Genomic DNA, 86,409 nt, shown 5'->3' with positions numbered 1-86,409 from the left:
TCCACTCCTGCGTCTCCTGAACATCAGCGTCCTGAAGATTATTCGTCAACCCACTCAAAATGTGGTGATTGCTGTCGGAAGACACGAGAACCTCTCTATCGTCAGCTCCGTGTCACGGGATCCCCGGTGTCGGAGCGGTGTGTCAGGCGGCGGGTGCTCGGACAGGCCGATGCCGTCGTCCTCTCATCGTGTCACACGCGACGGCGTCACCGGCAGTGACCACACCGTTCCACGCGTCACACCGCCCGCGCCGGGCCGCCACGGGTGTGGAACGTGTCACAAGTCACCCGATTCGCCCCGCCGTTCGTGGCGTGGCTTGAACGCGGGGACAATCCGGTGTTGTCTTTATTACGCACCGTTGACATCCCCGTCACGGTGAGGGTGAGGTCCGGCAGCGTCGTCGATCCGGCGGTCCGGCCCCGCGCGAGACAGCAGTGAAGGAGAGTTACGGTGAGCGAGGCGAAAGCCCCCGAGGAGAGCATTGCGGCGCAACTGAATCTGAAGGACGGCGACTACGTCCAGGAATTCGGTTACGACGACGATGTCGACGCGGATCTGCGCGAGCGGATCGAGGACGCGATCGGCTCGGAGCTCTTCGACGAGGATGCGCAAGAGGTCGTGGACGCCGTCGTGCTGTGGTGGCGTGACGGGGACGGCGATCTGGTGGACGAGCTCGTGGACGTCCAGACCACCCTCGACGACGGCGGTGTCGTGTGGTTGCTGACGCCCAAGGCCGGCCGCCAGGACCACGTCTCTCCCGCTGACATCCAGGAAGCAGCCTCGACCGCCGGTCTGCACGTCACGAGCGCGGCACGGGTCTCCCCGGACTGGTCCGTCTCCCGCCTGACCCCCAAACGAAACTTCTGAACGCGCGCCGCGGCGCTCCCGCGCGGCAGGAAGGGCCCTCATGAGTGCCATCGGATCCACCGCGCCGGACTTCACGCTCCCCGACCGTCACGGCGAGTCCCGCTCCCTGGGCGACTACCGGGGTGCGCCGGTCGTGCTCGTGTTCTTCCCCTACGCGTTCTCGCCGATCTGCACGGACGAGCTGTGCCATCTGCAGGATCACGCGGACATGTTTGATGAGTTCGACGCCGTCGTGGTGTGCATTTCCACGGACAGCCACTTCGCATTGGACGCGTTCGCGCGGCAGGAGTCCTACGACTTCCAGATGCTCTCCGATCACTGGCCCCACGGGGACGTGGCCCGCCGCTACGGTGTCCAGGACGAGGACGCAGGGTGCGCCCAGCGCCACACCATCACCATCGACGCCCGCGGGATCATCCGTGACGTCAGCTCCGCCGACATCACCCAGGCGCGGGAATGGGATCGGCTGCGGGGCGTCCTCGAGAACCTGCCCCGGTCCTGATGCCCCTGCGAGTACTGCGCGCCGGTTACGGCGCACCGGTGGACGAGAGCCTCTTCCCCGATCCCCATGCACTGAACGCCCAGGAAGGTCTCCCGCGCGTTCTCGAGGTGCTGCGCGGCAAGCGGATCGCGGTGCTCACGGGCGCGGGGGTGAGCACCCCGTCCGGGATCCCCGACTACCGCGGCCCCGGTGCCAAACCCCGTTCCCCCATGACGTACCAGGAGTTCATGGGCAGCGTGGCGAGTCGCCGGCACTACTGGGCCCGTAACCAGTACGGCTGGCACTTCGTGGCCCGGGCACAACCGTCCGCCGCCCACGAGGCGCTGGCCCGGCTCGAGGCCGCCGGTCTGGTGGACGGGATCATCACCCAGAACATCGACCGGCTGCACCAGAAAGCCGGCTCCGTGGCCGTGGTGGACCTGCACGGCACCTACGCGTGGGTGTTGTGCACCTCGTGCTCGTCCCGGTTCCCCCGGGAACAGGTCTCGCGCTACCTGGACGAGTTGAACCCCGGGTTCTACGACGGCATGGCCTCGGCGGACGACATCGAATACGCCCCTGACGCGGACGCCACCGTGGAGCACACCGGCGGTTTCCGTGTGTGGGACTGCCCCGTGTGCCAGGGGGTGCTGAAACCGGACGTCGTGTTCTTCGGGGAGAACGCGCCGTCGCACCGCGTGGCCCTGGCGCGGCGCTTGGTCGCGCGGTCCGAGGCGCTACTCGTGGCGGGATCGTCGCTGACCGTGAACTCCGGACGCCGGTTCGTGCGGCAAGCAGACCGGGAGGGGATCCCCGTGGTGATCGTCAACCACGGCGTCACCGGAGGGGACTCGATGGCCACCGTGAAGGTGGACGCTCCCGTGGGGGAATTCCTCGCCGACCTGGGCGAACACCTGACGGCTTGATCCGAATGCGTTGAGTACTTAGACTCTCAATATGAGACCCCGAGGGTCCGCGGAGGGGAAGCCGCGGTCACCTTCGGGGTCTCACCCATGTCCGGGGCGGGTCGGTACCGTCCCGAGCGCGGAGGATCTTCGCGGCCCGGGACGGGCGTCCGTCACTTCACGGGGTCGATGACCGGCTTGGCGGCCTGGGCGTCCCGGCACTGCTGGGCCCACAGCGCAGCACCCACGATGCCGGCGTTGTTGCGCAGCGCGGCGATCTCTACCGGTGTCCGCAGTTCGAGGTAGGGCAGGAACTTCTCCGAGTTCTTGGACACACCGCCCCCGATCACGAACAGGGACGGGGAGAACAGGAACTCCACGTGGGAGAAGTACCGCTGCAGCCGCTTCTTGGCCCACTTCTTCCAGGGCAGCTGCTCGCGTTCCCGGGCGGCGGCCGAGGCCTTGGTCTCGGCGTCGTGCCCGTCGATCTCCAGGTGACCGAGTTCGGCGTTCGGGACCAGCTGGCCGTTGAGGATCATCGCGGAGCCGATCCCGGTGCCCAGGGTGATCACCATGACCAGACCCTCCTTGCCCTTGCCCGCACCGTAGTGCGCCTCGGCGAGCCCGGCGCCGTCGGCGTCGTTGAGGGCCTCGACCTCGCGGCCCAGCGTCTCGGTCATGAGGGCGTCCACGTTCGTGTTGATCCACGACTTGTCCACGTTCGCCGCGGACAGTGCCACCCCGTTCTTGATGATGGCCGGGAAGACGATGCCCACGTGACTGTCCGGGGCCGGGGCCTCGGGTCGGGACTGCAGTTCGTCCACGATCTGCTTGACGACGCCGGCCACGGCTTCCGGCGTGGCCGGCTGCGGCGTGGGGATGCGGAACCGTTCACCCACGAGTTGGCCGGTGGTGAGGTCCACGATCCCACCCTTGGTGCCGGTACCACCAATGTCGATTCCGATGCCACACTGCGATACGACACCCTGCGGAGTACCTGAGCTCATGAACGGTCCCTTCGGTTCACGGTGGAAACTATGCGGAGGTGGACGCGACGCAGCCCGCCTCGTCGCTCGATCTTACGGGAGGGTGAGGATCTCCACACCGTCATCGGTCACGACCATGGTGTGTTCGAACTGTGCAGTGCGCATCTTGTCGTGGGTCGTGATGGTCCAGTCGTCGGACCATTGGTCCCACGTGATGGAACCGAGGGTCAGCATGGGTTCGATCGTGAAGATCATCCCGGGCACCATCTCGGTGTCGTAGGACGGCGCGGCGTCGTAGTGCGGGACGATCAGACCCGTGTGGAACTCGCGCCCCACGCCGTGCCCGGTGAAGTCGCGCACGACCCCGTAGTCGAAACGCTTGGCGTACTTCTCGATGACGCGCCCGATCACGTTGATCTCACGCCCGGGACGCACGGCCTTGATCCCGCGGTTCATCGCCTCGTGGGTGCGTTCTACGAGCAGGCGGGAGTCCTCGTCCACGTCACCCACCAGGAACATGGCGTTGGTGTCCCCATGCATGCCGTTCTTGTACGCGGTGACGTCCAGGTTGATGATGTCCCCGTCCTCGAGCACGGTGGAATCGGGGATGCCGTGACAGATCACCTCGTTGAGTGACGTGCAGATGGACTTGGGGAACCCGCGGTACTCGAGGCACGAGGGGTATGCCCCGTGATCACACATGTACTCGTGCGCGATCCGGTCCAGTTCGTCCGTGGTCACGCCGGGCTTGGCCTCCGCGCCCGCGGCCTGCAGCGCACGGGCGGCGATCCGGCCGGCCTCGCGCACCAGCTCGATCTCTTCGGGGGTGTACACGTTGGAGGCGTGACCCTCGTTCGCGTCCCGGCGTCCCACGTACTCCGGCCGCTCGATCCCGCCCGGGACGTGGCGCCGCGGGGTGAGGCTCCCGGGGCGCAGCGCGCCGCGCGGTGCGGTGGATCCGGGTGCTGGTGCGAGATTGTGCGTGGTCACGATGGGTCATTGCCTCCTGCGGCGATCGCGGGCGTGTTCGTGCTGTGAGGCGTCATGGCGCCCCGAACACCTGGTTCAGCAACTAGCCTAATCCTTGAGTCCCGGGCCCGTTCGGCCGGGAAGGTTCGCGACCCCGCCGCGGGGCGGGTGTACGGCGCACGGCGCCGCACAGGGAGGAAGATCATGGCCGAGTACTGGTACAACCTCTACACCAAGCAGGTCGAGGAAGGCCCCAAGGACGACTACCGCAAGCTCATGGGCCCCTACGCGACCCGCGAGGAGGCCTCTCGCGCCCTCGAGCACGCCGCGGAGAACACCAAGCGCTGGGACGAGGAGGACGCCGCGTTCAAGGGTGACTGATCCTGCGGGGCCGGGCGGCGGCGACGTCGCCCGGCCCCGTTCTCGTTCGGGGCGACCCGGGCGTCACCCCCGGTAGGAGTGCTCCTCGGCCGGGAACGCACCCGAGCGGACGTCGGCCACGTAGCCGCGCACGGCGTCGTCGGCGACCTGAGCGAGCTGCGCGTACTGCTTGACGAAGCGCGGCATCTTCCCGGTGCGCAACCCCAGCATGTCCTGCCACACCAGCACCTGGCCGGTGGTCACGTTCCCGGCGCCGATCCCCACCGTGGGGATCCGCAGCTCATCCTCCACGCGTGCTGCGGCGTCCGCGGACACCATCTCCAGGACGACGGCGAAGCACCCGGCGTCCTGCACGGCACGGGCGTCGCGCAGCAGCTGCTCCCCGGCCTCACCGCGGCCCTGGATCCGGAACCCGCCCAGCGCGTGCTCGGACTGCGGAGTGAACCCCACGTGACCCATCACCGGGATCCCGGCACGCACCACGGCGGCCACGTGCTCCGCGAGCGCCTCCCCGGCCTCGATCTTGACGGCGTGGGCGCCGGACTCCTTCATGATCCGCACGGCGCTGCGCACGGCTTGCTCCGGGGACTCCTCGTACGAGCCGAAGGGCAGGTCCACGACCACCAGGCTGCGCTGCACGCCGCGCACGACCGCGGCGGCGAACGTGATCATGTGCTCGAGCGTGACCGGCAGGGTGGACTCGTGTCCGAGCACCGTGTTGCCGAGCGAATCACCCACGAGCAGGACGTCCACGCCGGCTCGGTCGAAGATCCCCGCGGTGAGCGTGTCGTAGCTCGTGAGCATGGAGAACTTCTCCCCGGCGTCCTTGGCACGCTGCAGGTGCAGGGTCCGCACGCGGGCGATCTGGGCGAGGGATTTCTCGGCGGGGGAACCGGACGAAGGTTGCGTTTCGCTCATGGTGTCAGGGTACCGGCCGGTCGGGCCCAGGGGTTCCGGGCGGGGAGCGGCACTGACTCGGCGACCCGATCTCCGTGCGGACCGGGGCGGGAACACGCAAGCGGACAGATGGGGGAGACGGGCGCGAGGAACGCTGCTGCGACCGATACAGTTGTGACGTGGCTCGTCCCGGGCATGGCCCCGGCGCGTGAGCCCGCAGCCGCTGTGTCACACGCCCCAGGAATCCGAGGTGGACCCATGGACCGTCAGCAAGAATTCGTTCTGCGCACCATCGAGGACCGGGATGTCCGGTTCGTCCGGTTGTGGTTCACGGACGTCGTGGGGACCCTCAAGTCCATTGCGCTGGCACCCGCTGAGGTGGAGGCCGCGTTCGAGGAGGGCCTCGGGTTCGACGGCTCCTCGATCGAGGGGCTGTCGCGGATCTTCGAGTCCGACATGCTCCTGCAACCGGATCCCTCCACGTTTCAGTTGCTGCCGTGGCGCGGGGAGGACGAGCCGACCTCCCGGATGTTCTGCGACCTGAAGACCCCGGACGGTGAGCCCTCCGCGGCGGATCCCCGCGGGGTTCTGCGCCGCGTGCTCGCCAAGGCCTCGGACATGGGCTTCACGTGCTACACCGCTCCCGAGATCGAGTTCTACCTGTTGCGCTCGCCCGAGCTGGACCCGCGCACCGGCGAACCCGTACCGGTGGACTACGAGGGGTACTTCGATCACGTCCCGGGGGGAGTGGTCCAAGACTTCCGCCGCACCGCGGTGAACATGCTCGAATCGGTGGGCATCTCCGTGGAGTTCTCGCACCACGAGGCCGGACCGGGTCAGAACGAGATCGACTTGCGCTACGCGGACGCGCTGCAGACCGCGGACAACATCATGACGTTCCGCACCGTGGTGCGCGAGGTGGCCCTGTCGCAGGGGATCTACGCGACGTTCATGCCCAAGCCGTTCTCCCGCCACCCCGGCTCCGGGATGCACACGCACTTCTCCCTGTTCGAGGGGGACACCAACGCGTTCTACGAGGCCGGGGCGGAGTTCCGGCTCTCGGAGACCGGGCGGCACTTCATCGCCGGGCTGCTGCGCCACGCCCCCGAGTTCACGTCCGTGACCAACCAGTTCGTGAACTCCTACAAGCGACTGTGGGCCGGTGACGAAGCGCCGTCGTACATGTCCTGGGGCCACAACAACCGTTCGGCGCTGGTGCGCGTGCCGCTCTACAAGCCGGACAAGGTGCAGTCCTCCCGGATCGAGTACCGGGGCATCGACTCGGCCACGAACCCGTACCTGTCCTACGCGGCGTTGCTGGGGGCGGGGCTCAAGGGGATCGAGAACGAGTACGAGCTGCCGCCCGTGGAGATGGATGACGTGTTCGCCATGAGCAGCGCCGAGCGCCGGGCCGTGGGTCACCAACCCCTTCCGGGCAGCCTCCACGACGCGATCCGGCTGACCGAGGAGTCCGAGTTCATGGCGGAGCTGCTGGGCGAGCAGGTCTTCGAGTACTTCCTGCGCAACAAGCGCCGTGACTGGGACCAGTACCGCCAGGAGGTCTCGCCCTACGAACTGCGGACCAACCTGGGCATCCTGTAGGGGCGGACCATGACTGACACCCCGGGCACCGCCAAGGAGCGCGCGGAGAAGATCTCGGCCAAGCAGCTGATCTCGATCGGTTTCGCGGACGTCACGAATGCCCGGCGCTGGCTGGGGTTCCGGGAACTGGACGACGTGGACCTGTCCGCGCTGCTCGCGGGACTGGCCCACGCGGCGTCGCCGGACGTGGCGCTGCAGCTCATCGTGCGGCTCATCGAGAACCACCCGGAGGTCGCGCGGCGAGTCAACGGGGACCCCCGAGAGTCCGAGACCATGTTCCGCTTGCTGGGTGCGTCCGAGGCACTGGGGGAGTTCCTGCTGCGCGCCCCCGAGAACCTGGACCTGCTGGACATCCCGCCCGTGGACGAGCCGAGGGCGGACCGCGCGGAGGTCTTCCGTGCGGCGCTGCTCGAATCCGTGGGCGCCGATCCGCAGGCGGACACCCCGGTGGCATCGCTCACGGGACAGGACGCGTACAAGGCTTTGCGCGTGGCCTATCGCCGCGGGCTCGCGCGCGTGGCCGTCCGGGACGTCGGGGCCGTGGACCCGGTGGCCTACATGCCCGCCGTCGGCCGGCAACTCGCGGACCTCGCCGGGGCCGCCCTCGAGGCCGGCCTGGCGGTGGCGCGCGCTCACGCCGCCGAGCGCTGGGAGCCCGCCCTCGTGGAGCAGGTACGGCTCGCGGTGATCGGCATGGGCAAGTGCGGCGCCCGAGAGCTGAACTACATCTCGGACGTGGACGTGGTCTACGTCGGGGAGACCCGGGCCTCCGACTCGGGCGATACCCCGGACGAGAGCACGAGCACGGAGATCGCAACCGAGATGGCCCACACCCTCGCGCAGGCCATGATGGCCGCCGGTCCCGAGCCGGCGTTGTGGGAAGTGGACGCGAACCTACGGCCCGAGGGCAAGGACGGGCCGCTCGTGCGGACACTGGAATCCCACGTGCGCTATTACAAGCGCTGGGCCAAGTCCTGGGAGTTCCAGGCGCTGATCAAGGCCCGGTGCGTCGCGGGCGATCAGGACCTCGGGCGCCGCTACGAGGCGGCCATCGCGCCGTTCATCTGGTCATCCGCCGAGCGCGAGGGCTTCGTGGAATCCGTCCAGGCCATGCGCCGCAGGGTCACGGAGAACATCCCTGAGGCGGACCGGGACCGGCAGATCAAGCTCGGACCCGGGGGACTGCGGGATGTCGAGTTCACGGTGCAGTTGCTACAACTCGTACACGGACGCTCGGATGAGACCGTCCGCACGCGTGCCACCACCGAATCCCTCGCAGCGCTGAGCGCGGGTGGCTACATTGGCCGCGCGGACGCCGAGGAGTTCGGACTCAACTACCGATGGCTGCGGTTGCTCGAGCACCGGATCCAGTTGTTCCGCATGCGGCGGACGCACCTGATGCCGCGCGACGAACGGGAACTGGCCGTCGTCGCCCGGTCCGTGGACGGCGCCGCCGAGCGCACGCACCCCACGGCCCAGAAACTCGTGAGCGACTGGAACGCGGCCAAGCGCTCCGTGCGCAGCATGCACGAGCGGATCTTCTACCGTCCCATGCTCGCGGCGCTAGCCAACGCGCCCGCGGACACCACCCTCACGACCGACGCCGCTCGGGACCGCCTCGCGGCACTCGGGTACCAGGACACCAAGGCCGCGATGCGACACATCGAGGCCCTCTCGCGCGGCGTGAGCCGGCGAGCCGAGATCCTGCGCACGCTGCTGCCGGTGCTGCTCGACTGGCTCGCTGAGGGCGTGGACCCGGACGCCGGTCTGCTCAACCTGCGCAGGGTGTGTGAGGCCCTGGGCAACACACCCTGGTTCCTGCGATTACTGCGGGATTCCAACGCCGCGGCCGAGCGGTTGTGTCACATCCTCTCGAGTTCTCGGTACGTCTCGGACCTGCTCGAAACCTCTCCCGAGGCGACGGCGTGGTTGGGCGACGACTCCCAGCTGGTCACCCGGTCCCTGGACGAGCTCGTGTCACAGATGCGCGCGCAGGTCGCTCGGCACCACGACCCGGGCGAGGCCATCCGGGCCGTGCGCCAGATCCGGCGCCGCGAACAGTTGCGCATCGCGCTCGCGGACACGAGCGGCGTCGCCAGCGTGGAGACCACCGTGACGGGTCTTTCGGACGTGGACCAGGCCACCGTGATGGCCGCGCTGTACCTTGCCCGCACCGAGTACGCGGCCGAGCACGACGGCGCTGTCCCCGCCGAGGTGCTCGTGATCGCCATGGGGCGCCAGGGCGGGCGCGAGATCGGTTTCGGCTCGGACGCGGACGTGATGTACGCGTACGCACCCGCCCCGGACGCGGACCCCGGGGAAGCGCGCAGTGCCGCGGAAACCGTGCTCAACCGCATGGTCAAGCTCCTGAAGCAACCGTGCACGCCGCCCGTGGTCGCCGAACGGGTCCTGGAGATCGACAACGACCTGCGTCCGGAAGGGCGCTCGGGCACCATGGTGCGGTCGGTGGCCTCGTACGCCGAGTACTACGAGCGCTGGGGTCAGACCTGGGAGTTCCAGGCCCTGACCCGCGCCCGGTACATGGCCGGTTCCGAGGACGTGGCCCAGGCGTTCTTCCGTGTGGTGGACCGCTTCCGGTACCCGGCCGAATTCACGGACCGTCAGCTCGTGGACATCCGGCGCATGAAGGCGCGCGTGGAGAGCGAGCGGATGCCCCGCGGGGCGGATCCCACCCGGCAGGTGAAGCTGGGCAGGGGCGGGCTCTCGGACGTGGAATGGCTCGTGCAGTTGCTGCAACTGCAGCACGCGCACGAGGTCCCCGAGCTGCGCACCACCTCCACGCTGCCCGCGCTGAACGCCGCGGTGGCCGCCGACCTCGTGGGCCCGGAGGACGCCGCCGTACTGGAGCACGCGTGGAAACTTGCCACGGACATCCGCAACGGCAACGTCCTGCGCTCCGGGCGGGCCTCCGATTCCGTGCCGTCACGCCGGGTGGACCTCGAGGCCGTGGCCCGGTGGATCGGCTACGAACCCGGTTCCGCCGCGCAGCTCGAGGAGGACTACCTGCGGATCACCCGGCAGTCCCGCTCGGTGTTCGAGCGGTTGTTCTACGGCCGCTAGTTCTGCGCCCGACCGTTCGTGCCGTCCTCGTAGGCCGCGTCCCGCGAGCCCACCTGACGCGCGACCGACAGGTGCCCGCCCAGGTAACCGCCCAGGCCGGCGGCGGACATGCCGCCCAGGGCGAGGACACGCCCCAGCCCGTGGCGTCCGGTGCAGCGGGCCACCCACGAGGCGAATTGCAGACCCGTGGCCAGGCCGTTGGACCCGGCGTGGATCACGGCCACACGTTTGTCCCGGTTCTGCAGCCCGTGGTACTCGGCCCATCCGGTCAGGGCAGATGGCACCGCCGAGAGGACACCCACGCCCGTGAGCACCCGCGCGGCGCGGACGGAGTCACGGCCACCCATGAGGTCGAGCACGAGCGCGCTCATCCACGTGCCCATGGGCACCTCGATGAGCAGCGGGTGCAGCGCGTGGCCCACCTGCTTGCCCTGCAGGAGGTCGCGAACGGTCGGATTCCCGGCCACCGCGGTGGCCACGGAATCGGCCGAGCTCACCAAGGGGTCCAGGGCGCTGCTGCCCTCGACCGTTTTCATCAGGGGAGTCAGGGGGCTCTCGGCATTCGAGGCGGGGGATTGGGTGGACTCATTCATGGTCGGTCCTCTCAGATGTGGGATGTCCCGCCATCCTCGCACCCCGCGGCGGGGAATGCACCCGCCCCTCGGGGTGTCCCGGTCCTGCGTGGAGTGGGCCAGTCAGCCCGGCGCTGCCTGTTGTGGTAGACCCGCCCGCTTCAACTGAGCAAAAGTAACCCGGGGCGCCCCTGGGCTGCTTTTGCTCCACGGGATTCTCGGTGGAACGGGCCTGGTGAGTGGTGCCCCAGGAGGGAGTCGAACCCCCGACCAAGAGATTAGAAGGCTCCTGCTCTATCCACTGAGCTACTGAGGCGGGTCGCCGAAGCGACGACTCAGTTTAGCAACGCCTCCGAGCCGCTCGCGCACGTGAGTTGCTCCGCCACCCCGTGCGGTCCGGGCTGCACAGATGGCCGACGTCGCCCGGCCGGGCATCGGGCTCTCCACACCTCCTTGAACGGACCGCCGACGCCGCGTCCCACGCGTCACGCTGGGCTCACCCCGATGCGGGGTTCACCCCTCACCCGCCGGCCTTCGGGCCGTGGGTGACCGAATGAAGGAGCACCCCATGAGCGAACACGTGACACTGCGCGGATTCGTGGGCAAGGACCCGCAGTCGCACCTCTTCGACGACGGCACGATGGCCGCCCGCTTCCGCCTGGCCACCACGTCCCGCCGTTTCGACGCCGCCACCCAGACGTGGCACGGCTCCGGCACCAACTGGTACTCGATCCGGTGCTTCCGCGCCCTGGCCATGCACGTCATGGCGAGCGTGCACTGCGGTCAACCCGTGGTGGTCACCGGCAAGCTCAGCATCAACGAGTGGCAGTCGGATTCCGGCCCGCGCACGATCGTGCAGGTGGATGCGGCGGCCGTGGGTCATGACCTGAGCTTCGGCACGGCCAACTTTGCCCGCTCGGGCGGGCGGAATCCGGGGGCCGGTACGGCAAGTGCCGCGCCGGGTGACGGACAGGGGTCTGACGACATCGGCATGGACGGCGCCGGGGAGGACTCGAACGAGAACGCCGGGACCGCCGGGCACGATCGGTACCGCTCCGCTCAGTCGATGGGACTGTCCGACGAGGGGTTCGTGGATCTCACCTCCGGGGCGGTGATCGCGGTGGGGGAGCAGGACCACACGTTCGACGGCCTGACCCCGGCCGCTCCCGACGCCAGTGCCGCGGTCGGGGGCACCCTGGGTGACACGGAGGGGATGGACGAGGACGCCGAAGACGAGCCCCGTGACGGCGCCGACCGGACGCGTGAAACCTCCGACCTGGAGGGGGCGACCACGGGTGGCTGACTAGTAGGGGGCAGGCGGTGTCGTCGCACCAGGGAGCGATTCCGGAACGGGGACCGCACGGCCGGGGGACCGCGGCGCGGCGACGCCGGGAGGTGAGGGAACGACGTCGCTCCGTGGCTCGCGCGGGTGCGGCGGCGCGGTAGCCTGGAGGGTATGGCGGAATTTATCTACACCATGAACAAAGCCCGCAAGAAAGTGGGCGACAAGGTCATCCTCGATGACGTCACCATGTCGTTCTTCCCCGGCGCCAAGATCGGCGTGGTGGGGCCGAACGGTGCAGGTAAGTCGACGATTCTGAAGATCATGGCGGGGCTGGACCAGCCCTCCAACGGCGAGGCGCGCCTGAGCCCCGGCTACTCCGTGGGCATCCTTTTGCAGGAACCCCCGTTGAACGAGGACAAGACCGTCCTGGGTAACGTGGAGGAGGGCGTCGGCGAGATCAAGGCCAAGCTCGACCGCTTCAACGAGATCTCCGCCGAGATGGCCGAGCCGGACGCCGACTTCGACGCCCTGATGGAAGAGATGGGCAAGCTGCAGGAAGAGATCGACGCCGCCAACGCGTGGGATCTCGACTCCCAGCTCGAGCAGGCCATGGACGCGCTGCGGTGCCCGCCGCCGGACGCGGATGTGAAGGTGCTCTCCGGTGGTGAGCGCCGTCGTGTGGCGCTGTGCAAGCTGCTGCTCGAGAAGCCGGACCTGTTGCTGCTGGACGAACCCACCAACCACCTGGATGCCGAGTCCGTGCTGTGGCTTGAGCAGCACCTGGCCTCCTACCCCGGTGCGGTGCTGGCCGTGACCCACGACCGGTACTTCCTGGACCACGTGGCCGAATGGATTTGCGAGGTGGACCGCGGCCGCCTCTACCCCTACGAGGGCAACTACTCCACGTACCTGGACACCAAGGCCAAGCGCATGGAGATCCAGGGCAAGAAGGACGCCAAGCAGGCCAAGCGCCTTAAGGACGAACTCGAATGGGTCCGTTCCAACGCCAAGGGCCGCCAGACCAAGTCCAAGTCCCGTCTGGCGCGTTACGAGGAGATGGCGGCCGAGGCCGAAAAGACCCGGAAGCTGGACTTCGAGGAGATCCAGATCCCGCCGGGGCCCCGCCTGGGCAACCAGGTCATCGAGGCCAGCAACCTCAAGAAGGGCTTCGGTGACCGCTCCCTGATCGACGGGCTCTCGTTCTCGCTGCCGCGCAACGGCATCGTGGGCGTGATCGGGCCCAACGGTGTGGGTAAGTCCACGCTGTTCAAGACCATCGTGGGCCTCGAACCGCTCGACGGCGGCGAGCTGAAGATCGGCGATTCCGTGCAGATCTCCTACGTGGACCAGAACCGCGAGAACCTGGACCCGGAGAAGACCCTGTGGGAGGTCGTCTCGGACGGGCTGGACTACATCAACGTGGGCAAGGTCGAGATGCCCTCGCGCGCGTACGTGTCCGCGTTCGGCTTCAAGGGCCCGGATCAGCAGAAGAAGGCCGGCGTGCTCTCCGGTGGTGAGCGCAACCGCTTGAACCTCGCGCTGACCCTGAAGCAGGGCGGCAACCTGCTGCTGCTGGACGAGCCCACCAACGACCTCGACGTGGAGACCCTCGGTTCCCTGGAGAACGCACTTCTCGAGTTCCCGGGCTGCGCCGTGGTCGTCTCCCACGACCGGTGGTTCCTGGACCGCGTGGCCACCCACATCCTCGCGTGGGAGGGCACCGAGGAGAACCCCGACCGCTGGTACTGGTTCGAGGGCAACTTCGACGCGTACGAGGAGAACAAGGTGGAGCGCCTCGGCGCCGACGCCGCTCGGCCCAAGCGCCTCACGCACCGTCGTCTCACGCGCGACTGACGTTCGCGCCACCGCGGGTCCTGTGCCCGCACCGGCCCGGCGCCCTCGGCCACCGCACACGCGGTGACCGGGGGCGGCGTCGGTTCGGGAGCGGGCCGGACCGCGGTGTCCGTGGACCGCTCTGCCCCGGGTGAAACCCATGAAGCCAGGCTCGTGCGACCGCCCGGTCAGCCCACAAGGATGCGGCGGCTCGCAACGTCAGCCCCCGAATCGACCACCGGTCGTGCTCAGCGGGACTCGGTGAGCCCGCCAACGCGAAGGAACGCCAACTGCCCGGTCTTCCCCGGTAACCGGATGGTCGGGCCGAGCTCGAAACCCGTGGCGATGAGTCGGGCCACGGCTCGGTCGTTGGACACGTCCGGTTCCGCCACGATTCGTCGGGTGCCGCAGCGTGCGAGCTGCGCGATGATGAGGCGCCCGAGTGCCGCGGTGAGTCCCGGGCGGCGGGTGCGCACGGGCGCCAGCAGGACATGCACCCCCAGGTCCCCGGGTTCCACCCGATACGTCGCGCCCACCGGATCAGCGTGGGGTTCGTAGCTCTGGAAGATACCCATGGGGGTACCGTCGAGTTCCAGGAGCCACGCATGATGCGTGGGCGAGGCATCCAGGTACTCGTACACCTCGCGCACCTGCTCGCGGGTCCACCCCGTCATGCCCCAGAAGCGGGCTCGCGGCGCACGGACCCATTCGTGGATCACGGCCGCGTCCCGCCCCGGATCCACGGGCCTCAGCGTCACGCGCGGGCCCGGCGCGGACTGATCGGGTAGCGGTGGCAGTGCGCCCAGGTCGATGGATCCACCGGACGAGCCGGATGAGCTGGCCGAGCCGGCCGGACCGGCCGGACCCATCGCGCCGGACCTCCCCACGGAACCAGCCGGAACCCACGGCAGAGCGTGATCCATCTCCCCGCGCGACCACCGGTGCAGCGGCGGTTCCGTGCACTCGCCCCGGGCCACGGGGTCGGGTGTGATCCACCATGACGCCGCGGGGTCGGCCAGATCCCACAGCACCCGCGCAGCGGGGACACGCACGCACGCGGGTCCCGTGCCCGGTAGTGTCCCCGCCGCGAGCAGGCAGTCCGCGTCCCCGCCCACGGGAACGGGGTCCGCCGCGGTCAGGGCCGGGTCACTACGCCACGGGGTGTACACATGCAGTGCGCCCCACGGCGGCAGCGCCGTACCCGGGTGCTCGTGGGCGACCCGTTCGAGGGCCGTCCTGGCGCACCAGCGGACGTCCACTCCCAGGTCAAGGCCGTGACGCACGATGTTCTCCACCGCGAGTCCCACTCGTCCGGGCCCGTGCAGGAACGGGTCCCACACGGTCGGCATGCCTGTGGGTCCCGAGAGCACCGATAGCGGGGTGGTCCGCATGAGCTCGTGCACGAAGGCATCCCGCCAGACGGCGAACAACGACGCCGCCTGGGACCCCGCCGCCATCGACCCGTCCCAGTCGAGCAGCGCCGCACGGACGGTGTGCGCCGCTTCCGACGACGCATTCGTCGTTCGGGACTCCCCCTTCCGTCGCGATGCCGCACCGGCGGCCGACGGCGCACCCGCAGGTCCCGACGCCACGTCCGGATCCGGCGCCGCCCGCACTTGCGTCCTGACGCCCTCCCGCGCCACGGTGGCGGCCGGGTCCGACACGGCGGTCGGAGACGTGTCCGCGAACAGCTCCCTCAACAGCACAGGCCAGTGCGGAGCGGCGGTGTCCAGCTGGGCCGCCAACAGGTCCTCATGACGCACGGCACCGTGTTCGGCCACGGCGGCGTCGAGCAGGTGCATTGCCCGCCGGGCCCGGTGCGGGGGCGCGCACGCGAGCCGCGCGGCCGAAGCGCAGGGGTCCGAGGGGCGCTGATTGGCGCGCACGGTGATCCCGTGCAGCGGTCGGGACGGTTCGGCGGCCCCCAGGAACGACCCCGTGACCGTGTGCCGGCATGAGCCGTCGCGGTCGGCGGCCACCACGTCGTTGCACGGCACGGCCCACCCGGACACCGCCTCCATGACGTTGCCCGCCGTGCGCGCCGAGAGCAGCTCACGGCATGCCGAGAACGCCCGCGCAGGGTCCGCCGTGGGCGCGGGGGACACCACGGTGACGGTGGTAGTGGACCCGGGCACAGCGGCGTCGAGCACGGCTTCCGCGGCGGGAGTGCCCGGCAGAACGAACCCCGCCGCGCACGAGCGGAGCGAACAGGTCCGTTCCACGCCGCCGCGCGCCCGCAGCACCACCGAGCGGTGCTCGAGCCGCTCACCCGTGGCCGCGACGTGCCACGCGCCCTGCCGGTTCTCGAGCTCGAGGTCGACGACGCGTTCCGTGACCGTCATCGCGGCCGTGATGGCCCACGCGGCAGTCTCGGTACGCCCGAAGTGCGGGACCCCGGGCAACCCCACGAGCGCGAGACCCCGCACCCGGACGTCCGGGGTGGAGAAGCACACGGGCTGATAGGGCCCCGATTCCTCCACGACACGGTGCGGGTCCGCCGCGAGCAGCGGTGCGCCGCTCGCGGACAGCTCGCCGGGGACGAGCCACGCGTTCGATCCGGCGGCCGCGGGGGATTCGGCGTCCAGCAGGGGGACCCAGGCGTCGCCGAGCTCGCGTCGCACGCGGCGTCGCCACAGTTGCTCGGGGAGACTGCCCGTGAGCAGGTGCGCGTCCAGGTGCACGGCCATCGGGGTCCACGGGTCCCACGGCCGCACGGGCCGCTCGGTGAGGCCGAGCTCGCGCACCTCGCGGGTCCCGGGCCACGTCTCGGCCAGTGCGTCGCTGATCCCGCGCGCGTACGCGGCGAAGAACTCCCGGTCCTGCGCCGACGCCGCGTCCCACCACCGTCTGGCCGTGCCGGGGACATCCGCGGCCAGGGTGAGGTGATCGCCGTCGAGCCCGTCCGGTCCCACGAGCTCCGCCGAGCGCCCCTCGGCGCGATGACGCAGGACCTCCACGTGCCAGGCCCTGTCCAGGCCGGTCACGTAGCCGTGGCCGTGCGCCAGCGCGGTGAGGTCGTCCGCTTGCACGTGGGGCACACCGGAGGGATCGCGCCACAAGCGCCACCCGGGGCCGGACCGTTCAGGGCCGGGCCGCCCGGCAGCAGACTGCTCAGAACCGGTCCGCGCGGGGTCAGAGAGCATGACACCCCGTGACCCGCGAGAGGCACGCCCCGGCTCAGCGCCGTCGGCGCGCACTCCCGCGGACCCGCCGCCGGTAGACCGTGCGCTCACGACGCGGGGCCCGCATCAGGGGAGCGGAACGCGGCCAGCGGATTGGTCAACCGACCGGCGTAGGACAGGGACGCCGACTGGTCGGCCAGATCCACCATGCGCTGCGGGTTGCGCAGCTGCAGCCGGTTCAGACACGAGTGGGCGAAGGTCTCCCGGAACAGGTCCAGCTCGCGCCAGTGCTCGGGGAAGCGCTCGCGGTGCTCGTCCAGGACCTCGGCCGCGAGCGCCCAGAACTCCTGTTCGGGGAGCGCCCCGGAGGTGTGCAGGAGCACCGCGAGGTGCCGCAGGACGCCGTCGACCACGTCCGTGTGGATGGACAGCTCCCGCTGTTCCGGCTCCACCACGGAACGGATGCGTTCGATCCCCTGGGGCAGGGGTCGGTTGCTGAGCACCGCGACCTCCTCCCCGATGTCCTTCCAGAACGCACCGACCGGGAACCCGTCGCGCAGGCGCAGGATCACGTTCTCGCTGTGGGGCATGAGCGCGATGTCCTGGGACAGCAACAGGTGCGCGACCGGGGCCAGGTAGACGTCGAGCAAGGCGCGCACCCAGTCCCTCGCGGTGACTCCCGACCGTTCGATCCACGCCCCCGCGAGGGGCCGCCCGGCGCGGTCCCGGTGCAACACCCCGGCCAGGCTGGCCGCGTGTTCCCCGGGCTCGAGCAACGGCACCGGGGACTCGCGCCACAGCGCTGCCAACTGTTTGGTGTGGTCGGAGGCCACACCGCTGCGGTGGTGGGCGTCGCCGGTGTAACCCACCGCGGCGTGCTCGCGCAGCACCCGGATCCCGCGTGAGCGCAGGAACGGGTCCTCCCGGGTGATCCCGTGCAGCCAGTCACTCACGGCGGGCATCGTGCGCATGTAGGCGGGGGAGAGCCCGCGCAGGAACCCCATGCTGTGCACCCCGAGCGCGGTCTTGGCGTAATCCCGCGCCGGATCGCTCACGTCCAGGAACGTGCGCACGGACTGCTGCGCGCGCCACTCGTGCTCACTGCGGCCCACCAGGATGAGGTCGCGCCGCAGCACGTCCGGGAGCATCCCGGGCAGGATGCGGTGCTCCCACTGCCACGGGTGCACCGGGATGAACGTGTACTCGTCCGGGTCCTCGCCGGCCTCGGTCACCGCCGCGCGGAAGCAGTCGCGCTCACCGGCGGTGAGGTGCCGGTCCTCATGGTCACGTTCGTTCACGTGCTGCCCCAGGGACACGGTGCACAGACTGCGACGCGCGGCGAGCCAGGTCAGCCGGGCGGGGTGCGCCGCCTCGGGCGCCCACGAGGTCTGTTCGGACGCACCCATGCCCACCCGGCCCGAGCTCGCGACGAATCCGGGGTGTCCCCGGTCCAGGAAGCGTTCCACTTCGGCGAGGTCCGCGGTCGCCAGTTCCGCGGCGGTCGGTGCGGGCGCGGCACGACGGCGCGCCATCGAGTACATGGTCGCGGACAGGTCCTCGAGGTACAGCGGGAGCATCTCGTCGCTGAGTCCCAGGACGTCCTTGAGGTCCAGCACGGCCTGCTGGGCGTCCAGTTCCTCGCCGGCGTCCCCGGGGACGATGCGCCGCACCGACGCGGGGTCCACCTCCCAGTGCTTGAGCGGGTGCTGCGTGGCCTCGAAGTACCAACACGGGTGCCCGGCGGCGTCGGCCACGGTCCAACCGTCGCCGTGCGGGGCGGGGTACAGCAGCCGTTCGTGGCTGAACTCGGAGAACATCTTGGCGAGCACATCCCGCTGCAGTCGCCGTGCGGTCCGGCGGTCCAGCCGGGGCTCGTCGCTCGCCGGGGAGACCACCCGCTGTTCATCGGGGATGCGGGTTTCGACGACGGCGCTCATCGGGTCACCTCCGCGCGCTCGGCCACGGAGGCTTCCGTGTCCGCGGTCCGTTTGTGGTCCTGCGGTCCGTCCCCGCGGACGACGACGCTCACGGACGCGGTCTTCTCCGCCAGGTGGCACTCGCCCACCTCACGGAACCCGGCCCAGCGGTTGATTGCGCGGATCCGCTCGTTGCGGACGTCGGGTTCCACGAGCACGCGGTGCACCGCGGGGTCCGACCACAGCAGGTTCAGCGCCGCCGCCATCACGGCTCGCGTGGTCCCCGGAACCGGACGGGACGTGGGGGCCACGAACAGGTGCAGACCGGCGTCGCCGTCGCGGACCGGCCACACCGCGGCCAGGGGGCTGCGGGCGGGGTCGTACGTCTCGAGCAGCGCGAGCGGGCGGTCGTGTTCGCTGACGATCCAGGCGTCCTCTGCGTCCGCCGCGGTCATCCTGTGGTACTCCCGGGAAATCGTCTGCTCGTCCGCGCCCACGAGTCCCCACGCGTGCGCACGCGGGGAACTCAACCACGCGTGCAACAGCGCCGCGTCCCCGTCCGGGTCCACCGGCCGCAGCGTGAACGCGCGCCCGAGAGCGCGGGTCTCGAACGCGCCGTCGGGCCCCACGGCGGGGGCGACATGACGCTGGGGGACGTGACCGAAACTCTGGAACGTCGTGTGGTCCTCGGTGATGTACGGTGTGCGGCCCGTGACGTGCGCGAGCACGTGCGCGTTGCGCAGCGGTCCCATCCCCAGGTCGGGTGCCGTGAGCGCATGCGTGTGCTCGCCGTGGTTGAGTACGTGCACGGTCCCGTCCGGGCTGGCCCGGTGGTACCGGTCGGGGCTGAGCCGCCCTGCGGCGTCGAGCGAGAGCTGGTCCCGGACCGGTGCGAGCCAGTCCGGGGCCGCGGACCGGTAGCCCGTGGCCGCGACGACGGCATCGGTCACGGTCTCGCGCACGTGGTGGTTCTCCGAATTGCGCCAGCGCAGGACGGTGCGCCCGGCCTCGTGCCACGCGTCCACGAGTTCGGTGGCCGCGACGAGGCGCACGGGCGGGGCGTCCGGGTCGTTGCGGCGCACGTACAGGGCCTCGTGGATCGCGTCGATCGTCGCGTCCGAGATGCCGCGGTGCAACTGGGGTTGGGACGCGTTGAGCCGGTCCCGCTCGGCCTCCGGGAGGGACCGGAAGTGGTCTAGGTAGTCGGGCGACGTCAGTTCGAGGCTGAGCTTGGAGTACTCCATGGGGTAGAACCGTGGTGAACGGGTGAACCAGTCCACGGCCGGCCCGCCCGGGGTGTGCAGCAGGTCCAGGAACACCTCCGCGGCCGACTGCCCCGAGCCGATCACGGTCACGTGCTCCTCACTCACCAGGGTCTCCCGGCGGGACAGGTACTCACTCGCGTGCACCGTGGTGTCCGGGACGCCGGACAGTTCGCCCGGCGTGCGGGGGACCGTCCCCGTGCCCACGACCAGGTGGCGCGCCCACCACGAGTGCTCGACGCCGCGGGTCCGGGCCGTGACGCGCCACGGACCCTCACCCGTCGGGCGGGTGACCTGGGTGACCCGGTGTCCCCAGTACACCCCGCGGACTCGCTGCGCGGCCCATCGGCAGTACGCGTTGTAGTCCCGCCGCAGCGGGAAGAAGGACTCACGGACGTAGAACGGGTACAGCTCGCCGGTTTCCTTGAGCCACTGCAGGAACGAGAACCGCGAGGTGGGATCGGCCATGCTCACGAGGTCCGCGAGGAACGGGACCTGCAGCGTGGCGTCGTCGAACAGCAACCCGGGATGCCAGTTGAAACCGGGGGCCGCGTCCAGGAAGGCTGCGCGGACGTCCGGCAGAGGGTCGGTGAGGCATGCGAGTCCGAGTCCGAACGGGCCCACCCCCACGCACAGCAGGTCCAGGGGGTCGTCCGGGGTGCCACGCTGAACGGTGCCCGGGGCGTCAGTGGGGGACGGCGCGGCGTCTTGGAACGGGACGGCGTCCGACGGCGTCGATGCCTGGTCCGCGGGCCGGGAGCCGTCGTGTGCCGGTCCGGTTCCGTGCCGGCGGTCGGGGTGGGATGCGGTCGTGCGGGGGGTCATGCGCGGGCCTTTCCGGTGCGATCGTGGGCGGTGAGTGACAGGGCGGTCTCGTGGATCAGGTCCAGGACCTCCCGGACGTCGTCGAGGGTCGTCTGCGGGTTGAGCAGGGTGAATTTGAGGCAGGGGCGCCCGGCCACCTCGGTCTCGGCCACGGTGGCGCGGCCGGTGTCCCACACCGCGCGGCGGATCGGGCGCACCCAGCGGTCCGCGGTCTCATCGACCGCGTCCGGGCCGGTGCCCGTGGTGGAGGAGGCGTGCGCGGCGAGTGGAGCCCCCGCGGCGTCGTCGTTCCCCGCCTCCGGAGGTGTCCACCGGAACAGCACGGTGCTCAGGGACGGGTCGCACACGAGCTCGAAGCGCGCATCCGCGCGCACCTCGTGGGCCACGCGCGCCGCGAGGTCGATGACGGCGTCGAACATCGCGCCGATCGCGTCCGGACCCATCGTGCGCAGCGTGACCCACAGCTTGAGCGCCTCGAAACGGCGCGTGGTCTGCAGGGAGCGGTCCACCTGATTGGGTTCGGGGGTGTCCGCCGGGTTGAGGTACGCGGCGTGATGCGCGCAGTGGCGCAGCGTGCGGCCGTCCCGCACGATCACGGCGGAGCACCCGATGGGCTGGAACCACGCCTTGTGGAAGTCCACGGTCACGGAATCTGCCCGCTCGATCCCGGCGAGCCGGTCGCGGCGCGTGGGGGAGACCAGCAGTGCGCCGCCGTAGGCCGCGTCCACGTGGAACCAGACCCCGTGCTGCGCACACACCTGCGCGACGTCCTCGAGCGGGTCGATCGTGCCGCGGTCCGTGGTGCCCGCGGTGGCCACCACGGCCATGGGGGTCAGCGACTGGGTCGCGAGGTCCGCCAGCACCCGCCGCAGCGCCGGCACGGACAGTGCCCCCGCGGCGTCGACCGGGACCGGGACCACGCAGTCGTCGTCGAGTCCCAGGATCCGCGCGGCCGTGCTGACCGAGAAGTGGCTCTCCGCGCTCGCGAGGATGCGCAACGACGCCGCTCGCACCGGGCGCGGGGCCGCGTGCGGGGTGCGCGCGGAGCGTTCGAGGCATTCGTCGCGCGCGAGCATGAGCGCCTGCAGGTTGGAGGTCGTCCCGCCCGGGGTGAACATGCCGTCCGCGATGTCCGGGAAGCCGATGCGCTGAGCGGTCCACGTCAGCAGCGAGCGTTCCATCACGGTCGCCGCCTTGGACTGGTCCCATGTGTCCATCGAGACGTTGACGGTGGCGGCCAGGGTCTCCGCGGCGACCGCGGGGACGGCCACGGGGCAGTTGAGGTGCGCGAGCGTCCGGGGGTGATGGAACCACACCGCGTGGCGCAACCACGTGCGGTCGAGCTCGTCCACCGCGGCGCCGAAGTCGTGCAGCGGGGCGTCCAGGTCGATCCGTGACAGGGCCCGGTCGATCTCGTCGTGGCTCGCGGGTTCGTGGGGTTGTCGCGCCCCGGCCAGGCGCGCCGCACCGGCGGCGGCGGCCGCGGTGACATCGCGCATGAGGTCCGTGACGGTGTCCGCGTGGAGCAGGAATGAACTCATGGAACGGTTCGGCTTTCATTCGGGGGCACTCGGATGCAATAAGCTACACGGTGGTAACTAATTGCTGGTAGGTTAGGCTAACCTAAGATTCGGCGGTTGTGTACCGCCCGATCCACCCCGGAATCGGCGGGTCCGCCTCGCGGCCTGCCGGTTCCTTCCGGGCCGGTGTCCCGTGACCCGCCCGCCGAACGAGGAGAACGCCCGTGCCCCACTGGGAACGTCTGGCCGTCCGAGCCCTCGGGGCTTCCGAGACCGTGCTCACGGTGGTGAGCCGGCACGACCTCGGCCCCGCCTACACGCGCATCACCGTGCGGGACGAGGGATTCCTCGTGCGCCGCACCCCGTTCCCGACTATGTGGTTGCGGTTGTGGTTCACGTCCCGCGGCAAGGACCACCAGCGGGCGTTCACGGTGGTCGACCCCCGCCCGGACGAGGGCGTCTTCGCCATGGAGTTCGCGCTGCACGACGGCGCCTCCTCCGACTGGGCGCGCACGTGCGCTCCCGGGGACACCATCCGGGCATCGCTGCTCGGCAGCACCCCGCCCTGGCCGCCGCGCAGGACGCCGCGCCGCGGTCACGGGTCCGAACCCGCTCCGGGCCTCGACGCCGACTTCTCCGGACGCACCGTGCTCGTGGGGGACCCCGCGAGCCTGCCCGCGCTGAACTCCATGCTCCCGCTGTTGGGAACCCGCGACGTCGAGGTGTGGTTCGAGTACCGCGACCCGCGCGACGCCGGCCTGCCCCTGGCCGCCGCACAGCGCCACCGGGTGCACACGGTGCACCACACCGGTGAAGGGGCGGACGTGGCCGCGGCCGTGCTCGCGCACTGGGAGACGCATCCGCCCGCACCGGGGGACCGGTACTGGATCGCCGTGGAGGCGCAACAGAACCGCCTGCTGACCACGGCCCTGCGCACCCACTACGGCGTGCCCCGCACACACATCGACGCCACCGCCTACTGGAGGAACATATGAGCACCATGACCCTGTCCGCGCCCGCGGGGATCCGCACGAACCGTGGGTTCTGGGGGCTGCTCTGGGCGCTGTACACCACGCAGTTCATCGGGGCGGCGTTCCTGTCCACCGGCCTGGTGGGCATCCTGCGCGACGGCGGCACGGACCTGGGGACCCTGGGCGCCCTGCAACTGCTCGCCCTCGTGTGGCCCGTGAAGTTCCTGTGGGCACCCCTGATCGATCGGTGGGCGCCGGGCCGGGCGCGCGGGCACTACAGGTCGTGGTTGCTCGTGCTGCAACCCCTCATGGTGCTCGCCCTGCTGGCCATGGCGGTGTTCGCCGACCCGCAGGACGGTCTGGGGGTCATCGTGATCCTGGCCGCGGCGTTCGTGCTCTTCTCCGCGACGCAGGACATCGCGGCGGACGCGCTGTCCGTGAGGGGTCTCGATCGCTCCCAGCACGATCTCGGTGCGGGGGTCCAGGTGGGGGCGAGCTACATCGGAACCGTGATCGGCGGCGGATTGGCCCTGCTGGTCTACGACGCGTGGGGATGGCGGGCCGCGGTGATCGCGCTCGCACTGTGCACCGCGGCCGCGATGGTCCCGGTGCTGCGGCACCGGGAACCGGAGCGGGCGGCGTCGAACGCGCGACCCCGCGGACTCTCCGGAATGTTCGGCGTGCTGGCCGTGCCGGGGGCCAAGGCCTGGGCGCTCGGTGGGGTCCCCCTGGTGACGTTCGGCTCCGCGGCCGTGTGGTCGCTCGTGACCCCGGCACTCGTGGACGCGGGGTGGTCACTGGCCTTCATCGGCGCGGTCACCTCCATGATCGCGGCGGTGCCCGCCCTGGCCGCGGCACTCCTGGGCGGCCGGTTGTGCCGACGGCGCGGTCGCGGCGTCACGCTGTTGGTCGGCGCCGGGATCCAATTGCTCGGTGGGGTGTGTCTGGCACCCGTCGTATGGCCCGGTGCGGGCGTGGACCAGTGGCTGCAGGTGCCGCTGGGCGTGGTGGGAGCATGCGGCGTGCTCGCGGGCTACACCGTGATGAACACGGGCATCTACGCGGTGAACCTGGACCTCGCGCGCCCCGGGTGCGCCGGCGCCGACTTCACGCTGCTGAGCTCCATCGGCATGCTCGGCGGGAGCATCGGTGCGTGGGCGGGCCTGTTCCTGGCCGGCATGGCCGGCTACGGCGCGTCCCTCGTGCTCGGACTCGCGGTGGCCGTGGCGGGCGTGATCGTGTGCCGGTCGCACCCGCTGCTTACCCGCCGGGCGTAAGGGCCAGGCTCAGTGGAACTCGGGCAGGCGCATCATGCCCTCCTGCACCGTGGTGGCGATCATGGTGCCGTCCCGCGTGAACATCTTGCCGATGGCCAGCCCCCTGGCCGAGGAGGCACTGGGGGAGGTCTGGGTGTAGAGGATCCACTCGTCCGCGCGGGCGTAGCGGTGCCACCACATCGCGTGGTCCAGGGACGCCACGTTCATTTCCGGTTCCACCCAGGACTTGCCGTGGCGGCGCAGGATGGGCTCCATCATCGTGTAGTCGGAGACGTAGGCCAGGGCCGCCCGGTGGATGTTCGGGTCGTCCGGCAAGGGGGCCAGCGCCTTGATCCACACCGCGTTGTACGCATCCTGCGGCCCCTTCCACGGCAGGAACAACGGCTCGGTCACGTAGCGCATGTCGAAGGGCCGCTCGAACGCGGTCGCGCGGGCCTCGGGGATGTCCAGTGCCCCGAGCGTCTCGCGCAGTGCGGGCAGCGACTCCGGATCGGGCACGTTCTCGGGCATGGGCTCCTGGTGCTCCAACCCCTCGGCGGGATCCTGGAAGGACGCGATCACGGACAGGATGGTCTTCCCGTGTTGGTAGGCGTGGATCCGCCGGGCGGAGAACGAGCGACCGTCGCGGACCCGTTCCACCCCGAACGTGATGGGGACCTCGATGTCACCGCCACGCAGGAAGTAGGCGTGCAGGGAGTGGATGTGCCGGTCCGGCTTGACGGTGCGCATGGCCGCCATGGCCGCTTGCGCCAGGACCTGCCCCCCGTACACCCGCGCTCGCGGCGAGGTGATGGTGTTGCCCACGAAAATGTCTTCCGTGGTGCGGGCCCCTCCTCCGTCCGCGAGTTGGAGCATCTGGATGAGGGCTTCCACGGGGTCCTGCAACGGGTCGACTGTCATGGCACCACTCTAAACCGGGCATCGGGTGTGATCTGATAGAGCCATGACTTCCCTCAACGTTCCCGTCCAGATGCGGTTCTTCGACCAGGACCAGTACGGCCACATCAACAACGTGACCATGCTGCGCTACTTCGAGGACGCCCGCGTCCGGCTCACGGCGTCCCCCATCAAGGCGGACGCCCAGCATGGCATCCCCGAGGACACGACCTTCCGCGAATCGGTGGGCAAGAACCGCACCGTGGTGGTGCACCAGAGCGTGGACTACAAGGAGCAGCTGTTCTTCCGCCAGGAGCCGGTGTACGTGCGCACGTGGATCTCGCGCGTGGGTGGTTCGTCGTTCACGATCTCCTACAGTCTTCAGGAGGAGGACGGCTCGCACGTCTACGCCCAGGGTGAGTCGGTCATCGTGATCATGGACCCGGACACGGGCAAGAGCATGAAGCTCACGGACGACCACAAGGCGCTGCTGGCCACGCTCGAGGACGAGGTCAAGGAGCCGGACGAGTGATGAGCGAACCCGGTGACTCTCGGACGGACGGGTTCCTGCTGCAGGACCGGCAGGACGCCGCCGATCTGGCCACGTACCTGAGCCGCGCCCGCTCGGTGGACCCGCACGCGGCCGTCCGGTTGCAGGGGATGGATCGCGTGCTCGCGGCGTGGGTCTCGGTCATCCACCCGGCCGGTCTCCTGGACACCGCGCCCGTGGTGCTGGGACTGCGCACCATGTCCCTCGCGGCCTCGTGCGAGCTGGACGTCACGGTGGCCGCTGCCGCCATCACGGATCGGCTCGCGCGCGAGACCGGGTCCCGCGCGGGATCAGACGACGCCCCGGTGTGGGTCAGCGCCCCGCCGCAAGAGGTCTCGGCCTCCTGGGCGGGGATCGTGGCCCCCCGCACGGGGTGGCACTCGATGGGTTCCGTGCCCGCCCACCGCGTTCGCGACGTGGCGCACCGCGGTATCCGGACCGTGTCCGATTCCGTGCCCACCAACTCCGGCGCCGCCGTGGTCCAGAAGGTCCGCGCGCGGGTGTGGGGTGCCGGGTCCGGTTGGGGTCCCCTGGAGGGCCCGGAGATCCCCGACGGCGCCGCGTTCGCCCTGGACGTCCTGGGGTTCATCCCGGCGTCCGAATCGGACGTGCACGTCGCGGCCGAGGCCTCGGGCCAGTGGGTGCGCCTGAGCACGGGCGCGGGTCACGTGCTCGTCAAGGTCTCCCGCTGAGACCCGGCCCCGCCCGGTAAGGCAGTGCCGGGACCGGGCCCGGCTTGCGAGGAGAACGCCTCAGCCGGGGCGGTTGACCATCGCGTGGGCGGCGCGGTCGAAGTAGTCCCACATGATGCCGTCGTGTAGCGGGGACAGCTCCAGGGTGTCCATGGCCGCGCGCATGTGCGTCAACCACGTCTCTCGCGCCCACGTGTCCACGGGGAACGGGGCGTGGCGCATCCGCAGCCGGGGGTGCCCGCGCTGCTCGGAGTAGGTGGTGGGCCCGCCCCAGTACTGCTCCAGGAACATCCGCAGCCGCTCCTCCGCGGGTCCCAGGTCCTCCTCGGGGTACAGCGCCTTGAAATCGGGGTCCTGCGCCACGCGCGCGTAGAACTCCCGGGTGAGCTTGGCGAACGTCTCGTGCCCGCCCACCTGGGCGTAGAACGAGTCCGACGACGCCGCTTCGGCCACGCCCCGCGCGTCCCCCACCTGTTGTGGGGGCTGGGTCACCGAGCCGGCGGCCGACCGGGACCCCACCGCACCCAGCGTGAAGGTGCGCCGCCCCGCCGGAGCAGCGGCCTGCGGGTCGAGTGGCTGGGAAGAGTCCTGCGTCCCACTCATCGGTCGGCCTCCGGGGTGTGGGCCGTGGTGTCCTGCACCGCCGCGGCGTCCACGGCCTGGGCGCGCACTGCGCGGCGCGCGGCGTCCTGGCGTTCCAACACGATCCGCCGCAACCCGGACAGGGCCGGGTCCAACCGGTCGAGGAACGCCTGGGCGGCGTCCACCGTTTCCTGGGCGACGGCCCGGGGGAACAGTCCCACGGCGATCTGCTGCGCGAGTTCGTGCGTGCGCTCGGTCCACACACCCGTGACGGAGTCGAAGTAGCGTGAGGCGTACGGGGTGACCAGGGCGTCGTCGTGCACGCGGAAGAACCCGGCGATGGCCGCCTGCTGCTGGGAGTTGGGCAGTGCACCCTCGTCCACAATGAGCCGCCACGCCTCGGCCTTGGCCTCCGGGGTGGGGATCGCGGCGCGCGCGGTGGCCGCGGCGATCGCACCGGTTTCGGTGTTGTCCTCGGCCAGCGCACGGTCGACGTCCTCGGCGCCCTTGCGGCCTGCCGCGACGAGCGCGATCAGCACGGCCCAACGGGTGTCCGTGTCCAGTTCGATCCCCTCGGGGACGCCCCCGTCGAAGAAACCCTCGATGCGATCGAAATGCGCCTCGGTGCACGCCCGGCGCAGGAAGGCCCGGAAGAACTGCCACTGGTGGTCGGAGCCCGCCTCCGCGGCGGCCGTGAGATCCCACAGGGTGTCCGCGGCCCGGGCCCGGACCTCGTCCGCGTGCTCGGGGGCGAGGTAGCGGTCCAGGGCCACGTCCAGCTGGCGCAGCTGCACCTGTACGGCCGTGGAGTCGGTCTCGTGGCCCACGTTGGAGAGCACGAGGTCCACGTAGTCGCGCGCCGGGCTCACGCCGTCGTGCACGGAGTCCCACGCCGCGGCCCACACGAGCGAGCGGGGCAACGACTCCTCGAAGTCTCCGAGGTGGGTGGTGGCCGTGGCCAGGGAGCACTCGTCCAGGCGGATCTTGGCGTAGGCGAGGTCGTCGTCGTTGAGCAGCACCAGGTCCGGGAGTTCGCGACCCACGAGCTGCGGGACGTCGGTGAACTCGCCGTCCACGTCCAGCTCCACGCGGAACGTGCGGCTCAGCAGTCCGGTGTCCTCACGGTGGTCGTAGAAGCCCACGGCCACGCGGTGGGGCCGCAGGGTGGGATGGCCGTCCTGGCCCAGCTGCTCGATCCGGAAGGATGTGATGACGCCATCGTCATCGGCCTCGACCTGCGGCACCAGGGTGTTCACGCCCGCGGTCTCGAGCCAGCGCGCGGACCAGTCGGTCAGGTCGCGCCCGCTGGCCGCCTCGAGCTCGACCATCAGGTCCGAGAGCTCCGTGTTGGACCACGCGTGCTTGCCGAAGTAGCGGTTGAGCCCCGCCATGAACTCCTCCTGGCCCACCCAGGCCACGAGCTGCTTGAGCACCGAGGCACCCTTGGCGTAGGTGATGCCGTCGAAGTTCACGAGCACCGCCTCGAGGTCCGGGATCTCGGCCTTGATGGGGTGGGTGGTGGGCAGCTGGTCCTGTTCGTAGCCCCAGGACTTCTCCCCGGCCGCGAACGTGGTCCACGCGTTGGTGTACCGGGTGTTCTGCGCGCACGCGAGCGTGGACATGTACTCGGCGAAGGACTCATTCAGCCACAGGTCGTTCCACCAGCGCATGGTCACGAGGTCCCCGAACCACATGTGCGCGAGCTCGTGCAGCACGGTGATCGCGCGGCGCTCCACGCGGGCCTGCGCCGGCTTGGAGCGGAAGACGTAGGACTCCACGAAGGTCACCGCGCCCGCGTTCTCCATGGCGCCGGCGTTGAACTGCGGCACGAAGAGCTGGTCGTACTTCTCGAAGGGGTAGGGCACCCCGAACTGGGACTCGAAGAACTCGAAGCCCTGCTTGGTGACCTCGAACATCTCCTCGGCGTCCACGTACTCGAACAGGGAGCGGCGCGCGAACAGGCCCAGCTCGATGGTGCGTCCGTCCGAGGAGACCAGGCTGTCCCTGGTCTTGACGTAGGGGCCCGCGATCAACGCGGTGATGTAGCACGAGATCACGGGGGTGGGGGAGAACTCCCACCGGGCCACGCCGTCCGCCACTGGGAAGGGTTCCGGGGTGGGCTGGTTGGACACCACGTCCCAGTCGGCGGGTGCGGTGACCGCGAACCGGAACGTGGCCTTGAGATCGGGCTGTTCGAACACCGGGAACATCCGGCGGGTGTCCGCGACCTCGAACTGGGTGTAGAGGTACACCTGATCGTCCACGGGATCCACGAACCGGTGCAGGCCCTCGCCCGTGTTCATGTAGTACATCCGGGAGTCCACCACGAGCTCGTTGTGCTCGGCGAGATCGGGCAGGTCGATGCGCTCGCCGTCGCTGACCTGCGCGGGGTCCAGGGAGGTGCCGTTGAGGGTCACCGAGTCCACGGACGCGGTGATCGCGTCGATGAACGTGTGCGCTCCCGCTTCGGCATCGAACGTCACCGTGGTGCGCGCCCGGAAGGTCTCGGGGTCCCCCGTGAGGTCCAGATCCACGTGGTAGGACTGGACCGAGATGATCCGCGCGCGCTCGGCGGCCTCCGCTCGGGTCAGGTTCGTTCCGGGCACAGCGGCGTTCCTCTCCTCGACGACAATTCGATGCCCGCGCGGGGCATCTTGCCATTATGGCAGCCGTCGCAAGTCCCGCCGCGGGCCCCGCGCCGCGGACTCGGTCCCGCGTTCTTCCGCGCACACATGCTGCGACGGCACGCCCCCTCCGCCGTCCTGTTCCCTTGCCGGGCGCCGACCTCGGGAGCGCCCGCGCCGGTGGGATCGACGGCTAAGGTGGAGGCGACCCTTTCCCCGTCGCGGAGCAGACGTGCCGGTTGCCCCGCGACCACCCCGTCCAGGAGTTGCTGACGTCCCATGCGCGTGCACATTGCCACCGACCACGCAGGCCTCGAGCTGTCCCACTTCCTCATGCAGCGGCTGAGCGAGGACGGTTACGAGATGATCGACCACGGCCCCGCGGTCTACGACGCCGCGGACGACTACCCCGCGTTCTGCATCAGTGCCGCCCAGGGGGTCCGCGAGGACCGCGAGAACGGTCTGGACTCGCTCGGCATCGTGCTGGGCGGTTCCGGTAACGGCGAGCAGATGGCAGCCAACCTGGTCCGGGGGATCCGCGCGGCCCTCGTATGGAACGAGGACACCGCCCGGCTGGCCCGGCAGCACAACGACGCCCAGGTGATCGCGATCGGCGGGCGCCAGCACGGCAACGACGAGGCCCTGGAGCTCGTGCGGATCTTCCTCGCCGAGCCGTTCTCGGGGGAGTCCCGTCACGTGCGCCGGATCGAGCAGCTCGCCGAGTTCGAGCGCACCGGGGACATCGCGGGCCACCTCTCCGAGGTCCCGGTCCGCCCGTACACGCAGGACTGAGCGGGGGCGTCGGACGTGCCCGAGGGCCACTCGATCCACCGCCTCGGGCGTCAGCTCGGGGACCTGTTCGTGGGCCAGCGGTTGCGCGTCACGAGTCCCCAGGGCCGCTTCGCCGCGGGTGCCGCCGTGCTGGACGGGCGCGTCCTGACGTGCGCCCGCGCCCACGGCAAGCACCTCTACCTGGACTTCGCGGCGCCCTGTGATCCGGACGACGTCGTGGTCATGCGTTCGCACCTCGGCATCTACGGCGCGTGGAGTTTCGCGGGGGACGAGCAGTTCGCGGCGGCGTCCTCGATCGGCGCCCCGCGCCGCGTGGGGGAGCGCGAGTCCGGCTCCGCGGAGGAATCGGCAGTCGCGTACGACGACGCCGGACGGGTCGTTCCCGAGCCCCCGGTCGGTGCCGTGCGGGCCCGGTTGGCTGGCGAGCACGGGTGGGCGGATCTACGCGGGCCGGCCCTGTGCACGGTGGAGACACCGGAGGAAGCGCGGGCCGCGGAGGCCAAGCTGGGACCGGACCCCCTGGACCCGCAGGCCGATCCGGAACCGTTCCTGCGTGCCGCGGCCAGGAGCAAGCGGGCGATCGGCGTGCTGCTCATGGAGCAGAACGTGGTGTCGGGGATCGGCAACATCTTCCGGGCGGAGTCCCTGTTCCGCCGGGGTGTGAACCCCATGACGCCCGGAGCCTCGCTGACCCGCGAGGACCTGCTCGGGCTGTGGGAGGAGAACGTGACGCTCATGGCCGTGGGGGTGCGCGTGGGCCGGATCATCACCACGGATCCGGCGGACCGCCCCGACATCCCGGACACCGAGGCATGGCCCGAGCATGCGAACTACGTCTACCACCGCCACGGGCAGCCGTGCCTGCGGTGCGGGACCACCGTGCTCAAGCGCGACCTCAACGGGCGGGGGCTCTACTGGTGCCCGAGCTGCCAGGCGTGATGCGGCCTCGCACCCACCGTGTGCCCGCTCCGGTTCGACGCGGCGTCGTACTGCGAGAGTCTTCCGGGGGGTGTCGGGAGAAGGGTCGCGGGAACGACGAAACCCCGCGGCGCACACGGGTACAGCGGGGTTTCGGGGATCGCTGAGGGGATGACGGGAATCGAACCCGCGTAGCCAGTTTGGAAGACTGGGGCTCTACCATTGAGCTACATCCCCGGGGACGTTGAAAGAGTACACGAGCCCCAGAAACCGTGCCAATCACCGGGTTCTACCACCCGGTTGCCGGGTGCGGGGCCGCGACACGATAGACTGTCGTGATGTCGGCTCGCCCGCGGGCGAGCCGTCGACCTCGTTCCGTCCACGGGCGGAGACGAAACGGAGCGCGTGTCGGGCACGTGATCACGGGGTGTAGCGCAGTGGCTAGCGCGCCTGCTTTGGGAGCAGGAGATCGCAGGTTCGAGTCCTGTCACCCCGACGTCTGAGCGTTGCAGCGCGTCGCGTTGCGGCGCTCGTTGACCGGCCGGACCGACCCCGGTCCGTTGTAGCAAGTACCCATCGACCCCAGGAGTGACAGCGGAAGTGAAGAGCGCCGTCGAGAAACTCAACCCCACCGAGGCGAAGATCACCATTGACATCGCTTACGCGGATCTGAAGCCGTTCGTCCAGAAGACCTACAAGGAACTGGCCGAGCAGATCCAGATCCCCGGCTTCCGCAAGGGCAAGGTGCCCTCCAAGCTCATCGACCAGCGCGTGGGCTTCGACTTCGTGGTGGAGAACGCCCTGAACGAGGGGCTCAACGACTTCTATCAGCAGGCCCTCGCCGAGCACGAGCTGACCCCGCTGTCGCAGCCCCAGGTCGAGGTGCTTTCCAAGCCGGAGGGTGACGACCGCGAGGCCGACAGCCAGGTGGAGATCTCCGTGGCCATCCGTCCCGAGATCGAGCTGCCTGACTACAAGGGTCTGAAGATCGAGGTGGACGCCCGTGAGGCCTCCGCCGAGGACGAGCAGAAGGCCCTGGACGAGCTGCGCGGTCGCTTCGGCACCCTCAAGACCGTGGATCGCCCCGCGGCCGAGGGTGACCACGTGACCCTCGACCTGCAGGCGCTCGTGGACGGCGAGGAAGTGGACGCCGCCAACGACCTGTCCTACGAGGTGGGCTCCGGCACCATGCTCGAGGGCATCGACGAGGCCGTGACCGGCCTGTCCGCCGGTGAGGACGCCACGTTCGAGACCACGCTGGCCGGTGGCGAGCACTCCGGTGCCGAGGCCACGGTCAAGGTCAAGGTCACGGCCGTGAAGGAACGCGAACTGCCCGAGGTGGACGACGAGTTCGCCCAGCTGGCCTCCGAGTTCGACACCGTCGATGAGCTCAAGGAGGACCTGAAGAAGCAGGCCGCCGAGTCCGTCGCGGTCGAGCAGGGCATCGAGGCCCGTGACAAGGTGCTCGAGAAGCTCGTGGAGCTCATCGAGGTCCCGGTCCCCGAGAACGTCATCGAGGAGCAGGTCACCCAGCACTTCGACTCGCCGCAGGCCCAGGCCTCCGCCGAGCCCGGTCACGACACCGAGGAGCACCGTGCCGAGGTCCGTGAGAACGCCGCGACCGCGTTCCGCAACGAGATCATCCTGGACGCCGTGGCCGAGGCCGAAGAGGTCGGCGTGGAGCAGTCCGAGCTGATCGACTACATCGTTAACATGTCCCAGCAGTACGGCATGGACCCCAACCAGTTCGCACAGATGCTGGACGGCTCCGGCCAGGCCGGGATGATGGTCGGTGAGGTGCGCCGCCGCAAGGCCCTGGCCAAGGTCCTCGAGTACGCCACCGTCACCGACTCCAACGGCAAAGCCGTGGACCTGTCCAAGTTCGTGGGCTCCGCGGACGACGACGCCGCCGACCAGGGTGCCGAGGCCGAGTCCGCTCCGGCCGTCTCCGAGGAGACCGCCGCGGACGAAGCTGCCACCGACGAGGCCGCCGAGACCAAGTGAGTCACCCGTTGGCACCCGGGTGAACCGGGTGCCAACGGCCTCCGCGCAACGCCACGACGAGCCCCTCCACCGAGGGGACGTCGTGGCGTTTCGCTGTCCGCGTGCCACCATGCGCCAGAAGCGAACACCGCGGAACACCGGGCGTGCGCGGGGAGACGGCGCACTACGCTGCTGAGACAGAACGTGTTCATGGGTTCGGTTCGGCGGCGCTCGTTCGACCCGGACCCGTCCAGCAGAAAGAGGGCATTCATGACCTCCACTCCCATTCAGCCGTACGGTGCCGCACCGGCCACTCCGCGTATGGAGGACATGGCGCCGGGTGGTCAGGACGACTACGTCTACAACCGACTGCTCAAGGAACGCATCATCTGGTTGGGTTCCGAGGTGCGGGACACCAACGCCAACCTCATCTGCTCGCAGATGCTGTTGCTCTCCGCCGAGGACCCCGAGGCGGACATCTACCTCTACATCAACTCCCCGGGCGGTTCCGTCACGGCGGGCATGGCCATCTACGACACCATGCAGTTGATCCCCAACGACGTCGTCACGGTCGCCACGGGCCTCGCCGCGTCCATGGGGCAGTTCCTGCTGTCCTCCGGGACCAAGGGCAAGCGCTACGCGACCCCCAACGCGCGCATCCTCATGCACCAGCCCTCGGGCGGCATGGGCGGTACCGCGTCCGACATCCGCGTGCAGGCCGAGCTGATCCTGTCCATGAAACAGCGCCTCGCGGAACTGACCGCGGAGCAGACCGGTCAGACGCTCGAGACCATCCTGCGCGACAACGACCGTGACAACTGGTTCGACGCCCAGCGCGCCCTGGAGTACGGATTCTTCGACCAGATCGCCCAGTCCGCCGGCAACGTGACCGGTGGCGGCGGAACCATGAAGGACTCCCAGTAAGCAGCGCGCGAGCTGCCACGGACCACCCACAGACTTTCAGGACGGACCAATGAACTTGCCTCACGCCACTGCACCGCAGTTGCCCACCAGCCGCTACGTGATCCCGGACTTCGAGGAACGCACCCCGTACGGCTACCGCCGCCAGAACCCGTACACCAAGCTGTTCGAGGACCGGATCATCTTCCTGGGCGTCCAGGTGGATGACACCTCCGCGGACGACATCATGGCGCAGCTGCTCGTGCTCGAGTCCCAGGACCCGGACCGGGACATCACCATGTACATCAACTCCCCGGGCGGTTCGTTCACGGCCATGACGGCCATCTACGACACCATGCAGTACATCCGCCCCGAGATCCAGACCGTGTGCCTGGGCCAGGCGGCCTCCGCGGCGTCCGTGCTGCTCGCGGGCGGCACCCCCGGTAAGCGCCTCGCGCTGCCCAACGCGCGCGTGCTGATCCACCAGCCCGCCATGGAGGGCCAGGGCGGCGGTCAGGCCTCGGACATCGAGATCCAGGCCAACGAGATCATGCGCATGCGCACGTGGTTGGAGGAGACCATGGCGCTGCACACCAACAGGGCCGCGGAGGAGATCAACCGCGACATCGAACGCGACAAGATCCTCACGGCCAAGGAGGCCCAGGAGTACGGCATCATCGACCAGGTGCTGGACTCCCGCAAGATCAACAAGCCCTCCACGGTCACGCAGGCCTGAGCGGCGGCCCGGAGGCGCAGCTTCCGGGGGTGACGAGGGGACGGACGGCCACGGTGCACGGATGTGCGGCGTGGCCGTCACGCGCCTCGGCATGATTGGGCGGGCTGTCAGAAGCTCGCTTAGAGTGGACCCAGCATCCGTCAAGACGAACTGTGAGGCTGATACATGGCGCGCATCGGGGAGAGCGTTGACCTGCTCAAATGCTCCTTCTGTGGCAAGAACCAGAAGCAGGTGCGCAAGCTCATCGCGGGCCCGCGGGTCTACATCTGTGACGAGTGCATCGAGCTGTGCAACGAGATCATCGAGGAGGAGCTCACCGAGGTCACGGAGACGGACCAGACGGAGCTGCCCCGCCCGCAGCAGATCTACGACCACCTGCGGGAGTACGTGATCGGTCAGGAGCCCGCCAAGCGCGCCCTGGCAGTGGCCGTGTACAACCACTACAAGCGCATCCGCGCCGGGGTGTCCGGGCACACGCTCACCATTGCGGGCTCCGAGGGGGACGAGGAGGCCATCGAGGTGGCCAAGTCCAACATCCTATTGGTGGGACCCACGGGGTCCGGGAAGACGTACCTCGCGCAGTCCCTCGCCAAGAAGCTGGACGTGCCGTTCGCGGTCGCGGACGCCACTTCCCTGACCGAAGCCGGATACGTGGGGGAAGACGTTGAGAACATTCTTCTCAAGCTCATCCAAGCCGCTGATTTCGATATCAAGAAAGCGGAGCAGGGGATTATTTACATTGACGAGATCGACAAGATTTCTCGTAAATCTGAGAACCCCTCGATCACGCGGGACGTATCGGGCGAAGGGGTCCAGCAAGCGCTCCTGAAGATCCTCGAGGGCACGGTGGCCTCCGTGCCGCCCCAGGGTGGCCGGAAGCACCCGCAGCAGGAGTTCCTGCACCTGGACACCACCAATGTGCTCTTCATCGTGGCGGGTGCGTTCGCGGGTCTCGAGGAGATCGTGCAGCAGCGCACGGGCAAGAAGGGCATCGGTTTCGGCGCCCCCATCCGGGACACCGCGGACGTGGACCTCACGGGTCAGGTCCAACCCGAGGACCTGCTCAAGTTCGGACTGATCCCCGAGTTCATCGGTCGGCTGCCCGTGGTGGCCACGCTGTCCAAACTGTCCGTCGCGGACATGGTGCGCATTCTCACCGAACCCAAGAACGCGCTGGTCAAGCAGTACCGCAAACTCTTCCAGCTCGACGGCGTGGAACTCACCTTCGATCCGCAGGCCCTGGAGGCCATCGCGGAACTGGCCATCGAACGCGGTACGGGTGCGCGCGGTCTGCGCGCGATCCTCGAGGACATACTCATGCCGGTCATGTTCGAGCTGCCGGGCCGCGACGACGTCGCCGCGGTGCTCGTCACCAAGGACGCCGTGGCCAAACTGGCCGACCCCGAGATCTTCACGCACGAGATGATCGACGCCGAGCGGCGTCGTCACAAGTCGGCGTGAGCGAACGAACAGAACGCGCGAAAGGACACCTCATGGCCGAGAAGCAACACGTCGATTTCTGGTTCGATCCCCTGTGCCCGTGGGCCTGGATGACCTCCCGGTGGATGGAGGAGGTCACCCGCATCCGTGACGTGGAGGTGGACTGGCGGATCATCTCCCTGGGCATCCTCAACGAGGACAACCCGGACAACCACCACAACGGACACGTGGAGTCCATGTGGATGGTGCGCGTGATCGAGGCCGCCGCGCAGGCCCACGGCGCCGAGTACTACAAGAAGCTCTACGACGCCATGGGCACCCGCCGTCACCCCGGTGGCATGAAGGACGAAGCCCAGATCATCACCGAGTCGCTCGAGGAGGTCGGCCTGCCCGCCGACCTCGCGGGCGCCAAGGACTCCGAGGACTACGACGCCGCGCTGCGCGAGTCCACCGAGGCAGCCCAGAAGGTGGCCGGTGACGACATCGGGACCCCGTGCATCGCCGTGAACGGCGTGGGCTTCTTCGGCCCCGTGTTCACCCCCGCGCCCAAGGGCGAGGAAGCCGGCCGCGTGTGGGACGGCGCGTTGGCACTGGCCTCGTACCCCGGTTTCTACGAGCTCAAGCGCGGCCGCGAGAAGGGCCCCGACTTCAGCTGACGTCCCGCGGCGGCCCGTGCGCCGGAGCGTGCGCCCGACCGCTGCAGACATGAACGAACCCCGTCACACACGTGGCGGGGTTCGTTCATGCGCCGGACTCGACTCAGGCCTGGGGCGTCTCCTCGAGCTCGACGTCACTCACGGCCAGCTCGCCCTCGGCGTCGGTGAGCGTGAGGTCCGCGGCGTTACCGGCGGCCTGAAGGTCCTCCAGCCCCGCGCGCAACTGCTCGAGCTGCGCCGCCGGGCCGGAGATCACCGCGGAGGTCACCGCGGTGCGCTGCTTGACCTTGGCCTCGGACTTGGCCTTGCGCAGCCCGGACAGCGCCTCGCCCACCACGGTGAGCACCTCGGGATCGCCGTCGCGCGCGGGCTCGGCGAATCCGTCGGTCACGGGCCAGGACGCGCGGTGCACCGAACCGGAGCGCCACCACGACCACACCTCTTCCGTGGCGAACGGGATGAACGGTGCGAACAAGCGCAGCAGGGTGTCGAGCGTCGTCGCGAGCGCCGCGTGCACCGAGGCCTGCGCGGCCTCCCCGCGGGAACCGTACGCGCGGTCCTTCACGAGCTCCACGTAGTCGTCCGTGAAGGTCCAGAAGAAGGACTCGATCAACTGCAGGGCGCGCGCGTACTCGTACTCCCGGAATGCGGTGCTCGCGCGCTCCACGACGTCTGCGAGCTGGGCCAGCAGGGAGCGGTCGAGCCCGTTGGTCACCACGGAACCGTCCGTCCCGGAGCCCAGCACGGAGGCCTCGGTCACGCCCTGGGCCAGCACGAACTTGGACGCGTTGAGCAGCTTGATCGCCAGGCGCCGGCCGATCTTCATCTGGCCCTCGTCGTAGGCGGTGTCCGCGCCCAGCCGGGCCGACGCCGCCCAGTAGCGCACCGCGTCCGAGCCGTACTTCTCGAGCACCTCGGTGGGAACCACCACGTTGCCCTTGGACTTGGACATCTTCTTGCGGTCCGGGTCCAGGATCCACCCGGACAGTGCCGTGTGCTGCCACGGAACCGTCTGCGCGAGCGTCTCGGCGCGCACCACGGTCGAGAACAGCCACGTGCGGATGATGTCGTGGCCCTGCGGGCGCAGGTCCATGGGGAACGTGTTGGCGTGCAAGGTCTCGTCCACGGCCCAGCCGGTCGCGATCTGCGGGGTCAGGGAGGAGGTCGCCCAGGTGTCCAGGACGTCCGGGTCCGCCATGAACCCACCGGGCTGATCGCGCTGGTCCTCGGTGTAGCCGGGGGCCACGTCCGTGGTGGGATCCACGGGCAACTGGTCCTGCGCGGGCAGCACGGGGTGGTCGTAATCCGGTTCGCCGGACTCGTCCAGCGGGTACCAGACCGGGAACGGCACACCGAAGAAGCGCTGGCGGGAGATCAGCCAGTCCCCGTTGAGCCCCTCGATCCAGTTCTCGTAACGCGAGCGCATGAACGAGGGGTGCCACGAGATCTCGCGGCCGCGCTCGATCAGGGCGTCGCGGCGCTCGGCGTCCCGGCCGCCGTTGCGGATGTACCACTGGCGGGAGGTGACCACCTCGAGGGGCTTGTCACCCTTCTCGTAGAAGTTCACGGGGTGGGTGATCTTCTTGGGCTCGCCCTCCATGTCACCGGACGCGGCGAGCAGTTCGACCACGGTCTTCTGCGCGGAGAACACGGTCTTGCCGGCGAGCTGCGCGTAGTTCTCGGCCGGGGCGCCGTCGGCGATCCATGCGGGCTGCTCCGAGGCGAAGCGGCCGTCGCGGCCGATCAGGGCGCGCGTGGGCAGGTCCAGTTCGCGCCACCACGTGACGTCGGTGAGGTCACCGAACGTACAGATCATGGCGATACCCGAGCCCTTGTCCGGCTTGGCGAGCGGGTGGGCCTTGACCTCGACCTCCACGTCGAACAGCGGGGAGCGCACGGTGGTACCGAACAGCGGCTGGTAGCGCTCGTCGTCCGGGTGGGCCACGAGGGCCACGCACGCGGGCAGCAGCTCGGGACGGGTGGTCTCGATGAAGACCTTCTCGCCGTCCGGGCGGTGGAACGCGACGCGGTGATAGGCGCCCTCGCGTTCGCGGTCCTCGAGTTCGGCCTGGGCCACGGCGGTGCGGAACGTGACGTCCCACATGGTGGGGGCCTCGGCCATGTACGCGTTACCGGCCTCGTAGTCCTTGAGGAACGCGAGCTGGGAGACCTTGCGGGAGTGCGCGTCGATCGTGCGGTACGTGCGGGTCCAGTCCACGGACAGGCCCAGGGTGGAGAACAGGTGCTCGAAGACCTTCTCGTCCTCGACCGCGAGTTCCTCGCACAGCTCGATGAAGTTCTGGCGGGACACCACGTCCCAGTCGCGCTGGTTCTTGGCCGGCTTCTCCGGGGGCCGGTAGCCCTCGATATACGGCTTGCCGGGTTCGCAGCGCACGCCGTAGTAGTTCTGCACGCGCCGCTCGGTGGGCAGGCCGTTGTCGTCCCAACCCAGCGGGTAGAACACGTTCTTGCCGGACATCCGCTGATAGCGGGCGATCACGTCCGTCTGCGTGTAGGAGAACATGTGTCCCACGTGCAGGGAGCCGGAGGCCGTGGGCGGGGGAGTGTCGATCGAGTAGACGTCCTCGCGTGTGGTGTCCTCGCGGAACGCGTACGTGCCGTTCTCGCGCCACTGCGCGGAGTACTTCTCCTCCAGGCCCTCCAGGGCCGGCTTGTCGGGGACGTTCACCGCGGTGGTGGACGCAGCGCTGTCGGTGATTTCGGGCGTGTCTGTACCCTCGAGGTTCTGTGCCATGTGCTCCAGTCTCTCATGCACGCGGGCACGGACCGTCGTAGCGTGGGGCCATGGCACGTTTGCACATCCACCGCATTCGCGAGGACGCCGCGCAGGACGACGGCGCCCGGATCCTGGTCGACCGGTTGTGGCCGCGCGGGGTCAGCAAGGACCACGCAGCCCTGGACCACTGGTTCAAGGGGGTGGCCCCGAGCGATGAACTGCGAAAGTGGTTCGGTCACGACCCCGAGAAGTTCGACCGCTTCGCGCAGCGCTACCGCGAGGAACTCGACGAGGACGCCTCCGGGGAGGTCGTAGAACTCAAGCATCTGCTGCGGGACGTGGACTCCGTGACCCTGCTCTACGACGCCAAGGACGAGGAACACAATAACGCCGTGGTGCTCCTGGACTGGCTGCGCGATCACCGCAGTGGGTTCTGAAACGTCCTAATCAAGCCGATCCGGATACTTCCGCGTCATAATCCCACGCGTTACGGTGGAGGTATGACTCAGAACACACACCCCACCTACAGCGATCCCAAGCCGCTCGGCAACGGCAAGGTGGCCGTGGTCACCGGTGCCTCCACGGGCATCGGTGAGGCCACGGTGCGCCGCCTGCGCGAGAGCGGGTGGACGGTGTACGCCGTCGCCCGCCGCGCGGAGCGTCTCGAGGAGCTGGCCCGGGAGACCGGCGCGAGTGCCGTGCCCACCGACATCACCGACCAGGCGCAGGTGGATGCCCTGCGCGATCGGGTGCTCGGTGAGCAGGACACCGTGGACGCGATCCTCAACATCTCCGGTGGTGCACGCGGCACGGACACGGTGGCCGACGCCAAGGACGAGGACTGGCAGTGGATGTACGACGTCAACGTGATGGGCACCCTGCGGGTGGTCCGGGCGTTCCTGCCCACGCTGCGGGCCAACGGTGAGGGCACGGTGTTGAACCTGACCTCGATCGCCGCCCAGCGCGCGTACGAGGGCGGTGCGGGCTACAACGCCGCGAAGTACGCCGAGCGCGCCATGACCGAGGCGCTGCGCCTCGAGGAGGCCGAGCACAACGTGCGCGTGGTGGAGGTGGCACCCGGTCTGGTCCACACCCCCGAGTTCTCGCTCATGCGCCTGGGTGGTGACCAGGCGGCCGCGGACAAGATCTACGCGGGAGTGGAAAAGCCGCTCTCGGGCCAGGACGTGGCCGAGGTCTGCGCCTTCGCCGTGGAACTGCCGCACCACGTGGACCTGGACACGATCACGGTCAAGCCCGTGGCCCAGGCCGCGCCGCACAAGATGATCCGCACGAACAACTGACAGCGTGCGTTGCGGTGACCGGCCGCCGGTGCCTCGGAGCACCGGCGGCCGGTTGCCATTGGTGGGCCGGTCCTGCCCATCCGCCCGACGCCCCATGACCGGTCGGCGGAATGCCAGGTGGCTCTGCTCGGTCCGGCCGCACCCGGGAGAGCACGCACGGAGCGGTTGCGGCCGAACGGGAGCATGAATTAGGTTAGGCTCGCCTTATCAAATTCAGTGACCCAGGAGTGTCCATGTCCCCTCACCGGTCCGGGAACGCGTCCCGGCAGTTCAACCGTCGCACCCTGCTGGGCTCCGGTCTGGCCGTGGCCTCCCTCATGGGACTCGCGGCGTGCTCCACGGGCGCGCGGGGCGGGGACGGGCAGGCACAGACCCCCGGTGCCACGGCGTCGTCGAGCCCCACGGACACGTTCCCCGTGGAGGTGACACACGCCCTGGGCACCACGAAGGTCGAGGCCGCGCCGCAGCGGGTCGTGTGCGTGGGCGCGAGCAACACGCAGGACTTCGTGGCCGCGCTCGGCGTGGTGCCGGTGGGCATGACCAAGGTGGCCTGGGGCGGCAACGCGAACGGGTCCACCGACTGGTTCGACGCCAAGGTCTCAGAACTGGGCGGGCAGACGCCCAAGGCCATGGACGAATCGGACGGTGTGAACTTCACGGACATCGCCGAGCTGAGCCCGGACCTGATCGTCGCGGTGAACTCCGGGGTCACCCGGGAGGAGTACGACCGCCTCACGAAGATCGCCCCGGTGGTCGCGTACCCCACGGGCCCGTGGGTCAACTCGTGGCAGGACATGCAGCGTGTCACGGCCAAGGCCCTGGGCCGTTCCGCGGCCGGTGACGAACTCGTGAGCCGCACCGAAGAACTCGTCTCCCGGCGCTCCGACGAACTCGGCGCGGCCAAGGGCAAGACCTTCATCTACGGTGACGTCTCCCAGAGCCTGGGGTTCTACGGCCCCGCGGACGGACGCCCCCGCTTCTTCACCGAGCTGGGGATGAATCTCGCGGACGCGGTCAAGGATAACATCACGGAGGATCAGTTCTGGCGCGAATGGCCCCGCGAACGCGCCGACGAGCTCACGAGCGACCTGTTCGTGGCGGCCGCGGAGGACGACGCCCAAGCCGAGAAGTTCCGCACGGACCCGATCCTCAAGACCATCCCCGCGATCGCGAACGGGCGGGGGATGTTCCTCACGGACAAGCAGGACGTGCTCTCCGGGTACTCGTCCTCTCCGCTGTCCATGCCCCACGCGCTCGACGCCCACATCCCGGCGATCAAGACCACGCTGGGGGCCTGACCCTTCGTGCCCGGCAGTTCCACGTTCGCCCGCCCCGACGCCGCGCCGTCCGCCCCGCGCGGGCGCGCGCGGGGTCGGGGTATGTCCTGGCTCGCCATGGCGGCACTGCTGCTCGTGGCCGTGTTCCTCTCGATCTCGTACGGGTCCCGGCCCATCGGGCTGGGGGTCACGTGGCACGTGGTCCCGCACGTGTTCTCGGGTGACCCGGGGGCCGTCCCGGGGGTTCCCGCGCTCGACGGCGCCGTGGTCGAGTCCCGCGTGTGGCGCACCGGGGCGGGCCTGCTCACCGGGGCCGCGCTCGCCGTGGCCGGGGCGTTGCTACAGGGTGCCACGCGCAACCCCCTGGGCGATCCGGGGATCCTGGGGCTGACGGCCGGGGCCGCGTTCGCGGTCGTGGCCGGCGGCGCGTTCCTGGGTCTGACCGGCGTCACGCACCAGTTGTGGCTCGCGGCCCTGGGCTCCGCGGTGGCCATGGCCGCCGTGTACGCGCTGGCCTCCGCGGCCCGGGGCGGGGCCCGTCCGGTGACCCTGGCCCTCACGGGGGCGGCGGTCTCCGCGGGTCTCACGGCCCTGACGAGCGCGGTGCTGTTGAGCAACCAGGCCACGTTCGACACCTTCCGGCGCTGGCAGGTCGGTGAGCTGACCCGTCCGGACGGCACGTTCCTGGTACTCGCGACCCCCGTGATCCTTGTGGCCCTGCTGCTCGGCTGGACGCTGGCCCGGTCCCTGGACACCCTGACCCTGGGCGATGCCCTGGGTCGCGGACTCGGGGTGAACCCGGCGCTCGTGCGCGGCCTCGCGGGTCTCGCCGTGGTGCTGCTCGCGGGCACCTCCACCGCGCTCGTGGGCCCGCTCGTGTTCTGCGGGCTGCTCGTGCCCCACGCGGTGCGATCGCTGGTGGGGATCTCCTACCGCAGGGTCGTCCCGGCGTGCCTGCTCGCGGGCCCTTTCATCGTCCTGCTCGCGGACGTCGTGGCGCGCGTGCTCGTCCCGGACCGGGAGATCCAGGTGGGGATCGCGCTCGTGGTGATCGGCGCCCCCGCGCTCGTGGCCGTGATCCGACGCAGGGGAGTGGTGGCCGCGTGAGTCCCGCCGTGAATGGTGCGGTCCATGGTGCGGGGACGACGTCGCTGCCCGCCCCCGCGACCGTGGCCGCCGTGCGCGCGGGACGCTCCCGCTCCCGACGCCGCACCCGCCGGGTCACGGCGCTGCTCGTGCTCGTGCTGGTCCTCGCCTCCTTCGCGCGGATCGCACTCGGTAAGTACGTCGTGGCCGTGCCCGACCTGATCGCCGTGCTCGCCCACGACTACTCCGGTCCCGCCGCGTACATCGTGTGGGACATCACCCTGCCGCGCACGGTGCTCGGGATCCTCACGGGGATGGCCTTCGGGATCGCGGGCCACCTGTTCCAGCGCGTGCTGCGCAACCCCCTGGCCTCCCCGGACATCATGGGTGTCTCCTCCGGGGCCGGGCTCGGCGCGGTCGCGGCCATCACGCTGGGTGGGCTCTCCGGTGCCGCGGTGACGCTCAGTTCTCTTGCCGGAGGTTTCGGCCTCATGCTCGCGGTGGTCCTGGCCGCCGGGGGTACGCGGGCCAACATCGGCAAACTCGTGCTGACCGGCGTGGCGGCGGGAGCGCTAACCTATGCGGCGATCAATGCGGTGCTGACCCGCGCGGACATCTACGCCGCCCAGGACGCAATGCAGTGGCTCACGGGTTCCCTCAACGCCGCCCGGTGGGTGGACATCGCGCAGGTGGGGATCTGCCTCGCGATCTTGCTGCCCGTGTGCGCGGTACTGGCGCCCGCGGTGGACACGCTCGGCGCGGGGGATCCCCTGGCCGCCGGGCTCGGGGTGCACGTGCGTGCCACGCGGCTCGCGGCCCTCGGGCTCGCCGTGGTGCTCGTGGCCGTGGCGGCCTCCGCCGTGGGGCCCGTGGCGTTCGTGTCGTTCATGGCCGCACCGATTGCGCGGGGGCTGGGCGGCGGTGCGGGTCACGCTCGGCACGCCGCGCTCGTGGGCGCGGTGCTCATGGTGGTCTCCGACTACGTGGCCGCGGAGACGATCCCCGGGCTGGCCCTGCCCGTGGGCGTGGTCACCGCGGCGGCCGGCGCGCCCGTGCTGCTGTGGTTGTTGATCGGGCGAGGAAAGGCGGAAGCATGACGTCCATGACCGATCCGATTCGGGCCGGGGGGCCAGCGCAAGGCGAGGACGCGGCGTCGTCGTCGTCGGAGCTCGCGGTGCGCGGGCTGACCGTGGGCTACGGCGAGACGCCGGTGCTGCGGGACGTGAGCGTGACGTTCCCCGCCGGCGCCGTGACCGCGCTCGTGGGCGCCAACGGCTGCGGGAAGTCCACGCTGCTCAAGGCGTGCGCGCGCCAGCTCAGCCCGTCCGCCGGGGAGATCCTCGTGGGCGGGGCGGACGTCAGCAGGTGGCACCGCACGCGGTTCGCGCGCACCGTGGGTTTCCTCCCGCAGGACCCCGTGGCGCCCGAGGGCGTGACCGTGCAGGAGCTCGTGGCGCGCGGACGGCACCCGTACCGCGGCGCGTTCGGACGGTGGCGCGCCCAGGACGACGACGCCGTGGCCGAAGCGGTCGAACTCACCGGGCTGGGGGACCTGCTCGAACGCCGTGTGGGGGACCTGTCCGGCGGTCAGCGCCAACGCGTGTGGATCGCCCTCGCGCTCGCGCAGCACACGGACGTGCTGTTGCTCGACGAACCCACGACCTATCTGGACATCGCGCGCCAGGCCGAGATCCTGGACATCCTCACCGCACTGCAGCGCTCCCGCGGGATCACCCTGGTCATGGTGCTGCATGAACTCTCGCTCGCGGCGCGGTACGCGGACGTGCTCGTGGCACTCAAGGACGGTGCGGTCGCCGCGACCGGCACGGCCGAACAGGTCATGACCGATCAGGTGGTCAGCGACGTCTTCGACATGTCCGCGCGGGTGCTCCACGACGCCCCCACGGACGCCCGGCTCGTGATTCCGTGGACGGGACCGGCGAGCACCGCGCCGAGCACTTCACGATCCCCCGAGGAGGTACTGCCATGACGGAACTCGCATGCGTGACGGCCACCGTCACGGCAAGGACGAAGCTCAGCGAACACCTCGTGCGCGTACGTGTGGCGGGGCAGGACCTGCGGATCATGCCGTGGGGTGACCAGGGACCGGGCCCCCGCGCGGACGCCTACCTCAAGGTGCTGATCCCACCCACCCCCGGGGCCACCGTGGCGGTGGACGTGAGCGACATGACCCGGTGGCGGCGCGAACTCATGGCCGCCCCGCCCGAACGCCGGGGTTGGCTGCGCACGTACACGGTGCGTGATGCGGCCGAGGTGGAGCTGGCCGGGCACATGGTCCCGGAGCTGGCCATTGACGTGGTGCTCCACGACGACCCCGAGCACGGGATGGGCCCCGGGGCCGCGTGGGGTGACACCGTGCGAGAGGGCCAGGACGTGCAGCTGCTCGTGCCCTCGGGTGGGTCCCCCTGGTGGGCCGCGTGGGACGAACGGCGTGCGGCGGACCAGGACGTCGTGCTCGCCGGGGACGAGACGGCCCTGCCCGCGCTCGCCGCGATCATCGACGGCATCGAGCGGGGGGTGCACGTGGGTGCGCCTACCCCTTCTGCCCCGCCCCGCAGCGTCACGATCGCGGTGGAGGTCCCCTCCGAGGACGACGCCGTGGCCGCGGCCGGGCCGCGCGCCCTCGCCCGGGCGACGTCGTCCGACGGGCACACCCTGACCGTGACGCTCCACGGCGGTACCGAACTGCACTGGACGTGGCTGCCCCGGCGGGGACGCCCGCGCGGACTGGACCTGGAGCTGTGGCTGTGGCACCGGTTGTCCGAGCGCGCCCGCCGCTACTGGGAGGTCGGTCACGGCGAGCCCGAGGCCGCCCCGTCGGAGGAAGCGGACTTCGTGTGGGACGTCGCCCGCCCGGAGGGCCGCGGCACCTACTGGTTCTTCGCGGCGGAATCCGCCACGGTGAAGTCGCTGCGCCGGATGTGCGTGAGCGGGGGAGTGCCCAAGACGGACATCTCGTTCATGGGGTACTGGAAACAAGGAGCGGCCACGGAGTGACCCCGCGGATGTGACGTCCGAGGTCAGGGGGGCCAGCCCGCGGCGTAGCATGGCGATGATCCGCCCGCACCCGAGGAGAGCTCCCGACCATGACCTACCCCCTGGGGCTGAACCTCGCCGGACGCGCCGTGCTGGTGGTCGGTGGGGGACCGGACGCCGCGCGCCGGACGCGGTCCCTGCTCGCCGAGGGCGCCCTCGTGGACCTCGTGGCACCGGATCTCCATGACACATTGCGGGACCTCGTGGGCTCGCCCGGCCTCACGTGGCACGAGCGCGCGTTCCGCCCCGACGACCTCGACGGCGCGTGGCTCGTTTTCCTCCACGTCCCGGACCCGGAGGAGCGGGAGCGCGTGGCGCTCGCGGCGGAAGAGCGTCGGGTCCTGTGCGTCACGGACGACGCCGCTCCCGGGTCCGATCGCGCAGCCGGTACTCAGGCACCGGTCACTCGGGCGCCGGTTACCGAAACACGGGTTGCTCAGGATTGCGTCTCTCAGGCCCCGGTCACTCAGGAACCTGGGACGGTGGCGCTCGTGGGCGGAGGACCCGGCGACCCCGGACTGCTCACGGTGCGCGGCCGGCAACTGTTGGCGGACGCGGACGTGATCGTCGCGGACCGGCTCGGCCCTACTGACCTGCTGCCGGAGCTCGCGCGGCACGCCCGCATCATCGACGTGGGCAAGCGCGCCGGGTATCACAAGTACACGCAGGACCGGATCAACGAGACCCTCGTGGAACAGGCCCAACTCGGGCTGCGGGTCGTTCGGCTCAAGGGTGGGGACCCCTACGTGTTCGGCCGCGGTGGCGAGGAGGTCGAGTTCTGCCGGGCCCACGGTGTGGCCACCCAGGTGGTGCCGGGTGTGACCTCGGCGATCTCCGTTCCGGCCGCCGCGGGGATCCCCGTGACCCACCGGGACATGACCCACGGGTTCACGGTGATCACCGCGCACCAACAGTTGCGTCACGTGCCCTATATGGACGGGCATACGTTGATCCTCATGATGGGCGTGCGGGGTCTCGAACGTAACGCCGAGTTGCTCATGGCCGCGGGCTATCCCGCAGACACCCCGCTCGCGGTCGTGGAGCGGGGCTGGACCCCGACCCAGCGCACGACCGTGGCGCAACTGGACACGATCGCCCGCGTGGCCCGCGAGCGCGAGGTCACTGCTCCCGCGGTGATCGTGGTGGGCCGGGTCGCAGCGCTTGCGCACGAGTCATCCGCGATCCCAGGCCCCCAAGGGTCGGATCAGGAGGGCTGACCCACCGGGATCCTCGCCCCGGACACCAACACCTTGTGCCCCTCACCGGCCTCGGACTGGGCGATCTCCTCGGGGGTGGCCGGGCGGATCTGTTCGCGTTCGAGCACGTACATGCGCGCGTCCACGTCCTCCGGGGCACTCTCGGGGTGATTCACGAACGCGCGGAAGCGGCGCAACCGGTCGGGGTCCGCGAGGGTCGCGGCCCACTCGTCCTCGTACGCGTCTATGTGGCGGGCCACTTCCGCCTCGAGGTCCGCGCAGATCCCGAGCGAGTCGTGCTGGATCACGTCCCGCACGTGCTGCATCCCGTCCCCGTACTGTTCGTCCAGGTCCTCCAACCAGCGGGCGGTGCGCTGGAGCTTGTCCGCCGTGCGGATGTAGTACATGAGGTAGCGGTCGATGTACCGGAACACCTGCTCCCGCGTGAGGTCCTTCGCGAACAGCCGGCCATGGGCGGGATTGGAGCCGCCGTTGCCGCCCAGGAACAGGTTCCACCCGTTGGTCGTGGCGATCACGCCCACGTCCTTGCCCTGGGCCTCGGCGCATTCGCGGCTGCAGCCCGAGACCCCGAACTTGAACTTGTGGGGTGAGCGCAGCCCGCGGTAGCGGTTCTCCAGGTCCACGGCGAGCGCCACCGAGTCCTGCACGCCGAAACGGCACCACGAACTGCCGATGCACGACTTCACGTTGCGCAGCGCCTTGCCGTACGCGGAACCGGACTCGAAACCGGCGTCCACGAGTTCCTTCCAGATCTCCGGCAGCTGCTCCAGGCGGGCACCGTAGAGACCGATGCGCTGGGCACCCGTGATCTTGGTGTACAGCCCGTACTCCTGACCCACCCGGGCCAGCACGCCCAGCTTCTCGGGGGTGATCTCGCCCCCGGGGATGCGCGGGATCACCGAGTAGGTGCCGTCCTTCTGCATATTGGCCATATTGCGGTCGTTGGTGTCCTGCAGGGTCCCGCGGCCGCCGTCGAGCGAGTACGCGTGGACCTGCGAGTGCAGGATGGACGCGACTGCCGGCTTGCACAGCGCGCAACCGTCCTCGCCCGTGCCGAAGCGGGCGAGCACGGACTCGAAGTCCTCGAGCGCGGTGGAGCGCACCGCTTCGTAGAGCTCAGGCCGGGACATGGGGAAGTGCTCGCACAGGGCCTTGGACACCGTGAGACCCATGGCCTTCATGCGCTGCTCCAGCGTCTTCTGCAGCATGGGAACGCACGAGCCGCACTGCGTCCCGGCCGTGGTGCAGGCCTTCAACGATGCGACGTCGTGCGCGCCGTCGTCCACCGCGGCACGCACCGTGGCGAAGTCCACGTTGTTGCACGAGCACAGGATCGCGTCCCCGGGCAGCTCGGTGTCCGGGACGCCGTCGCCGCCGGCCGCGCTGAGGTACGCGCCGGGCTCGGCGGGCAGCTCACGCCCGAGCAGGGGCTTCAGGGAGTCGAACGGGGAGGCGTCCCCCACGAAGACGCCGCCCAGCAGGGTCTTGGCGTCCTGCGAGACCACGACCTTCTGGTACATCCCGCGCGCCGGGTCCGCGTAGAGCACCTCGAGGCTGCCGGGGGTGCGGCCGAGCCGGTCGCCGAAGCCCGCGACCTCCACGCCGGAGAACTTCAGTTTGGTGGCGACGTCGAACTCCGCGACCTCCGCGTCCCCACCCGTGAGATTGCGCGCGGTGGCCTCGGCCATCGCGTTCGCCGGCGCCACGAGGCCCCACGTACGGCCCAGGATGTTGGCGACCTCGCCGATGGCCCATACGTGCGGGTCCGCCGTGCGGCAGTGATCGTCCACGAGGATGCCGCCGCGCTCGCCCAGGCGCAGGCCCGCGGCCTTCGCGAGTTCGTCGTTCGGGCGGATGCCGGCGGCCATCACGACCATGTCCGCGGGAAGCGTGCGCGCCGCGGACTCGTCACCCAGGGACTGCGCGAGGGAGACGGAAACGACTTCCCCGGTGTTGTCCGAGTTCACGGAGGAGATGAACGCACCGCACTCCACCTCGATCCCCGTGGCGCGGATCGCCTCGTTGACCGCGTATCCGCCGGCCTGGTCCAGTTCCACGGACAGCAACCACGAGGCCACGTCCAGGATCACGGGGTCCGCTCCCACGCGCTGCAGGCCCTCGGCCGCCTCGAGCCCCAGCAGGCCGCCGCCCACGACGACGGCGCGCGGTCGCCTCCCGAGCCGCTCCTGCAAACGGGCGGCCTCCGAGACCATGGTGCGGACGTCGTCGACCGTGCGGAAGACGTGCGCGTGCTGTGAGCCCGGGATGGGGATGACCGCCGCGCGGGACCCCGTGGCGAACACGAGCTCGTCGTAGGGATGCTCGGTGCCCCCCTGATCGGTCACGACGCGACGGTCGCGGTCCACGCGCGCGGCGCGGGTGTTGGTGAGCAACTCGATGGCCGGTTCATTCCACAGGCTCCCGTCCCCGAGGGTCAGGTCCTTGTCCGGCTCGGCGAACAACTGCTCGAGCGCGACCCGGTCATACGGGTCGTACGGCTCGTCCATGAGCACTCGGATCCGGTCCGCGGGACCGCTGCGCTCGGCAAGCGCACGGACCAGGCGGAACGCCGCCGGGCCACCTCCCAGGACGAGGATCGTGCGGGGTGTGCCGGGGGCGGTGGGTGTCTCGTGCGCTGCCATGGGGACCTCCGTCGGGCGATCGGTTGCGCCGCGACCGTACGGGGCACGGCACTGCTAATATTAGCCGGGAAAATACGTAATTCCCGGCATGTCAGCCCCCCGGCAGGAGGCCCCCGATGAACGATTCGTCACATCCCACCGCCGAGTCCGTGAATGCCGAGTGGACGGACGTGTGCGGCGTCGAGGACCTCGAGGTCAACTGGGGTGAGGCAGCCCTCGTGGGTGGACGCGAGATCGCGGTGTTCCGCACCCATGACGACCTCGTGTTCGCGACCGACCACCGGGACCCCCGCTCCCGGGCGCTCGTGATGGCCCGGGGGATCGTGGGGCGCACGGGGCAGTACCACACGGTGGCCTCACCCCTGTACAAGGAGACCTACGACCTCGCGACCGGGCGGTGCGTGTCCGGCGCGGAGTACACGCTGCCCGTCCACCCGGTGCGCGTGCAGGACGGCCGGGTCCTGGTGGTGGTGTCCGGGGGAGACGAACAGGGCGGCGGCGAGCAGGGCGAGTAGTCCCTCCCGTCGGGGTATCATGGCGGGGTGCGCCCTGCGCGCACGGGTGTCGATCCGGCCATCACCGGGGAGCCCTTCCGGAAGAACAGGCACCGCGCCCCAGTAGAACCGGACGACTCGGGCCCGTGACAGCCCCCAACGAGCGACTCGCGGCGTCGTCGGCTGTGCCGATGCCACCGCGGGTAAGCGAGGTGGTACCGCGCCACCGGCGCCCCGCGCGCCCGAGCGTCCTCGCATCCTGAACCACACACCCCTCAGGATGGAGCACCGTGACCGAATCCTTCGTGTATCCCAAGGCGAGCACCGACCCCAGCGCACACGGAGTGCCCTCCGCGCCGCGTTTCCCCGCGGTCGAGGAGCGCGTCTTGGATTACTGGAAACAGGACCACACCTTCCAGGCGAGCATCGACCAGCGCGACCGCGGGGACCACGGGTCCAACGAGTTCGTGTTCTACGACGGCCCGCCCTTCGCCAACGGCCTGCCCCACTACGGCCACTTGCTGACCGGCTACGTCAAGGACCTCGTGGCCCGCTACCAGACGCAGCAGGGCCGGCGCGTGGAGCGCCGCTTCGGGTGGGACACCCACGGACTGCCGGCCGAACTCGAGGCCATGAAGCAGCTCGGGATGACCGACAAGCAGGACATCGAGGCCATGGGCATCGACAAGTTCAACGACGCCTGCCGCGCCTCCGTGTTGAAGTACGCGTCCGAGTGGCAGGACTACGTGACCCGCCAGGCCCGCTGGGTGGACTTCGACAACGACTACAAGACCCTGAACGTGGACTACATGGAGTCCGTGATCGGCGCCTTCAAGGCCCTGGATGACAAGGGCCTGGTCTACTCCGGCTACCGCGTGCTGCCGTACTGCTGGAAGGACGAGACGCCCCTGTCCAACCACGAGTTGCGCATGGACGACGACGTCTACAAGAACCGCCAGGACCCCTCCGTGACCGTGGCGTTCACGCTCTCCGAGGACACCTCGTGGGCCACCGATCTCGCCGTGGCCGCCGAACTCGCCGGCGCGGAGGCCATCGCCTGGACCACGACCCCCTGGACCCTGCCCACCAACGAGGCGCTCGCGGTCGGTCCGCACATCGACTACGTCCTGGTCCCCGGTGTCGGCGACCTGGCCGGGCGCCGCTTCCTCGTGGCCGCGGAGCTCGCGGGCGGGTACGCCAAGGAGTTCGGGTACGACGACGCCGCGGCCGTCGCGGATGCCGTCACCGCCCACTACAAGGGTGAGCAGCTGGGCGGGATCCGGTATCGGCCGCTGTGGGACTACTTCACGGACGCCGAGCGCTTCGGGACGCAGAACGCGTGGCAGATCCTCGTGGCCGAGTACGTGTCTACCACGGACGGCACGGGCATCGTGCACCAGGCCCCCGCGTACGGCGAGGACGATCAGATGGTGTGCGCCGCCCACGACATCCCCGTGGTGCTCTCCGTGGACGAGAGCGGACGGTTCTACGATTTCTTCACGGACGAGTCCCTCGCGCAGGGCGCGCCGCTCGCGGAACTCGCCGGGCACAACGTGTTCGACAAGGACGTGGCCCGCACCGTGGTCCGGGACCTCCGAGCCCGCGGCGCGCTGCTGCGGGAGGCCTCCTACGAGCACTCGTACCCGCACTGCTGGCGCTGCCGTAACCCCCTGATCTACCGCGCGGTGTCCTCGTGGTTCGTGAGCGTGACCGTGTTCAAGGACCGGATGGTCGAGCTGAACCAGCAGATCAACTGGATCCCCGATAACGTCAAGGACGGCCAGTTCGGCAAGTGGCTCGAGAACGCCCGTGACTGGTCCATCTCCCGCAATCGCTACTGGGGTTCACCCATCCCGGTGTGGGAATCGAGCGACCCCTATTACCCGCGCCGGGACGTCTACGGTTCCCTCGCGGAGCTGGAGCGGGACTTCGGCCGACTTCCGCGCAACGCCCAGGGCGAGGTGGACCTGCACCGGCCGTGGATCGACGACCTGACCCGGCCCAACCCGGACGACCCCACGGGCGAGTCCGTGATGCGCCGCGTGCCCGAGGTGCTGGACGTGTGGTTCGACTCCGGGTCCATGCCGTACGCCCAGGTGCACTACCCCATGGAGAACCGGGAGTGGTTCGAGACCCACAACCCGGGTGACTTCATCGTGGAGTACATCGGTCAGACCCGCGGCTGGTTCTACACGCTGCACATCCTGGCCACCGCGCTGTTCGACCGCCCCGCGTTCCGCAACGTGATCTCCCACGGGATCGTGCTGGGTTCGGACGGGCAGAAGATGTCCAAGTCGCTGCAGAACTACCCGGACGTCAACGAGGTCCTGGACCGGGACGGTTCGGACGCGATGCGCTGGTTCCTGATGTCCTCGCCCATCCTGCGCGGCGGCAACCTGATCGTCACCGAGCAGGGCATCCGCGACGGCGTGCGCCAGATGATGTTGCCGCTGTGGAACGTGTACCACTTCTTCGGTCTGTACACGAACGCCGCGAACGGGGGAGCGGGCTACGACGCCCAGTTGCGCCACGACGCCGATCACGTGATGGACCGCTACATCCTCGCGGAGACCGGCGCGCTCGTCACGGACGTCAAGCGGTTGTTCGACGACTACGACATCTGGGCCGGTGCCGAGCGGTTGCGCTCCTACATGGACACCCTGACCAACTGGTACGTGCGCCGTTCCCGCGAGCGGTTCTTCGAGGAGGACGCCCAGGCCTTCGACGTGCTGTACACGTGCCTCGAGACGGTGTGCCGCGTGGCAGCCCCGCTGCTGCCGCTCGTCACGGAGGAGATCTGGCGGGGGCTCACGGGCGGGCGCTCCGTGCACCTGACCGACTGGCCGGACGCCTCCCTGTTCCCGCGGGACGAGGCCCTGCTCACGGCCATGGAGCGCACGCGCGCCATCTGCTCGGCCGGGTCCGGTCTACGTAAGACCCACAACCTGCGCGTGCGGCAACCGCTCGCCGGGATGACCGTGGCCGTGCCCGGTGCGCACGCGCTCGAGGGTACGTTCCAGGAGATCATCGCCGATGAGTTGAACCTCAGGTCCGTCACGCTCGAGGACTCGGAGCAGGTCAGCGCCGCGGACCACGGCATCTCCCAGGAGCTGAAGGTCAACGCCCGCGCGGCGGGCCCGCGCCTGGGCAAGCAGGTCCAGCAGGTCATCAAGGCCACCAAGAACGGTGACTGGTCGGTCTCCGCGGACGGCGGCGTCGTCGCCGGGTCCGTGCCCCTGCAGGAGGGCGAGTACGAACTCGTCACGGTCGTCGACGACGCCGCGGCGGACTCCGCGCGCGCCGTGACCGTTCTGCCCGGCGGCGGGTTCCTGGTCCTGGACACCGAACTGACGGATGAACTGCGCGCCGAGGGCGTGGCGCGGGACATGATCCGTGCGATCCAGCAGGCCCGGAAGGACGCGGACCTGCAGGTCTCGGACCGGATCCGCACGCGCGTCGCGGCGGACGCGCAGACCGTGGCCGCCGTGGCCGCGAACCGCGAGCTCGTGCAGTCCGAGACCCTGTCCCGCGGGCTCGAGCTCGTGGAAGCGGACGAGCCGTCCGTGACCGTGGCGGTGATCGACGCGTGAGCGGGGCCCAGGAGCACGAGGACTTCGCATCGGTCGAGAATATCTACCAGCACCTGCTGAGTCGGGCGCCGGAGGACAGGATGGCGCCGCGGCTGGACGCCGTGGCCGCCGCGGTCGCCGCGCTCGGGGATCCGCACCGCAGCGCACCCGTGGTGCACGTGACCGGGACCAACGGCAAGACGTCCACGGCCCGGATGATCGAGTCGCTGTTGCTCGCCCACGACCTGCGCGTGGGCCGGTATACCAGCCCGCACCTCGAGCGCGTCACGGAGCGGATCAGCATCGACGGCGAACCCGTCCCGGACGAGACGTTCGTGCGGATCTACTCGGAGATCGCCCCGTACCTCGAGCTCGTGGACAGCAAGCTCGAGGCCGACGGCGCTCCCCGCCTCACGTACTTCGAGACCCTCACGGTCCTGGCGTTCGCGGTGTTCGCGGACGAACCCGTGGACGTCATGGTCCTGGAGGTGGGCATCGGTGGCACGTGGGACGCGACCAACGTCGCGGACGCCGCGGTGTCCGTGGTGACCCCGATCGGCCTGGACCACACCACCATGCTCGGGGACACCGTTGGGCAGATCGCCCGGGAGAAGGCCGGGATCATCAAGCCCCAGGGTTTCCTCGTGAGTGCCGTGCAGCAACCCGAGGCCGCGCAGGTCCTGCTGGACCGGGCTCGGGAGCTCGGTGACCCGTTCCGCTTCGAGGGCGTGGAGTTCGCCGTGACCGGGCGGTCCACCGCGGTGGGCGGCCAGGTCATCACCGTGCAGGGACTGGCCGGGGAGTACCCGGATCTCATGCTGCCGCTGTTCGGGGCCCACCAGGCGCAGAACGCCGCCGTGGCCGTGGCCGCCGTCGAGGCGTTCCTGGGGGGAGGGGAGAAGCCCCTGAACCCCGAACTCGTGGCCACGGGACTGGGTGCGGTCTCCTCGCCGGGGCGGCTCGAGCTCGCCCGCAAGGCACCGCCGGTGATCCTGGATGCGGCCCACAACCCGCACGGGCTGCTGGCCTCGGCGGCCGCAGTGCGCGAGGCCTTCACGTTCACCAAGCTCAACCTGGTGGTGGGCGTGCTGCGGGACAAGGACGCCGCGGAGATGATGCGCGTGCTCGCGGACGAGTACCACGAGTTCGAGCTCGAACTGTGGTGCACCCGCTCCCAGTCCCCGCGCGCCGTGGCACCCGAGGAACTCGCGGAGATCGCCGAGGACATGGGCTTCGACGAGGACGCCGTGCACGTGAGCGAGCGACTGGACGACGCGTGCGCCGCGGCCATCCAGGACGCCGCGGCCCGCGAGCAGTTCGACGGCGCGGTGCTCGTCACCGGTTCGATCACCGTGGTGGGTGAGGCCCGTGTGCTGTTCGGACTCTGAGCCCGCCGCCCCGACCACGGAAGGAGCCCGATGGCCCGCATGACCAAGGCCCAGCGCGAATGGCGCCCCGGCCAGCCCAAGAAGCCACGCTCGATCAAGACCATGTTCGCCTCGAGCGTGCTCTCCATCGAGGCGTTCATCGTGTTCTTCGCTGCCCTCGCGGCCTTCGGACTGGTGGCGAGGGACTGGAGCACGGCCGGGAAGCTGGGGCTCATGGGCGGATCGGTGGTGCTCGCCGTGGTGTTCCTGTTGACGTGCGGCCTCCTGCGCAAGCCGTGGGGGTACACCCTCGGGTGGGTGTTGCAGGTCGTACTCATCGCCACGGGAGTGCTCGTGCCCTCGATGTTCGTGATCGGTGTGCTGTGCGCCTTGGCCTGGTGGTACGCCGTGGTCAAGGGTGGCGCGATGGATCGTGAGAACGTGCGGCGCGCGGAGGAACAACGCCGCTGGGAGGCCGAGAACCCCCTGACGTGATCACCGTCTCCCAGCCGCGGTCCCCGGGCGTTGCCGTCCGGGGACCGCGGGCCGTTAGGCTCGGAACGGAACCTGATCGACCGAGGACTCCGCGTGGGTCCGCAGCAAGGAGAAGCACATGACGCAACGCACCCTCGTCCTCGTGAAGCCGGACGGCGTCCAGCGCGGCCTGACCGGGCAGATCCTGGCCCGCATCGAGGCCAAGGGCTACACGCTCGCGCAACTCGAGCTCGTGAACGCGACCCGCGAGATCCTCGAGCAGCACTACGAGGAGCACCAGGGCAAGCCGTTCTTCGAGCCGCTCGTGGAGTTCATGCTCTCCGGGCCCGTCGTGGCCGCCGTGGTCGAGGGGGACCGGGTCATCGAGGGCTTCCGCAGCCTCGCCGGTGCCACCGAGCCCACCACGGCCGCCCCCGGCACGATCCGCGGCGACCTGGGCCGGGACTGGGGCGAGAAGGTGCAGAAGAACCTCGTGCACGGCTCCGACTCGCCCGAGTCCGCCGAGCGGGAGATCGGCATCTGGTTCAGCTGACCTGAGCTGTCAATCCATGACCGACTACGACCCGCGGATCGTCGACCTGTACGACGGCGACAACCCGGACGGGCCGGACCATGACTACTTCCGGTCCCTCGCCGAAGGGACGGACGCCCGCGCGGTGCTCGATGTGGGGTGCGGGACGGGCATCCTGACCGTCACCCTCGCGGCGCCGGACCGCACGGTCGTGGGCGTGGATCCTTCGCGCGCCATGATCAGCTATGCCCGGAACAGGCCCGGGGCGGAGCGTGTGACCTGGATCGAGGGCGACACGCGGTCGGTCCCCGACACCGGCTTCGATCTGATCGTGATGACCGGGAACGTGGCCCAGCACATCCCCGACCCCGCGTGGGAACGCACGCTGGGCGACCTCCGCGAGCTCGGGCGCGAGGGCGCGACGCTCGCCTTCGAGAGCCGCAACCCGGCCGTTCGAGCTTGGGACGGGTGGCGTCAGTCCGAGCCCACCGTGCGGGACACGCAGCACGGGCCGTTGCGGGAATGGTGTGAGGTGGAGGAACTCGCACGGGGCCGGGTCCTGCTGCGGTTCCACAACCACTTCGAGTCATCGGATGAGCTCGTGGTGGAGGAGTCGGAACTGGCCTTCCGTGACCGCGACGTCCTGGCCGACCAGTTACGGCGCGCCGGGTTCGAGGTCGACGCGGTCTGGGGCGACTGGCAGCGGACGCCGTTCGACGGCACGCACCCCATCATGGTGTTCGAGGCGCACGCCGTCTGAGCGCGGCGTCGGCGGACGGCTCAGGCGAAGATCGCGGTCGAGAAGCGCACCGCGATGATCCCGAAGACGATCACGAGCACCCCGATGCCCAGGAGCCACGCCCACGCGGCGGAACCGGCGGCGGTGCCACGCGAGGAACCGATCAGGCCGGCGCGGCGCATCCGGGCGGTCGTGTGCGCGAGCAACAGGGTCTGGGCGCACCACACGATCATGCAGTATAGGCACAGGGCGTTGATGTGGAACGTGGTCTGCCACCACAGCCACAGGGTGAACACCGAGCCGGCGGCGATCCCCAGCCAGAGCAACCACCAGAACCACCCGGCATAACGGGCGCCGGCGAGCACGCCCACGGCCACGGCGATCACCACGGCGTACGCCACGATCCCGATGAACGGGTTGGGGAAGCCGAAGAGTTCCGCCTGGGGGGTGCGCATGACCGTGCCGCACGAGAGCCACGCGTTGATGTCGCAGCTCGTGCGGTGTCCCGCGTCCTTGTAGATCGCGAGCCGTTCCGCCACGAGCACGGCCGATGCGGCGAAACCCACGATCGAGAAGATCACCGCGAGCACGGCCCACGAGCGGTCCGAACGGGTGGCGGGGGCCGGAGTCGTCTCGGGCGTCCGGTCGGTCAGGGGGGTGGTCGCGGATGTTGAGCTCACGCGCCCGATCGTAGACCACGCGCATGACGCCCCACCGGGCGCGGGCCGCCTGTGACGGCGGGTGACGCCGGCACACACCCCGTACACGCGCCGTCGTCCGGCCGGCGGAATGTGGTCCGGACCACCCGGAATGCGCCCCGGCCCGAGGTGACTGTGAGATACTGCCAGTGGTCGGGCCTCAGCCGCACGTGAGGAACCGGCCCGGCAGGAACACCGATCTCCCTCGGTACGGACCCGCGGCTCTCACAGGATCGAGCGCGTCCGGATCGGGGCAAGTTCGCGGTCCCCACGGACCCAGCGACTCGGGCATCCGCCGGCTCGCGGACAGTGCGCGTGACACACGCCGCGCCCGCGAGTACGACTTTGACTTCCGGCGGCCGCGTGGCGAACACCGGCTCGACCGACCGAGCACACCTCGGGCCCGGGTGCGGGCGGTGTCCCGAGCAGGAGCACAACTTCACATGGAACCTGAGAAGGACAACGCGGAACAGTCATCCCTCGAGGCTGCCACCACCACCCCCGTCGAGGACAGCACCACCACCGATCCCGCCGTCACGCCCGCCACACCGGCCGACGACGACGCCGTTCCCCACCCCGAGCCCGACGCCGCCGTGCCCGCCGACACCGCTACCGGGCAACCCGCGACGACCGACGCGCCCGCCGAGGATCGGGGGACGTCCGATCCGACGTCCGAGGCCGCCGCTTCCGACATTCCGGCAGCCCCGTCCGCGGATGCCGGCGCCGAGGACGCGTCCGCGCGCGAGATCCCGGTGGCCGAGATCCCCGAGGCCGAGCAGCCCGCGGAGAGCATCGAGGACGAGATCGCACTCGAGGTCGAGGACGCAGCCGGTGACGCCGCCGAGCGCGCCCGCGAGACGGACGAGCAGGTCGAGCAGACCCAGCAGGCCGGGGAGTCCGCGAACGACCAGCCCAGCACCCAGGAGAACTTCGGGGCCTTCGGTCCCGGCGCCTCCCTCATGTTCCACGCCCCGGACCCGGACGAGATCCGCCGGGCCGCCGAGGAACAGGCCGCCCGCCTGCGCGAGGCCGCCAAGGAACGCGACGCCCAGCGCGAGACCGAGCGGGCCGCGCGCAAGGACGCGGACAGCGATGACGACGAGTCCGGCAAGGTCACGAGCAAGCGGCGTCGCCGGCGGCGTCGCGGTGACGAGGACATGGAACTCGTGGACGAGTCCGACGGCTCGGTGACCCGGGTCCGGGCCCCGCGCGGTGCCGGTGAGGGCACGGGCCGCGACGAGGTGACCGGGGTCAAAGGTTCCACGCGGCTCGAGGCCAAGCGCCAGCGGCGTCGTGAGTCCCGGCAGTTCGGCCGCCGCCGCCACGTGATCACCGAGGCCGAGTTCCTGGCCCGGCGCGAATCCGTGGAGCGCAAGATGCTCGTGCGGCAGAAGGACGACCGGATCCAGATCGGTGTGCTCGAGGACGGGATCCTTGCCGAGCACTTCGTCTCGCACACCCAGCAGGACTCGCTGATCGGCAACGTGTACGTGGGCAAGGTGCAGAACGTGCTGCCGTCCATGGAGGCCGCCTTCGTGGACATCGGCCGCGGCCGCAACGCCGTGCTCTACGCCGGTGAGGTGGACTGGGACGCCGCCGAGCTGGGCAGCAAGCCCCGCAAGATCGAGAACGCCCTGAAGTCCGGGGACACCGTGCTCGTGCAGGTCACCAAGGACCCCGTGGGGCACAAAGGTGCTCGGCTCACGAGCCAGGTGTCCCTGCCCGGTCGCTACCTCGTCTACGTCCCGGGCGGTTCCATGACGGGGATCTCCCGCAAGCTCCCGGACGTGGAGCGCCAGCGGCTGAAGAAGATCCTCAAGGACCGGTTGCCGGAGGGTGCGGGCGTGATCGTGCGCACTGCGGCGGAGGGTGCCTCCGAGACCGAGCTGACCAACGACATCAACCGGCTGCGCTCGCAGTGGGAGCAGATCCAGGACAAGGCCGAGTCCACCAAGACGCTGGCCCCGGAGATGCTGTACGCGGAACCGGACCTGACCATCAAGACCGTGCGGGACGTCTTCAACGAGGATTTCACCGCCATGGTGGTCCAGGGCGAGCAGGCGTGGGACAACATCGAGGCTTACGTGACCTACGTGGCGCCCGACCTGCTGGACCGCCTCGAGCGCTGGACCGGCGATGACGACCTCTTCGAGCACATGCGCGTGGAGGAGCAGATCCAGAAGGCCCTGGAGCGCAAGGTCTTCCTGCCCTCCGGCGGATCGCTCGTGATCGACCGCACCGAGGCCATGACCGTGGTGGACGTCAACACCGGCAAGTTCACGGGCTCCGGGGGCAACCTCGAGGAGACAGTGACCAAGAACAACCTCGAAGCCGCCGAGGAGATCGTGCGGCAACTGCGGTTGCGGGATATCGGCGGGATCATCGTGGTGGACTTCATCGACATGGTCCTGGAGTCCAACCGCGATCTCGTGCTGCGCCGGCTCGTGGAGTGCCTGGGTCGCGACCGCACCAAGCACCAGGTGGCCGAGGTGACCTCCCTGGGTCTCGTGCAGATGACGCGTAAGCGCATGGGCACGGGGCTGCTCGAGGTCTTCTCCGAGCCGTGCGAGGAATGCGCGGGCCGCGGCGTCGTGGTCCACGACCACCCCTTGAAGGGTCGCTCCGGCGCGGCCCCCTCCGACCACCGCGGCAACCGGCACGAGCGCAAGCGCTCGCGCAACAAGCAGCACAACGGTGCGCAGGACAAGCCCAAGAACGGCAACCGGCACCACGGCTCGGACGAGCAGGACCAGGCGCGCGTGGAGGCCACCCGCACGGCGTTCGCGAACATCGCCGCGGCCTCCTCCCACGACGAGTCCGACGACGCCGCACGGCAGGCTTCCCAGGGCACCGCACCGCAGTCCGGGGGCGGGCAGGCCGAGGACACCGGTTCCCAGGAGCAGCAGACCTCCCGCGGTCAGCAGGGCGGGGAGCACGCGTCCGAGAACTCCCACGGGGAGTCCGAGGGTGGGCGCCGTCGCCGCAAGCGCCGCGGTAAGCGCAGCCGTGGTCGCGGTCAGCAGGGCGAGGACAACGCCGCGCAGAACGACGGTTCCGGCCGGGACGATTCCGGGAACGACTCCCGCGGGGATTCGCGGTCCGAGGACCGTTCCGGTGGGGACTCGTCCGCGAGCCTCACGATCCACGGCGAGGTCATCGAACTGCCCCACGGGCAGGTCGAGCAGCGGGGGAGCGAGGACACCCAGGAGGCCCTGTCCCTGGATTCGCTGAGCGCCGCGTTCACGGATGCGGGCGAGGACGAATCCTCGACCGGGGGTGCCGTTCAGGATGCGGACGCCGCGTCCCAGCCGCGGGAGGCCGTGTCGAAGCGGTCGGCCGCAGGACACGCGCCGTCGAACTCCGGGACTGCGCAATCCGGTGCAGGGCAGACGAGTGCCGCGCAGTCGGGTGCCGCGCAGCAGCAGACTCCCGGGGCGGCGCCGTCCGCCGGCGGGAACCGGCCGGCGGAGGCGCCGGCGGCTCCGGCTCGACGGCGTCGCGGGTCGCGGCGTGCCGTGGCACCGGCTGCCGCGCCCGGAACCGCGAGCGTGGAGACCCACGAGTACACGCAGGAACGGCAGGTCAGCCGCTTCACGGCGGAGGCCGGTGCCGCGGCACCCGCGGCGACCGGTGACCAGCCCACCATCGTGGGTGTGGGCGTCAAGGCCCAGGACATCACGATGACCGGCAAGCAGGACTGAGCGACCGGCGGCGGGATCCGTCGCCACGCGAGCACCACAGGGGCACCCGGGATTCCGGGTGCCCCTGTGGCATGATCGGGGGCACACACACGGGGTGCCGCGCACTGCGGCTGAGAACACACCCGTCGAACCTGATCTAGCTCGTACTAGCGAAGGGATTGTCGTGGACACCACGCCTTCTACCGCCATACCCCGCGTCCTCTCGATCGCCGGAACCGATCCCACGGGCGGGGCGGGTCACGCCGCGGACCTGAAATCCATCGCCGCACTGGGCGGGTACGGGCTGAGCGTGATCACCGCGGTGGTCGCCCAGAACACCCGGGGCGTCGTGAGCGTGCACACCCCACCCGTCCAGGTCCTGCGGGACCAGTTGGACGCGGTCGCCGGGGACGTCACCCTGGACGCGATCAAGGTGGGGATGCTCGGCTCCGTGGAGGTCATCGACACGGTCCGGGACTGGCTCATGGTGGGGCGCGCACCCGTGGTCGTGATCGACCCCGTCATGGTCGCCACGGCCGGTGGCCGACTGCTGCGTCCCGACGCCGAGCGGGCCCTGCGGGAGCTGCTGCCCCACGCGGACCTGATCACCCCCAACCTTCCGGAACTCGCGGTGCTGGCCGAGCGTCCCGTGGCCGGGACGTGGGACGAGGCGCTTGAGCAGGGCCGGGCGGTCGCGACGGCGTTCCACACCCGGGTCCTCGTGAAGGGCGGCCACCTGGCCGGGGACACGACCCCGGACGCCCTGCTGCTGCCCGGGCAGGACGAACCCGCCGCACTGTTCGAGGGCCGCAGGGTGCACACCCACAACACTCACGGCACCGGGTGCTCGCTGTCCTCCGCGGTGGCCACGGTCGTGGCGCGGACCGGGGACTGGCCGGAGGCGATCCGCACGGCCCGCACGTGGTTGCGAGGTGCGCTGCGCGGTGCGGACGAGTTGCACGTGGGTCACGGCAACGGACCCGTGCACCACATGCACCACGTCCAACACCTGATCGCGGATCCCTCGTTCGTGACGTCTGCCGCCGCGGAATCCGATGCACCCCGGTTCACCGACGAGCTGTGGGAGCAGAGTGCACCGGTGCGTGAGCGGATCGCGGCCCTCGCGTTCATCCGGGGCCTCGGGGACGGCACCCTGGACCCGGCCGAGTTCGAGCAGTACCTGGACCAGGACATGCAGTACCTGCAGTACTACTCCCGGGCCCTCGCCCTGCTCGCCGCGTCCGCCCCGGACGAGCGCTCACGTGAACACTTCGCGGCGGCGTCGGCCTCCGTGGTCTCGGTGGAGTCCGCGCTGCACCGCGCCCGCCTGGGTGACCGGGAGCCCTCACCGCCGAGCGAGGTCACGAGCAGCTACGCGGACTTCCTGCTGGCGCGCACGGGCCAGGACGGCTTTGTGGTGGGCTCCGCCGCGATCCTGCCGTGCTACTGGCTCTACGCCCACGTGGGTGCCGAGCTCACGCGGCGTGCCCGCGTCGCGGGACCGCAACACCCGTTCGCCGATTGGCTCAGCACGTACGACGATCCGGACTTCCAGTCCGCGACCGAGTCGGTGCGCGAGATCGTGGACCGGGAGGCGGCCCACGCGGACCCGGCGACCCGGGAGCACATGCGTCGCGCGTTCCACCGGGCGTGCGAGCTCGAGCTGGCCTTCTTCGCGCAGACGACCCGGGCGACGTCGGCGGGGACCGCCGCTCCCGCCGCGGCGCAACTGGCATGACTTCGGGGGATCGGGTAGAGTGGGGTGTCGGTGCCGAGCGCCGGTGCGTGTCATATCCAGTTCACGCGCCAGGTTGCGGCACACTCGGGCGAACATCCTGAATCGATGCGATAGCCACGCGGAGAATGCGGTCGGTCATGGATCACCGCGGCGTGATGTCTCGACATTCGCAGTCCCCCAGGGGTACGCCCGACCCACACACGTAGTCCATAGATGTCGAGAGAAGTGAGTTCCCAAGTGGTGTACGCGATTGTCCGCGCAGGCGGCCGCCAGGAGAAGGTTTCCGTCGGAGACCTCGTGACCCTTGACCGCGTCGCCGGCGAGGCAGGCAGCACCGTAGAGCTTCCTGCGCTGCTGCTGGTTGATGGGGACAAGGTCACCTCCGACTCCAAGACCCTGGCCAACGTCAAGGTCACCGCCGAGATCATCGAGGACCTGCGCGGTCCCAAGATCTCGATCATGAAGTATAAGAACAAGACCGGTTACAAGAAGCGTCAGGGCTTCCGCGCCGAGCTGACCACCGTCAAGGTCACCGGCATCGACGCCTGAGCACCCGGCTCCCCACATACGTTTCCAACGAAGGTAGGCACACACCATGGCACACAAGAAGGGTGCGAGCTCGACTCGCAACGGCCGTGACTCCAACGCCCAGTACTTGGGTGTGAAGCGCTTCGGCGGTCAGTCCGTCAACGCCGGCGAGATCATCGTCCGCCAGCGCGGCACGCACTTCCACCCGGGCGTGAACGTGGGCCGCGGCAAGGACGACACCTTGTTCGCCCTGGCCGCCGGCGCCGTCGAATTCGGCACCCGTCGCGGTCGCCGCGTGGTCAACATCCAGACCGCCGAGTAATTCTCATTCGGACCCCTGGGTCCACCCGCCGCTACGACCCCGTGGCGGCGACCACTGGAGGGTGGGCGCTTCACGCGCTCACCCTCTAGTCTTTTCAGAAGACCACGGTCGACCCGCTCGCAGCAGGTGACCCCTACCACCGAGGAGCCGCGTGGCCAGTTTTGTTGATCGAGTGATCGTGCACGCCACGGGCGGTAACGGCGGCCACGGCTGCGTGTCCGTCAAGCGCGAGAAGTTCAAACCCCTGGGCGGCCCGGACGGCGGCAACGGGGGCGACGGCGGTTCGGTGATCCTGCGCGTGGACGGCCAGTCCACCACGCTGCTGGGTTTCCACCACGCCCCCCACCAGAAGGCCCCCAACGGCGAGCCCGGCAAGGGGGACATGCGCCACGGCTTCAAGGGCCAGGACCTCGTGCTCTCCGTTCCGGACGGCACCGTGGTCAAGGACCGGCAGGGCAACGTGCTCGCGGACCTGCTCGGTGAGGGCAGCGAGTTCGTGCTGGCCGGTGGCGGCCAGGGTGGACTGGGCAACGCCGCGCTGTCCTCGCCCAAGCGCAAGGCCCCGGGCTTCGCGCTGCTGGGTGTGCCCGGTGAGGAACACCAGGTCGAGCTCGAGCTGAAGTCCATCGCGGACATCGCCCTGGTGGGATTCCCCTCCGCGGGCAAGTCTAGCCTGATCGCTGCCATGAGTGCCGCGCGCCCCAAGATCGCCGACTACCCGTTCACCACGCTCGTGCCCAACCTGGGTGTGGTCCAGGCGGGGGACACCCGCTTCACCGTGGCGGACGTGCCCGGGTTGATCCCGGGTGCTTCGGAGGGCAAGGGGCTGGGTCTCGAGTTCCTGCGGCACGTGGAGCGCTGCGCGGCCCTGGTGCACGTGATCGACTGCGCCACGCTCGAACCCGGACGGGATCCGCTGAGCGACCTGGACGCCCTCGAACAGGAACTGTCCCACTACGCCGAGGCCATCCGCGACGACGACCCCACCACGATCCCGCTGACCGAGCGCCCCCGACTCGTGGCCCTGAACAAGGTGGACGTGCCCGAGGCGCGGGAACTGGCCGAGTTCATCCGCCCCGAACTCGAGGAACGCGGTTACCCGGTCTTCGAGATCTCCACGGCCTCGCACGCCGGACTGCGGGAACTGGGCTTCGCGATGGCCGAGCTCGTCTCCCGTGCCCGCGAGCAGGAGGAACAGCGGGAGGAGCAGCGCCGCGCGGAGACCGTGCTGCGCCCGGAACCCGTGCGGCGTCGTCGAGGGAAGGACCGCAAGGAGTTTGAGATCACCCGCGAGGACCGGGCGGGGGAGCCGCTGTACCACGTGCGCGGCGTGAAGCCCGAACGGTGGGTGCAGCAGACCGATTTCAACAACGACGAGGCCGTGGGATACCTCGCGGACCGCTTCGCGAAACTCGGGATCGAGGACGAACTGTTCCGCATCGGCGCCCGCCCGGGCAACGCGGTGCTGATCGGCCCCGAGGACAACGGTGTGGTCTTCGACTGGGAGCCCACCATGGTGGGCGGCGCCGAACTGCTCGGCGGCCCGCGCGGTTCCGACCTGCGCCTCGAAGACACGTCCCGGCCCACGCGCCGCGAGAAGCGGGAACAGTTTTACGACCGCATGGACGCCAAGGCCGAGGCCCGCGCGGAGCTCGAGGAGCAGCGCCGCGCCGGGATCTGGACCGAGTCCGTGGACGACGCGCGAGATCGACGCCGTACTTCCGAGCCGAAGGAGACGCACGACAGTGAGTGACACGCCCCACGCGGAGAAGACCCCCACCGAGACGATCGACGTCCCGGCCATGGAGCAGCAAGCGGCCAAGTCCGCGATCCAGCTGAGCACCGAGAGCCGGGGGAAGAACCGCCGCTCTCCCATCACCCGCCGTGCGGACCTGCCCATGGCCCGGCGCGTGGTGGTCAAGGTGGGGTCCTCGTCCCTGACCTCGATCGAGAACTCGATCGACGAGAACGCGCTGCGCAGCATCGTGGACGCGCTCGGCCGGGTCAAGGCGCAGGGCGTGGAGGTCGTGTTCGTCTCCTCGGGTGCGATCACCGCGGGGCTGCAGCCGCTCGGACTGTCCCGCCGGCCCAAGGACCTCGCCACCAAACAGGCCGCGGCCTCCGTGGGACAGGGTCTGTTGATCTCGCGCTACACCGACTACTTCACGCGCTACGACGTCACGGTGGGTCAGGTGCTGCTCACGGCCGAGGACCTCATGCGCCACTCGCAGTACAAGAACGCGCATCGCCAGATCGAACGGTTGCTGGACCTGGGGATCCTGCCGATCGTCAACGAGAACGACGCCGTGGCCACCCACGAGATCAAGTTCGGCGACAACGACCGCATCGCTGCGCTCGTGGCGCACCTGATCAAGGCGGACGCGCTGTTGCTGCTCTCGGACGTGGACGCGCTCTACACCCGGCCCCCCAAGGACGGCGGGGAGCGCATCCCCACCGTCGAGGATCCCATCACGGATCTCGAAGGCGTGGAGATCGGCACGATCGGCCGCGCGGGCGTGGGCTCGGGCGGGATGGTGACCAAGGTGCAGGCGGCGCGCATCGCGGCGTCGTCTGGCATCCCGGCGCTCGTGACCTCCGCCGCGAACATCGAGAGTGCGCTGGCCGGCGACGACGTGGGCACGTGGTTCGCCACGACCGGCGGGCGGCGCAACGTGCGGTTGCTGTGGCTCGCGCACCTCGCGGACATCAAGGGCACCCTGACCCTGGACGACGGCGCGGTGGAGGCCATCCGCGGTCGTCGCTCGCTGCTCGCGGCCGGTGTCACCGAGGTGTCCGGGAAGTTCACCGCGGGCGATCCCGTGGCCATGGTGGATTCCCAGGGAAAGGAAGTGGCCCACGGGCTGATCAACTACGCCTCGGACGAGGTCCCCGGGATGCTCGGCAAACGCACGCACGAACTGGGGGAGGAGTTCGGTGAGGACCATGCCCGCGAGCTCGTGCACGTGGACAACCTCGTGACCATGCGGCCCCGTTCGGCGAGGACCAAACTCAAACGAACCGTCTGACCGCACGTCCAGCCCCTAACCTGAACCGTGGGCGCCGCGCGCCCGCACCACGATCCGCAGGAGGAACAGTGGCCGAGAACACGTCCGTACTGACCGCGCAGGAGACCTTCGGGGACGATCCCGTGGCCGGGGTCGGCCTGATGGCCGACGACGCCCGGGTGGCCGCCCGCACGCTCGCCCGCGCCCCGCGCGCGTGGAAGGACCGCGCGCTGAACCTCATGGCCGGTCGGATCGAGGCCCGCGCCGACACCGTTCTCGAGGCCAATTCGCGGGATCTGGAACGCGGGCGCGAGTCAGGGATCTCCACCGCGCTGCTGGACCGGCTCAAGCTGGACCGTACCCGCATCGCGGGTCTTGCGGACGCGCTGCGGGAACTCGCGGCCCTGCCCGATCCCGTGGGCTCCGTGGTGCGCGGGCAGACGCTCGCGAACGGGCTGCGCATGCGCCAGGTGCGCGTGCCCATGGGAGTGGTGGGCGTGATCTACGAGGCCCGCCCGAACGTGACCGTGGACATCGCCGGGATCGCCGTGAAATCCGGCAACGCTGTGCTGCTGCGCGGTGGTTCGGCGGCCTTCGACTCCAACCGGGCGCTCGTGGGCATCCTTCGGGACGCCCTCGCGGACGCCAAACTGCCCGTGGACTGCGTGCAGACCGTGGACGACTACGGTCGCGACGGTGCCAACGCCCTCATGGGTGCGCGCGGGAAGGTGGACGTGCTCATCCCGCGCGGCGGCCGTGGACTCATCCAGTCCGTGGTGACCAACGCGACCGTCCCGGTCATCGAGACGGGCGAGGGCAACGTGCACGTGTTCATCGACGAGTCCGCGCCCGCGGAGATGGCCGCCAAGCTCACCGTGAACTCCAAGACGCATCGCACCTCCACGTGCAACTCCGCCGAGACCCTGCTGCTGCACAGCGGGGCGCAGGAGACATCCCGCGAGGTGCTCGCCGCACTCGACAAGGCCGGTGTGACCCTGCACGTGGACGACCGCGCCGCAGCGCTGCTGCCCCCGGGATCGGACCACCTGCAGGCCACGGACGAGGACTGGGCCACCGAGTACCTGGACATGGACATGGCCGTGAAGGTCGTGGACGGCATCGACGAGGCGATCGAGCATATTCGCACGTACTCCACGGGCCACACCGAGGCGATCGTGACCAACGACCTGGCTAACGCGGAACGTTTCACCGCGGAGATCGACTCCGCGGCGGTCATGGTCAACGCGTCCACCCGCTTCACGGACGGCGGCCAGTTGGGGCTGGGTGCGGAGATCGGGATCTCCACGCAGAAGATGCACGCGCGCGGTCCCATGGGGCTGGAGGAGCTGACCACCACCAAGTGGGTCGTCCAGGGTGACGGCCACGTGCGTCCGTGAGACGTACCATGGAACGGACGTCACCCGGGACGTTCGTCGCATTCACCGACCGGCGCCGCCGGCCACAGAAGGGAACCGCATGAGCTCGCTGTACCTGTTGTCCAACGTCACCGTCCTGGCGGCCGAGGAGGGGCACTCCATCAACGAAGAGCTGCACGCCATGGCGCCGGTCTTCGGCATCGTCGCGTTCATCCTGTTCCTGATCATGCTCTTCATCTCCATGTCCTTCGCGCCCCGCGGCAAGGCCCCGGCCGTCGGTGAGTACGAGGACCCCGCGCAGCTGCCCGCGGAGGAGCAGGCCATGCTCGACCGGGTGCACGCCACCCCGCGCCACTGACCGACAGATCGGCACGAGTGAATCCCCTCAACGCGTCAGTGACCGCGGCCGAGACGGAACTGGACATCCCCCCGCGCAGGCCGGGTGTGACCCGGCTGGGAGTCATGGGCGGGACCTTCGATCCCATCCACCACGGGCACCTTGTAGCGGCGTCGGAGGTCGCCGCGGTCTTCGACCTGGACGAGGTCGTCTTCGTCCCCACGGGTGAACCGTGGCAGAAGGCCGGGCAGGACGTCTCCGACGCCGAGCACCGCTACCTCATGACCGTGGTGGCCACGGCGTCCAATCCGCGGTTCACGGTGTCCCGCGTGGACATCGACCGTTCCGGACCCACGTACACGATCGACACCCTGCGGGACCTGCGCACCCTGCGTCCCCACGCCGAGCTGTTCTTCATCACCGGCGCGGACGCCATGGCGGAGATCCTCACGTGGAAGGGCACCGATGAGCTGTGGTCCTTGGCCACGTTCGTGGGTGTGACCCGCCCGGGCCACGTGCTCTCCGCGCCCGTGGGCTCGGAGAGCGTGTCGCTGCTCAACGTCCCCGCCATGACCATCTCCTCCACGGACTGCCGCGCCCGCGTGGCGGCGGGCAAGCCCGTGTGGTACCTGGTCCCGGACGGGGTCGTGCAGTACATCAACAAGTACGGCCTCTACCGCGGTTCCACCGATCCCGATGTGGACCCGGAGACCGCATCCGGCACCCCTGTGGCACAGGATGTCGGCACCCCCTCATCCGCCCCCACGGATTCGCCCGGGGTCCCCGCCCCGGGTCACAGGAGCACCGCGTGAGCACACCCCCCGAGAAGAACCGATCCGCGAACCCCCAGGAATGCCCGTGGGCCGCCCACCCGGCCACGGGACAGCAGGAGTGGGTGGCCCCGCCGGCTCCCGTGATCGAGTTGGACACCCCCCAGCACACGGGTACCGTCAAGCCCTTGGGGCCCCGGCGACTCGCGCGGCTGCAGCGTGAGATGGTCGAGCACGCCCGGCAGATCCAGGAATCGGAGCGCACGGGCGGGGGAGAGGTCGACGACGCCCTGCTCGCCACCCAGCGTCGCCTCGCGGATCTCGCGATGCGCGCCGCGGCGGCCAATGACCAGGACCGGCAGGCCGCCAAGCGGGCCACCGCTAAAGAGCCCACCGCTTTGGGGAACGGACCCGCAGGATCCTCGGCCGCGGGGAACACACCCGCAGCAAGTGGCCCCGCCGGGGAGGCACTGGCTCGTCCGGCATCCGAGGGCTCCGTGCCAGGGGACACCGTGTCGTCGGGTCACGCTCCCGCCGCACCCGGGATCGGCCAGGCGCCGGTCACCCTGCCGCAACCCGTGCACGACGAGCCGGAGCCGGAGTACTTCACCATCACCTTCCCGCCGGCCCTGATGACCCAGGCGACGGGGGTGAGCCTGGAGAAGAGTCTCGCGGACCCCGCGTCCCTCCCGGCCTCACCCGTGCGCTACGGACCGGTCACCGAGACCTCCCGGATCCCCGTGATCCAGGCACCGCACCGGGACCGCACACCCGAGGGGACGCACGAGGCCGCGGCGGGAGCGGCGTCGTCGACCCCCGAAACGCGGTCCGAGACCGTGGCTCCTCCCGCCGAGCCGGTGCGCGCGGTGGACGCCGAGGGACTGACCCTGCTGGAACCCGGATCGTATTCCCGCGGGACGTCCATGACCCGAGCGGTGCTCGCGCTACTCGTGGCCGTGATCGTGGCGCTCGTGGTGGCCTTCGTGATCTTCGTTCTGTGAAACCGACCCATGTGAAAGGACAGCACACTTCAGTGACTGCAACCACCGAATCCATCGACCTCGTGCGCAGCGCCGCGCGCGCCGCGGACCAGAAGAAGGCCGAGAACGTCGTCGCGTTCGACGTCAGCGAGAGCCTCGCCATCACGGACGTCTTCATGGTGACCTCCGCGTCCAACGAACGTCTGGTCTCCGCCGTGGTGGACGCCGTGGAGGAAGCGCTCATCGAGCAGCACGACCGTCGGCCCCTGCGCCGCGAGGGCAAGGGGGAGTGCCGCTGGGTGCTCCTGGACTACGGGGACGCCGTGATCCACGTGCTCCACGACGAGGACCGTGCCTTCTACGCCCTCGAACGGCTGTGGGGCGACTGCCCGGCGATCGACGTCCAGTTGCCATCGGCCGGCTCCGCGAACATCGACGACGACGCCGCTCCCCGCGCGGTCTGACCTCGCGCCGCCGGGCAATTTGCGCGAGTTCGCGCGAGCTGTCTAGGATGGTCGAGTCGTTCCGGGGAACTGGAAACGTGGCGGTCCCACGAAGTTGTTAGGGAGTCAATCCCGGGTAAACGTGGCAGGCCGAAGCGTGGTAAGGTTTCGGAGTCGTACGGGGCTATGGCGCAGCTGGTAGCGCACCTGCATGGCATGCAGGGGGTCAGGGGTTCGAGTCCCCTTAGCTCCACCGAATGGCCCGTCGCACGGGCGGAGAAACCCGGATCCTCGAAAGAGGGTCCGGGTTTTTGCTGTCCGGGTGAATTTGCCGTGCCGGGTGTGGTTGTCGGTCGAGGGTCCAGGAGGGGCCTCCGCGTCCGTGGCGTGGACGCCCCATACGCCGGATACACATATGTGCCGAAAAGACATGGTTCCGGGTCCTGGGCGTGCGTATCGCACCACAGATGTATTCCGTGGCCTTTCTCACGCTCGACACGGGGAAATTGTGTCCGGGCGGTCGTCACATCATGGGCAAGAAGATATGCCCCTCTCTACGCTGGGGGTGGCCCATCGTCGGGTCCCCGGAATGCGACACGAGAACACCCTGTCGACGGATTTCCCCGCCCTTCCCACCTTCCACGGTTTCCTCCCGATGATCGATCCCGAGGACGTCGCTCTACTGCTGGTGGACCACCAGGGCGGCCTGTTCCAGGTCGTCGGGGTCTGAGCGTCCCGGACCTGCGCCGTAATGCGACCGTCCTGGCCAAGGTGGCCGGTAGGACGGGGATGCCCGTGGTCGCCACCGCCTCCGTGCGCGACTGACCGAACCACGCCCACGCCGTCAGATCGCGGACCAGGTCGCCGGATTGGCAACCGGTGACGACGCCGACGTGGACCTCATTGACCTGACCGAGGTCGCCCTGCCGTTCCTCGACGAGCCGGACATGCCAGCCAGGGGCAATGACGTGGAGGACACCACCAAGGAGTGGGCCCGCGGGGTCGTGGAGCCGCACCGCTCCGAGATCGAAGCGGGTTTCGCGGCCCTGCAGGCCGCACTTCGCTCCGGGCGCGACTGAACGAACGCGCCTCGTGGCGCATCGGCCTGTTTCACGGGCCGCGGCGTGATGGGAGCGAGGGTGGGTGGGGTCCACCGTGGACCCCACCCACCCTCCCCATCTATTTGTGGATGTTCACCCGGAGCAGGTGGAACACCGTGTCCTGGGTGGCCAGGTTGAAGTTGTCGTCCGCCGCGAGCACAAGGGACGTGTCACCGTCCGCGAACTCCGGGCCGAAGCTGATGGCCTCCACGTTGCCTGGGGACATCCCCGCCACGGCCAGGTCGATGACCAGTTCCTTCTTCATCGGGACTTCCGTACCCGTGAGGGCCGCCGAACGGGACACATCGGTGGCGCCCTTGGTGCTGGCCCGGTAGACCTGGATCTGGTTCTCACCCTCGACGTACTGACGCTCGATCACCAGGTACTCGGTCTCGCTCAATTGCAGCATCTCGGAAGCGCCGCGGTTGCCGCCGGTCGAACCCCGCGGGACGGACACCGGCTCGGTCTCGTAGACGTACTGGGCCAGGTTGTGACCGGTCCGCCGGTCGAGCTGGGTCAGGCGCAGCGGGCTCCCGGTCTCGGGTGAGGCGACCGGGCCGTCCTGGACCAGCGTTGCCTCGTTCATCACGGAGAACGTGGTGCCGCACGGCCCCAGGGTCAGATTCTCCAGCGCGAGGTTGTTGCGAACGCCCCGCATCTGATTGCCGCTCCGGTCGAACGCTGGGAGGTACTGCCGGGGCACGTCGAACGCGCGAACGAAAGCCCCTGTGTCGGTCATCTCCCGAATGGCCGGGGCGAGTCCCTTGGTCACGTCTCCCTCGTCCGTCCAGAGAGCCGTGTGCGAGGTGCGGTCCCATCGGATGGACTCCGGATCCACGGAGTTCTCCGGGTACGGGGAGCCATCTGCGCGCTGGAGCACCGTGGTGTCCGTGACGGAGTACCCCGGTGCGTCGAAGCCGTCATCGTCGAAGGGCAGGTCCAGGGTGTAGAACCTGGCGGGTGCCTTCTGGGAACGGTCGCCGCTAAGGGCCAGGAAGGAACCGTCCCGGGGGCGGTAGTCCAACCCGGAGATCCCGCCGAAGGGCACGCCGTCCACGCTGCGCAACTCGTCCGGCAGGACCATGCTGTCCACGTAGCTCACCTCGAAGGCGTGCCCCTTGTGGTGCCCTCGCCCCGGGCGGTGCTTCTTCCCGTGGTGGCGGTGCCGATCGTGATGGGCCCCGTGATCTGACCGGCGCTCGCGTACACGGTGTCCCTGCGTGTTGGCCTTACCCTCGTGCGGGTGGGTGCCCGGTGCGGGAGAGCGGTCGTGCCCTCCCATGGGGACCTGGACGGCGGAGCCGGTGTTCACCGCCGGCGCCGCGGCCGCGGCCGGTCCCGCGGTAAATAGGCCGAACCCCACGGTGATCGCGGCCGCAGGGATGAGTGATCGGTGCATGGCGGTACTCTTCGGTCTGACCCGCGAGGGTCGGCGGTAGGTGTGCCGCAGACCCTACGAGCGTCCGGAGACCGCGAGGTGACCGACCGGTGAACGTCTCTGCGCGACGTCGGGCCCCGGTATGTCCGGGATGGCCGGGCGCCGCGTGGCACGGCCGTCGACAGCGAACGTCGATCGAACCCGTCCGGGCTGGCCAGAAACCGGGCAGGGGCAGGCCTGAGATGGACCCAGGGATGTCACGGGGCGTCGCGGTCCTCGGCGGGCATTCCGACGACGAGCGTGTCCGTCCACTCGCCCTTGTTTCACCAGTCCTGACGCATGTGGGCTTCGGGGCGTATCCCCACGGCGGTCGCGAGCCGGGCGGAGGCGGTGTTGCGGGCATCCAACTGCGTGACCACGCGGCGCAGGCCGTAGTGCTCGAACGCCCCCGCAGCACCTCGGCCACGGCTTCCCCGGCGAATCCCCGTCCCGCGTGAGCGGGGTCCAGTACCCAGCCGACGTCCGCGATCCGGGGGTGCGTGTCGGTGCGCCACAGCAGAACGTCCCCGATGGGGATGCGCTCCCGCGCGATCACGAGGGCGAGGGTGTGGGTGCCACCGTCCAGATCGGATTTCGGTTCGTGTGTGACGGCCTCTCGGGTGGCGCGGGCTGCGTCCCACGGGTCGTCCAGCAAATAGCGGGCCACGTCCGGCTGGGCGTAGACCCGATGCAACCACGAGGCGTCGCCGGGGGTATGAGCGCGTCGCCGGAGCCGTTCGGTGACGAGGGGCAGGGACAGCCCAGAATCGTCGGGCATGTCCTTAAACTTACTTAGTTCGCGTGCCGGGTGAACAGTGTTCGTTTACGCTGACCCCGTGAGTTACTGGGACCATCGCAAACCCGTGCACCGCACCCGCGCCGTGGATACGGACGAGATCGGCCGAACCGCCGCCGCTCTGCTGGACGAGGGCGGGCTCCGGGCCCTGACGGTCCGCGCCGTGGCCGGTCGGTTGAACGTGGCGCCGGCGAGCCTGTACTCGCGCGTGTCGTCCGTGGACGACCTGTTCGACCTCGGGCTCGACCACGCGCTCGGCGCCGACCCCGCCATGCGACACGCGGTGGACACCTGCGAGCTCACGGACCTGATGCTCGCCTATCACGCGCACCTCACGCGCCACGGGTGGGCGTGCCTGGTGATCGGGATGCGTGCTCCCAGGGGACCCCACTACCTCCGCTTGTCGGAGCGGATGATCGCTCTCCTGGACGAGCTCGGTGCGCCCGATCCCCTCAGTGCTGCGTACACACTCGCCAACTTCACGCTCGGCAGCGCTCTGACACAGCCGATGGCCCCTTTCGAGCGCGCCGCCCCGGTCGATGCGAAGATCGCGCCGCGCTATGCCCGTCTGCACACCGAGCACCCCGTGGACACCGACGCCGTCTTCCGGTCGGGACTCACGGCCCTGACCCGAACCGCGCTGACACGGGACGGCACCGACGGCGCCGGACATGGCGGCGCGCGGCAGGGGCCCCGATGACCCGGTTCATGGAGCGGTTCCAGATACCCCTCTACCTCGCGGCGCTCGCGGTGGGCGCGCTCGCCGGCTGGTGGGCCCCGGGCCTCGGCGGCCTCGCCGCCCCCGCGGTGACCCCGGTGCTCGCGGCCCTGCTGTACGTGACGTTCCTGGGTATCCCGCTGCGCCGCGTGGGCGAAGGTCTGCGCGACCTGCGCTTCATGGCGTGCCTGGTGATCGTCAACTTCGCGGTCGTCCCGGTCATCGTGTTCGCGCTCGTCCGCGCATTCTCCATCGAGGGCCCGATGCTGATCGGGGTGCTACTGGTCCTGCTCACCCCGTGCATCGACTACGTGATCGTGTTCTCGGGCCTCGCGGGCGCCGCGAACGACCGGTTGCTCGCGGCGTCCCCCGTGCTGCTCGTCCTGCAGATGCTGACCCTGCCCCTGTATTTGTGGTCGTTCCTGGCGCCCGACGTCGCCGTGGCCGTGCACTGGGGGACATTCGCCCAGGCCCTCGCGGTGGTGATCGTCATCCCTCTGGTGGCTGCGGCAGTGACCCAGTGGGCCGCAGCGCGGTCCCCGGTGGCCCGGCGGTGGGGCCGGCTCGCCGGTGGTGCCATGGTCCCGCTCATGATGCTCACCCTCGCGACCGTGGTCGCGTCCCAGATCGCCCTCGTGGGTTCACGCGCGCAAGCGCTGCTGCCGCTCGTACCCGTCTACGTGAGCTTCGCAGCGCTCATGACGGCGCTCGGCTGGGCGGCCGGTCGCCTTGCCGGCCTGCGCGTCCGCGAGCGCCGCGCGGTGCTCTTCAGCGGGGTCACGCGCAACTCCCTGGTGGTGCTGCCGCTCGCCCTCGCGGCGCCGGACGGCACGGTCCTCGCGCCGCTCGCCGTACTCACGCAGACCTTCGTGGAGCTGCTCGTCATGCTCGCACTCGTCGGCCTCGTGCCCCGTCTGGTGCGCTGAAGCGGACGACGACGCCGCGGCGCCGGGGCGTCGCGCGGACCCGGCCGAGCGACGTCGTCTCACGCCACAGGGGTGTCGCGGGGTGGAAGGTCGAGAACTCCCAGCCCGCGGGGGTACGATTCCGGCCATGCCTACCAGTCCCACGAGGACGGGCGCGAGACATGCCTCGTGGCGTGTCGTTCTGGTGCTGGTCCTGCTGCTGGTGCTGGTGGCGGCCGTGGTCCTCGTCAGTGTGAACCCGTTCAAGTCCGCGGATCCGCCCAGGACCGACTGCACCCAGTACGGGTTGCGCGCGGACGACTCCCGAGCCTTCCCCCACACGGTGACCCTGGCCACGCAGCCGACCACCCAGGACCAGACCCAGGCCGGCGCGCTCGGCCACCTGGAGCAGACCTACACGTACCGCGGGACCACGAGTTCCTACCACGTGATCGACGGCGGGGTGGACGTCTCCAAGCCCGTGGGGCTCGTGATCGACCTGCACGGGGACGGCGGGGCGGAGTACTTCGAACCGGGTGGGCGCACCACGTGCCTGTCCGCGATCGCGGCCTCCCACAACGACCTGTTGGCCGTGCCCCTCACACCCGACTGCCAGGGCGAGTGCACGTGGTGGCAGGGGATGAGTGCCAACATGCGCTGGTTGCGCGCGTTGACCGAGAACCGGCTGCTCGCGGACCTCCCGGTGCAACGGGACCGGGTGTCGTGGTTCGGGTACTCGGGTGGCGCGGAGATGCTCAGCTACGGGGTGCTCAGCGGTGCCCGGGACCTCGTGACCGGCGGTGCGGCCATGGTGGGCGGTGGTGGCGCGCCGGACGGGCTGTCGAAGGTCCCGACCCGCCAGGAGAAGGCCGAGGTGCGCATGTGGTGGTTCACGGGTCTGCTGGACGACGGCTCAGATCCCGCGTCTGATTTCGACGCCGTCACGGCGGCCACGGAGGGTCAGCGCTTCTACGAGAAGCGCGGCTTCACGCGCACCCGCCTGGAACTGATGCCGCACCGCGACCACTTCAACATGCCGGACGCCGAGATCCTGGACGAACTGCTCGCGGCGGACGAACCCACGCCCTCCACGTGATCTACGGAACACGATTCACGGGCACACGGGGGGAAGTCCGTGGGGTGGGTCACGTTAAGTAATTCTTCAGCATGACATCCCCACCTGGGTGATGCCGGGACCGACACCGTAGATTGCATCCAAGTTCATGCTTGTCGTATTCTGGCGACGTAATCTGGGCCAGCAGGGGGATATTTTCGCTGGACACCATTGCGCATCTTCCGGATGTCACGCTGCCGTATCGGTCGGGGGACCCATCGGCATGATCCATACGTTTGCAGCACCGCGCCTCGACCGAGGACGACGTCCGCATCTCCCTGCATCACTGGTCCTTAGCAAGGGGGAGAGTACTAGCAGTGGACAGCCAAGATCTTAGGAACGGAGTCCGAGCGCTCGCGCCGGACAGGGCCGTGTACCCGGTGGAGGAACCACCGGCACCGCGCACCCTCGTCGACATCGTCCTCGAGACGGTCGCGCAATACCCGGACGCCATCGCCTTGGAGGACGAGAACGAGAGCGTTCCCTACGGGGAACTCGAGGACCGGATCGAGACCCACGTCCAGCGGTTGTGGGACATGGGCATCGGACGCGGGGACCGTGTGGGCGTGCGTGTGCCCTCCGGCGGCGTGGACCTGTACGTTGCCATCCTGGCCACCCTGTTCGCCGGCGCGGCCTACGTGCCCGTGGACTGGGACGACCCCGATGAACGCGCGCGCACCGTGTGGGAGGAAGCCGGCGTGGCCGCCGTGTTCGGTCAGGGGCTCGAACTGACCCGCAACCCGGCCGTGACCACGGGTGAGCAGACCGCCACCCCGCGTACCCGCGACGACGCCTGGATCATCTTCACCTCCGGGTCCACCGGTAAGCCCAAGGGCGTGGCGATCTCCCACCGCTCCGCCGCGGCACTCGTGGACGCCGAGGCCCTCATGTACCTGCAGCGCCGCCCGCTCGGCCCCGGTGACCGCGTGATGGCGGGACTGTCCGTGGCTTTCGACGCGTCCTGCGAGGAGATGTGGCTCGCGTGGCGCCACGGTGCCACCCTGGTGCCCGCACCGCGCAAGATCGTGCGCTCCGGCCCGGACCTGGGCCAGTGGATCGTGGACAAGGAGATCACCGCGGTCTCCACCGTGCCCACGCTCGCATCCCTGTGGCCCAATGCCGCACTGGACCGGGTGCGCCTGCTGATCTTCGGCGGCGAGGCCTGCCCCCTGGAACTGACCAAGCACCTGGTGCGCCCGGGCCGTGAGGTGTGGAACACCTACGGACCCACCGAGGCCACCGTCATCGCCACGGGCGCCCTGCTCAACGGGGAGGCCCCAGTGCGCATCGGTCTGGCCGTGCCCGGGTGGGAACTCGCCGTCGTGGACGCCGACGGCCAGCCCGTGGGCTGGGGTGAGACCGGCGAGCTGATCATCGGCGGCGTGGGTCTGGGCCGCTACCTGGACCCCGCAAAGGACGCCGAGAAGTACGCGCCGCTGGAATCCCTGGGCTGGGACCGCGCGTACCGCTCGGGTGACGTGGTGCGCGCGGACCCCGAGGGCATCGTCTTCGCTGGCCGTGCCGACGACCAGGTCAAGGTCTCGGGGCGGCGCATCGAACTCGGTGAGATCGACACGCAGATGAGCGCCGTGCCCGGCGTGAAGCTCGGCGCGTGCGCCGTGCACTCCACCCCGGGCGGTGGCAGCGTGATCGCGGGTTACCTGGTCCCCGAGTTCGAGGGCTCCGTGGATCTCTCCGAGGCGCGGCGTTGGCTCGTGGAACGACTCCCGGGGCAGATGGTCCCCGCGCTGTGCATCATGGACGAACTGCCCATGAAAACCTCCGGCAAGGTGGACCGCAAGGCCCTTCCCTGGCCGCTGCCCGCGTCCAATGACGACGGCTCCGAGTCCCTGACCGGGGACCTCGCGTGGCTCGCGGAACTGTGGGCGGACCAGCTCGGACCGCTGCCGTTCGGCCCGGACAGCGATTTCTTCGCAATGGGTGGCAGCTCCGTGGCGCTCGCCCGGTTGGTCTCGGCGCTGCGCAAGACCCACCCGGACACCGAGATCGCCAAGATTTACGCCCACCCCACCCTCGAGGGCATGGCCGGTTACCTGGCCACGCTGGGGGAGTCCCACGACGTCAAGCGGGACCCCGAGCCCACCCCCGCGAGCACCGGCTGGCTGCAGGGGCTGTTCATCCTGGCCCTGAACTTCCTGAACGGGTTCCGCTACGTGGTGGGCGCGCTCATCGTGGTGTGGCTGCTGGCCGTGGTCGCGGATGCCGGGTGGGTCCCCACGCCGCCGTTGTGGCCGCTCGTCCTGGGGTGGCTCGTGATGTTCTCCCTGCCGGGGCGCGTGTTCATCGGCGCTGCCGCGGTACGCGCGCTGACCGCGGGGTTGAAACCCGGGCACTATCCGCGGGGGAGCTGGAACCACCTGCGCGTGTGGGCCGCCGAGCGCATCGTGGTCTACAACAAGTACGACGTCCTCACCGGCACCCCCATGGCCCGCGGCCTGCACCGGTTGTTCGGCAACAAGATCGGTAAGGGCGCACACCTCTACAACACCCCGCCCGTCACGGGTCTCGTGAGTGTGGGGGAGCACTCCACCCTGGAGTTCGAATCGGATCTGTCCGGCTACTGGCTGGACGGGGACGTCTTCCACGTGGGCGCCATCGAGATCGGTGACAACGCCCGCGTGGGTACCCGCACCCTCGTGGATCCCGGGATGCGCGTGGGCCACGGCGCTGAGGTGCTGCCCGGCTCGCACGTCAGCCGCAACGTCCCGGACGGCGAGCTGTGGGGCGGTTCCCCTCTGCGCCACCATGGCTCGGCCGGCCTCACGTGGCCGGAGGATTCCCCGGAGGCCACGGGCGGCATGAAAACCTGGGGTTCGGCGACGTCGCACCTCGCGTTCTCCGCGGGCGCCGTGCTCGTGGGGTTGTTGCCCTTCCTCGCCCTGATCCCCGGGGCGCTGATCGTGCTGTCCCAGGTGATCACCATCCAGCAGTACGAGGTCGTCTTCCCGATCGTGGCCGTGTGGGTCCCCGTGTTCACCATCGTGACCGCGGTGGTGTGGTTGTTGCTCGTGGTCGCGCTCGTGCGCCTCGTGGCCGGGATGATCGTGCCGGGGTACTTCCCCCAGAACGGTCCCGTGGGGTGGGCCATGTGGCTCACCGAGACGCTCATGCAGCGCACCCTGATCTCCACCTACCCCGTGTACGCGTCCTGCATCACTCCGTGGTTCATGCGCCTGCTTGGGGCCAAGGTGGGGCGCAACGTGGAGATCTCCACCGCGGAGACCATCCCGCACCTGACCACGCTCAAGGACGGGTCCTTCCTGGCTGACCACGCCCTGGTCACGTCCCACCGCGCCGGGTTTGGATGGCTGCACGTGGGTACCTCCGTGATCGGTGAGCGCACCTTCGTGGGCAACTCCGGGATCGTGGGACCGGACCGGGACCTGCCCGCGGACGCCCTCGTGGCCGTGCTCAGCTCCGCCCCGCACCACGCACCCGCCGGTTCGTCCTGGCTGGGTCGCACAGCCGAGCCGATCGCCCGCGCCAAGACCGAGGCCGACGCCGAGTCCACGTTCCGCCCGCAACGGCGGCTCAAGGCGGCGCGTGCGTTCGTGGAGTTCTTCCGCTTCGTGCCCGCCATGGTCTCGGCCTGGTTGGACCTCATCATCGTGTACGTCCTCACCGAGATCTACATGTCCCACGGGATGGGTGTCACGGGTGTGGTGGCCGCGTTCGCGTGGTCCGGTGTGGTGCTCACGGTCGCCAGTACCGTGGCCTGCCTGGTGCCGGTGCTCGTCAAGTGGGCCCTCGTGGGCCGCTTCCGACCGAGCGAACGGCCGCTGTTCAGCTCATTCGTGTGGCGCAACGAACTCACGGACGTGTTCGCCGAGTCCCTCGCGGTCCCGTCCATGATCCGCCTGAGCGTGGGTTCGCCCATGTTCAACCTGTGGGCGCGCCTGATGGGTGCGCACATCGGTCGCGGCGTGTGGTGCGAGTCGTGGTGGCTGCCCGAGTTCGACCTCGTGCGCCTCGAGGACAACGTGTCCGTCAACCGCGGCACGGTCCTGCAGACCCACTTGTTCCACGACCGGGTCATGCGGATGGAGCCCGTGACCATGCGGCGGGGATCCACGCTGGGCCCCAACAGCTTCGTACTGCCGGGTGCGACGATCGAGGAGCGCACCACCGTGGGCCCCGGGTCCCTGGTCATGCGGCAAGAGACGGTGCCCCCGGATGGCAACTGGGGCGGTAACCCCATCCGTCACCTCGCACCGGGGGACCAGGCGATCAGCGCCGAGGTCGTGCCCGCGATCGAGTCGGACCACGTGTCCACCGCACCGTTGCTCGGAGCTGCACCGGCGTCGCAGTTGAGCGCGGGATCGTCCGCGATGGCCACGGTCCGCACGGACGTCGTCCCCGCGGGGAAGATCTCCGGCAAGCACGAGGGAGTCACCGAATGACGCAGCAGAGCACGCAAGAAGTCGTCCTGGAGGGTGACCTGCCCGTGGGACAGCGCCCGCAACCGGGGCGCCGTCCACCGCGAGAGGTGTGGTTGGGCGACCGCGGGGACGAGGGTTGCACCGCGGCGGAGAGCGGTCTGTGGACCGCCGCGACCCCGGTGGTCACCGCCCCGCCGCGTTCCACGTCCGCACCGCGTCAGGGTGCGGCCACCCGCAACGTCACGAGCGCGGACGGCCGCCGCACCAAGCGCCGCATCATGGGCGTGGACGTGGCGCGTGGGTTCGCGCTCATCGGGATGATCGCGGTGCACGTGCTCTCCGCGACGAACGCCGCGGGGGACCCGTCCCTCGAATGGACCCTGTTCGCCGGGCACTCGGCCGCGCTGTTCGCGACGCTCGCCGGTGTGAGCCTCGCGTTCATGACCGGGGGGCGCACCCCGCGCCACGGTCGTGACGGCTCCCGGGCACGGTTCTCCATCCTGGTGCGCGCCCTGTTGCTGTTCGCGATCGGGCTGACCGTGAACCTGCTCGAACTGCCCGTGTACAACATCCTGATCTACTACGGTCTGATGTTCCTGCTGGCCATTCCGTTCACGCTCATGAGTGTGCGGTGGCTGCTGGCCTCCGCGGCGTTCTTCGCGGTGGTCATGCCGTTCGTGATGCAGTGGTCGCTGTCGGTGCTGCCCGCCCACGTGTACGGCAACCCCAGCTTCCTGGAGATCTTCTCGGACCCGGGCTCCGTGTTCGCGGAGCTGTTCCTCACGGGCACCTACCCGGCGCTGCCCTGGATGACGTTCATCTGCCTGGGCCTGGCCCTGGGCCGGTTGCCCCTGTCCCGCGACCGGGTGCAGGTGCTGCTCGTGATCGTGGGCGCCGTGGTCGCGGCCCTGTCCCGCGGTATCTCCATGCTCATGCTGCTGCGGTTCGACCTCGAGGACGCGTTGATCAACGCGACGCCGTGGATGACGTCCGAGGACGTGTGGAACGTCCAGTACTACGGCCCGGACCCCCAGCTGCCGGACACCACGAACCTGTGGTTGCTGCTCACGGGTCCGCACACCAACACCCCGCTCGCCCTGTTCGAGAGCGCGGGCATGGCCATGATCGCCCTGGGTGCGTTCCTGCTGCTGTGCCGCGTGATCGGCAAGTGGCTCACGTGGCTGGGTGCCATGGGCTCCATGACGCTCACGCTCTACGTGTGGCACCTGATCTTCCTGGCGTTCGTGTGGACGGACGGCACCCCGTGGTTCTGGTACATCGTCCAGATCGTGGTGGCCGCCCTGTTCGCGGTGGCGTGGCAGCACGCCGTGGGGCCGGGTCCGCTCGAGCGGTTCGTGACCCGGGTGTCCAAGGGCGCCGCGGCCGCGGTGATCCAACCCAAGAAGGCGCCCCCGCGGCGTCGGGTGGAGACCCCGCGACGTCGCCACTGAGCGACGCCGCCCCGCGGGGCGGATGACGAGCGAACGGACCTCAGCCCTGCGGGGCGGGGTCCGTTCGCCATGCCACGGCCAGGCGCGCGTTCTCCCGCGCCGTGGTGCGCACGTCGCTCACGCTCCACCCGCGGCCGTAGTCCGCGCGCGCGGCCGATCCCACGTGGATGCTTGCGGGGTCGCGGGACAGGCCCGTCCGCCAGCCCTTCACGAGCGCTTCCACGCGCACCCACGTGCGGGTCACGGCCACGGCACGACGTCGCCCGCGCACGCGGGAGAGTCGGGCACGGTCCGCGGGGTGCAGGACGTCGAGCAGCACGTTCGCCTCCACCTCGGACTGCAGGCGTTCCACGTCCACACCCACGGCACGCTGGGCCGTGACGAGGGCGATGACCCCGGCCGTGCGCGAGACCGAGAACCGGACGGGGCGCACGTGACCCAGCGCGGAGGACGCCGCGAGCTCGGGACCGGCGTCACCGCGGGATCCGGACACGGCCGCCGCGCGACCGTGCACCTCGTGGGGCGCCCCGGTGCGAGGGTCGTGACTGATCGGGACCTCGTGGGCGGCGCACCCGAGTCGGTGGGCCAGAACGTGGCGCAGAGCGACGCGTGAGACCACGAACAGTTCACGGGTGTGGGAGTCCTGCAGCGCACACGCCCGGGACAGTTCGTCTTCCGTGAGGCAGTCCACGGCGGAGAACGCCCAGGACGAGACGTCCTCGAGGTGCAGGACGTGCAGCGTGAGATCCGCCGGCGCACCGGGCACGCGGCGTCGTTGTGCTGCCCACACGGGCTGGCGGTGCGCGACCGCGTGCGCGCTCATCGGGCGCCACCCGTCGTGCCGTCGACAGCGGACCGCAACGCGTCGTGCAGCTCGCGTGCGTGATCGAACAGCCCGTGATGGCCCCCGGGGATCGTGAGTGTGGCAGTGCCCCCGGTGCTCGTCCACCCCGCCATGGACTCCGCCGACGCCGTGCGGTCCTCCTGTGCGTGGACGAGCAGCAGGGGCGTGGCGAGGTCTGGCGGGGCGGCGTCGTAGCTCAACGACGCCCGAAGATCCGCGCGCAACGGGGCCAGGACGAGCTCACGCAGACCAGGGTCCGTGAGCAGCTCCTCGGGGGTGCCCCCGAGCTCGAGCAACCAAGCGGCCAGAGCGGCGTCGTCCTCGAGGATCGACGCGAGGTGCGGATCGCGATCCGGGGGCGCGGCCTTGGCGGAGAGTACCGTGCGCTCGAGCCGACCCGGGCGCTCGCGGTCCAGGGCCGCGGTGAACTCGGCGGCGAGCAGCGCACCGAAGGAGTGACCGAGCGCGACCGTGGGCCGCTCGTCCGCGTCGAGGATCGGCAGCAGCGCCGCAAGCGCTTCCGCGACGAGCTCCGGGACGTCCACGACAGCGGGTTCGGCCATACGTGATTCCCGGCCTGGACGGCGGTGGGTGAGCACCTCGGTGTCCGCGGCCTGCAGATCGCGGCCGGACAGTGCCCCAGCGCCGGCGTGGGGGAAGACGACGAGGCGCCGTTGCGGGGTGAACGGGCCGGAGAACCACTGGGCGAGGGCCGTGGCGGGGGGTGGGGTCGTAGCCAACTTCCCGGACCTCCTGAATCCTGGGTGTGCCGACTGCCGCCGGTGCCGCGCGTGGGCGACGCTCGCTCGGTACGTGCCGGGCTGTTCCACCGGGCGGCCCTGTGGGGCGTTGCGGCGGGTGCTCCGGTGCGGGTCCGGGGTGCTGCGAGTGGGCGTCTTACTGCGAGGCGTCCGGGGGAGAGGCTGCGGTGGGGGGGACTTCTCGTCCGCGCTGCGGGAGGACCTAGACTCGAGGTGCGGGGCACCGGCCCTTCCGTGGTGTGGACGTGGTCCCACAGTACCGAACCCGTCTGGGTGTGCTCCCCCGCAATCCGGGAAGTGACCCGGGTGCATGACGGACGCGGCATGGGAGGAACCCGTGGGGAAGAAGACACAACGAGCATCGGCCACGCCCGCCACACTCGCCCTCGAGCGCGCTGGCGTGCAATTCGAGGCCATGGGTTACGAGCACGATCCCCGCGTCACGGCCTACGGGCGCGAAGCGGCCGAGGCGCTGGGGCTGCCGCCGCAGTGTGTGTTCAAGACCCTGGTGGTGCAGACGGATCACGATGGCTTTGGGGTGTGCGTGGTGCCTGTGGCGCAGAGTGCGGACCTGAAAGCGGTGGCCGTCGCGCTGGGTGCCAAGAAGGCCCGGTTGGCGGATCCCGGGGAGGTCCAGCGACTGACTGGCTACGTGCTCGGCGGAGTGAGCCCTCTGGGTCAGCGCACCCGCTTGCCCACGGTGATCGACGACGGCGCTCGGCGGTTGGACCGGATGTACGTCTCCGGTGGCCGACGCGGGCAGGACGTGGGCCTGGCCCCGCGGGATCTGGCCGAGCTCACCGGGGCGGTGTTTGCGGCGATCGCCCGCTGAGGTGGTCGCCGCGATCGCTCGGTGACCGGGCACGGTTTCATCTTCCGACCCTTGACGCGCCATGAAGTGGATCCAGATTTATTCGTGATGAATACTGATTCACTTACCGACACCTCGGCCCTCGCCCCGGAGGGCGCGGCCCGTCGTGCCCGCAAGGAGGCCCGCCGGAACCAGCTGCTGCGTGCGGCCGGTGCGGTGCTG

The 86,409-nt window shown here is 69.9% G+C and carries 69 protein-coding genes, 4 tRNA genes, 1 pseudogene and 1 riboswitch; of the genes and pseudogenes, 54 read left to right on the top strand and 20 right to left on the bottom strand.

Annotated elements, in window-relative coordinates; translation table 11 throughout:
* Positions 1-450 precede the first annotated feature (450 nt).
* The 3 genes from AS25_RS05060 to AS25_RS05050 are packed head-to-tail and all read left to right on the top strand — an operon-like array spanning position 451 to position 2,274.
* Positions 451-867: a DUF3052 domain-containing protein gene (locus AS25_RS05060; RefSeq protein WP_035962250.1), complete on the top strand. Its 417-nt coding sequence runs from the start codon at positions 451-453 to the stop codon at positions 865-867.
* Between the two features lie 40 nt (positions 868-907).
* On the top strand, positions 908-1,369 hold the full coding sequence (locus AS25_RS05055) for a redoxin domain-containing protein (RefSeq protein WP_035962248.1): 462 nt from the start codon (positions 908-910) through the stop codon (positions 1,367-1,369).
* Positions 1,369-2,274, top strand: coding sequence for a Sir2 family NAD-dependent protein deacetylase (locus AS25_RS05050; RefSeq protein WP_084118002.1), 906 nt, complete (start codon positions 1,369-1,371; stop codon positions 2,272-2,274). The genes AS25_RS05055 and AS25_RS05050 overlap by 1 nt, the downstream gene beginning before the upstream one ends.
* Before the next feature lie 152 nt (positions 2,275-2,426).
* On the opposite strand, the gene ppgK is transcribed toward AS25_RS05050, so the two are convergent.
* Together ppgK and map are read right to left on the bottom strand one after the other, a co-directional pair.
* A complete protein-coding gene (ppgK, locus tag AS25_RS05045; protein ID WP_035962246.1) occupies positions 2,427-3,260 on the bottom strand; it encodes a polyphosphate--glucose phosphotransferase in 834 nt (277 codons plus the stop codon).
* A gap of 72 nt (positions 3,261-3,332) precedes the next feature.
* Positions 3,333-4,229 carry a type I methionyl aminopeptidase gene (gene map / locus AS25_RS05040; RefSeq protein WP_035962244.1) on the bottom strand — a complete coding sequence of 299 codons (897 nt, stop codon included), beginning with the start codon at positions 4,227-4,229 and terminating at the stop codon, positions 3,333-3,335.
* Positions 4,230-4,412: 183 nt separating this feature from the next.
* Between map and AS25_RS14570 the strand changes: the two genes are divergently transcribed.
* Positions 4,413-4,589, top strand: coding sequence for an SPOR domain-containing protein (locus AS25_RS14570; RefSeq protein WP_156960895.1), 177 nt, complete (start codon positions 4,413-4,415; stop codon positions 4,587-4,589).
* Between the two features lie 63 nt (positions 4,590-4,652).
* Here AS25_RS14570 and panB read toward each other — a convergent pair whose 3' ends face one another.
* Positions 4,653-5,507 carry a 3-methyl-2-oxobutanoate hydroxymethyltransferase gene (gene panB, locus AS25_RS05035; RefSeq protein ID WP_035962241.1) on the bottom strand — a complete coding sequence of 285 codons (855 nt, stop codon included), beginning with the start codon at positions 5,505-5,507 and terminating at the stop codon, positions 4,653-4,655.
* Between the two features lie 237 nt (positions 5,508-5,744).
* Here panB and AS25_RS05030 point away from each other — a divergent pair, with 237 nt between their 5' ends.
* Entirely contained in the window at positions 5,745-7,088 is a 1,344-nt protein-coding gene (locus tag AS25_RS05030; protein ID WP_035962238.1) for a glutamine synthetase family protein, read from the top strand.
* A 9-nt stretch (positions 7,089-7,097) separates the two neighbouring features.
* Positions 7,098-10,169: a bifunctional [glutamine synthetase] adenylyltransferase/[glutamine synthetase]-adenylyl-L-tyrosine phosphorylase gene (locus AS25_RS05025; protein WP_052160705.1), complete on the top strand. Its 3,072-nt coding sequence runs from the start codon at positions 7,098-7,100 to the stop codon at positions 10,167-10,169.
* Here AS25_RS05025 and AS25_RS05020 read toward each other — a convergent pair.
* Both AS25_RS05020 and AS25_RS05015 read right to left on the bottom strand, forming a co-directional pair.
* On the bottom strand, positions 10,166-10,762 hold the full coding sequence (locus AS25_RS05020; RefSeq protein ID WP_035962236.1) for a DUF2231 domain-containing protein: 597 nt from the start codon (positions 10,760-10,762) through the stop codon (positions 10,166-10,168). The genes AS25_RS05025 and AS25_RS05020 overlap by 4 nt on opposite strands.
* Before the next feature lie 219 nt (positions 10,763-10,981).
* Positions 10,982-11,057: transfer RNA gene (locus AS25_RS05015), tRNA-Arg, on the bottom strand.
* A 252-nt stretch (positions 11,058-11,309) separates the two neighbouring features.
* Here AS25_RS05015 and AS25_RS05010 point away from each other — a divergent pair.
* Both AS25_RS05010 and ettA read left to right on the top strand, forming a co-directional pair.
* Positions 11,310-12,044 (top strand): single-stranded DNA-binding protein, encoded by a 735-nt coding sequence (locus AS25_RS05010; protein WP_084118001.1) that lies wholly within the window; start codon positions 11,310-11,312, stop codon positions 12,042-12,044.
* A gap of 153 nt (positions 12,045-12,197) precedes the next feature.
* Positions 12,198-13,880, top strand: coding sequence for an energy-dependent translational throttle protein EttA (gene ettA / locus AS25_RS05005; protein ID WP_035962235.1), 1,683 nt, complete (start codon positions 12,198-12,200; stop codon positions 13,878-13,880).
* 227 nt (positions 13,881-14,107) lie between these two features.
* Here ettA and AS25_RS05000 read toward each other — a convergent pair whose 3' ends face one another.
* The 4 genes from AS25_RS05000 to AS25_RS04985 form a co-directional block, all read right to left on the bottom strand.
* Positions 14,108-16,918 (bottom strand): GNAT family N-acetyltransferase, encoded by a 2,811-nt coding sequence (locus tag AS25_RS05000; RefSeq protein ID WP_035962233.1) that lies wholly within the window; start codon positions 16,916-16,918, stop codon positions 14,108-14,110.
* Between the two features lie 170 nt (positions 16,919-17,088).
* Positions 17,089-18,918, bottom strand: a complete 1,830-nt coding sequence (locus tag AS25_RS04995; protein ID WP_035962231.1) for an IucA/IucC family protein — start codon at positions 18,916-18,918, stop codon at positions 17,089-17,091.
* The gene (locus AS25_RS04990; protein ID WP_084117999.1) at positions 18,915-20,984 is read right to left on the bottom strand and encodes a GNAT family N-acetyltransferase; all 2,070 of its coding nucleotides are present in this window, start codon (positions 20,982-20,984) and stop codon (positions 18,915-18,917) included. Before AS25_RS04990 ends, AS25_RS04995 begins: the two co-directional genes overlap by 4 nt.
* Positions 20,981-22,525: a pyridoxal phosphate-dependent decarboxylase family protein gene (locus tag AS25_RS04985; protein WP_035962229.1), complete on the bottom strand. Its 1,545-nt coding sequence runs from the start codon at positions 22,523-22,525 to the stop codon at positions 20,981-20,983. The genes AS25_RS04990 and AS25_RS04985 overlap by 4 nt, the downstream gene beginning before the upstream one ends.
* Positions 22,526-22,728: 203 nt before the next feature.
* On the opposite strand from AS25_RS04985, the gene AS25_RS04980 reads away from it, so the two are divergent.
* Positions 22,729-23,499 (top strand): siderophore-interacting protein, encoded by a 771-nt coding sequence (locus AS25_RS04980; RefSeq protein ID WP_035962227.1) that lies wholly within the window; start codon positions 22,729-22,731, stop codon positions 23,497-23,499.
* On the top strand, positions 23,496-24,752 hold the full coding sequence (locus tag AS25_RS04975) for an MFS transporter (protein ID WP_035962225.1): 1,257 nt from the start codon (positions 23,496-23,498) through the stop codon (positions 24,750-24,752). The genes AS25_RS04980 and AS25_RS04975 overlap by 4 nt, the downstream gene beginning before the upstream one ends.
* Before the next feature lie 9 nt (positions 24,753-24,761).
* On the opposite strand, the gene AS25_RS04970 is transcribed toward AS25_RS04975, so the two are convergent.
* Complete coding sequence (locus AS25_RS04970) at positions 24,762-25,652, bottom strand: acyl-CoA thioesterase (protein WP_035962222.1); 891 nt, start codon at positions 25,650-25,652, stop codon at positions 24,762-24,764.
* Between the two features lie 43 nt (positions 25,653-25,695).
* Here AS25_RS04970 and AS25_RS04965 point away from each other — a divergent pair, with 43 nt between their 5' ends.
* Both AS25_RS04965 and AS25_RS04960 read left to right on the top strand, forming a co-directional pair.
* Positions 25,696-26,160 (top strand): acyl-CoA thioesterase, encoded by a 465-nt coding sequence (locus AS25_RS04965; RefSeq protein ID WP_035962220.1) that lies wholly within the window; start codon positions 25,696-25,698, stop codon positions 26,158-26,160.
* Positions 26,160-26,870, top strand: coding sequence for a DUF8185 domain-containing protein (locus tag AS25_RS04960; RefSeq protein ID WP_035962218.1), 711 nt, complete (start codon positions 26,160-26,162; stop codon positions 26,868-26,870). The genes AS25_RS04965 and AS25_RS04960 overlap by 1 nt, the downstream gene beginning before the upstream one ends.
* A 60-nt stretch (positions 26,871-26,930) precedes the next feature.
* On the opposite strand, the gene AS25_RS04955 is transcribed toward AS25_RS04960, so the two are convergent.
* Both AS25_RS04955 and pepN read right to left on the bottom strand, forming a co-directional pair.
* Positions 26,931-27,323 carry a globin gene (locus tag AS25_RS04955; protein WP_035962646.1) on the bottom strand — a complete coding sequence of 131 codons (393 nt, stop codon included), beginning with the start codon at positions 27,321-27,323 and terminating at the stop codon, positions 26,931-26,933.
* Positions 27,324-27,469: 146 nt separating this feature from the next.
* Positions 27,470-30,058 (bottom strand): aminopeptidase N, encoded by a 2,589-nt coding sequence (pepN, locus tag AS25_RS04950; RefSeq protein ID WP_035962216.1) that lies wholly within the window; start codon positions 30,056-30,058, stop codon positions 27,470-27,472.
* Between the two features lie 297 nt (positions 30,059-30,355).
* Between pepN and AS25_RS04945 the strand changes: the two genes are divergently transcribed.
* Together AS25_RS04945 and AS25_RS04940 are read left to right on the top strand one after the other, a co-directional pair.
* Complete coding sequence (locus AS25_RS04945) at positions 30,356-30,868, top strand: ribose-5-phosphate isomerase (RefSeq protein WP_035962215.1); 513 nt, start codon at positions 30,356-30,358, stop codon at positions 30,866-30,868.
* A 15-nt stretch (positions 30,869-30,883) separates the two neighbouring features.
* The gene (locus AS25_RS04940; protein ID WP_035962212.1) at positions 30,884-31,807 is read left to right on the top strand and encodes an Fpg/Nei family DNA glycosylase; all 924 of its coding nucleotides are present in this window, start codon (positions 30,884-30,886) and stop codon (positions 31,805-31,807) included.
* A 145-nt stretch (positions 31,808-31,952) separates the two neighbouring features.
* Here the strand turns inward: AS25_RS04940 and AS25_RS04935 are convergent.
* Positions 31,953-32,023 (bottom strand) — tRNA-Gly (locus AS25_RS04935).
* A gap of 186 nt (positions 32,024-32,209) precedes the next feature.
* Here AS25_RS04935 and AS25_RS04930 point away from each other — a divergent pair.
* From AS25_RS04930 to AS25_RS04905, 6 genes are all read left to right on the top strand, one after another.
* Positions 32,210-32,282: transfer RNA gene (locus AS25_RS04930), tRNA-Pro, on the top strand.
* Between the two features lie 104 nt (positions 32,283-32,386).
* A complete protein-coding gene (gene tig / locus AS25_RS04925; protein WP_035962210.1) occupies positions 32,387-33,790 on the top strand; it encodes a trigger factor in 1,404 nt (467 codons plus the stop codon).
* Positions 33,791-34,090: 300 nt separating this feature from the next.
* Positions 34,091-34,693 (top strand): ATP-dependent Clp protease proteolytic subunit, encoded by a 603-nt coding sequence (locus AS25_RS04920; protein WP_035962642.1) that lies wholly within the window; start codon positions 34,091-34,093, stop codon positions 34,691-34,693.
* 49 nt (positions 34,694-34,742) lie between these two features.
* Positions 34,743-35,405, top strand: a complete 663-nt coding sequence (locus AS25_RS04915; protein ID WP_035962208.1) for an ATP-dependent Clp protease proteolytic subunit — start codon at positions 34,743-34,745, stop codon at positions 35,403-35,405.
* Positions 35,406-35,570: 165 nt separating this feature from the next.
* A complete protein-coding gene (clpX, locus tag AS25_RS04910; protein WP_035962207.1) occupies positions 35,571-36,866 on the top strand; it encodes an ATP-dependent Clp protease ATP-binding subunit ClpX in 1,296 nt (431 codons plus the stop codon).
* A 32-nt stretch (positions 36,867-36,898) separates the two neighbouring features.
* Positions 36,899-37,501 (top strand): mycothiol-dependent nitroreductase Rv2466c family protein, encoded by a 603-nt coding sequence (locus AS25_RS04905; RefSeq protein WP_035962206.1) that lies wholly within the window; start codon positions 36,899-36,901, stop codon positions 37,499-37,501.
* Between the two features lie 103 nt (positions 37,502-37,604).
* Here AS25_RS04905 and valS read toward each other — a convergent pair whose 3' ends face one another.
* The gene (valS, locus tag AS25_RS04900) at positions 37,605-40,256 is read right to left on the bottom strand and encodes a valine--tRNA ligase (protein ID WP_035962204.1); all 2,652 of its coding nucleotides are present in this window, start codon (positions 40,254-40,256) and stop codon (positions 37,605-37,607) included.
* 50 nt (positions 40,257-40,306) lie between these two features.
* Between valS and AS25_RS04895 the strand changes: the two genes are divergently transcribed.
* The 8 genes from AS25_RS04895 (at position 40,307) to cobA (ending at position 48,176) form a co-directional block, all read left to right on the top strand.
* The gene (locus tag AS25_RS04895) at positions 40,307-40,675 is read left to right on the top strand and encodes a DUF488 domain-containing protein (RefSeq protein WP_035962202.1); all 369 of its coding nucleotides are present in this window, start codon (positions 40,307-40,309) and stop codon (positions 40,673-40,675) included.
* Positions 40,676-40,738: 63 nt separating this feature from the next.
* Positions 40,739-41,539, top strand: a complete 801-nt coding sequence (locus AS25_RS04890) for an SDR family oxidoreductase (protein WP_035962200.1) — start codon at positions 40,739-40,741, stop codon at positions 41,537-41,539.
* A gap of 233 nt (positions 41,540-41,772) precedes the next feature.
* Entirely contained in the window at positions 41,773-42,837 is a 1,065-nt protein-coding gene (locus AS25_RS04885) for an ABC transporter substrate-binding protein (protein ID WP_156960894.1), read from the top strand.
* A gap of 6 nt (positions 42,838-42,843) precedes the next feature.
* Positions 42,844-43,923: a FecCD family ABC transporter permease gene (locus AS25_RS04880; protein ID WP_035962197.1), complete on the top strand. Its 1,080-nt coding sequence runs from the start codon at positions 42,844-42,846 to the stop codon at positions 43,921-43,923.
* A complete protein-coding gene (locus tag AS25_RS04875; RefSeq protein WP_253270475.1) occupies positions 43,920-44,999 on the top strand; it encodes a FecCD family ABC transporter permease in 1,080 nt (359 codons plus the stop codon). The genes AS25_RS04880 and AS25_RS04875 overlap by 4 nt, the downstream gene beginning before the upstream one ends.
* A 5-nt stretch (positions 45,000-45,004) precedes the next feature.
* Positions 45,005-45,892, top strand: a complete 888-nt coding sequence (locus tag AS25_RS04870) for an ABC transporter ATP-binding protein (RefSeq protein WP_052160726.1) — start codon at positions 45,005-45,007, stop codon at positions 45,890-45,892.
* Positions 45,889-46,920 carry a siderophore-interacting protein gene (locus AS25_RS04865; protein WP_035962195.1) on the top strand — a complete coding sequence of 344 codons (1,032 nt, stop codon included), beginning with the start codon at positions 45,889-45,891 and terminating at the stop codon, positions 46,918-46,920. The genes AS25_RS04870 and AS25_RS04865 overlap by 4 nt, the downstream gene beginning before the upstream one ends.
* A gap of 89 nt (positions 46,921-47,009) precedes the next feature.
* The gene (gene cobA, locus AS25_RS04860) at positions 47,010-48,176 is read left to right on the top strand and encodes a uroporphyrinogen-III C-methyltransferase (RefSeq protein WP_035962193.1); all 1,167 of its coding nucleotides are present in this window, start codon (positions 47,010-47,012) and stop codon (positions 48,174-48,176) included.
* Here the strand turns inward: cobA and nirB are convergent.
* On the bottom strand, positions 48,164-50,818 hold the full coding sequence (gene nirB / locus AS25_RS04855) for a nitrite reductase large subunit NirB (protein ID WP_035962191.1): 2,655 nt from the start codon (positions 50,816-50,818) through the stop codon (positions 48,164-48,166). The genes cobA and nirB overlap by 13 nt on opposite strands.
* A 116-nt stretch (positions 50,819-50,934) precedes the next feature.
* Between nirB and nirD the strand changes: the two genes are divergently transcribed.
* The 6 genes from nirD (at position 50,935) to AS25_RS04825 (ending at position 58,014) form a co-directional block, all read left to right on the top strand.
* Positions 50,935-51,333 (top strand): nitrite reductase small subunit NirD, encoded by a 399-nt coding sequence (nirD, locus tag AS25_RS04850; RefSeq protein WP_052160704.1) that lies wholly within the window; start codon positions 50,935-50,937, stop codon positions 51,331-51,333.
* Positions 51,334-51,602: 269 nt separating this feature from the next.
* Positions 51,603-54,902, top strand: coding sequence for an isoleucine--tRNA ligase (gene ileS / locus AS25_RS04845; RefSeq protein ID WP_035962190.1), 3,300 nt, complete (start codon positions 51,603-51,605; stop codon positions 54,900-54,902).
* A complete protein-coding gene (locus AS25_RS04840; protein ID WP_035962187.1) occupies positions 54,899-56,269 on the top strand; it encodes a bifunctional folylpolyglutamate synthase/dihydrofolate synthase in 1,371 nt (456 codons plus the stop codon). Before ileS ends, AS25_RS04840 begins: the two co-directional genes overlap by 4 nt.
* Before the next feature lie 30 nt (positions 56,270-56,299).
* Entirely contained in the window at positions 56,300-56,743 is a 444-nt protein-coding gene (locus tag AS25_RS04835) for a DUF4233 domain-containing protein (RefSeq protein ID WP_035962183.1), read from the top strand.
* Between the two features lie 118 nt (positions 56,744-56,861).
* Complete coding sequence (gene ndk / locus AS25_RS04830; RefSeq protein WP_035962181.1) at positions 56,862-57,275, top strand: nucleoside-diphosphate kinase; 414 nt, start codon at positions 56,862-56,864, stop codon at positions 57,273-57,275.
* Positions 57,276-57,291: 16 nt separating this feature from the next.
* On the top strand, positions 57,292-58,014 hold the full coding sequence (locus AS25_RS04825; protein ID WP_052160703.1) for a class I SAM-dependent methyltransferase: 723 nt from the start codon (positions 57,292-57,294) through the stop codon (positions 58,012-58,014).
* 20 nt (positions 58,015-58,034) lie between these two features.
* Here AS25_RS04825 and AS25_RS04820 read toward each other — a convergent pair whose 3' ends face one another.
* Entirely contained in the window at positions 58,035-58,673 is a 639-nt protein-coding gene (locus AS25_RS04820; RefSeq protein WP_253270474.1) for a vitamin K epoxide reductase family protein, read from the bottom strand.
* A gap of 461 nt (positions 58,674-59,134) precedes the next feature.
* On the opposite strand from AS25_RS04820, the gene AS25_RS04815 reads away from it, so the two are divergent.
* The 14 genes from AS25_RS04815 (at position 59,135) to AS25_RS04755 (ending at position 72,949) form a co-directional block, all read left to right on the top strand.
* A complete protein-coding gene (locus AS25_RS04815) occupies positions 59,135-62,392 on the top strand; it encodes an Rne/Rng family ribonuclease (protein ID WP_084117997.1) in 3,258 nt (1,085 codons plus the stop codon).
* 80 nt (positions 62,393-62,472) lie between these two features.
* Positions 62,473-62,568: riboswitch (TPP riboswitch) on the top strand.
* Positions 62,556-64,109, top strand: coding sequence for a bifunctional hydroxymethylpyrimidine kinase/phosphomethylpyrimidine kinase (locus AS25_RS04810; RefSeq protein ID WP_052160702.1), 1,554 nt, complete (start codon positions 62,556-62,558; stop codon positions 64,107-64,109). Its footprint overlaps the riboswitch before it by 13 nt.
* A gap of 237 nt (positions 64,110-64,346) precedes the next feature.
* The gene (gene rplU, locus AS25_RS04805; RefSeq protein WP_035962179.1) at positions 64,347-64,658 is read left to right on the top strand and encodes a 50S ribosomal protein L21; all 312 of its coding nucleotides are present in this window, start codon (positions 64,347-64,349) and stop codon (positions 64,656-64,658) included.
* A gap of 46 nt (positions 64,659-64,704) precedes the next feature.
* Positions 64,705-64,959, top strand: coding sequence for a 50S ribosomal protein L27 (gene rpmA / locus AS25_RS04800; protein WP_035962177.1), 255 nt, complete (start codon positions 64,705-64,707; stop codon positions 64,957-64,959).
* A gap of 151 nt (positions 64,960-65,110) precedes the next feature.
* Positions 65,111-66,712, top strand: coding sequence for a GTPase ObgE (obgE, locus tag AS25_RS04795; RefSeq protein ID WP_035962175.1), 1,602 nt, complete (start codon positions 65,111-65,113; stop codon positions 66,710-66,712).
* A gap of 49 nt (positions 66,713-66,761) precedes the next feature.
* On the top strand, positions 66,762-67,985 hold the full coding sequence (gene proB, locus AS25_RS04790; RefSeq protein WP_035962583.1) for a glutamate 5-kinase: 1,224 nt from the start codon (positions 66,762-66,764) through the stop codon (positions 67,983-67,985).
* A gap of 68 nt (positions 67,986-68,053) precedes the next feature.
* Positions 68,054-69,361 (top strand): glutamate-5-semialdehyde dehydrogenase, encoded by a 1,308-nt coding sequence (locus AS25_RS04785; RefSeq protein WP_035962172.1) that lies wholly within the window; start codon positions 68,054-68,056, stop codon positions 69,359-69,361.
* A 79-nt stretch (positions 69,362-69,440) separates the two neighbouring features.
* Positions 69,441-69,698 (top strand): hypothetical protein, encoded by a 258-nt coding sequence (locus AS25_RS04780; RefSeq protein WP_035962170.1) that lies wholly within the window; start codon positions 69,441-69,443, stop codon positions 69,696-69,698.
* A gap of 17 nt (positions 69,699-69,715) precedes the next feature.
* Positions 69,716-70,489, top strand: a complete 774-nt coding sequence (gene nadD / locus AS25_RS04775) for a nicotinate-nucleotide adenylyltransferase (RefSeq protein ID WP_052160701.1) — start codon at positions 69,716-69,718, stop codon at positions 70,487-70,489.
* Entirely contained in the window at positions 70,486-71,448 is a 963-nt protein-coding gene (locus AS25_RS04770; protein WP_035962168.1) for a hypothetical protein, read from the top strand. Before nadD ends, AS25_RS04770 begins: the two co-directional genes overlap by 4 nt.
* Positions 71,449-71,480: 32 nt before the next feature.
* The gene (rsfS, locus tag AS25_RS04765; protein ID WP_035962166.1) at positions 71,481-71,891 is read left to right on the top strand and encodes a ribosome silencing factor; all 411 of its coding nucleotides are present in this window, start codon (positions 71,481-71,483) and stop codon (positions 71,889-71,891) included.
* Between the two features lie 159 nt (positions 71,892-72,050).
* Positions 72,051-72,123, top strand: a tRNA-Ala gene (locus AS25_RS04760).
* A gap of 336 nt (positions 72,124-72,459) precedes the next feature.
* On the top strand, positions 72,460-72,600 hold the full coding sequence (locus AS25_RS14565) for a hypothetical protein (protein WP_156960893.1): 141 nt from the start codon (positions 72,460-72,462) through the stop codon (positions 72,598-72,600).
* Between the two features lie 139 nt (positions 72,601-72,739).
* Positions 72,740-72,949, top strand: coding sequence for a hypothetical protein (locus AS25_RS04755; RefSeq protein WP_035962164.1), 210 nt, complete (start codon positions 72,740-72,742; stop codon positions 72,947-72,949).
* Positions 72,950-73,049: 100 nt separating this feature from the next.
* Here AS25_RS04755 and AS25_RS04750 read toward each other — a convergent pair whose 3' ends face one another.
* Together AS25_RS04750 and AS25_RS15210 are read right to left on the bottom strand one after the other, a co-directional pair.
* Positions 73,050-74,369 (bottom strand): esterase-like activity of phytase family protein, encoded by a 1,320-nt coding sequence (locus tag AS25_RS04750; protein WP_052160700.1) that lies wholly within the window; start codon positions 74,367-74,369, stop codon positions 73,050-73,052.
* 487 nt (positions 74,370-74,856) lie between these two features.
* Positions 74,857-75,165 (bottom strand): annotated as a pseudogene (locus AS25_RS15210) (GNAT family N-acetyltransferase); the annotation flags it as partial.
* 58 nt (positions 75,166-75,223) lie between these two features.
* Here AS25_RS15210 and AS25_RS04745 point away from each other — a divergent pair.
* The 5 genes from AS25_RS04745 to AS25_RS04725 all read left to right on the top strand — a co-directional run bounded on the left by AS25_RS04745 (position 75,224) and on the right by AS25_RS04725 (position 83,771).
* The gene (locus AS25_RS04745; RefSeq protein ID WP_052160724.1) at positions 75,224-75,883 is read left to right on the top strand and encodes a TetR/AcrR family transcriptional regulator; all 660 of its coding nucleotides are present in this window, start codon (positions 75,224-75,226) and stop codon (positions 75,881-75,883) included.
* A complete protein-coding gene (locus AS25_RS04740; RefSeq protein ID WP_035962163.1) occupies positions 75,880-76,827 on the top strand; it encodes an arsenic resistance protein in 948 nt (315 codons plus the stop codon). The genes AS25_RS04745 and AS25_RS04740 overlap by 4 nt, the downstream gene beginning before the upstream one ends.
* Positions 76,828-76,954: 127 nt before the next feature.
* Positions 76,955-77,902 carry an alpha/beta hydrolase family protein gene (locus tag AS25_RS04735; RefSeq protein ID WP_253270473.1) on the top strand — a complete coding sequence of 316 codons (948 nt, stop codon included), beginning with the start codon at positions 76,955-76,957 and terminating at the stop codon, positions 77,900-77,902.
* A 335-nt stretch (positions 77,903-78,237) separates the two neighbouring features.
* Positions 78,238-82,341, top strand: a complete 4,104-nt coding sequence (locus AS25_RS04730; protein ID WP_035962160.1) for a Pls/PosA family non-ribosomal peptide synthetase — start codon at positions 78,238-78,240, stop codon at positions 82,339-82,341.
* Complete coding sequence (locus tag AS25_RS04725; RefSeq protein ID WP_035962158.1) at positions 82,338-83,771, top strand: DUF418 domain-containing protein; 1,434 nt, start codon at positions 82,338-82,340, stop codon at positions 83,769-83,771. The genes AS25_RS04730 and AS25_RS04725 overlap by 4 nt, the downstream gene beginning before the upstream one ends.
* A gap of 40 nt (positions 83,772-83,811) precedes the next feature.
* Here AS25_RS04725 and AS25_RS04720 read toward each other — a convergent pair whose 3' ends face one another.
* Together AS25_RS04720 and AS25_RS04715 are read right to left on the bottom strand one after the other, a co-directional pair.
* Positions 83,812-84,594, bottom strand: a complete 783-nt coding sequence (locus tag AS25_RS04720) for a 4'-phosphopantetheinyl transferase family protein (protein ID WP_035962156.1) — start codon at positions 84,592-84,594, stop codon at positions 83,812-83,814.
* A complete protein-coding gene (locus AS25_RS04715; protein ID WP_035962154.1) occupies positions 84,591-85,355 on the bottom strand; it encodes a thioesterase II family protein in 765 nt (254 codons plus the stop codon). Before AS25_RS04715 ends, AS25_RS04720 begins: the two co-directional genes overlap by 4 nt.
* 331 nt (positions 85,356-85,686) lie before the next feature.
* Between AS25_RS04715 and ybaK the strand changes: the two genes are divergently transcribed.
* Positions 85,687-86,208 carry a Cys-tRNA(Pro) deacylase gene (gene ybaK / locus AS25_RS04710; RefSeq protein WP_052160699.1) on the top strand — a complete coding sequence of 174 codons (522 nt, stop codon included), beginning with the start codon at positions 85,687-85,689 and terminating at the stop codon, positions 86,206-86,208.
* The last annotated feature ends 201 nt before the right edge of the window (positions 86,209-86,409 follow it).

This window comes from Kocuria marina (genome assembly GCF_000786655.1).
Taxonomy (GTDB): Bacteria; Actinomycetota; Actinomycetes; order Actinomycetales; family Micrococcaceae; genus Kocuria; species Kocuria marina_A.
Note: the sequence above shows the minus strand (reverse complement) of the source record. Positions and strands in the feature narration are given on the sequence as shown.

Coding starts and splice junctions, on each gene's coding strand:
- proB (WP_035962583.1), top strand. CDS start 66,762: ATGGAGCAGCAAGCGGCCAAGTCCGCGATCCAGCTGAGCACCGAGAGC.
- AS25_RS05050 (WP_084118002.1), top strand. CDS start 1,369: ATGCCCCTGCGAGTACTGCGCGCCGGTTACGGCGCACCGGTGGACGAG.
- AS25_RS04970 (WP_035962222.1), bottom strand. CDS start 25,652: ATGACAGTCGACCCGTTGCAGGACCCCGTGGAAGCCCTCATCCAGATG.
- AS25_RS04990 (WP_084117999.1), bottom strand. CDS start 20,984: ATGACCCCCCGCACGACCGCATCCCACCCCGACCGCCGGCACGGAACC.
- cobA (WP_035962193.1), top strand. CDS start 47,010: ATGACCTACCCCCTGGGGCTGAACCTCGCCGGACGCGCCGTGCTGGTG.
- AS25_RS04885 (WP_156960894.1), top strand. CDS start 41,773: ATGTCCCCTCACCGGTCCGGGAACGCGTCCCGGCAGTTCAACCGTCGC.
- AS25_RS04750 (WP_052160700.1), bottom strand. CDS start 74,369: ATGCACCGATCACTCATCCCTGCGGCCGCGATCACCGTGGGGTTCGGC.
- clpX (WP_035962207.1), top strand. CDS start 35,571: ATGGCGCGCATCGGGGAGAGCGTTGACCTGCTCAAATGCTCCTTCTGT.
- AS25_RS04725 (WP_035962158.1), top strand. CDS start 82,338: ATGACGCAGCAGAGCACGCAAGAAGTCGTCCTGGAGGGTGACCTGCCC.
- AS25_RS04780 (WP_035962170.1), top strand. CDS start 69,441: ATGAGCTCGCTGTACCTGTTGTCCAACGTCACCGTCCTGGCGGCCGAG.
- ndk (WP_035962181.1), top strand. CDS start 56,862: ATGACGCAACGCACCCTCGTCCTCGTGAAGCCGGACGGCGTCCAGCGC.
- AS25_RS04890 (WP_035962200.1), top strand. CDS start 40,739: ATGACTCAGAACACACACCCCACCTACAGCGATCCCAAGCCGCTCGGC.
- rpmA (WP_035962177.1), top strand. CDS start 64,705: ATGGCACACAAGAAGGGTGCGAGCTCGACTCGCAACGGCCGTGACTCC.
- AS25_RS05010 (WP_084118001.1), top strand. CDS start 11,310: ATGAGCGAACACGTGACACTGCGCGGATTCGTGGGCAAGGACCCGCAG.
- AS25_RS04825 (WP_052160703.1), top strand. CDS start 57,292: ATGACCGACTACGACCCGCGGATCGTCGACCTGTACGACGGCGACAAC.
- valS (WP_035962204.1), bottom strand. CDS start 40,256: ATGGCACAGAACCTCGAGGGTACAGACACGCCCGAAATCACCGACAGC.
- AS25_RS14570 (WP_156960895.1), top strand. CDS start 4,413: ATGGCCGAGTACTGGTACAACCTCTACACCAAGCAGGTCGAGGAAGGC.
- ppgK (WP_035962246.1), bottom strand. CDS start 3,260: ATGAGCTCAGGTACTCCGCAGGGTGTCGTATCGCAGTGTGGCATCGGA.
- AS25_RS05030 (WP_035962238.1), top strand. CDS start 5,745: ATGGACCGTCAGCAAGAATTCGTTCTGCGCACCATCGAGGACCGGGAT.
- AS25_RS04865 (WP_035962195.1), top strand. CDS start 45,889: ATGACGGAACTCGCATGCGTGACGGCCACCGTCACGGCAAGGACGAAG.
- nirB (WP_035962191.1), bottom strand. CDS start 50,818: ATGGCAGCGCACGAGACACCCACCGCCCCCGGCACACCCCGCACGATC.
- AS25_RS04995 (WP_035962231.1), bottom strand. CDS start 18,918: ATGAGCGCCGTCGTCGAAACCCGCATCCCCGATGAACAGCGGGTGGTC.
- AS25_RS04965 (WP_035962220.1), top strand. CDS start 25,696: ATGACTTCCCTCAACGTTCCCGTCCAGATGCGGTTCTTCGACCAGGAC.
- AS25_RS04835 (WP_035962183.1), top strand. CDS start 56,300: ATGGCCCGCATGACCAAGGCCCAGCGCGAATGGCGCCCCGGCCAGCCC.
- AS25_RS04735 (WP_253270473.1), top strand. CDS start 76,955: ATGCCTACCAGTCCCACGAGGACGGGCGCGAGACATGCCTCGTGGCGT.
- AS25_RS04920 (WP_035962642.1), top strand. CDS start 34,091: ATGGAGGACATGGCGCCGGGTGGTCAGGACGACTACGTCTACAACCGA.
- AS25_RS04720 (WP_035962156.1), bottom strand. CDS start 84,594: ATGAGCGCGCACGCGGTCGCGCACCGCCAGCCCGTGTGGGCAGCACAA.
- AS25_RS05020 (WP_035962236.1), bottom strand. CDS start 10,762: ATGAATGAGTCCACCCAATCCCCCGCCTCGAATGCCGAGAGCCCCCTG.
- AS25_RS14565 (WP_156960893.1), top strand. CDS start 72,460: ATGCGACACGAGAACACCCTGTCGACGGATTTCCCCGCCCTTCCCACC.
- AS25_RS04960 (WP_035962218.1), top strand. CDS start 26,160: ATGAGCGAACCCGGTGACTCTCGGACGGACGGGTTCCTGCTGCAGGAC.
- panB (WP_035962241.1), bottom strand. CDS start 5,507: ATGAGCGAAACGCAACCTTCGTCCGGTTCCCCCGCCGAGAAATCCCTC.
- nirD (WP_052160704.1), top strand. CDS start 50,935: ATGAACGATTCGTCACATCCCACCGCCGAGTCCGTGAATGCCGAGTGG.
- AS25_RS05055 (WP_035962248.1), top strand. CDS start 908: ATGAGTGCCATCGGATCCACCGCGCCGGACTTCACGCTCCCCGACCGT.
- AS25_RS04895 (WP_035962202.1), top strand. CDS start 40,307: ATGGCACGTTTGCACATCCACCGCATTCGCGAGGACGCCGCGCAGGAC.
- ettA (WP_035962235.1), top strand. CDS start 12,198: ATGGCGGAATTTATCTACACCATGAACAAAGCCCGCAAGAAAGTGGGC.
- AS25_RS04945 (WP_035962215.1), top strand. CDS start 30,356: ATGCGCGTGCACATTGCCACCGACCACGCAGGCCTCGAGCTGTCCCAC.
- AS25_RS05025 (WP_052160705.1), top strand. CDS start 7,098: ATGACTGACACCCCGGGCACCGCCAAGGAGCGCGCGGAGAAGATCTCG.
- AS25_RS04905 (WP_035962206.1), top strand. CDS start 36,899: ATGGCCGAGAAGCAACACGTCGATTTCTGGTTCGATCCCCTGTGCCCG.
- AS25_RS04740 (WP_035962163.1), top strand. CDS start 75,880: ATGACCCGGTTCATGGAGCGGTTCCAGATACCCCTCTACCTCGCGGCG.
- AS25_RS04870 (WP_052160726.1), top strand. CDS start 45,005: ATGACCGATCCGATTCGGGCCGGGGGGCCAGCGCAAGGCGAGGACGCG.
- ybaK (WP_052160699.1), top strand. CDS start 85,687: ATGACGGACGCGGCATGGGAGGAACCCGTGGGGAAGAAGACACAACGA.
- AS25_RS04815 (WP_084117997.1), top strand. CDS start 59,135: ATGGAACCTGAGAAGGACAACGCGGAACAGTCATCCCTCGAGGCTGCC.
- AS25_RS04985 (WP_035962229.1), bottom strand. CDS start 22,525: ATGAGTTCATTCCTGCTCCACGCGGACACCGTCACGGACCTCATGCGC.
- AS25_RS04915 (WP_035962208.1), top strand. CDS start 34,743: ATGAACTTGCCTCACGCCACTGCACCGCAGTTGCCCACCAGCCGCTAC.
- AS25_RS04975 (WP_035962225.1), top strand. CDS start 23,496: ATGAGCACCATGACCCTGTCCGCGCCCGCGGGGATCCGCACGAACCGT.